At 68.0% G+C, this 113328-nt stretch carries 108 protein-coding genes, 5 tRNA genes, 1 other RNA gene and 3 pseudogenes (1 of these 117 running past the window's edge); 58 read left to right on the top strand and 59 right to left on the bottom strand.

The genetic code is table 11. From position 1 onward, the window contains the following. Positions 1-94 precede the first annotated feature (94 nt). The 7 genes from KXD96_RS02485 to KXD96_RS02455 all read right to left on the bottom strand — a co-directional run bounded on the left by KXD96_RS02485 (position 95) and on the right by KXD96_RS02455 (position 9198). Positions 95-3385 (bottom strand): arabinosyltransferase domain-containing protein, encoded by a 3291-nt coding sequence (locus KXD96_RS02485; RefSeq protein ID WP_260742708.1) that lies wholly within the window; start codon positions 3383-3385, stop codon positions 95-97. After that, positions 3382-5313: a galactan 5-O-arabinofuranosyltransferase gene (locus KXD96_RS02480; RefSeq protein ID WP_260742707.1), complete on the bottom strand. Its 1932-nt coding sequence runs from the start codon at positions 5311-5313 to the stop codon at positions 3382-3384. The genes KXD96_RS02485 and KXD96_RS02480 overlap by 4 nt, the downstream gene beginning before the upstream one ends. 2 nt (positions 5314-5315) lie before the next feature. Further along, on the bottom strand, positions 5316-6080 hold the full coding sequence (locus KXD96_RS02475) for a decaprenylphospho-beta-D-erythro-pentofuranosid-2-ulose 2-reductase (RefSeq protein ID WP_260742706.1): 765 nt from the start codon (positions 6078-6080) through the stop codon (positions 5316-5318). Positions 6081-6091: 11 nt separating this feature from the next. Continuing rightward, positions 6092-7483 carry an FAD-binding oxidoreductase gene (locus KXD96_RS02470; RefSeq protein WP_260742704.1) on the bottom strand — a complete coding sequence of 464 codons (1392 nt, stop codon included), beginning with the start codon at positions 7481-7483 and terminating at the stop codon, positions 6092-6094. 31 nt (positions 7484-7514) lie between these two features. Beyond that, positions 7515-7943: a GtrA family protein gene (locus KXD96_RS02465; protein ID WP_260742702.1), complete on the bottom strand. Its 429-nt coding sequence runs from the start codon at positions 7941-7943 to the stop codon at positions 7515-7517. A gap of 53 nt (positions 7944-7996) precedes the next feature. Further along, positions 7997-8476: a GreA/GreB family elongation factor gene (locus tag KXD96_RS02460; RefSeq protein ID WP_260742701.1), complete on the bottom strand. Its 480-nt coding sequence runs from the start codon at positions 8474-8476 to the stop codon at positions 7997-7999. Positions 8477-8676: 200 nt separating this feature from the next. Then, positions 8677-9198 (bottom strand): 6-carboxytetrahydropterin synthase, encoded by a 522-nt coding sequence (locus KXD96_RS02455; RefSeq protein WP_260742699.1) that lies wholly within the window; start codon positions 9196-9198, stop codon positions 8677-8679. 90 nt (positions 9199-9288) lie between these two features. Between KXD96_RS02455 and KXD96_RS02450 the strand changes: the two genes are divergently transcribed. Continuing rightward, positions 9289-9654: a DUF732 domain-containing protein gene (locus tag KXD96_RS02450; RefSeq protein WP_260742698.1), complete on the top strand. Its 366-nt coding sequence runs from the start codon at positions 9289-9291 to the stop codon at positions 9652-9654. Position 9655: 1 nt separating this feature from the next. Here the strand turns inward: KXD96_RS02450 and KXD96_RS02445 are convergent, their stop codons facing one another. From KXD96_RS02445 to KXD96_RS02425, 5 genes are read right to left on the bottom strand one after another with little or no spacing between them, the layout of a single operon-like run. After that, positions 9656-10486 (bottom strand): ABC transporter permease, encoded by an 831-nt coding sequence (locus KXD96_RS02445; protein WP_260742696.1) that lies wholly within the window; start codon positions 10484-10486, stop codon positions 9656-9658. Further along, on the bottom strand, positions 10483-11397 hold the full coding sequence (locus tag KXD96_RS02440) for a glycosyltransferase (protein WP_260742695.1): 915 nt from the start codon (positions 11395-11397) through the stop codon (positions 10483-10485). Before KXD96_RS02440 ends, KXD96_RS02445 begins: the two co-directional genes overlap by 4 nt. Then, positions 11394-12194: an ABC transporter ATP-binding protein gene (locus KXD96_RS02435; RefSeq protein ID WP_260742693.1), complete on the bottom strand. Its 801-nt coding sequence runs from the start codon at positions 12192-12194 to the stop codon at positions 11394-11396. The genes KXD96_RS02440 and KXD96_RS02435 overlap by 4 nt, the downstream gene beginning before the upstream one ends. A gap of 10 nt (positions 12195-12204) precedes the next feature. Beyond that, positions 12205-12711 (bottom strand): bacterial proteasome activator family protein, encoded by a 507-nt coding sequence (locus KXD96_RS02430; protein WP_260742692.1) that lies wholly within the window; start codon positions 12709-12711, stop codon positions 12205-12207. 22 nt (positions 12712-12733) lie between these two features. Then, complete coding sequence (locus KXD96_RS02425) at positions 12734-14707, bottom strand: DUF6541 family protein (protein ID WP_260742690.1); 1974 nt, start codon at positions 14705-14707, stop codon at positions 12734-12736. Between the two features lie 118 nt (positions 14708-14825). Here KXD96_RS02425 and KXD96_RS02420 point away from each other — a divergent pair, with 118 nt between their 5' ends. Beyond that, on the top strand, positions 14826-16022 hold the full coding sequence (locus tag KXD96_RS02420; RefSeq protein WP_260742689.1) for a cysteine desulfurase-like protein: 1197 nt from the start codon (positions 14826-14828) through the stop codon (positions 16020-16022). A gap of 78 nt (positions 16023-16100) precedes the next feature. On the opposite strand, the gene KXD96_RS02415 is transcribed toward KXD96_RS02420, so the two are convergent. Then, positions 16101-17069, bottom strand: a complete 969-nt coding sequence (locus KXD96_RS02415) for an NAD(P)H-quinone oxidoreductase (protein WP_260742687.1) — start codon at positions 17067-17069, stop codon at positions 16101-16103. Positions 17070-17106: 37 nt separating this feature from the next. Here KXD96_RS02415 and KXD96_RS02410 point away from each other — a divergent pair. Beyond that, positions 17107-17193 (top strand) — tRNA-Ser (locus KXD96_RS02410). Between the two features lie 5 nt (positions 17194-17198). On the opposite strand, the pseudogene KXD96_RS02405 reads toward KXD96_RS02410, so the two are convergent. The 4 genes and pseudogenes from KXD96_RS02405 to KXD96_RS02390 all read right to left on the bottom strand — a co-directional run. Next, positions 17199-17438: pseudogene (locus KXD96_RS02405) on the bottom strand (hypothetical protein); the annotation flags it as partial. 36 nt (positions 17439-17474) lie between these two features. Next, positions 17475-17666 (bottom strand): hypothetical protein, encoded by a 192-nt coding sequence (locus KXD96_RS02400; protein ID WP_260742686.1) that lies wholly within the window; start codon positions 17664-17666, stop codon positions 17475-17477. A gap of 29 nt (positions 17667-17695) precedes the next feature. Then, the gene (lipE, locus tag KXD96_RS02395) at positions 17696-18931 is read right to left on the bottom strand and encodes a lipase LipE (RefSeq protein ID WP_260742685.1); all 1236 of its coding nucleotides are present in this window, start codon (positions 18929-18931) and stop codon (positions 17696-17698) included. Between the two features lie 7 nt (positions 18932-18938). Continuing rightward, entirely contained in the window at positions 18939-19763 is an 825-nt protein-coding gene (locus KXD96_RS02390; RefSeq protein WP_260742684.1) for a crotonase/enoyl-CoA hydratase family protein, read from the bottom strand. A 23-nt stretch (positions 19764-19786) separates the two neighbouring features. On the opposite strand from KXD96_RS02390, the gene KXD96_RS02385 reads away from it, so the two are divergent. Next, on the top strand, positions 19787-20371 hold the full coding sequence (locus KXD96_RS02385) for a TIGR03086 family metal-binding protein (RefSeq protein ID WP_260742683.1): 585 nt from the start codon (positions 19787-19789) through the stop codon (positions 20369-20371). Between the two features lie 104 nt (positions 20372-20475). Here the strand turns inward: KXD96_RS02385 and KXD96_RS02380 are convergent, their stop codons facing one another. Together KXD96_RS02380 and KXD96_RS02375 are read right to left on the bottom strand one after the other, a co-directional pair. Further along, a complete protein-coding gene (locus KXD96_RS02380; RefSeq protein WP_260742682.1) occupies positions 20476-20937 on the bottom strand; it encodes a DUF4334 domain-containing protein in 462 nt (153 codons plus the stop codon). An 11-nt stretch (positions 20938-20948) separates the two neighbouring features. After that, on the bottom strand, positions 20949-22016 hold the full coding sequence (locus KXD96_RS02375) for a pyridoxal phosphate-dependent aminotransferase (RefSeq protein ID WP_260742681.1): 1068 nt from the start codon (positions 22014-22016) through the stop codon (positions 20949-20951). 84 nt (positions 22017-22100) lie between these two features. Here KXD96_RS02375 and KXD96_RS02370 point away from each other — a divergent pair. From KXD96_RS02370 to KXD96_RS02360, 3 genes are all read left to right on the top strand, one after another. Next, a tRNA-Ser gene (locus tag KXD96_RS02370) sits at positions 22101-22189 on the top strand. 41 nt (positions 22190-22230) lie between these two features. After that, positions 22231-22303 (top strand) — tRNA-Arg (locus KXD96_RS02365). Positions 22304-22385: 82 nt separating this feature from the next. Then, positions 22386-23036 (top strand): DUF1345 domain-containing protein, encoded by a 651-nt coding sequence (locus tag KXD96_RS02360; RefSeq protein ID WP_260742680.1) that lies wholly within the window; start codon positions 22386-22388, stop codon positions 23034-23036. Positions 23037-23118: 82 nt separating this feature from the next. Here KXD96_RS02360 and KXD96_RS02355 read toward each other — a convergent pair whose 3' ends face one another. Continuing rightward, entirely contained in the window at positions 23119-24117 is a 999-nt protein-coding gene (locus tag KXD96_RS02355) for a phosphotransferase family protein (protein ID WP_260745175.1), read from the bottom strand. A gap of 222 nt (positions 24118-24339) precedes the next feature. Between KXD96_RS02355 and KXD96_RS02350 the strand changes: the two genes are divergently transcribed. The 6 genes and pseudogenes from KXD96_RS02350 (at position 24340) to KXD96_RS02325 (ending at position 28711) form a co-directional block, all read left to right on the top strand. Continuing rightward, positions 24340-25281, top strand: coding sequence for a class I SAM-dependent methyltransferase (locus KXD96_RS02350; RefSeq protein WP_260742679.1), 942 nt, complete (start codon positions 24340-24342; stop codon positions 25279-25281). 63 nt (positions 25282-25344) lie between these two features. Continuing rightward, positions 25345-25753 (top strand): annotated as a pseudogene (locus KXD96_RS02345) (MmcQ/YjbR family DNA-binding protein). A 102-nt stretch (positions 25754-25855) separates the two neighbouring features. Beyond that, a complete protein-coding gene (locus KXD96_RS02340) occupies positions 25856-26119 on the top strand; it encodes a hypothetical protein (protein WP_260745174.1) in 264 nt (87 codons plus the stop codon). Further along, positions 26116-26271 carry a DUF6131 family protein gene (locus tag KXD96_RS02335; protein ID WP_260742678.1) on the top strand — a complete coding sequence of 52 codons (156 nt, stop codon included), beginning with the start codon at positions 26116-26118 and terminating at the stop codon, positions 26269-26271. Before KXD96_RS02340 ends, KXD96_RS02335 begins: the two co-directional genes overlap by 4 nt. Positions 26272-26424: 153 nt before the next feature. Further along, positions 26425-27129, top strand: a complete 705-nt coding sequence (locus tag KXD96_RS02330) for a response regulator transcription factor (protein WP_260745173.1) — start codon at positions 26425-26427, stop codon at positions 27127-27129. A gap of 70 nt (positions 27130-27199) precedes the next feature. Then, positions 27200-28711 (top strand): cell wall metabolism sensor histidine kinase WalK, encoded by a 1512-nt coding sequence (locus tag KXD96_RS02325; RefSeq protein WP_260742677.1) that lies wholly within the window; start codon positions 27200-27202, stop codon positions 28709-28711. Here the strand turns inward: KXD96_RS02325 and KXD96_RS02320 are convergent. Then, positions 28704-29180: a lipoprotein LpqH gene (locus tag KXD96_RS02320; RefSeq protein WP_260742676.1), complete on the bottom strand. Its 477-nt coding sequence runs from the start codon at positions 29178-29180 to the stop codon at positions 28704-28706. The genes KXD96_RS02325 and KXD96_RS02320 overlap by 8 nt on opposite strands. A gap of 163 nt (positions 29181-29343) precedes the next feature. Here KXD96_RS02320 and KXD96_RS02315 point away from each other — a divergent pair, with 163 nt between their 5' ends. Further along, the gene (locus KXD96_RS02315) at positions 29344-31224 is read left to right on the top strand and encodes an alkyl/aryl-sulfatase (protein ID WP_260745172.1); all 1881 of its coding nucleotides are present in this window, start codon (positions 29344-29346) and stop codon (positions 31222-31224) included. Positions 31225-31263: 39 nt separating this feature from the next. On the opposite strand, the gene KXD96_RS02310 is transcribed toward KXD96_RS02315, so the two are convergent. Genes KXD96_RS02310 through KXD96_RS02285 form a run of 6 tightly spaced genes read right to left on the bottom strand, consistent with a single transcriptional unit; the run spans position 31264 to position 36708 of the window. Beyond that, a complete protein-coding gene (locus KXD96_RS02310) occupies positions 31264-32235 on the bottom strand; it encodes an NADPH:quinone oxidoreductase family protein (protein WP_260742675.1) in 972 nt (323 codons plus the stop codon). Next, positions 32235-32846 (bottom strand): TetR/AcrR family transcriptional regulator, encoded by a 612-nt coding sequence (locus KXD96_RS02305; RefSeq protein WP_260742674.1) that lies wholly within the window; start codon positions 32844-32846, stop codon positions 32235-32237. Before KXD96_RS02305 ends, KXD96_RS02310 begins: the two co-directional genes overlap by 1 nt. Further along, positions 32843-34150: an acyl-CoA dehydrogenase family protein gene (locus KXD96_RS02300; protein ID WP_260742673.1), complete on the bottom strand. Its 1308-nt coding sequence runs from the start codon at positions 34148-34150 to the stop codon at positions 32843-32845. Before KXD96_RS02300 ends, KXD96_RS02305 begins: the two co-directional genes overlap by 4 nt. Positions 34151-34190: 40 nt before the next feature. Beyond that, positions 34191-34955, bottom strand: a complete 765-nt coding sequence (locus KXD96_RS02295; RefSeq protein ID WP_260742672.1) for an SDR family NAD(P)-dependent oxidoreductase — start codon at positions 34953-34955, stop codon at positions 34191-34193. Position 34956: 1 nt separating this feature from the next. Next, positions 34957-35988, bottom strand: a complete 1032-nt coding sequence (locus KXD96_RS02290) for a phosphotransferase family protein (RefSeq protein WP_260742671.1) — start codon at positions 35986-35988, stop codon at positions 34957-34959. A gap of 54 nt (positions 35989-36042) precedes the next feature. Further along, positions 36043-36708, bottom strand: coding sequence for a class I SAM-dependent methyltransferase (locus KXD96_RS02285; RefSeq protein WP_260742670.1), 666 nt, complete (start codon positions 36706-36708; stop codon positions 36043-36045). A 104-nt stretch (positions 36709-36812) separates the two neighbouring features. On the opposite strand from KXD96_RS02285, the gene KXD96_RS02280 reads away from it, so the two are divergent. Together KXD96_RS02280 and KXD96_RS02275 are read left to right on the top strand one after the other, a co-directional pair. Continuing rightward, entirely contained in the window at positions 36813-37421 is a 609-nt protein-coding gene (locus KXD96_RS02280) for a histidine phosphatase family protein (protein ID WP_260742669.1), read from the top strand. A 35-nt stretch (positions 37422-37456) separates the two neighbouring features. Next, positions 37457-38503: a phosphotransferase family protein gene (locus KXD96_RS02275; RefSeq protein WP_260742668.1), complete on the top strand. Its 1047-nt coding sequence runs from the start codon at positions 37457-37459 to the stop codon at positions 38501-38503. A 116-nt stretch (positions 38504-38619) separates the two neighbouring features. Here the strand turns inward: KXD96_RS02275 and KXD96_RS02270 are convergent, their stop codons facing one another. Further along, positions 38620-38970, bottom strand: a complete 351-nt coding sequence (locus KXD96_RS02270) for a lipopolysaccharide assembly LapA domain-containing protein (protein WP_260742667.1) — start codon at positions 38968-38970, stop codon at positions 38620-38622. Positions 38971-39070: 100 nt separating this feature from the next. On the opposite strand from KXD96_RS02270, the gene KXD96_RS02265 reads away from it, so the two are divergent. The 5 genes from KXD96_RS02265 to KXD96_RS02245 are packed head-to-tail and all read left to right on the top strand — an operon-like array spanning position 39071 to position 43117. Next, positions 39071-40018, top strand: a complete 948-nt coding sequence (locus KXD96_RS02265) for an ABC transporter substrate-binding protein (RefSeq protein ID WP_260742666.1) — start codon at positions 39071-39073, stop codon at positions 40016-40018. Next, entirely contained in the window at positions 40015-41103 is a 1089-nt protein-coding gene (locus tag KXD96_RS02260) for an ABC transporter ATP-binding protein (RefSeq protein ID WP_260742665.1), read from the top strand. The genes KXD96_RS02265 and KXD96_RS02260 overlap by 4 nt, the downstream gene beginning before the upstream one ends. Positions 41104-41105: 2 nt before the next feature. Further along, positions 41106-41792 (top strand): ABC transporter permease, encoded by a 687-nt coding sequence (locus KXD96_RS02255; protein WP_260742664.1) that lies wholly within the window; start codon positions 41106-41108, stop codon positions 41790-41792. Continuing rightward, on the top strand, positions 41789-42517 hold the full coding sequence (locus tag KXD96_RS02250) for an ABC transporter permease (protein ID WP_260742663.1): 729 nt from the start codon (positions 41789-41791) through the stop codon (positions 42515-42517). The genes KXD96_RS02255 and KXD96_RS02250 overlap by 4 nt, the downstream gene beginning before the upstream one ends. Then, complete coding sequence (locus KXD96_RS02245) at positions 42518-43117, top strand: putative glycolipid-binding domain-containing protein (protein WP_260742662.1); 600 nt, start codon at positions 42518-42520, stop codon at positions 43115-43117. It begins immediately after the preceding gene. Here the strand turns inward: KXD96_RS02245 and KXD96_RS02240 are convergent. Further along, complete coding sequence (locus KXD96_RS02240) at positions 43080-44024, bottom strand: prephenate dehydrogenase (RefSeq protein ID WP_260745171.1); 945 nt, start codon at positions 44022-44024, stop codon at positions 43080-43082. The genes KXD96_RS02245 and KXD96_RS02240 overlap by 38 nt on opposite strands. Positions 44025-44164: 140 nt before the next feature. On the opposite strand from KXD96_RS02240, the gene KXD96_RS02235 reads away from it, so the two are divergent. From KXD96_RS02235 to KXD96_RS02225, 3 genes are all read left to right on the top strand, one after another. Continuing rightward, on the top strand, positions 44165-44686 hold the full coding sequence (locus KXD96_RS02235; protein ID WP_260742661.1) for a tRNA adenosine deaminase-associated protein: 522 nt from the start codon (positions 44165-44167) through the stop codon (positions 44684-44686). Between the two features lie 80 nt (positions 44687-44766). Further along, positions 44767-45225 (top strand): nucleoside deaminase, encoded by a 459-nt coding sequence (locus KXD96_RS02230; protein WP_260745170.1) that lies wholly within the window; start codon positions 44767-44769, stop codon positions 45223-45225. Positions 45226-45254: 29 nt separating this feature from the next. Continuing rightward, a tRNA-Ser gene (locus KXD96_RS02225) sits at positions 45255-45344 on the top strand. A gap of 97 nt (positions 45345-45441) precedes the next feature. On the opposite strand, the gene mtf2 is transcribed toward KXD96_RS02225, so the two are convergent. Both mtf2 and KXD96_RS02215 read right to left on the bottom strand, forming a co-directional pair. Continuing rightward, positions 45442-46284 (bottom strand): fatty-acid O-methyltransferase Mtf2, encoded by an 843-nt coding sequence (mtf2, locus tag KXD96_RS02220; RefSeq protein WP_260742660.1) that lies wholly within the window; start codon positions 46282-46284, stop codon positions 45442-45444. A 141-nt stretch (positions 46285-46425) separates the two neighbouring features. Then, a complete protein-coding gene (locus KXD96_RS02215; RefSeq protein WP_260742659.1) occupies positions 46426-47559 on the bottom strand; it encodes a cellulase family glycosylhydrolase in 1134 nt (377 codons plus the stop codon). A 205-nt stretch (positions 47560-47764) separates the two neighbouring features. Between KXD96_RS02215 and KXD96_RS02210 the strand changes: the two genes are divergently transcribed. From KXD96_RS02210 to KXD96_RS02180, 7 genes are all read left to right on the top strand, one after another. Next, complete coding sequence (locus tag KXD96_RS02210) at positions 47765-48097, top strand: PE domain-containing protein (RefSeq protein ID WP_260742658.1); 333 nt, start codon at positions 47765-47767, stop codon at positions 48095-48097. A gap of 88 nt (positions 48098-48185) precedes the next feature. After that, a complete protein-coding gene (locus tag KXD96_RS02205) occupies positions 48186-48572 on the top strand; it encodes a DUF2237 family protein (protein ID WP_260742657.1) in 387 nt (128 codons plus the stop codon). 65 nt (positions 48573-48637) lie between these two features. After that, the gene (locus KXD96_RS02200; protein ID WP_260742656.1) at positions 48638-49900 is read left to right on the top strand and encodes a sulfotransferase; all 1263 of its coding nucleotides are present in this window, start codon (positions 48638-48640) and stop codon (positions 49898-49900) included. 19 nt (positions 49901-49919) lie between these two features. Continuing rightward, positions 49920-51161 carry an MBL fold metallo-hydrolase gene (locus KXD96_RS02195; RefSeq protein WP_260742655.1) on the top strand — a complete coding sequence of 414 codons (1242 nt, stop codon included), beginning with the start codon at positions 49920-49922 and terminating at the stop codon, positions 51159-51161. Further along, positions 51158-51907, top strand: a complete 750-nt coding sequence (locus KXD96_RS02190) for an SDR family NAD(P)-dependent oxidoreductase (RefSeq protein WP_260742654.1) — start codon at positions 51158-51160, stop codon at positions 51905-51907. Before KXD96_RS02195 ends, KXD96_RS02190 begins: the two co-directional genes overlap by 4 nt. 15 nt (positions 51908-51922) lie before the next feature. Continuing rightward, positions 51923-52402 (top strand): VOC family protein, encoded by a 480-nt coding sequence (locus KXD96_RS02185; RefSeq protein WP_260742653.1) that lies wholly within the window; start codon positions 51923-51925, stop codon positions 52400-52402. 1 nt (position 52403) lies between these two features. Further along, positions 52404-53375 carry an LLM class flavin-dependent oxidoreductase gene (locus tag KXD96_RS02180; RefSeq protein WP_260742652.1) on the top strand — a complete coding sequence of 324 codons (972 nt, stop codon included), beginning with the start codon at positions 52404-52406 and terminating at the stop codon, positions 53373-53375. Between the two features lie 12 nt (positions 53376-53387). Here KXD96_RS02180 and KXD96_RS02175 read toward each other — a convergent pair whose 3' ends face one another. After that, the gene (locus tag KXD96_RS02175; RefSeq protein ID WP_260742651.1) at positions 53388-54035 is read right to left on the bottom strand and encodes a GntR family transcriptional regulator; all 648 of its coding nucleotides are present in this window, start codon (positions 54033-54035) and stop codon (positions 53388-53390) included. Between the two features lie 67 nt (positions 54036-54102). Between KXD96_RS02175 and KXD96_RS02170 the strand changes: the two genes are divergently transcribed. The 3 genes from KXD96_RS02170 to KXD96_RS02160 are packed head-to-tail and all read left to right on the top strand — an operon-like array spanning position 54103 to position 57578. Beyond that, complete coding sequence (locus tag KXD96_RS02170; RefSeq protein ID WP_260742650.1) at positions 54103-55461, top strand: LLM class flavin-dependent oxidoreductase; 1359 nt, start codon at positions 54103-54105, stop codon at positions 55459-55461. Then, positions 55454-56638, top strand: coding sequence for a CaiB/BaiF CoA-transferase family protein (locus KXD96_RS02165; protein ID WP_260742649.1), 1185 nt, complete (start codon positions 55454-55456; stop codon positions 56636-56638). Before KXD96_RS02170 ends, KXD96_RS02165 begins: the two co-directional genes overlap by 8 nt. Positions 56639-56651: 13 nt before the next feature. Beyond that, on the top strand, positions 56652-57578 hold the full coding sequence (locus KXD96_RS02160; RefSeq protein ID WP_260742648.1) for a CoA ester lyase: 927 nt from the start codon (positions 56652-56654) through the stop codon (positions 57576-57578). Here the strand turns inward: KXD96_RS02160 and KXD96_RS02155 are convergent. After that, on the bottom strand, positions 57568-57963 hold the full coding sequence (locus KXD96_RS02155; protein ID WP_260742647.1) for a PfkB family carbohydrate kinase: 396 nt from the start codon (positions 57961-57963) through the stop codon (positions 57568-57570). The genes KXD96_RS02160 and KXD96_RS02155 overlap by 11 nt on opposite strands. A gap of 111 nt (positions 57964-58074) precedes the next feature. Here KXD96_RS02155 and KXD96_RS02150 point away from each other — a divergent pair, with 111 nt between their 5' ends. Continuing rightward, a complete protein-coding gene (locus KXD96_RS02150; protein ID WP_260742646.1) occupies positions 58075-59073 on the top strand; it encodes a D-2-hydroxyacid dehydrogenase family protein in 999 nt (332 codons plus the stop codon). Here KXD96_RS02150 and KXD96_RS02145 read toward each other — a convergent pair whose 3' ends face one another. From KXD96_RS02145 to KXD96_RS02135, 3 genes are read right to left on the bottom strand one after another with little or no spacing between them, the layout of a single operon-like run. After that, complete coding sequence (locus KXD96_RS02145; RefSeq protein ID WP_260742645.1) at positions 59074-59688, bottom strand: TetR/AcrR family transcriptional regulator; 615 nt, start codon at positions 59686-59688, stop codon at positions 59074-59076. Beyond that, the gene (locus KXD96_RS02140; RefSeq protein ID WP_260742644.1) at positions 59685-60458 is read right to left on the bottom strand and encodes an SDR family NAD(P)-dependent oxidoreductase; all 774 of its coding nucleotides are present in this window, start codon (positions 60456-60458) and stop codon (positions 59685-59687) included. The genes KXD96_RS02145 and KXD96_RS02140 overlap by 4 nt, the downstream gene beginning before the upstream one ends. Then, on the bottom strand, positions 60455-61534 hold the full coding sequence (locus tag KXD96_RS02135) for a dihydrodipicolinate reductase (protein WP_260742643.1): 1080 nt from the start codon (positions 61532-61534) through the stop codon (positions 60455-60457). Before KXD96_RS02135 ends, KXD96_RS02140 begins: the two co-directional genes overlap by 4 nt. A gap of 106 nt (positions 61535-61640) precedes the next feature. On the opposite strand from KXD96_RS02135, the gene KXD96_RS02130 reads away from it, so the two are divergent. Together KXD96_RS02130 and KXD96_RS02125 are read left to right on the top strand one after the other, a co-directional pair. Beyond that, on the top strand, positions 61641-62498 hold the full coding sequence (locus tag KXD96_RS02130) for an SDR family oxidoreductase (RefSeq protein WP_260742642.1): 858 nt from the start codon (positions 61641-61643) through the stop codon (positions 62496-62498). A gap of 8 nt (positions 62499-62506) precedes the next feature. After that, positions 62507-62893 carry a DUF1330 domain-containing protein gene (locus KXD96_RS02125; protein ID WP_260742641.1) on the top strand — a complete coding sequence of 129 codons (387 nt, stop codon included), beginning with the start codon at positions 62507-62509 and terminating at the stop codon, positions 62891-62893. A 3-nt stretch (positions 62894-62896) separates the two neighbouring features. On the opposite strand, the gene KXD96_RS02120 is transcribed toward KXD96_RS02125, so the two are convergent. Beyond that, complete coding sequence (locus tag KXD96_RS02120) at positions 62897-63379, bottom strand: adenosine-specific kinase (RefSeq protein ID WP_260745169.1); 483 nt, start codon at positions 63377-63379, stop codon at positions 62897-62899. Positions 63380-63687: 308 nt separating this feature from the next. On the opposite strand from KXD96_RS02120, the gene KXD96_RS02115 reads away from it, so the two are divergent. Genes KXD96_RS02115 through KXD96_RS02100 form a run of 4 tightly spaced genes read left to right on the top strand, consistent with a single transcriptional unit; the run spans position 63688 to position 67932 of the window. Then, complete coding sequence (locus tag KXD96_RS02115; protein ID WP_260742640.1) at positions 63688-64764, top strand: SDR family oxidoreductase; 1077 nt, start codon at positions 63688-63690, stop codon at positions 64762-64764. Positions 64765-64805: 41 nt separating this feature from the next. Continuing rightward, positions 64806-66161: a wax ester/triacylglycerol synthase family O-acyltransferase gene (locus tag KXD96_RS02110; RefSeq protein ID WP_260742639.1), complete on the top strand. Its 1356-nt coding sequence runs from the start codon at positions 64806-64808 to the stop codon at positions 66159-66161. Between the two features lie 4 nt (positions 66162-66165). Then, entirely contained in the window at positions 66166-66651 is a 486-nt protein-coding gene (locus KXD96_RS02105) for an NUDIX domain-containing protein (protein ID WP_260742638.1), read from the top strand. A gap of 45 nt (positions 66652-66696) precedes the next feature. Further along, entirely contained in the window at positions 66697-67932 is a 1236-nt protein-coding gene (locus tag KXD96_RS02100) for a cytochrome P450 (RefSeq protein ID WP_260742637.1), read from the top strand. A gap of 1 nt (position 67933) precedes the next feature. Here the strand turns inward: KXD96_RS02100 and KXD96_RS02095 are convergent, their stop codons facing one another. Beyond that, positions 67934-68302, bottom strand: a complete 369-nt coding sequence (locus KXD96_RS02095) for a hypothetical protein (RefSeq protein ID WP_260742636.1) — start codon at positions 68300-68302, stop codon at positions 67934-67936. 164 nt (positions 68303-68466) lie between these two features. Here KXD96_RS02095 and KXD96_RS02090 point away from each other — a divergent pair, with 164 nt between their 5' ends. Next, entirely contained in the window at positions 68467-68757 is a 291-nt protein-coding gene (locus KXD96_RS02090) for a hypothetical protein (RefSeq protein ID WP_260742635.1), read from the top strand. Positions 68758-68789: 32 nt separating this feature from the next. On the opposite strand, the gene KXD96_RS02085 is transcribed toward KXD96_RS02090, so the two are convergent. Next, positions 68790-69860: an ATP-dependent DNA ligase gene (locus tag KXD96_RS02085; RefSeq protein ID WP_260742634.1), complete on the bottom strand. Its 1071-nt coding sequence runs from the start codon at positions 69858-69860 to the stop codon at positions 68790-68792. Between the two features lie 26 nt (positions 69861-69886). Between KXD96_RS02085 and ligD the strand changes: the two genes are divergently transcribed. From ligD to KXD96_RS02070, 3 genes are all read left to right on the top strand, one after another. Next, positions 69887-70918, top strand: a complete 1032-nt coding sequence (ligD, locus tag KXD96_RS02080; protein WP_260742633.1) for a non-homologous end-joining DNA ligase — start codon at positions 69887-69889, stop codon at positions 70916-70918. Between the two features lie 243 nt (positions 70919-71161). Further along, complete coding sequence (locus KXD96_RS02075) at positions 71162-71464, top strand: hypothetical protein (RefSeq protein WP_260742632.1); 303 nt, start codon at positions 71162-71164, stop codon at positions 71462-71464. A gap of 1134 nt (positions 71465-72598) precedes the next feature. Next, the gene (locus tag KXD96_RS02070; RefSeq protein ID WP_260742631.1) at positions 72599-74626 is read left to right on the top strand and encodes a glycoside hydrolase family 172 protein; all 2028 of its coding nucleotides are present in this window, start codon (positions 72599-72601) and stop codon (positions 74624-74626) included. Positions 74627-74630: 4 nt separating this feature from the next. Here KXD96_RS02070 and KXD96_RS02065 read toward each other — a convergent pair whose 3' ends face one another. After that, a complete protein-coding gene (locus KXD96_RS02065) occupies positions 74631-75482 on the bottom strand; it encodes a rhomboid-like protein (RefSeq protein WP_260742630.1) in 852 nt (283 codons plus the stop codon). A gap of 529 nt (positions 75483-76011) precedes the next feature. Here KXD96_RS02065 and KXD96_RS28700 point away from each other — a divergent pair. Together KXD96_RS28700 and KXD96_RS02055 are read left to right on the top strand one after the other, a co-directional pair. Further along, positions 76012-76119: pseudogene (locus KXD96_RS28700) on the top strand (SDR family oxidoreductase); the annotation flags it as partial. A 10-nt stretch (positions 76120-76129) separates the two neighbouring features. Next, positions 76130-77332 carry a cytochrome P450 gene (locus tag KXD96_RS02055; RefSeq protein WP_260742629.1) on the top strand — a complete coding sequence of 401 codons (1203 nt, stop codon included), beginning with the start codon at positions 76130-76132 and terminating at the stop codon, positions 77330-77332. Positions 77333-77338: 6 nt separating this feature from the next. Here the strand turns inward: KXD96_RS02055 and KXD96_RS02050 are convergent, their stop codons facing one another. After that, positions 77339-77917 carry a TetR/AcrR family transcriptional regulator gene (locus KXD96_RS02050; protein ID WP_260742628.1) on the bottom strand — a complete coding sequence of 193 codons (579 nt, stop codon included), beginning with the start codon at positions 77915-77917 and terminating at the stop codon, positions 77339-77341. 134 nt (positions 77918-78051) lie between these two features. On the opposite strand from KXD96_RS02050, the gene KXD96_RS02045 reads away from it, so the two are divergent. Continuing rightward, entirely contained in the window at positions 78052-78387 is a 336-nt protein-coding gene (locus KXD96_RS02045; protein WP_260742627.1) for a PPOX class F420-dependent oxidoreductase, read from the top strand. Here the strand turns inward: KXD96_RS02045 and KXD96_RS02040 are convergent. From KXD96_RS02040 to KXD96_RS02025, 4 genes are read right to left on the bottom strand one after another with little or no spacing between them, the layout of a single operon-like run. After that, positions 78371-79534: a zinc-binding dehydrogenase gene (locus KXD96_RS02040; protein WP_260742626.1), complete on the bottom strand. Its 1164-nt coding sequence runs from the start codon at positions 79532-79534 to the stop codon at positions 78371-78373. The genes KXD96_RS02045 and KXD96_RS02040 overlap by 17 nt on opposite strands. 41 nt (positions 79535-79575) lie before the next feature. Then, positions 79576-80559: an SDR family NAD(P)-dependent oxidoreductase gene (locus tag KXD96_RS02035; protein ID WP_260742625.1), complete on the bottom strand. Its 984-nt coding sequence runs from the start codon at positions 80557-80559 to the stop codon at positions 79576-79578. A gap of 27 nt (positions 80560-80586) precedes the next feature. Then, positions 80587-81267 (bottom strand): cutinase family protein, encoded by a 681-nt coding sequence (locus tag KXD96_RS02030; protein WP_396878676.1) that lies wholly within the window; start codon positions 81265-81267, stop codon positions 80587-80589. A 23-nt stretch (positions 81268-81290) separates the two neighbouring features. Next, entirely contained in the window at positions 81291-81464 is a 174-nt protein-coding gene (locus tag KXD96_RS02025) for a CsbD family protein (RefSeq protein ID WP_260742624.1), read from the bottom strand. Between the two features lie 61 nt (positions 81465-81525). On the opposite strand from KXD96_RS02025, the gene KXD96_RS02020 reads away from it, so the two are divergent. Next, a complete protein-coding gene (locus KXD96_RS02020) occupies positions 81526-81678 on the top strand; it encodes a hypothetical protein (protein ID WP_260745593.1) in 153 nt (50 codons plus the stop codon). Here KXD96_RS02020 and KXD96_RS02015 read toward each other — a convergent pair. Further along, positions 81675-82691, bottom strand: coding sequence for a phosphotransferase (locus tag KXD96_RS02015; protein ID WP_396878674.1), 1017 nt, complete (start codon positions 82689-82691; stop codon positions 81675-81677). The genes KXD96_RS02020 and KXD96_RS02015 overlap by 4 nt on opposite strands. Before the next feature lie 257 nt (positions 82692-82948). Between KXD96_RS02015 and KXD96_RS02010 the strand changes: the two genes are divergently transcribed. Continuing rightward, on the top strand, positions 82949-84247 hold the full coding sequence (locus KXD96_RS02010; protein WP_260742622.1) for a serine hydrolase domain-containing protein: 1299 nt from the start codon (positions 82949-82951) through the stop codon (positions 84245-84247). Here the strand turns inward: KXD96_RS02010 and KXD96_RS02005 are convergent. Genes KXD96_RS02005 through KXD96_RS01990 form a run of 4 tightly spaced genes read right to left on the bottom strand, consistent with a single transcriptional unit; the run spans position 84242 to position 88414 of the window. Continuing rightward, complete coding sequence (locus tag KXD96_RS02005) at positions 84242-84877, bottom strand: cutinase family protein (RefSeq protein WP_396878672.1); 636 nt, start codon at positions 84875-84877, stop codon at positions 84242-84244. The two genes, KXD96_RS02010 and KXD96_RS02005, sit on opposite strands and share 6 nt — an antisense overlap. After that, positions 84877-85944, bottom strand: a complete 1068-nt coding sequence (locus tag KXD96_RS02000) for a dihydrodipicolinate reductase (RefSeq protein WP_260742621.1) — start codon at positions 85942-85944, stop codon at positions 84877-84879. Before KXD96_RS02000 ends, KXD96_RS02005 begins: the two co-directional genes overlap by 1 nt. A gap of 29 nt (positions 85945-85973) precedes the next feature. Further along, on the bottom strand, positions 85974-87104 hold the full coding sequence (locus KXD96_RS01995; RefSeq protein WP_260742620.1) for a hypothetical protein: 1131 nt from the start codon (positions 87102-87104) through the stop codon (positions 85974-85976). Continuing rightward, complete coding sequence (locus tag KXD96_RS01990; protein ID WP_260742619.1) at positions 87101-88414, bottom strand: hypothetical protein; 1314 nt, start codon at positions 88412-88414, stop codon at positions 87101-87103. The genes KXD96_RS01995 and KXD96_RS01990 overlap by 4 nt, the downstream gene beginning before the upstream one ends. A 44-nt stretch (positions 88415-88458) precedes the next feature. On the opposite strand from KXD96_RS01990, the gene KXD96_RS01985 reads away from it, so the two are divergent. After that, on the top strand, positions 88459-88797 hold the full coding sequence (locus KXD96_RS01985; protein WP_313901612.1) for a hypothetical protein: 339 nt from the start codon (positions 88459-88461) through the stop codon (positions 88795-88797). Between the two features lie 3 nt (positions 88798-88800). On the opposite strand, the gene KXD96_RS01980 is transcribed toward KXD96_RS01985, so the two are convergent. The 3 genes from KXD96_RS01980 to KXD96_RS01970 all read right to left on the bottom strand — a co-directional run bounded on the left by KXD96_RS01980 (position 88801) and on the right by KXD96_RS01970 (position 92418). Continuing rightward, on the bottom strand, positions 88801-90147 hold the full coding sequence (locus KXD96_RS01980; RefSeq protein ID WP_260742617.1) for a CHAT domain-containing protein: 1347 nt from the start codon (positions 90145-90147) through the stop codon (positions 88801-88803). Then, complete coding sequence (locus tag KXD96_RS01975; RefSeq protein WP_260742616.1) at positions 90144-91844, bottom strand: hypothetical protein; 1701 nt, start codon at positions 91842-91844, stop codon at positions 90144-90146. The genes KXD96_RS01980 and KXD96_RS01975 overlap by 4 nt, the downstream gene beginning before the upstream one ends. A 94-nt stretch (positions 91845-91938) precedes the next feature. Next, positions 91939-92418: a lipoprotein LpqH gene (locus tag KXD96_RS01970; protein ID WP_396877776.1), complete on the bottom strand. Its 480-nt coding sequence runs from the start codon at positions 92416-92418 to the stop codon at positions 91939-91941. A 147-nt stretch (positions 92419-92565) separates the two neighbouring features. Between KXD96_RS01970 and KXD96_RS01965 the strand changes: the two genes are divergently transcribed. Both KXD96_RS01965 and KXD96_RS01960 read left to right on the top strand, forming a co-directional pair. Beyond that, a complete protein-coding gene (locus KXD96_RS01965) occupies positions 92566-92817 on the top strand; it encodes a hypothetical protein (RefSeq protein ID WP_260742615.1) in 252 nt (83 codons plus the stop codon). 14 nt (positions 92818-92831) lie between these two features. Next, positions 92832-93575 (top strand): enoyl-CoA hydratase/isomerase family protein, encoded by a 744-nt coding sequence (locus KXD96_RS01960; RefSeq protein WP_260742614.1) that lies wholly within the window; start codon positions 92832-92834, stop codon positions 93573-93575. Between the two features lie 10 nt (positions 93576-93585). On the opposite strand, the gene KXD96_RS01955 is transcribed toward KXD96_RS01960, so the two are convergent. Beyond that, the gene (locus KXD96_RS01955) at positions 93586-94380 is read right to left on the bottom strand and encodes a hypothetical protein (protein ID WP_260742613.1); all 795 of its coding nucleotides are present in this window, start codon (positions 94378-94380) and stop codon (positions 93586-93588) included. Positions 94381-94472: 92 nt separating this feature from the next. After that, positions 94473-94558 (bottom strand) — tRNA-Ser (locus tag KXD96_RS01950). 65 nt (positions 94559-94623) lie between these two features. Here KXD96_RS01950 and ffs point away from each other — a divergent pair. From ffs to KXD96_RS01935, 3 genes are all read left to right on the top strand, one after another. Continuing rightward, positions 94624-94718, top strand: an RNA gene (ffs, locus tag KXD96_RS01945) — signal recognition particle sRNA small type. A 76-nt stretch (positions 94719-94794) separates the two neighbouring features. Next, entirely contained in the window at positions 94795-96087 is a 1293-nt protein-coding gene (locus tag KXD96_RS01940) for an aminotransferase class I/II-fold pyridoxal phosphate-dependent enzyme (protein WP_260742612.1), read from the top strand. A gap of 108 nt (positions 96088-96195) precedes the next feature. Continuing rightward, positions 96196-97986, top strand: coding sequence for a DNA polymerase III subunits gamma/tau (locus KXD96_RS01935; protein ID WP_260742611.1), 1791 nt, complete (start codon positions 96196-96198; stop codon positions 97984-97986). A 1-nt stretch (position 97987) separates the two neighbouring features. Here KXD96_RS01935 and KXD96_RS01930 read toward each other — a convergent pair whose 3' ends face one another. Together KXD96_RS01930 and KXD96_RS01925 are read right to left on the bottom strand one after the other, a co-directional pair. Next, complete coding sequence (locus KXD96_RS01930; RefSeq protein ID WP_260742610.1) at positions 97988-99292, bottom strand: class I SAM-dependent methyltransferase; 1305 nt, start codon at positions 99290-99292, stop codon at positions 97988-97990. Next, positions 99289-100680 carry an FAD-binding oxidoreductase gene (locus KXD96_RS01925; RefSeq protein WP_260742609.1) on the bottom strand — a complete coding sequence of 464 codons (1392 nt, stop codon included), beginning with the start codon at positions 100678-100680 and terminating at the stop codon, positions 99289-99291. The genes KXD96_RS01930 and KXD96_RS01925 overlap by 4 nt, the downstream gene beginning before the upstream one ends. Positions 100681-100746: 66 nt before the next feature. On the opposite strand from KXD96_RS01925, the gene KXD96_RS01920 reads away from it, so the two are divergent. Beyond that, complete coding sequence (locus tag KXD96_RS01920) at positions 100747-101184, top strand: SRPBCC family protein (RefSeq protein WP_260742608.1); 438 nt, start codon at positions 100747-100749, stop codon at positions 101182-101184. On the opposite strand, the gene KXD96_RS01915 is transcribed toward KXD96_RS01920, so the two are convergent. After that, entirely contained in the window at positions 101181-101957 is a 777-nt protein-coding gene (locus tag KXD96_RS01915; RefSeq protein ID WP_260742607.1) for a methyltransferase domain-containing protein, read from the bottom strand. The two genes, KXD96_RS01920 and KXD96_RS01915, sit on opposite strands and share 4 nt — an antisense overlap. A gap of 115 nt (positions 101958-102072) precedes the next feature. On the opposite strand from KXD96_RS01915, the gene KXD96_RS01910 reads away from it, so the two are divergent. Next, a complete protein-coding gene (locus KXD96_RS01910; RefSeq protein WP_260742606.1) occupies positions 102073-103008 on the top strand; it encodes a class I SAM-dependent methyltransferase in 936 nt (311 codons plus the stop codon). Here KXD96_RS01910 and KXD96_RS01905 read toward each other — a convergent pair. Further along, positions 103005-113328, bottom strand: the 3' portion of a protein-coding gene (locus KXD96_RS01905; protein ID WP_396878943.1) for an amino acid adenylation domain-containing protein. It continues 6092 nt past the right edge of the window; the window shows 10324 of its 16416 coding nt (coding positions 6093-16416); its start codon lies beyond the right edge, outside the window; it ends in the stop codon at positions 103005-103007. The genes KXD96_RS01910 and KXD96_RS01905 overlap by 4 nt on opposite strands.

Here is a 113328-nt window from a genome sequence, read left to right as displayed (position 1 = left end):
GATATAGCGGCCAGCTTACCTCGCCGCCGACACCGTCGCCGACGGATTGCCAGCCGGGACCGGCCGATGTCCCAGCTGAACGTCGAAGCGATGCCTAGCTCTTGCGCAGCGGCGCGGGGCTCCACAGACCGCTGCGCGTGGCGGTCCCCAGCTGCAGACGGGCGGCCTGGGCGCCGGGGTAATAGGGAGTCAATCGTTGCAGCGAGCCCCAGTCGCGCGACCAGTCGTCCTTCAGATAGGTGGCCATGGTGGTCGCCTTCAGCAGCAGCTCCGTGACGCCCAGCGGACCGCCACCGTTGTTGTCCATCACCGGCGAGTTGGCTTCGGCGCCGAAACGGTCCGGCAGGATGCGCCATTTCGGCGTCTCGTCGACGCCGTTTTGATGGCCGAACGGCCGCTGGCACGGGAACGCCAGGCCGACCAGCCAGTCCAGGAACACCGGATCTTTCGACCCCACCACGTCCTGCAGCGTGCGCAGCTGCGGAATCCGCGGCGGGGTGAGCGCGATCCAGTGCTGCGGCGCCAGGTCTTCGTCGTCGGCGACCAACCGGATCTGGGTGGCGCTAGCGGGGATGGCCGACAGCGGCAAGCGCAAATTGCGCCACGCCGGGGACGCCCCCACGTCGGCGAACTGGAACGAGCCGCCGGGATGTCCGCTCGCCGCTTGGTCATCGGTGGCCCACTGGACCTGGACCTCGCGGGGGTCGAAGCGGCCGGCCGCGCTCACCACCAGCAGCGGCCCCGCCTTGTCGCGGGCCGGCAGTCGATACCAGCCCGACCGCAGGTGGGCGGGCAACTGGATGCCCGACCTCCAGCTGCCGAGCACGGGTGTGCGCGCCGGGTCGAGGTTGTAGGGCAGCTGGGCGACCGAACCGTTGATGCCCGGCGCCGGGGTGGTGCCGCCCTCGGTGCCCGGCTCCGCGCCGGTGACCAACTTGTCGTCGCTGACAAAACTGCGGTCGCCCGGACGTTCCATCACCGGGTCGGCGCGGACGTCGGCGGGAATCCCGTTGGGCGTGAAGGCTTCCGACAGGCCCGCTCCGAGGGCATCGGCCACCGGGGCGCTCACCGGTGCCAGCATGCCCGCGTTCGGCTCCTGCTCCACCAGCACGTCCTGCGCCAGCCCGCAGGTGTGGCCCGTCTTGAAGACAAAAGCAGCCTCGAGGTTGGAGCGGCCCACCGTCCAGGCGGGGTACTGGTCGGTCATCGCCAGGGTCAGCGACGCCACCTCGAACACCACCAGCAACCACGTCGCAATTGCCAACGGGGACTGCACAATTCCGGCGACACGCGCGCCAACCCGGGTTTTGGGTGCGCTGTTCTCAGGGTCGACGAAGTGGAACCACGCCGCCAGTAGCAGCACCAGGACGGTCAGCCCGAGCAGCGCGGTGGCGAAGGCGTAGTGCCACGCCGGGAACGAATTCGACCATGGCACACCGAAATTGGACACATACCACCAGCCGTTGACGCTGGCGAACGACAGGGCCACCAGGAACAGCACCACCGCGGCGAACACGGTGCGGTTGCGCCGGGACCGCATCGCCACGGACGTCACCGCCACGGCGGCCAGCGCGCCCAGCGGCCCGGCCAGCCCGGCGAACACCCCGAAGTGGTGGGTCCATTTGGTCGGCGTGAACATCATCGCGACGAAGGAGATGATGGTGATCCCGAGGATGCGGCGGCTCGGACCGGCGGCCGTGCCGGGAATTCGGCCCTTGCGCAACGACATTGCGACGGTGATCCCGAGCGCCAGCACCAGCGCCAGCACGGCGAAGCGGCGGGCGACGGACCCGTCGGGGCTGGCCATGAACAGCCGCTCGTACCGGATGTGTTCGTCGAACCAACTCAGGCTGGGCCCGACGGCCCGCTTGAGCATGCTGGCCTGAACCTCGCCGGCCAGGGTCTGGTCGCGGAAGATGAGGATGGCGCCGACGGTGACCGCGGCGAACAGGGGTGCCACCAGCGGCAGCGGGCCGAATCGCTTGGACCTGCGGTGCAGGATGGTCCGCAGCGGCCCGATGGCGACCAGCAGGGCACCGATCGAGGCGATGCCCGTCGGCCCGGAGAACAGCGTCAGCGCACCGATGATGCAGGCGACCGCCACCGGCAGCAGTCGGCTGGTGGCCACCGCGCGTTCCACCGAGCACCAGGTCAGCAGGATGCCCAGCGCGATGATGGGCTCGGGACGCAGGCCGTTGTTGAGCGGCAGCCACACGGCCAGGAACATGCCGGCCGCGGTCCACGCCGCGCCGCGGCTCCGCTTGACGGCGTGGCCCAGGCGCGGCATGACTTCACGGCTGATCACCCACCAGCAGGTCAGCGCCATGGCCAGGGTGGGCAGCCGCATCCAGATGCTGGCGGTGCTGACGTGGGCCCACAGCGCCAGCAGGTCGTAGTACCAGCCGAAGGGGGCCTCGGGTGTGCCGAACCAGCGGTAGTAGTTGGCCATATAGCCGGCGTGCTCGGACACCCGGGCCATGGTCAGGATGTAGCCGTCGTCGGAGGTATTCGCGCCGACGAACTGCCACCACGCCAGCACGCCGATGACCAGGGCGTCCAGCCCGCCGATCGACCACCAGCGCGACGGCAGGAAGCGGCGGTGCCGGGTGGCCCCGGCGGTCTCGAAGGCGGTGTCGAGCAGATGCAACGCGACCAGGGCGACGGCCGTCAGCACGACCCCGAGGATCATCGCCGCCATCTTCAGCTGGGTGGGGCTGCTGCTGTAGCGCGTGTCGATGGTCGCCGAAAAGCTCAGTCCCGGCGGCGCCGGCCCGCTCAGGTCGGTGAAGACGCCGACGATCTGGGGCCGAAAGTCGTAGCCGCTCTTCTCCCCGCGAAGCGGCGAACCGGGGTGCTCGGCGTTGGGTCCCTGGGTCAGCCCGATGAACTCGGCGGTGACCTTCTCGGCGTGCGCGGTGAAGGTCAACCGCTGGCAGGCCGGGCTGAGCACCTGGCTCAGCGGGGCCGTCACCACCGCGACGTTGCGCACCACCACCACCAGGTAGTCGTTGGCTCGCTGGATGAGCAGCCCGCGGTCGACGGCCTTGGGCGCCTGCTTGGGCACCGTCGACAACAGCACCGTCTTGGCGGCGTTCTGCGGTCCGGCGAGCCCGGCGGCGGCCTGGCAGGGCACGGTGACGTCGAGGTCGGTGGCGACATATCCGATCAGCGGAGCGTCGACGCTCTCGAACGTGCCGTTCTGCGGCCAGTTCAGCGCGGCGGTGGTCTGGTTGACCGGCAGCAGGGGGGTGGCGATGGCCAGCAACGCCCCGAGCAGGCCCGCGACGGTAGCGACCCACCGAGCGATCCGGTGGTTCGCTCCCGTGTCGGTCACGGTGGTAGATGCTAGTTCTTCGTGGCGTGGCGGCGAGGTGTCGGTGCTCATCGGTGGCTTGTCGGGGGCTTGCGGATGGCCACCACGAACGGGCCGGCGCTTTGGACGACGAACTGCGGGCTTTCGAAGAGCGCGGCCCGCAGGTCGACGGTGTAGCGACGGACGTTGGGCTGGTTGGGATACACGTCCTCGGCGAGCCGCAGGGTGTAGTCGCCGTTCGCGCCGCGGCGCATGAGGAACACCGTGGGCGGCGGCCAGGGGCAGGTGTCGAGCGCGCGGATGAGCTCGTCGGCGGACTTGAGACTGGCCCACTTCTTGATCTGGGCGGCCCGCAGGTCGAACTGCGCCAGCGGGTTGGCGTAGTGCGACGTCAGTCCCTGAAATCCCCAATAGGGATAGAAGGACAGGAAGCTGTAGTCGGCGGTCATCACGACGGTCTGGTCACGCGGCCTGCCGGTCACCGTCGCGATGGCGCGGTCGATGTCGGGGTAGAACTTCTCCGCGCTCGGCGGCCGCCGGTCGCCGCGCTGGCCGTTCCCGTCGGTGTCGGTGTAGGCGATGGTGAGGTCCGGGCGCAGTACGTCGGGAATGTCCTGGCTGAACGCCATCGCCGCGGCCAGGCCGATGGCCCCGGCGACGGGGACCGTCGCCCTTTCCCAGGCCCCGCCCCGCGCGGACAGCGCCCGCACCGCCTCGACGAAGCCGAACGCCCCCGCGGCAACCAGCAACACGGTCAGGGTGGGCTGCAGCCGGAACGACAGCAGCGTGGTGCGCGCCAGCGTGGTCAGCATCGACAACAGCGACCACAGGTAGATGGCCAGCACGCCGATGGCCAGGGCGCCGGCGCGCACCGACGTCCGGGCGCGCAGCACCAGCCACAGGGCGCCCAGCAGGCAGATCGCCCCCAGCAGGGAGAACTGCAGCATCGGGAAGGTGAGCACGGCGCCGTCGGCCGGCAGGTAGTGCGCGGCGCTGCCGGAGTTGCTGACCGGGCTGCGGGCCGCCCGCAACAGGAACGGCAGCCAGGTGGTGCTCCCGATCGCCGCGGCGATGACGGCGATGACGGCGAGCCGGCGCAGCGGGTCGAGCGCCGCCCTGAAACCTCCTTGTCGCCAGCGTGATCCGGCCAGCGCGACGCCCATCACCCCGAACGTGAAGGCGCTAAAGCCGAACAGCAGCGTGTACCAGGTGGCGGTGAAGCCCAAGAACAGCCCGGCGGCGACGACGGCGGCCCAGCCGCTTCGGTGCGGCTCGAGTGAGCCAGCTTCACGTTCGGCCTCGGGTGCCACGCCGGCGCGCAGGCCCGACCAGGTCAGCACCAGCACCGGCGGCAGCAGCACGGTGATCATCGCGGCGTAGGGCTCGGGCGAACCGTAGGCGAGCGTCGCCGCCGCCGTCGCGGTGGTGACGATCAGGGCGTACTCGAAACGGACCATCCGCCACCACAGCACAAGCGCGACGGCGACCGCGATGGCGATCGAGGTGACGGCCCACGGCTTGTACATCTCCCAGGCCGGTGTTCCGCTGAGCGCCGCGACCCGCCCGCCGATCCAGAACCAGCCGGGCGGGTAGAACGGCGGCAGCCCGATGTAGGTCATGTCGCGCAGGGCCGGGCTGTCGGCGAGCCGGGTCAGGTACTCGGTGCGGAACTGCTGGTCGACGGAGATGCCGAACAGGTACAGCTTGGTCGCACCCAGCGGCATGCCCAGCGTCACGACGGTGAACGCGGACACGAACACCAGCCCGCCCAGCTGGGCGAGCCACCGACACCGGCCGGACCGCCGCCACGCCCAGCCCACCGCGACCAGGCCGGCCAGGCAGCCGACCTGGCCCACGGTGGTCAGCGCGTGCAACTGGTTGGACGACGGGAAGGCCGGCCACTGCACGCCGGAGATGGCTACCAGCGAGACCGCCGCGACGACGACGGCCACCGCGGCGGCCAACGCCATCTGACCCAGGACGGCCAGCGCGTTACGCATGATCAGATTGGCAGCTTGCGGAAGACGCTCCGCGGGATGTGTCGCAACACCATCATCACGTAACGGAACGCTGCTGGCGCCCAAACCAATTCCTTACCCTTCGCGGCCGCGGTCACAGCGAGGTCGGCGACATACTCCTTGCCCACGGTCAGCGGTGCTTCCTTGACGTGCGCGCTCATCCGGGTACGCACCTGACCCGGGCGGATCACCAGAACGCGAACCCCATACTCGCGCAGCGCTTCTCCGAGCCCCAGATAGAAGCCGTCCAGTCCCGCCTTGGTGGAGCCGTAGACGAAGTTGGACCGGCGCACCCGCTCGCCGGCGGCCGAGCTCATCGCGATGATCTGGCCGAAGCCCTGAGCGCGCATCTTCTCGCCGAGCAGCACCCCCACCGAAACCGCGGCGGTGTAGTTGATTTCGGCGGCCAGCACTGCCTTGTGCTGGTTCTGCCAGAGCTCCTCGGCGTCGCCGAGGATGCCGAAGGCGACGATGGCCACGTCGACGTCCCCGTGGGCGAACGCCGCCTCGATCATCTTCGGGTGACTGTCGGTGTCGGTGGCTTCGAAGTCGATCAGCTCCACCGACCGCGCGCCCGCCGCCCTCATCTGCGCGACGGCGGCATCGCGGCCCGGGTCATCCGGCATGGCGGCCAGCACGATACGGGCGTGCGCGTTCTGCAGGTAGCGCTCGCAGATGGCCAGCCCGATCTCGGAGGTACCGCCGAGCAGCAGGATGGTCTGCGGGTTTCCCACGGCGTCTAAAACCATTGGCGCACCATTTACAACAGCTCCAAACGTCGGGCCATGTCCGAGGCGAACACGCCGGCTGGATCTACCTTGCGGCGCACCGCGATCCACTCGTCGATGCGCGGGTACATGGCGTGGAAGGTCTCGGCGCTCGCGCGAGAGTCCTTGGCCGTGTAGACCCGGCCGCCGAATTCCAGTACGCGCCGGTCGAGTTCGTTGAGGAACTCGTTGATTCCCGGCTTGTTCGGGAAGTCCATCGCGACGTTCCACCCGGCCATCGGGAAACTCAGCGGCGCGCGGTTGCCCGGGCCGAAGAGTTTGAACACGTTGAGCGCCGAGTAGTGGCCGCGGGTCTGGATCCAGCGGATGATGGCCTTGAATTCTTCCATCGCGTCCGGCGGAACCAAGAACTGATGCTGCGCGAAACCCATTGGGCCGTAAGCGTTATTCCACCCGCTTACCAGGTCGAGCATGTGGTAGAACTGCGACAGGTTCATGATCTTGCCGGTGTACGTTCCGCCCAGCCGGTAGTACACCTCGCCGATGGCCATGAACGACAGCTTGTTCATCGCGCTGACCGGAAATACGTTCGGCACCGTCAACAGTTGCGGCGCATCGAATTTCAGCGGATTCTTGGCGAGCTTCTTGGGCAGTTGGTCCAGCTTGGCCAGGCTGCCGCGGCTGACCGCGGCCCGGCCGAGTTTGGGTGGCGGACTGATCAGGTCGAACCAGGCGCTGGAGTAGGTGTAGTTGGCCTCGCTGCCGTCCAGGTGGACGGCGACCGTCTCGTCGAGGTCCTTGGTGGCCACCCCGTCGGCGATGAAGTACGCCGTCTCCGTCGGGGTCATCTCGATGGTCGCGCGCAGCACGATCCCGGTGAGGCCGTTGCCGCCGACGGTGACCCAGAACAGTTCGGCGTCGTCCCCGTCGGGGGTGATGGTGCGCACGGTGCCGTCGGCCATGAGCAGGTCCATGGAGCGCACGTGGTTGCCGAAGCTGCCCGCGCTGTGGTGGTTCTTGCCGTGGATGTCGCAGGCGATCGCGCCGCCGACGGTGACCTGGCGCGTGCCCGGCAGCACCGGAACCCACAGCCCGAACGGCAGCGCCGCCTTCATCAGCTGGTCCAGGCTGACGCCGGCGTCGACGTCGACCAGCCGGGTGTCGGCGCTGATCGAGTGGATGCGATTGAGCCCGGTCATGTCGATGACCAGGCCGCCGCCGTTCTGGGCGTTGTCGCCGTACGACCGGCCGAGCCCGCGCGCGATCACGCCCCGCCCGTTCGGGCCGCCGGACTCGGCCACCCGGGCGACGGCCTTGGCGATCACCTCGGGATCGCGGCTGGAGAGCACCTCGGCCACCGACGGGGCGGTGCGGCCAAAGCCCATCAGCCGGGTGGTGGTGGTCGGAACGTCGGTGCTCAACATCGTCAAAGAGGGTACCGCCTGGGGAAGTCGCTCAGCGGATGCGGAAGATAACGGCTCGCTGCACGATGAAGTTGATGACCGTCGCGGTGCCCTGAGCGATCACGAACGCGACGGGGATCGCCCACCCGCGGTAGTGCAGCAGCGCCAAGCACGCATGGTTGAGCCCGACCTGCACCGCGAACGTGATGCCGTACAGAACCATGACCGCGACGAACCGGGAGGTGCTGGGGGCCGCCTGGAACGTCCACCGGCGGTTGATCAGGTACGCGGTGATGGTGCCGACGACGAAGCTGGTGGCCTTGGCGAGGTCGACCTGGACGCTCACCGCCTTGTACAGCAGCAGGTACAGGCCGAAGTCCACGATCCCCGCCACGCCACCGGTGACGACGAAACGCGTCACCTGCGTCGTCAGGCTCAAGTGCGGGCTCGGCGGCGCGGCATCGGGCAGCGGGGCAACCATTGGGGGGAGTCTATCCGGGCCGGCGGGCCGCCCCCGGGACGCGCCGGGACGGCTCAGCGGGGCAGCTTGACCGCTATCAACTCGACCTGATCCTCGCCCTGCGGCGTCGAATAGGTCACCTTGTCGCCCGCCTTGTGTCCGGCCAGGGCCTGGGCCAGGGGGCTGCGCGCGGTCAGCGTTTCGCCTTCCCGGCCGACCGGCGTCTCTTCGACGATGGAGATCACGTGCATCGTCACCACTTCGCCGTCGGAGAACCGCAGGGTCACCTCGGTGCCGCCGGGCAGCGTTTCCGATTCGTCGGCATGCGACGGCCCGGTCCGCAGCCGCCGGTCCAGCTCGTTGATCCGGTCGCTGAGCACGACCAGTTCCTCGGCGCGCTGGATCGCCTCGGCCGCGTCGCCATGATCGCCTACCATGCCGCGGTCGTTTCTGACCTCGACCTCGAGGCGGTCGCGCCGCTGCCGTAGCCGCTCCAGCTCCGCGGCCAGGTTTTCCCGCGCCGCGTCCGCCGGTGACTGCGCCTTCTTGCTCACGTCGGACCTTTCGCCCAGTTGCTCGGGTGGCGTTCCAGTGTTGCACCACGACGGGGCCGCCGTCACCGTTATTGAACAAGCGGCGAGTCGCGCTCAGTGGCTGGTGGAGCCGGATTGGGAACCGGTGGCGATCGACACTGCCCTCGGGGGCGTCAAAGATCGCCCCGCCTGCGCGACGGGTCCGCTGGCGGGGTCCTTGTCTAAACGGGTCCCGCCGTCAGCGTGACGACGTTGTTGCGGCTCTCACGCGCCTTTATCCGTGACACCCAGACCCGGCCGCCGGTCGCCCGGCCGACGATCCGTTCCACGGTGTCGAACGTCCAGGCGGCCGTGCCCGCCATCCCGGTGTCGTCCATGATCCGCAGATCGATGACACCCCGGTCGGCCAGCAACTCGAACAGGTCGCGCTGCGGGTCGTCGACGGCGATCAACGTGGTGTGGTCGAACTGGTCCCGCAGCGCCGTCTCGACCTCGTCGAGGGTGGTCACGTCGACCACCGCGTCGGTGCCTGATTCGGTTTCGGCGCAGGCGAACTCGATGTCGAAGGCCCGCTCGTACCCGTGCAGGAAGAAGCGTTTGCCCTGATTGGCCCACGACCGATGGCAGCAGGGCAGATTGTCGAACAACCTGCATAGGTGGAATCTCGCGGTGCGGCCCAGCGGCGCGTCGGCGCGGTGCATGGTGGCCACGCGGACGCCGTCCGAGCAGATGGTGTTGCGCATGGGGCCCAGCGTCCGGCGGCGGGCTTGCGGGATTCTCAAAGAATTCTTGGAGCCGGCCGCCGATCGTGGTGAGTGCCTATCGTTGTAGATATGAACGTCGGTCCGGGGAAGTGGTCGACGGTCTTCGCGGCCCTGCTGTCCGTCGCCGCCGTGCTTCCCGCGGCCCCGGCGGCGGCGGACCCAACCGACGACGCCTTCCTGGGAGCCCTGGCGGATAACGGCATCGTGATGGACGACCCGGACGCCGCGATCGCGATGGGCCATAAGGTCTGCGCCCGGCTCGACAGGAACCAGCGATCGAGCCTGCTGGCGATGAAGGTGATGAAAGACACCAATCTCTCGGCGCGGCAAGCCGGGTTCTTCATCGGCGTTTCCGTGTCCGCCTACTGCCCGCAATACAAGGGACAGATCGGCGATTCGTTGGACTGGCTCAATCCGCTGCCCCCGCTGATGTGAGCTACACCCAGTACGGCACCCGGGCGCGGTATTGCCGCATCGCGAACGCCGCCAGCACCCAGCCGACAACGGTCAGCGCCCCCACCACGGCCCAGTGCCGCAGCTCCTGGTGTGCGCCCAGCAGCGGGGCCCGCACGATGTCCAGATAGTGCAGCAGCGGGTTGAGCTCCACGATGCGCGACCAGCGCCCGGCGCCCTGCTGCCGCAACGTCTCGTCGTTCCAGATGATCGGCGTCATGAAGAAAAGCAATTGCACGACCGAGAACAACAGCGGACCGATGTCGCGGTAGCGGGTCGCCAGGATGCCGAAACACAGCGACACCCAGATGCAATTAAGCACGATCAGCCCCAGCGCCGGGAAGACCGACAGGTCCGCCCACGACCATGGCTTGGGATAGATCATCGCGATGACGGCGTAGATAACGATGTTGTGCGCGAACAAGATCATCTGCCGCCACACCAGCCGGTAGACGTGCACCGACAGCGGCGTCGGCAATTGCTTGATCAGTCCCTCGTTGGCGACGAAGACGTCGGCGCCCTCCAGGATGGCCGCGTTGATGAGGTTCCATACGATCAGCCCGAGCGTGACGTACGGCAGGTGCACCGAGAGCTCGAGGTGAAACAGCTTGGAGTACAGGCCGCCCATGGCGACGGCGGTGGTGCCGGTGGCGATGGTGATCCAGAACGGCCCCAGCACCGAGCGGCGGTAGCGCTGCTTGATGTCCTGCCAGCCCAGGTGCAGCCACAGCTCGTGCCGACGGAAGCCGGCCACCAGATCGCCGCGGGCGCGGGTGAAGGTCCGCGACTGGGCGGCGGCGTCGAGAAACGTCATGCCGATCCTCCAGGTTTGCCGAACTGTTCGCGACGCCCCAAGCGCCGCAACCGAATCCACTCGGCCAGCCCCTTGGGGTCGCGGCGGGTCACCAGGAAATACCAGCCGAACCGGACCCACTCCTGGACCAGCAGCTTGCGCAGGCCGGGCTGGGACAGCAAATAGCCGCGGTTGCGGTAGGTGTAGAACCGCTTGGCCGGGTCGTCGGGGTATTGGGTGTGCATGCGGCCGCCCAGGATGGACCGGAATTCTCCCGACCCGCAGGGGTGCAGGTAGATCGCGTCCAGGCAGGTGCCGAACGGCAAGCCCGACCGCACCAGCCGCCGGTGCATCTCCACTTCGTCGCCGCGGATGAACAGCCGTAGGTCGGGGACGCCGATCGCTTCGAGGGTGGCGGCCCGGAACAACGCGCCGTTGAACAGCGACGCTATCCCGGGCAGCAGGTCCTGCCCCGCGTCGGTGCGCAATTCGCTTGTGCGCCTGCGCCATACCAGCCCGCGTCGCAATGGAAACGCCAGCCGTTGCGGGTCGTCGGAGTTGCACACCATCGGCGACACTTCGGCCAGGGCATGCTTCTGCGCGCACGCCAGCAGGGTGGCCAGCACGTGCGAGTCCTGCGGCCGCCCGTCGTCGTCCGCCAGCCAGACCCAGTCGGCCCCCTGCGCCAACGCGTGCAACATGCCGAGCGCGAAACCGCCTGCACCGCCGAGGTTTCGGCGGGATGGCAGGTAGGTGGTCGGGATCGGCTGGCCGGCGACCAGATCGCGGACCCGGCCGGAGCCGGGGCCGTCGTTGTCGACCACGATCAGGTGGTCGGGCAGCCGGGTCTGGCTGCTCAGGGTGCCCAGCGACTTGGCCAGCTCGTCGGGGCGCCGGTGGGTGACGACGACGGCGACGACGGAGTCGCTCATGGCTGCTCGGCGGCGGTTTCGGCCAGCACCTCGCGCACGTGCCGGGCCGCGTCCTCCCCCTCGTAGGCGCGCACCACGTCTTCGATGCCGCCGGACATCCGGATCACACCGTGGTCGATCCACATCGCCGTCTTGCACAGGCGGGCGAGGAACTCGTTGGAATGGCTGGCGAACACCAGGATTCCGGACCGCTCCACCAATTTCTGCAGCCGGAACTGAGCCTTCTTCATGAAATCGGCGTCGACCGCGCCGAGACCTTCGTCGAGCAGCAGGATCTCGGGGTCGATGCTGGTGACCACGCCCATGGCCAGCCGCACCCGCATCCCGGTGGAGTACGTGCGCAGCGGCATCGACAGGTAGTCGCCCAGCTCGGTGAACTCGGCGATCTCGTCCACCTTGGCCATCATCTGCTTTCGGGTCTGCCCCAGGAACAACCCGCGGATGATGATGTTCTCGTAGCCGGAGATCTCGGGGTCCATCCCCACCCCAAGATCGAAGATGGGCGCGACCCGGCCGGTGACCTTCGCCCAGCCGCGGGTGGGTTCGTAGATGCCGGAAAGCAGCCGCAGCAGAGTCGATTTCCCGGCGCCGTTGTGGCCGACCAGACCCACCCGGTCACCCAGCTCGAGCGACATGGTGATGTCCCGCAGCGCCTCGACGACGACCACGTTGGAGCTGGTGCGGCCGATCGTGCCGCCCGCCTTGCCCAGGAAGGCTTTCTTCAGGGAGCGCGACTTCGCGTCGAAAATGGGAAATTCCACCCACGCGTTGTGCGTCTCGATGTGAGGACCCGCCACCGTGTTTCGCTTAGAGGTATTGACCGTGTCCGGACCCGCCCGGCTTGCCTACGCCCGGCGGCAGCGCGCCCTGGCGCATGTTCTCCAGCTGCGCGCGGGCTGCCATCTGCTGGGCGAACAGCGCCGTCTGGATGCCGTGGAACAACCCTTCCAGCCAGCCGACCAATTGGGCCTGGGCGATGCGCAATTCGGCGTCCGACGGCGCCGCGTCCTCGTTGAACGGCAGGGTGAGGCGGTCGAGTTCTTCGCGCAGCTCCGGCGCCAGGCCCTCTTCCAGTTCGCGGATGCTGGTGGCGTGGATCTCGCGCAGGCGGTTGCGGCTGGCCTCGTCGAGCGGTGCGGCGCGCACCTCCTCGAGGAGTTGCTTGATCATCGTCCCGATGCGCATCACCTTGGCGGGCTGCTCAACCAGATCGGTCAGGGAGCGCTCGTCGGAGTCGTCCTCCGTCACCGCCGTGGCCCGCGGGTCGACGCCGCCGATGATCTCGATGCCATCGTCGTCGTTGGGGGTACTCAATCCATCACCATCCTTTGCGGACTTAAGAGTGCGGCGCCGCGCCGTTTCCGCGCCATTCGTAGATTCTGGCTCCACCGTTGTCGTAGATCAGCGCCCACGACTTCGATTTATCCAGTGACACTAGTCCGTCGGGTACGGCGAATCCCCGGACCGTCGGCGAGCTGGTGTAGATGTACCTGATATTCAGCGCTTTGATCGCCTCGACCACCCGCGGATCGGAGTCACCCTTGCGGGCGCCGGTCCAGAAGATGTACCGGTTGGGCCCTGGGCCCATTTGCTGCGGGTAGTCGTAGTGGGTCCACAGCGGGTGCAGGTCGGCGACGGCGTACATCCATGCAGTGCCGTCGGTGTTTGCGTTGCCGATCACGGTGTCGTGCGCGGCGGGCAGCGTGGCCAGGTAGGCCATGGCCATCAGGTCGCGTTGGTCGATCATCACGGAGTCGTACTTGTCGCCGAACAGGACCAGGTGCCGATAGAAGTAGTGCCGGGCGGCGAATACGGTCGTCGCCACCAGCAGGACCACGGTGGCCGCGGTCCAGACGGGTGCGGGCTGGGGTTTGAATCGGCCGGCGACTCGTTTGGCGGCGGCCACCACCACCGTGACGATCCCGAACAATGCGACCCCGGCCATCGGCATCAGCAGCAGGGTGACGGCCGCCGCGATCCGGCGCGGGTCCTTGTAGAAGAACTCTCCGAACGCACCGGCCACCGCGCCCAGCGGCCCACCGAGCGGCGTTCCCGCGTCGACTTCGACCACCACGAGCAACAGCCAGACCGCCAGCGGCCACCAGACCCTCTGGTAGGCGAAGACGATCCCGCCCGCGATCGCCAGCGCCATGAGCCCGTACTGGTACGGGAAGTCGTTGAGATGACGCGAGTGCTGAAAGACCGCGTCGAACAGGCCCCGCTTCTTGCTCAGGTAGGTCAGGAACGAGTGTCCGGCGATGATGTCTTCCTGTTGACGGACGCTGATGAACTGCGGCAACAGGATCAGCGCGGTGGCCGTCGCGACGCCGGCGAGCGTCGCGGCGTCGGCGACCCGGCCGCGCACCGGACGCCACACCACATCCAGCAACCACCAGCCCGCGACGAACAACAAGACGATGAACCCGCCGGTCAGGTGGACCGACATCACCCCCACGAAGGCCAGCACCGCCAGCGGGAGGCGGTCGCGGTGCCGCAGCGTCGAGGCGATCAGCACGAACGTCGGGACGGCGACACCGTAGGCTGCCAGGTTGGGCATCGCGGCGACGCCGAACTCGACGTAGGGGAGGGCGGTGAACGACGCCGACAGCGCGGCGGTGGTGGCGGCCGCGCCGGCGGTGCGCCATTCCCCCCAGCGGGGGCGCAGCAGCTGCCAGGCCAGCATCGCCGCGCTGGTCGGGAACAGCCAGACGGAGGCCGCCACCGAGCTCAGCGTGTAGCCGGTGGTTGGTGCCGCCCCGGTGAGCTGGCAGAACACCGCCACCCACGCGTGGAACACCGACGGGTAGTACAGCGCCTGGTGCGTTTCGACGTTGCGCAGCTCACCCATGTGCGTGGACGAAGCCTGCCCGGTGTCGAGGATGAAGCGGACCTCGTTGGCGTGCCAGACGGCGTCCCAGGTGCTGGGGATGGTTTGCCAATGGGCGGCCAGACCGCGGTAGGCCGCCCACATGATCAGCAGCGACCCGAGCAGGACCCCGGCGGCCACGGCGAGCGCCGGCCAGCGGCTGATGCCGCGCGCTTCGGCCTCGGTGTCGCGGTAGCGGCCGAGCAGCAGCTGCAGGACCGTCACCACCAGGCACACCACGACCAGCGTGGCCAGCGCGGTCCAGCCGTTCCAGGGGATTCCGACGGCACCGAACGGGATGATCGCCAGCGCTACCACACCGTAGGTCAGCGCGGGGCCGACCGCGACGGCAATGGGCCAACTCAACTGACTGATTCGCGCGATGACCGCCCCCGGCGCTATCAGCAAAAACAATGCGATCAGCGTTCCGAACCAGAGGCCCACTCGACTAGTATGGCTGCCCGGGTGTCCTGCCTCGGGAAGCCACCGGCTGGTTGGAGCGTCTGCGGCGCCCACTACGGTCACAGTTTCGCGAAAATGCGCAAGCTTTAAGGTGGCTGGCATGGCTTACGACGTCGCCCGGGTGCGCGGACTGCATCCGTCGCTGGGTGACGGGTGGGTGCACTTCGACGCGCCGACCGGGATGCTCATCCCCGATTCCGTTGCGACCACCGTTTCGACGGCCTTCCGCCGATCGAGCGCCACCACGGCGGGCGCGCACCCGTCCGCGCAACGCAGCGCCGCCATCCTGGAGGCGGCGCGCACGGCGGTGGCCGACCTGTTCAACGTGGACCCGGCGGGGGTGGTGCTCGGGGCCGACCGCGCGATCCTGTTGTCGGCGCTGGCCGAAGCCTCGTCCTCGCGTGCGGGCCTGGGCTACGAGGTGGTCGTCAGCCGCTTGGACGACGAGGCGAACATCGCGCCGTGGCTCCGGGCGGCGCACCGCTACGGCGCCAAGGTGAAATGGGCCGAAATCGACATCGAGACCGGTGAGCTGCCGACATGGCAGTGGGAGGGCCTGATCGGGAAGTCGACCCGGCTGGTGGCCGTCGCGTCGGCGTCCGCGGCGCTGGGCACGGTCACCGACCTGCGGGCGATGACCAAGCTGGTGCACGACGTCGGCGGGCTGGTGGTGGTCGACCACTCCGCCGCCGCGCCGTACCGGTTGCTCGACGTCAAGGAAACCGACGCCGACGTGGTGGCGGTCAACGCCCTGGCGTGGGGCGGTCCGCCGATCGGCGCGGTGGTGTTCCGCGAGCCGGCGCTGCTCAATTCGTTCGGCTCCATCTCCGCGGACCCGAAGGCCACCGGCGCGTCGCGCCTCGAGATCGGCGCGCACCAGTTCGGTCTGCTGGCCGGGGTGGTCGCCAGCATCGAGTATCTGGCCGCGCTCGACGAGTCCGCCCGCGGCAGCCGTCGCGAACGCCTGTCGATGTCGATGCAATCGGCCAGTCTGTACATGAACCGGATCTTCGATTACCTGATGGTGTCGTTGCGGTCGTTGCCGTTGGTCATGGTGATCGGCCGTCCGGAGGTGCGGATACCCGTGGTCAGCTTCGCCCTGAACGGCGTGCCGGCCGAGCGGGTGGTTCAGCGGTTGGCGGACAACGGGATCCTGGCCGTCACCAACGAGAATTCCCGCGCGCTCGACGTGCTGGGCGTCAACGACGTCGGCGGCGCCGTCACGGTCGGGCTGGCGCATTACTCGACGACGGCCGAGGTTGACCAGTTGGTGCGCGCGCTGGCGTCGCTGGGCTGAACCATTGGGGCCGCGAGCGTAACCTCACTGCGAAAATCCGGCCCGGAAATCGCAGCCCCGCTACGCTCGCGAATTCCGCTAAACCGTCAGGACGACCTTTCCGGTCACCTTGCTCGCGGTCAGCAGTTGATGTGCCGCGCCGGCCTGTTGGATTGGCATGCGGGCGCCGATGATCGGGCGGACGCGGCCCTCGGCGATCATCGGCCACACCGACCCGATCACCGCCTGCACGATCTCCGTCTTGCTGTTCGGGCCGGTGACCGGGCGGGCCCGCAGCGTGGTGCCGATGACCCGAGCGCGCTTGCCGAGCAGCTTGCCGATGTTGAGCTCGCCCTTGATGCCGCCCTGCATGCCGATGATGACCAGCTGCCCGTCGGTGGCCAGGGCGTCGATATTGCGGTCCAGGTAGGAGGCGCCCATGATGTCGAGAATCACGTCGGCGCCGCCGTTTTCGCGCACGCGCCCGACGAAGTCCTCGTCGCGGTAGTTGATGGTGATTTCGGCGCCCAGCTCCCGGCAGAATTCCAGCTTCTCCGCAGACCCGGCCGTCACGGCCACCCGGACCCCCAGCGCCCGCGCGACCTGAATCGCGTGGCTTCCGATGCCGCTTGCGCCGCCGTGGAGAAGCAGCAGCTGGCCCTTGCCCAGGTGGGCGATCATCACCAGGTTCGACCACACCGTGCACGCCACCTCCGGCAGTCCGGCGGCGTCGACGAGGTCCACCCCGTCGGGCACGGGCATCACCTGCCCGGCGGGAACCGCGACGTACTCGGCGTATCCGCCGCCGGCCAGCAGCGCGCAAACCTCTTGTCCCACTGGCCAATCCGTGACACCCTCGCCGGTTTCGGCGACGACACCGGACACCTCCATGCCGATGATTTCACTGGCTCCGGGCGGGGGCGGGTATCTACCGGCGGCCTGTAGCAAGTCGGCGCGGTTCACGCCGGCCGCGGTCACTTTGATCAGGACCTCGCCGGGCCCGGGGGACACGTCGGGCACGTCTTGCCAGGAAAGCTGATCTGGGGATTCGGCGACGATCGCGCGCATGCCGGCGACGTTACTAGCCCCCGTTACTCTTGTCCGTGGTGGCGTGGCAGAGCGGCCTAATGCACTCGCCTTGAAAGCGAGAGACGGCTAACACCGTCCGGGGGTTCAAATCCCTCCGCCACCGCGCGCGTCAGCCGACGCGATGGCGCTGCCGCTGCGCCCGATCGCCGGACGCAGGTCCAGCACCGCTCGCCCGATTTCCTCGGTCACCGCCGCACTGGCGCCCTGGTTTTCCAGGTCTTCCTTCATCGCCCGCCACTTGAGCTGAAGCTGAGCTTCGGCATCGTGGGTGTCATGTGAGTCGTCGAAGTAGACCGACGCGAACGGCCCTGGGGCGTCTAGCAACTTGCGGAAGCGGTCAGAGTCCATGCCCGTTTGGGTGCCCCCCTCTCGGGGCGACAAACACTAGTAGCTGCGATCGCCTTCGCTGTTGTCGAAGAAGCGCCACTCGCCGTTGGCCTCGACTTCCATGCGCCAGCCCAGCTCGTTGCCCTCGACCGCCTCGTCGGCGAACCACGCGTGCGCCTTGTCGGCGCTGTCGATGTCCTTGGTAGCGACGACGTCGCCCTTCGGGTTGAGCACTCGGTAGGTAGCCATGCCGGCAGGGTTCCCACCCGAGGGTGCCCTCAATCGGTGGGGATCTCGGCGGTGATCGTGTCCATCAGGGCGGTGTAGCGCTTGGCCTCCGGGTCGCGCCCGGGTTTGCCGCTGCTCACCACACCGGCCGCCAGGCCGCGGGCCGGGTCGGCCCAGATCGCGATGTTGACCAGACCGAGATTGCCGAAAGCGTGCGGGGCGTTGCGCCCGAACGGCCCCCACCGATTCGTGCCGAGGATGTACCCCGTGCCCCACCGGGCCGGCTGCAGCCCGACCGCGAAATCCGGTCGCAGTCGGCGGCATTCCTTGATCGCGCCGTACATCGTTTCGGGGCTCATCACCCGCACACCGTCGAGGTTGCCACCGCGACGCCAGATTTCGGCGAAGCGGGACATCTCGTGCGCCGTCGAGACGGTGTTGGACGACGGGATGATGGTGGTGAGAAACAACGGCGTGTTGGTGATTGGGATCATCTCGTGCACGGTCCCGCCGATCGCCTTGCGGAATATCTGCGCGACCACCGGCGGCAGCGGGCGGCCGGTGGCGTGACTCGGCGCGACCAACGGCAGGTCCTCTTTGGCGACGCCGAAGTTGGTCCACCGGAACCCGAGCGGGTCGAGGATCTCGGTGGCCAGAATCTCGCGAATCTCCTTGCCGGTGGCCGCGTATACGAGCTCGCGCACGAGCGGGCCCCAGGTCAGCGCGTGGTAGATGTGCACCAGCCCCGGCCGGTAGATCGGCCGCAGCTCGCCCAGCTTCTGCTGCGCGTACTCGTGGTCGTCCGCGCGCTTGATGTCCGGCTTGGGCCCGGTCGGGAAGGGCAGCCCGGCGCTGTGGGTCATGACGTGCCGGATGGTGATCCGGTGCTTACCGTGGCTGGTGAAGGTGGGGATGTAGTCGCAGACGCGGTCGTCGAGGGAGAAGACCCCGCGCTCGACGAGCATGTGGATCACGGTCGCCGCCATGCCTTTGGCCGCCGAGTACACGCAGAACGGCGTGTCGGGGGTGACGGGGACCTTCTCGGCGTCGGGCGGGTCGCTCGGGGCGTTGCCCCAGCCGTGGCCGATCGCGCGGTTGAGCACGACCCGCCCGTGCCGGCGGATGCACAGCTGGATGGCGGGGTGGAACCCGGCTTCGTACCAGTGCCGGGCGGCCGCCCAGATCCGGTCGACGGCGGCGCTGTCGATCTCGGAGTGGTCTTCGTCGCCGATCGCCGTCACGGCGTCCAAGTCGGCCGGGACGCGGATCCTGCCGTCTCGGGTCACTGCGCGCCTATTCCCCCGTGAACTGCGCCGGCCGCTTCTCGAATGTCGCCGCGATGCCCTCGGTCAGGTCCTTCGACGGCAGGAAGGCGGCGTTCCAGGCGGCGACGTAGCGCAGGCTTTCCGACACCGCGGCGATGCGCTGCTGGTCGAGGACGTCCTTGATGCCGTGGACGGTCAGCGGCGGGTTGGCCGCGATCTCGGCGGCGGTGGCGTGCGCGGCGGCCAGCGTCGCGTCGGCGTCGGCGTACACGTCGTTGACCAGGCCGATCTTTTCGGCCCGGGCCGCGTCGATGTCCTTTCCGGTCAGCGCGAGTTCGCGCAGATGCCCGTCGTTCAGGATCAGCGGCAGGCGGGCCAGGCTGCCGACGTCGGCGACGATGGCCAGTTTGACCTCGCGCACCGAGAATTTGGCGTCGGCGCTGGCGTAGCGGATGTCGACCGCTGAGATCAGGTCGACGCCGCCGCCGACGCACCAGCCGTGCACCGACGCGATCGTCGGGGTGCGGCAGTCCGCCACCGCGGTGATGGCGCCTTGCATGCGCTTGACCTCGCGGTGGAAGACCGCGCGCGGGCCGGCCAGGGCGTCACCGGACAGCAGCGGGGTGAACGAACCACCCATCGCGGGTACGTCCAGGCCGTAGCTGAAGTTCTTGCCCGAGCCGGTGATCACGATGGCCCGCACCTCGGGGTCGGCGTCCAGCGCCGCGAACAGCTCCGGCATCTCCGACCAGAACGCCGGGCCCATCGCGTTGCCCTTGCCCGGCCCGATCAGCGTCACCTGCGCGACGTGATCCTTCGTTTCCACCGCGACGGATTCGTATGCTTGCGCCATATCGAGACCGTAGCGTGGCAAACATGGCGTCTGATTTGCGGCCCGGCCCACATTCCCCGCCCACCGACGAACTGCACAGCGCCGAGGACACGCTCGGGGTGTTGCAACGGGTGTTGCACACCATCGCGGCCGACGACCTCTCCCGGCAGACGCCGTGCGCCGACTTCGACGTGGCGCGGCTGACCGATCACCTGCTCGGCTCTATCACGGCGCTGGGCGGCATGGTGGGTGCGCAGATCCCGGAGCGCGAGGAAGGCGATTCGGTGGAGCGGCAGGTGGTCGCCGCGGCCCGGCCCGCTTTGGATGCCTGGCACCGCCACGGGTTGGACGGCACCGTGCCGTTTGGCGACCGCGAGCTGCCCGCCAAGGGTGCCTGCGCCATCCTGTCGCTCGAATTCCTGGTCCACGCCTGGGATTACGCGGTCGCCGTGGGACGCGAGGTCGACGCTCCCGAACCGTTGTCCGAGTACGTGTTGGGACTGGCCCACCAGGTCATCAGGCCGGAGTTCCGCGGTGGCGCCGGCTTCGACGACCCGGTTGACGTGCCCGAAGACGCCGGGGCGCTCGAGCAGTTGGTCGCCTTCACCGGCCGCGACCCGGCCCGGTAGCGCTTACCGCTCAGCCGAGTGTGCGTCCAAGCCGGCCGCGCCCGGCGTGTCGCCGCCCTGCACGCACAATCGAAGCCGTCAGCGCACGCTCGAAGGCTCAGGCGCTACACCCGTTCGAGGTAGAAGTAGTAATAGCGTCCGTTGTCCCGGACGCCCTTGCCGTTCATGATGCCCATCACGGCGTCGTCGTCGATCTTTTTGAAGTGGTCGTGCACGGGCTGGCCGTCGTAGACCATCGTGGCGGTGACCTCGCCGCGGAACTCTTCGAGCCACAGGCTGGCCTCGCCCTTGCCCATCTGAACGTTCGAGAACTTGTTGCCGTCGGCGTCTAGGCACACCAGCGGCTGCACGTCGCGGGCCGAGGAGAACGTCTTGCCGAACCAGCCGGCCTTTTCCAGCTGGCCGTTCATCCGGTGGCCGGTGCGGAACTCGCCGCCCTTCCACTCGCCGAGCATCCCCTCGATCGTCGCGGGCTCGAGGCTGGCCCAGAAGTCGTCGAGCTCGGTGTCGGGGATATCACCGCCGCGCTCCTTGAACTCGGTGAACAGTTTGCGCGCCAAGTCCAAGGGACCACTCCTTACGGTTCGGTGCGGGAAATCCAGTCGCAGGCGAACTGCAACAGGACGTCATTCTCCTCCACCGCACCGATGGTGACGCGCACCCCCTCGCCTGCGAACGGCCGCACCACCAGGTGCGCGTCGGCGGCCTGCTCGGTGAAGTCCTCGGTGCGAGAGCCCAGGGGCAGCCAGACGAAGTTGGCCTGCGACGGCGGCAGGGTGAAGCCGGCGTCCCGTAGCCGGGCGCTGACGCGGGTGCGCTCGGCGACGAGTGCGTCGGTGCGGGCCATGAGTTCGTGCGACGCCTCCAGCGACGCGATGGCGGCCGCCTGCGCGACGTTGGTCACCGCGAAGGGCATCACGACCTTGTCCAGCGCGGTGATCAGGTCGGGGTGGCCCACCGCATAACCGACGCGCAGGCCCGCCAGCCCGTAGGCCTTCGAAAAGGTCCGCAGCACAACGACATTGCTGCGGGATAGGGCCAGCTCCAGGGTGCGGGGCAGCATGCCGTCGCGGATGTACTCGACGTAGGCCTCGTCGATGGCGATCAGGATGTGCGGCGGCACAGCTTCGACGAAGCGGGCCAGGGCGCCCGGATCGACGACCGTGGAGGTCGGATTGTTCGGGTTGCAGACGAAGATCAGCCGCGTGCGGTCGGTGACCGCGGCGAGCATGGCGTCGAGGTCGTGCGTGTGGTCGGTCAACGGCACTTTGACCGCGGTCGCGCCGGACACCTGGACGATCGGCAGGTAGCACTCGAACGTGCGCCAGCCCATCATCACCTCGTCGCCCGCGGACGAGGTGATTTGCACCAGCTGCTGGCACAAGGTGACCGAACCGCTGCCGACCGCGATGTGCTCGGGGGCGACGTCGGAACCCAGGTGCATGGCCAGCGCCGCCTTGAGGTCCACGCAGGCGTTGTCGGGGTAGCGGTTGACGACGGCGACGGCGCGCTCGATGGCCGCCCGCACGCTGGGCAGCGGGCCGTACACGGTTTCGTTGCTGGCCAGTTTGATCGAGCCCGGCACGTTCTTGCCGGGCACATAGACGGGCAGTCCGGCCAGTTCCGGACGCAAGCGGGCGGTCACTTCGACAGTTTATGTCGCGGATGTGTACGCTATGGCCGGTTCCGCGAGACCGGAAAGGGGTCGGGTACCCTCAAACAGTCCAAGGGAGGCGTGCCAGAGCGGCCGAATGGGGCTCACTGCTAATGAGTTGTCCCCCTCAAAGGGGACCGGAGGTTCAAATCCTCTCGCCTCCGCTGGGTCCCTAGCGGAACACGACCAACACAACTGAAAACCGGCGCCCGTAGCTCAACGGATAGAGCATCTGACTACGGATCAGAAGGTTAGGGGTTCGAATCCCTTCGGGCGCGCTCTTGAAATCGCGGCTCAGCGTATTAGCTGGGGACCTCTTTTCGAGCGGTCGTATCCGCCGGATCTGCTTAAGTCGACGCTGTGACTTCCTATGTGCGCCTTGTCCGTGACACCGTCGCGGTGCGCCTCTTTGTCGCCTTGCTCGCCGGAACGGCGGTCGCCGTCGTGGTCGCCGATGTGTTCGGCGGCAGGTTCGCTCTCCTCGGCTGGGTTGCGGCCGCAGCGCTGTATGCGGCATGGAGCTGGCTGATCATCGCCCCGATGGATGCGGAGCGCACCGCTCGGCATGCGACGCGCGAGGACGCGACCCGGTTGCTTGCCGACGTGGTCATAGTCTCGGCGAGCCTGGGCAGCCTCGGCGGGGTCGGATACGTCGTAGCCGCGGGCACGCATGCGGGTGGCGAATCCCTCGCCGCAGCGGGCGTCGGTGTTCTGGCCGTGGCGGCGTCGTGGTTTGCCGTGCATACGCTTTTCACGGCGCACTATGCGCGCCTCTACTACTCCGACGAAATCGGCGGCATCGATTTCCACGACCCACATCCGCCGCGCTACCTCGATTTCGCCTACGTGGCGTTCACCGTCGGTATGACTTTTCAAGTCTCCGACACCGAGATCAACAGCTCTCGGCTGCGAGTGACCGTCTTACGCCATGCGCTGCTGTCGTACCTTCTTGGCGCCGTAATTCTGGCCGTCACCATCAACATGATCGCGGGGTTGAGCGCCAAGCTGTGACGCGCCCTGCTCGCTAGCGGCCCCCGGCCGGGCGGCTGTACCACGGAGTCGGCGGCTCGGGCTGTGGGGAGATGTTAGTGGATCAGCGCTCGCCCTCGATGAGGCCCAGCGCGCGCTCGAACAGGTGGACCGTGGCCGCGTGCAATTGGTCGCCGACCTCTTTTTCGGCCTTGCCCGCGCAGGCCCGGGCGAGTGTCCCCTCGATCACGATGCCCAGCTTGAAGCAGGCCAGCACGGTGTACCAGGCGATGTGCGACAGGTCCCGGGTGGTGTTGGCCGCGTAGCGCGCGAACAATTCGTCGGTGCTGGCCAGCCCGTCGTGGCCACCCAGGGCGTGGCTGAACACGCTGGAACCGTCGGGCTGGCGCCAGGTGGCCAGCAGCCACCCCAAATCCAGCAGCGGGTCGCCGATCGTGCACATCTCCCAGTCGACGATGGCGACCACCTCCGGACCGGTCAGGGAGAACATCACGTTGGCGGCGTGGTAGTCGCCGTGCATGATGCCCGGGGTCCAGGTGGTCGGCCGGTGGCGTTCCAGCCAGCCCGCCACGTCCTCGATCCCGGGGATGTCGGGCCCGGGGTAGCCGTCGTACTCGCTGTAGGAGTCCAGCTCCGAAAGCCACCGCGGCACCTGGCGTTCCAGGAAGCCCTCCGGCTTGCCGAAGTCGGCGAGGCCCACCGCGACGTGGTCGACGGCGCCGAGCTTGGCCAGCGCGTCGGCCATGGAGAGGCCCATGCCGTGCCGCACGCCGGCATCGCCCGCATGCAGCGGCGGCAGTCCCTCGCCGGCGTTGAATCCTTCGACCGGGTCCATCAGGTAGAAGACGGCGTCGCCCAGCACGGCGGGATCCTCGCACGCGGCGATCAACCGTGGGTGCGGCACGTTCGAACCGGCAAGTGCGGCAAGGACTTCCGTTTCGCGCAGGATCACGCTGTTGCTCCGCGGGCGCAGGTGCCGCGGGCCACGCCGCAGCACGTACGGCCGGCCGGCCCGGGTGAACCGGAGCATGACGTTCTGGGTTCCACCGGTAACGGGCGAAATGTCCTCCAACGGGCCCTCGCCGAGCCCACGCTCGGACATCCACGCCGCAACGGCGTCCAGATTCACGGCATCCACGTTCAGCGCTCGCCGATCAGGGCGAACGCTTCGTGCGGCGTACGTGTCATGCAGCTGCTCCTTTGCAACCCTGTGGGCCGTCTGGGAAAAAGCGTAGGCCACCGCTGGGAAGCGACTTCGGTAGGCGGAGGCTGGAACAATAGTGTGCAGAACTAACTGACCCTCGCGCGTGGAAGGGAACTGGCGATGCCGCGTACCGACAACGATTCCTGGGACATCACCCAAAGTGTGGGGGCCACCGCACTGGGTGTCGCCGCGGCGCGGGCCGCCGAGACAGAGAGCGTCGACCCGCTCATCAACGACCCGTTCGCGCGCGTGTTCCTGGACGCGGCGGGCGAAGGCATGTGGAGCATCTACGCCGATCCCAAGCTGCTGGCCAAAGCGGTTGAGCTCGAGCCGGAGGTAAGCACGCGCATCCAGCTGATGATCGACTTCATGGCCACGCGGACAGCGTTTTTCGACGAATTCTTCCTGGGCGCTGCCGACTCCGGCGTTCGGCAGGTGGTGATTTTGGCCGCCGGCTTGGACGCACGCACCTGGCGGTTGCCCTGGCCCGACGGCACGGTCGTCTACGAGCTCGACCAGCCCAAGGTGCTGGACTTCAAAACCAACACACTGCGCGAGCACGGCGCGCAGCCCAAGGCGCGACTGGTGAACGTGCCGATCGATCTGCGGCAGGACTGGCCGAAGGCGTTGCAGGAGGCCGGATTTGACGCTTCCAGGCCGGCGGCCTGGTCGGCCGAGGGCCTGGTGCGTTACCTGCCGGCGCAGGCGCAGGACCTGCTGTTCGAGCGCATGCATTCACTCAGCGCGCAGGGGAGCTGGCTGGCTTCGAACGTGCCGGGCGCGGGATTCACCGATCCCGAGCTTGTCCGGCGCCAGCGCGAGGATATGCGCCGCATGCGGGCCGCGGCCGCCAAGCTCGTCGACGCCGAGATCACCGACTTCGACGACCTCTGGTACCCCGAAGAGCGCACCGCGGTCGACGGTTGGCTACGCGAGCACGGTTGGGACGTCACCACGGCGACGTTTTCGGAGCTGATGGCTCGCTACGGCCGCGGCGTTCCGCAGGGCAAAGAGCATGCGATGCCGCCCACGCTGTACGTGTCCGCGCAGCGACACAGCTAGAGCGTCGACACGACCGCCGGTCGTCGAACGTCCTTTTGCCGCAACGCCGCTACCCTCGGGGTTGTGGCTGATCGACCTGCCCGGGTGAGCGACGTGCACGAGATCGCCGCGTCGATGCCGCACGTGCAGCGCCTGGAGGGTCCGAAGGGCAACCCCATTTACCAGGTGGGCGGGAAGTCGTTCGTGTTCTTTCGCCCCCCGGCCCGATGCGGCCGATCCGGACACCGGCGAACGGTATCCGGACGTGATCATGCTCTGGGTTGAGTCGGAGAGCGACAAATTGGCGCTGACTCAGGATCCCGCTTCGCCGTTTTTCACCACCGACCATTTCGACGGGCATCCCTCGGTGCTGGTGCGGGCCAGCCGGCTGGCCGAAATCAGCAGGACGGAACTCAGCGAGATGATTCAAGACGCGTGGCTGTCCCGGGCGTCGAAGAGGCGGGCCGCCGCATGGCTCGCCGACCACACATAGGCGCGCCGGGCTGCGCCGGGGCGGTGCCCAATTCGCCAAAGGAAATGTTTAGACACAAGTCCAATGGGTAACTATCGTCCACGAGAAATTTTCTCGACCACATTGGAGGTCACCATGCGTGGCAGCGGAATCATCGGCACCATTGCGCTGGTATGGCTGCTGATCGGGGTTTTCGCGGCATGGCAACGCGACTACTTCAAGGGTGACTCAACCAGTTGCGTCACAGCGGGAAACATCGCGTTGACCGTGGTCGCGGGGCCCTTGAACTACGGGGGCGTCAACCCGAAAGTCAAGGACTGCCATGTCCCGCAACCTAGCTCGATGCCCAGTGGCCTAGAAACCCTCACACAAAGGAAAGTGTCATGATTGTCGTCGGTGCGATCCTGCTAATCCTGGGATTTGTTTTCGGCATCCATTTGCTGTGGGTGCTCGGTATCGTTTTGCTCGTCATCGGGGCCGTGTTGTGGATTATGGGTTCCGTTGGCCGCCCAGTCGCCGGCCGGCGCTATTGGTATTAACCTCCTCGCCGGAAAAATGGGATCGCGCGGCTGCCGAGCAGTCGCGCGATCGGCGTTCACAGGGCCCGCAAAGGTAGGCCATAGCCGCGGCTCAGCTCGGTACGCATACTGGAAGCTGTGACATCGCCCCGAACCTCCGTCGAGCGGGTGGTGATGCTTCGCGCCGATGGCAATCCGATCAATGTGTTGGTCGTGGACGACGAAGCCGTCCTGGCCGAGATGGTGTCGATGGCGCTGCGGTACGAGGGCTGGAGTATCGCGACGGCCACCGATGGGGCGTCGGCCATCGCCGCCGCCCGCGCCCAACGACCGGATGTGGTCGTCCTCGATGTGATGCTTCCCGATATGAGCGGGCTCGAAGTCTTGCGCAAGCTGCGCGGGGAAAACCCGCAGCTGCCGGTGCTGCTGCTCACGGCCAAGGACGCGGTGGAAGACCGGATCGCCGGGTTGACGGCGGGCGGGGACGACTACGTCACCAAGCCGTTCAGCATCGAAGAGGTGGTGCTGCGCCTGCGGGCACTGCTGCGGCGGACCGGGGTGACGACGGTGGACAGTGGCGCGCAGCTGGTGGTCGGCGATCTGGTGCTCGACGAGGACAGCCACGAGGTCACCCGGGGTGGCGAGCCAATCTCGTTGACCTCCACCGAGTTCGAGCTGTTGCGGTTCATGATGCGCAACTCCAAGCGGGTGCTGAGCAAGGCTCAGATCCTCGACCGGGTGTGGAGCTATGACTTCGGCGGCCGGTCCAACATCGTCGAGCTCTACATCTCCTATCTGCGCAAGAAGATCGACAGCGGTCGCGACCCTATGATCCATACGCTGCGTGGCGCGGGTTATGTCCTCAAGCCGGCCCGCTAGGAGCGATCGCAAGCGCGGCGAAGCCGGGCGCTCGGGGCACCTCCCGCTTGCGGGGGACGGGTCGCGACCGTTGGCCAGTACCCGACGGGCCTGGTCCCTGCGCCTGCGGTTGCTGGTCGGGCAGATCGTCGTGCTGGCCATCGTGTGCGTCGGCATCACCGCGGTGACCGAACTGGCGCTGAACCACCACCTCGTCAAGCAACTCGACGGGCAACTCGCCGGCACGTCTTTCCGCTCGGCGCTGATGTACCCCGAACCGAACCATCCGGGATGGCGGCACCAGCACACCTACAATCCGCGGCCTGGTCCCGGCCCGCGGTTCCTGGACGCCCCCGGTCAGCCGGCGGGCATGGTGGCCGCGGTGGTCAACCACGGCGAAACGGTCGACGCCGGCTACCTGACCAGCAGCGGTACCAGGGCCGCGCTGACGCCCACCGCCCAGACCCAGCTGGAACAGATCGCCGGCAGCCGCGTGCCGGTCACGGTGAACCTGGACGGCCTCGGTCGATATCGGGTGGTCGCCGCCCCGAGCCGGAACGGGAACGACACCATCGTCACCGGGCTCTCGATGTCCAATGTCGACGCCACCCTGATCCGGATGCTGATCATCTTCGGGATCGTCACCGCTGTCGCGCTGGCCGCCGCGACGATCGCCGGGGTCATCATCATCCGGCGCGCGCTGGCGCCGCTGCGCCGTGTCGCGCAGACCGCGAGCAGGGTGGCCGACCTGCCGTTGGATCGCGGTGAGGTCGAGCTGCCGCTGCGGGTGCGGGAATCCGACGCGAACCCCTCCACCGAGGTGGGCCAGCTCGGGTCGGCACTCAACCGGATGCTCGACCACATCGCGGCCGCGCTGTCGGCCCGGCAGGCCAGCGAGACCCGCGTCCGCCAGTTCGTCGCCGACGCCAGTCACGAACTGCGCACGCCCCTTGCCGCGATCCGCGGTTACACAGAGCTCACCCAGCGCATGGACCGAGACGGAGGGGACCGTGAGGCAATAGCGCACGCGATGAGCCGGGTGGCCTCCGAGACGGAACGGATGACGCGCCTGGTCGAGGACCTGCTGCTGCTGGCCCGCCTGGACTCCGGCCGCCCGCTGGAACGCGAACCGGTCGATTTGTCGCGGGTGGCGGTCGACGCGGTCAACGACGCGCACGTCGCCGGACCCGATCATCATTGGGAGCTCGACCTGCCGGAGGAACCCGTCATCGTCACCGGCGATGCGGCCCGGCTGCACCAAGTGCTGACCAACCTGCTTGCCAACGCCCGCCTGCACACCGGCGCGGGCACCGTCGTGACCACGCGTCTGAGCACCGAGCCGGCGCACACCGTGCTGCAGGTCATCGACAACGGCCCCGGCATCCCGGCGGGGCTTCAATCGGAAGTGTTCGAGCGGTTCGCCCGCGGCGATACCTCGCGCTCCCGCAAGGGCGGAAGCACCGGGTTGGGTCTGGCCATCGTGTCCGCTGTGGTCAAGGCGCACAACGGAACGATCACGGTGAACAGCTCACCCGGCCGTACCGAGTTCACGGTGCGGTTGCCACTCAACGGGTGGCAACCGCCCGCACCCTCAGCTAGCTAGAGCAGTTGACGTCGATCTCGAACGGCTTGTTCACCGGTTGCATCGGGTTGGCCATGTCGACCCCGGTGGCCGTGCCGGTGATCTTGTAGCTGGTGCCGTTCTTCTCGGCCGAGGCGTTGCCCTGGCCGGTCCCGGAGGTGTAACCGAGCGTCACGCCGTTGACGTTGCCCAGCCCAACCGATTTCACCTGAGGCGGGTTGGCGTCGGTGAGCACGGCCGCGATTCCGGTCGCCGCGCCGCCGATCGCGATGTTGACGTTGCCGCCGGCGGTGGTGCACACGACCGAGCCGCTCACGTTCTGGTCCTTGCCGTCGATGATGACCTTGGTTCCGCTGGCAGCGCCCGCCGAGGTGTTCACCGCGGAGCTGGTGCCTGAACCGCCCGAACCCGACTTATTGCTGGAACAGCCGGACATGCCGGCGGCTAGAATCGCCGCTCCCGCCACCGCGACCATCAGTCCACGCTTCACGTGTTCTCCTTTACCCGAAAGTTGCGACCCTCGGCGTTGAGGGCCGTGTGGGCAGTATGCGGGTTAACTGGGCCGAAGACATAGGGTTCGGCGTAATTGTTTCTGCGCCCGTTGGCGACTTGACAAGTGCCTCTGGAACGAAATGGCGCGTCAATGGCAATGTATTGGCGTGGAGCCCAAGCCCCCCACCGCGGCCATCGAGGCGGCGCATCGCGCGCACGCCCTGCCAGTCCACGACGACACGGACTTTCGCAACGCCGACCGCGGATTCATCGCCGCCCTGTCCCCGTGCGTCATCAAGGCGGCCGACGGGCGCGTGGTGTGGGACAACGACGCCTACTCGTTCCTCGGCGGTCCCGCGCCGGCTTCGGTGCACCCCAGCCTGTGGCGGCAGTCGACTCTGGCCGCCAAACAAGGCCTCTACGAAGTGGTTCCGGGCATATACCAAGTCCGTGGCTTCGACATCTCCAACGTCACGTTCGTCGAGACCGACACCGGCATCATCGTCATCGACCCGTTGGTGTCCACCGAGGTGGCGGCGGCGGCACTGGCGTTGTATCGCACCCACCGCGGGGGCAAGCGTCCCGTCGTCGCGGTGATCTACACCCACAGCCATGTCGACCACTTCGGCGGCGTCCTGGGCGTCACCTCACAGGCGGACGTGGACGCCGGCGCGGTCGCCGTGCTGGCGCCGGACGGTTTCGTCGAGCATGCGGTCCAGGAGAACGTCTACGCCGGCCCGGCGATGACGCGCCGGGCCACCTACATGTACGGCACCCTGCTGCCGCGCGGACCCCGGGATCAGGTGGGCTGCGGGCTGGGCCAGGCCCCCTCCACCGGCGAGGTGGCGATCGTCGTCCCCACCATCGACATCCGCGAGACCGGCGAGACGCACACCATCGACGGCGTGGAGATCGAGTTCCAGATGGCGCCCGGCACCGAGGCGCCCGCCGAAATGCATTTCTACTTCCCGCGTTTCCGCGCGCTGTGCATGGCCGAGAACGCGACCCACAACCTGCACAACCTGCTGACGCTGCGCGGCGCCCTGGTGCGCGACCCGCACGCCTGGTCCGGGTATCTCACCGAGGCGATCGACACCTTCGCCGACCGCGCCGACGTGGTGTTCGCCTCGCACCACTGGCCGACCTGGGGGCGGGAGAGCATCGTCGAGTTCCTGTCGCTGCAGCGCGACATGTATGCCTACCTGCACGACCAGACGCTGCGACTGCTGAACCGGGGCTACACCGGGGTCGAGATCGCCGAGATGTTCCGGATGCCGCCGGCGCTCGACCGCGCCTGGCACACCCACGGGTACTACGGGTCGGTCAGCCACAACGTGAAGGCTGTCTACCAGCGCTACATGGGCTGGTTCGACGGCAACCCGGCCCGGTTGTGGCCGCATCCGCCGGAGGCCCTCGCGCCGCGCTACGTCGAGGCGATGGGCGGGATCGGCCGGGTGGTGGAGCTAGCCCAATCAGCATTTGATTCCGGCGACTTCCGTTGGGCGGCAACGCTGCTGGATCATGCAATCTTCACCGACAGCTCACACGGTGCCGCCCGCGCGCTGTACGCCGACACGCTCGAGCAGCTGGCCTACGGTGCCGAGAACGCGACCTGGCGCAATTTCTTCCTCAGCGGGGCAACCGAATTGCGCGACGGAAATTTCGGCACCGCGACACAGACCACCTCGCCCACCATGCTTTCCCAGCTGACGCCGGAGCAGATCTTCGACAGCATCGCCATCCGGGTCGACGGACCGCGCAGCTGGGACCTCGACCTCGCCCTCGACATCGCCTTCGCCGACGTGGCCGCCAACTACCGGCTCACCCTGCGCAACGGGGTGCTCGTCTACCGCAAGGTGGCGGCCGACCCCGCGACGGCGACAGTTACGGTCAAGCTGGACAGCAAGTTTCGGCTGCTATCCGCCGCGATGGGCGACTTCTCATCGCCAGGGCTGCAGATTTCCGGTGATCAGGCCGCGCTGCAGGCCTTCCTCGGTGTGCTGGACAAGCCGGACCCGACCTTCAACATCGTCACCCCGTAACCAGTCATCGCGAGCGGGAGGTGCCCCCAGCTCGCGGGACTAATCCGCGACGTCGATCACCACCTTGCCCAAGACCTTCCGGTCCGCCACATGGCGCAACGCGGCCGCGGTTTCGGCCAGGGAAAACCGCGCCCCGATGTACGGCCGGATCCCGCCGGAGGCGAACAGCTCCGATAACTCCCGCAAGTCGCGGGCGGCGTCGTCGGGGTGGTCGGTTGTGAAGGTGCGGATCTCCATGCCCCGCACGCAGATGTCTTTGAGCAGAACGAGATTGAGCGGGATGGCCGGGATCGTCCCGGCGGCGTAGCCCAGGGTGACGAAGGTGCCGCCCCGCGCCAGCCCGCGCAGCGCGGGCTCCGCATACGAGCCGCCGACGGGGTCGAGGACCACCCGGGCGGCGTCGCCGGTAAGCTCGCGGATGCGCGACTTCAGGTCCTCGCGGTCATAGTCGACGGTCGCCTCGGCGCCTCGTTGCCGGCACAGCTCGAGCTTCTCGGGGCTCGACGCCGCGGCCAGCACCCGTGCCTTCATGGCGACGGCCAGGTCGACCGCGGCCAGCCCGACGCCGCCCGCCGCTCCCAGCACGACGACCCAATCCCCCTCTGTCACAGCGGCCGTCGAGCGCAGCGCATGGTAGGCGGTGCGGTAGGTCACGCCGAATGCGGCGGCCGACGCGAAGTCGGCGTCGTCGGGGATGAGCGCGGCCTGGCTCGCGTCCAGCAGCGCCCGTTCGGCGAACGCGCCGAAAGTGGTCCCGGACACCCGCTGCCCCGGCTGGAACCGCGCGCCTTCACCGGCGGCGATCACCTCGCCGGCGACCTCGTTGCCCGGTATGAATGGCGGCGGGATCTTGACCTGGTACTTGCCGGCGATGAACAGCACGTCGGGGAAATTGACCGCGGCGGCGTGGACCTGCACCAGCAGCTGCCCGGGGCCCGGCACCGGATCGTCGACGTCCTCGAGAACCAGATCTTCCGGGGTGCCGTAGGTACGGCAGACAACGGCGCGCATCAACCAACCCCCAGACCGCGCAGACAGAATTCCACCAGGTGTGCGATGTCGTCCGACGTGGGCCGGCCGGCCGAGCCCATGTATCGGCGCATGGTCGAGGCGGTGCAACTGAACACTGCCTCGACGTCCCGCTCGACGTCGTTGCTTCCCAGCGCCGCAACGGGTTCCACGAGGAGGTTACGCAAGGGCCGCATCATCTCCTGGTCCGCCGCCCGCCAGTTCGTGCCGGCCGACATCTGGCCGGCGGCCGCGCGCGTCATGCTGATCAGATGCGGGTCCGCCACCTGCGCGAGCGTGCCCTCGATCCAGCGCGCGACCTGATCGCGCGGCTCTCGCTCCTTGGCCATCTGGTGCTCGAGGTAGGACACGACGATGCCAATCCCACGCTCCATCACCGCCAGGATGAGATCATCCTTGCCGGCGAAATAACGGTAGAACGCCTTGTTCGACGAGCCGGCCTCGGCGACGATGTCGCTGACCCGCGGCGGCTCGGGCGCGACCCGTTCCATGACGCGAACCGCGGCGGCCAGGATGCGCTCCACCTCTTCGGTGGCTTCTCGCTGGCGGTCGTCCAGCGCCCGCTCGACCGCCGCGGTCACCCTGCTGCTCACGGCGAATCGGGCAGCGCCGGAACCCGATCCACCAGGTCGCCGTACTTGGTGCGTGCGGCCTCCCGCCGGATGTCCATCAGTTCGCTCGGCCACTCGGCGTCCTCGGCCTCGTATCCCTTGAGCAGCAGCCGGGCCAGGTTGACCTTGTGGGCCTCGGTCGGCCCGTCCGCCAGCCCGAGCGCCACCCCACCGAGCAGCACGTTGACCAGCGGCAGTTGATCGGTGGTGCCGAGCGCGCCGTGCACCTGGATCGCGCGCAGCCCAATCGATTTGAGCACCTGCGACGCCAGGATCTTGCAGGCGCCGATCTCGGCGCGCGCCGCGTGCTCGCCGGCGGTGTCGATCAGCCACGCCGCGTGCAGCACCGCCAACCGGAATGGCATCAGCTCGGTGTAGGAGTCGGCGATGAATTGCTGCACGAGCTGCTTGTCGGCCAGCGAGCTACCTTGCGTGAAGCGACTTTTCGCGCGGCGAGACATCATCTCCACCGCGCGTTGGGCGATGCCGATCGACCGCATCGCGTGATGCAGCCGCCCGCCGGCCAGCCGGGTCTGCAGAATCATGAAGCCCTGGCCGGGTTCGCCCAGCAGCGCATCCGACGGCACCCGCACTCCCTCGTAGTGCACCAGGGAATGCCCGGGTTCGTGCGGTAGCGCGCCGACCAGGTGGTGGGTGGCCTCGATGGTCAGCCCCTCGGTACCGGCGGGCACCAGGAACGTCGAGGCGCCGCGGTGGACGGGCACGTCGGGGTCGGTGATCGCGACGACGATAAAGAAGGAGGCGACGGAGGCGTTGGAGGAGAAGTACTTTCGCCCGGTGATCACCCAGTCGTCGCCGTCGCGGAAGGCACGCGTCCGAAAGACGCGGGGATCGGCGCCGCCCTGCGGCTCCGTCATGGAGAAGCACGAGAAGATCTCCCCGGACAGCAGCCCGGAGAGATAGCGGTCCTTTTGCTCCTGCGTTCCGAAGCGGGCGATGATCTCGGCGTTGCCGGTGTCGGGTGCCTGCGTGCCGAACACGATCGGCGCCCAGGGGCTGCGGCCCAGAATTTCGTTGATCAACGTCAGCTTCACCGCGCCGAAACCCTGGCCGCCCAGCTCGGGACCCAGATGCGGTGCCCACAAGCCCTTGTCGCGGACCTGCTGTTTGAGCGGATCGATGATGCGCCGGCGCTCGTCGTTGAGCGGCAGGAACTCGCAGCCCGGGAACAGCACTTCGAGGGGTTCCACCTCTTGGCGGACGAACCCGCGGACCCAGTCGATCTTCTCTTGGAATTCCGGCTCGGTGGAGAAGTCCCAAGACATTCGAATGCTCCTATTCGCTCATCGGCGGCGACCCGCCGCGTCAGGGAATGCCACCGTCGGCACGCAGAATCGAACCGGTGGTGAAACTGGACGCGTCAGACGCCAAAAACAATGCTGCCCCCACGATTTCAGCCGGGTCCCCGGCACGCTGCAGCGCTAGGTGCTCGAACGGCTTGCCGTGGGAAGACTCGAGGTTCCACGCCTTGCTCACGTCGGTCAGGAACGGCCCGGCCATCAGCGTGTTGACCCGCACCGACGGCCCGAAGGCCTTCGCCAGCGCTTCGGTCATGGCGTTGAGCCCGGCCTTCGCCGCGGCGTAGGGGACGATGTCGGGAGTGGGGCGCAACGATCCGGCCGTGCTCACGTTGATGATGGACCCGCGGCCGGCGGCCACCATCCGCTCGCCCACCAACGCCGACAACCGGAACGGGCCCTTGAGGTTGAGGTTGACGACCGCGTCGAACAGTTTCTCGGTGACGTCGGTCAGCTTGTCGTAGAGGGGGGACATGCCGGCGTTGTTGATCAGCGTGTCGACCTTGCCGAACCGGTCATAGGTCGCCTCGACCAATCCGTCGAGCTGATCCCACCGACCGACGTGCACCTGATACGGCATGGCGGAGCGCTGAGTTTCGGCCTCGATTTCCTTGGCCGTGGTGACGCAGTTGTCCATGTTGCGGCTGGCGATCACCACGTCGGCGCCGCAGCGCGCCGCGCCGAAAGCCATCTCGCGGCCGAGTCCGCGGCTGCCGCCTGTGATCAGCACGACGCGGTCGGTGAGATCGAAAAGCCGGTCGGCATAACCCATTTCAGTGCGTCCTGGCCAGCTCGGCCGCTGTGGCGATCAGCCGCGGGATCATCGCCCCGAAGGCGTCTTTGATCTTGGGGTCGACCTTGCCGGTCCGCACCCCGGCGGCATAGGTCTTCTCCAGCACGATGCCCAGCTTCCAGTTGGCCAGCACCAGGTAGTAGTCGATGTTCTCGGTGGAAAGCCCGCTGACACTTTCGTAGTGCGCGAGCAATTCGCTGCGATTCGGCATGCCGGTCATGTCCAGATAGAAGCCGTCGGTGCTCGGCTCCTCGCCATCGTAGCCCAGCAGGCACCACGCCAGGTCCAGCAGCGGATCGCCGACCGTCGTCATCTCCCAGTCCACGATCGCGGCCAGCCGCGCCGGCTCCCCGTGCGCGAACATCACGTTGGCGAACTGGTAGTCGCCGTGCATGATGCCCGGCTGGTAGCTGGCGGGCCGGTTGTTGCGCAGCCAGTCGGCGGCCTCGTCGAGGCCGGGCAAGTCGCGCACCTTGTAGGCGTCGAGGAAGGTCAGCCAGCGGTCGACCTGGCGCTCGTGGAATCCGTCCGGGCGGCCGAAGCCCTCGAGCCCCTGCGCGCGCCAATCCACCCGACCGAGCTTGGCGGCGCCCTCGACGAGTTGGAACGCCAGGCCGCGCCGGGCGTCGAGGTCGGTGTCGAACGGCGCCTCCCACCCGCCGTCCATCGGGCTCCACCCGTCGATGGCCTGCATGACGTAGAACGGCATGCCGAGCACGGTGCCGGTGTCGTCGGCGGCGATCAGCGCCGCGTGCGGGACGTCGGTGCCCGACAGCGCTCGCACCAGGCGGATCTCGCGCAGCAAGCCGTCGATGCGCGCGGCGTCGGCGCGGGCGCCGGGCATCCGCAGCACCATCCGCTCGCCGCCGCGGTCGAGCAGGTACAGCGTGTTCTGCGAACCTCCCTTCAGCTGCTCCAGGCGCGGTTCCTCCCCGCCGCCCGGCGCGTCGTTCGCATCCAGCCAGCGAGCAAGAACACCCGCGTCCAGTTGGGACTGACCCACCGTCGTCATCCGCACACCCCACTCTCTGGGCGGAGAATAGCATTCTCCATCGCGTGCCCCGGGCTAATCCGGTTTGTGAGCGATCAGCAGGAAGCCGGGAGCCAGAAAGTGACCTTCGCCGTCATGCTCGACATGCGACGCCATGTCCGGGTCTGCCGCGAGCGCGCTCGCATTGCCGTACAGCCTCGCGGGGCGGATGTCATCGACCCGCCACAGCCGCCCGACGGCCTCACGCAACTCGGTCTCGGCGAAGCCATGTGGCGCGCCCCCGTGGGCGTCGCCCAGCGCCCCGGCGGCGAAGGCCAGGATGTAGAGCGCCGCTTTAGGGGCGGCCGCCCGGAAGATGGACTGCAGATAATCCTGGCGCTTCTCCGGCGCCAGCGCGTGGAACAGCCCGCTGTCCAGGATGGTGGAGAAGCGGCCGTCATACCCACCGAAGTCCGTGACATCGGCCTGTGCGAAGGTCGCCGTGGTCAGCCCTCGTTCCGCGGCGGCCATGGCCGCGGCCTCGATCGCGGTGGGGCTGGCGTCCAGGCCGACAACCGTGTAGCCCCGCTCGGCCAGCGCCAGCGACACGGCGGCATGGCCGCAGCCGGCGTCCAGCACATCGCCGCGGATCTTGCCTTCGTCGATCAGCGCGGCCAGCTCAGGCTGCGGCCGTCCGATGCTCCATGGCGGTGGCGTTTCCTGGCGGTACGCGGCGTCCCAATCCATGTTCGGCTCGGTCATTCGTCCTCCTCGAGATCGGCCTTCCCCTGTGTCCATTTTGCGGGGGCCGGTCTGAAATGCTTTGAATGAACACGTCGCGCTGACCCACAGACAGGAACAAACCCATGCAATTGCTTCTGGTCCGGCACGCGCTGCCGTTGCGCAGCGAACACGGCGAGGGCTCCGACCCGGACCTGTCGGACGAGGGATTGGCACAGATCGAGCGACTGCCCAAGGCGCTGGACCGGTTTCCCATCTCCCGGGTGGTGAGCAGCCCCCAGCGGCGCGCCATCCAGACGGCCGAACCGGTCGCGGCGGCGCTGCAGCTCTCCGTCGAGATCGACGACCGATTCGCGGAATACGACCGCGACCTTCCCCTGTACATCCCCGTCGAGCAGATCCGCCAGGAAATGCCCGACGAGTGGGCGCGCCTGGCGCAGGGGCACCTGCCCAGCGCGGTCGACGAAGACGCGTTCCTCGGCCGGGTGCGCGCGGCGGTCGACGACCTCGTCGCGTCCGGCGAGCCCGACGACACCGTCGCGGTGTTCAGCCACGGCGGGGTGATCAACGTGCTGCTGCACCAGATCCTGGGGACTTCCCGGCTGCTGTCCTTTCCCGTCGACTACGCGTCGATCACCCGGCTGCTGTTCTCGCGATCCGGTCAGGCGACGGTGGCGGGCGTCAACGGCGTCGAGCACGTCTGGGACCTGCTGCCCCGAAACCAACGGTGGTGAGCCAGGGCGGCGTTCCGCGGTGGTAAACAAGTCCGGTGACTTCAGCTGACCAACTCGAAGGGCTCGACCTGGGCTCGCTGGACTCCTACCTGCGTTCGCTGGGTATCGGGCGCCACGGTGAGTTGCGCGCGGACTTCATCTCCGGTGGCCGCTCCAATCTGACGTTCCGCGTGTACGACGACACGACCAGCTGGCTGGTGCGGCGCCCGCCGCTACACGGGCTGACCCCGTCCGCGCACGACATGGCGCGCGAGTACCGGGTGGTCGCGGCGCTCCGCGACACAGCCGTTCCGGTGGCGCGGGCGATCGCGCTGTGCGAGGACGACTCGGTCCTGGGGGCGCCGTTCCAGATCGTCGAGTTCGTCGCCGGCCAGGTGGTGCGCCGACGCGCCCAGCTGGAAGCCTTCAGCCACACCGTCATCGAGGGTTGCGTCGACTCGCTGATCCGGGTCCTCGTCGACCTGCACAACGTCGACCCCGAGGCCGTGGGCCTGGCCGACTTCGGCAAGCCCAGCGGCTACCTGGAGCGCCAGGTGCGGCGCTGGGGCTCCCAGTGGGCATTGGTGCGGCTGCCCGACGACCGCCGCGACGCCGACGTCGAGCGCCTGCATTCCGGTCTGCGGGAAGCCATTCCGCAGCAAAGTCGCACGTCGATCGTGCACGGCGACTACCGAATCGACAACACCATCCTGGACGCCGACGACCCGACGAAGGTGCGCGCCGTCGTGGACTGGGAGCTGTCCACCCTCGGGGACCCGCTGTCCGACGCGGCCCTGATGTGCGTGTACCGCGACCCGGCGCTGGACTTGATTGTCAACGCGCAGGCCGCCTGGACGTCACCGCTGCTGCCGACGGCCGACGAGCTGGCCGACCGGTACTCGCTGGTCGCCGGTTTGCCGCTGGCGCACTGGGAGTTCTACATGGCGCTGGCCTATTTCAAGCTCGCCATCATCGCCGCCGGCATCGACTTCCGCAGGCGGATGTCGGACCAGGCTCACGGGATGGACTCCGACCACATGCCGGAGGTCGTGGCACCGTTGATCTCCCGTGGGCTGACGGAGCTGGCCAAGCTGCCCGGCTGAGTGTGCGACCACGGCTTCAGGTGCGTTGACGGCTTCGAGTGTGCGTCCACGGTGGCTGCGCGGCCGTTTTTCCGCCCTGGGCCCACAACCGAAGCCCAGCGCGCACACCCGATGACCTAGCGCGACGAGGCCGCGTGGTGCTTCTTGGCGGCGCGGCGCAGCTGCAGGATTCGGGCGGTGCCGACGGCCACCGTGATCAGCCCGCCGACCACCGCTGCCAGCAGGATGGCCACCCCCAGCGGCAGGCTCCAGTGCCAGCCCAAGAACGTAAATGGTGTCGGCGCCGTGTTCTGGGTGATGAAGATCAGCAGAAGAATCAGAATCAGGAAGCCGGCGATCAGGGACGACCACAGCGCACCGGCGCGGGTGAAGCCGATGGCCGGTTCCTTGGGCGCCGCGCCCGTTTTGGGCGCCGCGGCGGGCTTGGGGGGAGGCTGGCTGGGCGAGGCAGGGGTTTGGCTGCTCATAGTGTCATCTTTGTCCCATCCGGCACGGAATGAAACCAAACCGCGCAACCGGTCCGCTTCGTCCCGGCGGACGGCCGAGTCTGGCGTTAGTGTCGGCGGTATGAGGATGCCATCGCGCCCGCGCCGCGCGATCATCCAAGCGGCGGTCTGGCTCGCGGCGGTCAGTGTCCTGGCGGCGTGCAGCAGTTCGGACCCACTGGGCGCCGAGGTCCGCAGCCTCAAGTCCATCGTCGTGGGGTCCGGCGACTTCCCGGAATCACACATCATCGCCGAGATCTACGCACAAGCGTTGCAGGCCAACGGGTTCGAAGTCGGACGGCGGATGGGGATCGGCAGCCGGGAGACGTATATCCCTGCGCTCAAAGACCATTCGATCGACTTAGTGCCGGAGTACATCGGTAACCTGCTGCTCTACTTCGCGCCCGGGTCGACGGCGACCATGCTCGGTGCCGTCGAGCTGGAGCTCGACCATGAACTCCCCGGCGACCTGGCGATCCTGACGCCCTCGCCGGCCACCGACACGGACACCGTGACCGTGACCGGCGAAACCGCTAATTCCTGGAAGCTGAAGACGATCGCCGATCTGGCGGCGCATTCGGCGGACGTGCGGTTCGGGGCGCCCTCGGCGTTCGCGAGCCGTCCGGCCGGCCTGCCGGGGCTGCGGCAGAAGTACGGGCTCGACATCAGGCCGGGCAACTTCGTGGCCATCAACGACGGCGGCGGGGCGGTGACCGTGCGCGCTCTGGTGGAAGGAAGGGTCAACGCCGCAAACGTTTTCACCACGTCCCCCGCCATTCCGCAGAACCATTTGGTGGTGCTCGAAGACCCGGAGCACAACTTCTTGGCCGGCAACATTGTGCCGCTGGTCAATTCGCAGAAGAAGTCGGACCGGCTCAAGGAGGTGCTCGACGCCGTGTCGGCGAAGCTGACCACCTCCGGAGTGGCCGGACTCAACGCCGCGGTGGCGGGAAACTCCGGCGTCGATCCCGATCAGGCCGCGCGGGACTGGTTGCGAGACAACGGCTTCACTCATGCGGTCGGCCAATGATCGTCTTTGACAACGTCAGCAAGGCATTCGCCGACGGCACCAAAGCGGTGGACCGGCTGAGCCTGGTGGTCCCGAACGGGAAGATGACCGTCTTCGTCGGTTCCTCGGGCAGCGGCAAGACGACGGCGCTGCGCATGGTTAATCGCATGATCGAGCCGACATCAGGCGCCATCACCGTCGACGGGGTGGACGTGTCCACCCTCGACCCCGTGCGGCTGCGCCTCGGGATCGGCTACGTCATCCAGCATGCCGGCCTGATGCCGCACCTGCGGGTGATCGACAACGTCGCAACGGTTCCGGTGCTCAAGGGGCAGTCCCGCCGGGCGGCCCGCACCGCCGCCTACGGGGTACTCGAACGGGTCGGGCTGGACACCAAGCTCGCCACCCGCTACCCCGCGCAGCTGTCCGGCGGTGAGCAACAACGCGTCGGCGTGGCGCGCGCACTGGCCGCCGACCCGCCCATCCTGTTGATGGACGAGCCGTTCTCGGCCGTCGACCCAGTGGTCCGCCTCGACCTGCAGAACGAAATCCTGCGTCTGCAAAGCGAATTGCACAAGACGATCGTATTCGTCACCCATGACATCGACGAAGCGCTCAAACTCGCCGACCAGGTCGCGGTGTTCCGGGCCGGCACGTTGCAGCAGTACGACGAACCCGCGCGGCTGCTGTCGCGGCCGGCCAACGACTTCGTCGCGAGGTTCATCGGCCTCGGCCGCGGCTATCGATGGTTGCAACTGATCGACGCGACCGGCCTGCCGCTGCACGACGTGCGATGCATACCCGCCGACGGCCTGCCCGAGACCCTTGCCGACGGCTGGGCGGTCGTGGTGGACGGCGCCGGCGCGCCGATGGGTTGGTTCGACGCCAATGGCCTGCGCCGCCACCGATCCGGCGCGTCGTTGTCGGACAGCATGAGCGGCATCGGCTCGTTGTTTCGTCCCGGCGGCAACCTCAGCCAGGCGCTGGACGCGGCGCTGTCGTCGCCGTCGGGGGTGGGCCTCGCCGTGGACGAGCGCGGCAGGGTCATCGGCGGTGTGCTGGCCGGCGACGTGCTGGCCGCGGCGGACACCCGACGGCGGGGGTAGGGATGCACTACCTGCTAACCCACCTCGCCGACGCCTGGGCGCTGACCGTTGTCCACCTGCGCCTGTCGTTGGTGCCGGTGCTGATCGGACTGGCGCTCGCCGTCCCGCTGGGCGCAGCGGTGCAGCGTGCCCCGGTTGCCCGGCGGCTGACGACGGCCACGGCGAGTGTGGTGTTCACCATCCCGTCCCTGGCGCTGTTCGTGGTCTTGCCGATGCTGATCGGGACCCGCATCCTCGACGAGGCCAACGTCATGGTTGCGCTGACGGCCTACACCGCGGCGCTGCTGGTGCGGGCGGTGCTCGAAGCGCTGGACGCGGTTCCGGCCCAGGTGCGTGACGCCGCGACGGCGGTGGGCTACTCGGCGCTCACGCGCATGCTCAAAGTGGAACTGCCGCTGTCCATTCCGGTGTTGGTGGCGGGCCTGCGGGTGGTGGTGGTCACCAACGTAGCGATGGTCTCCGTGGGCTCGGTGATCGGCATCGGCGGGCTGGGAACCTGGTTCACCGAGGGCTACCAGGCCAACAAGAGCGACCAGATCCTGGCCGGCATCATCGCGCTCTTCGCGCTGGCGACCGCCATCGATGCGTTGATCGTGGTGGCCGGCCGGCTCATCACGCCGTGGGAGCGCGCGGCGCGCCCGCCGCGTCGGCGGTCGGTCGTGGCCCCGATCGTGGGTGGCGCGCAATGAACTTCGTGCAGCGGGCCATCGCCTACCTGTTGACCGCCGACAACTGGACCGGCCCGGTCGGGCTCGCGGCGCGCGTCTTGGAGCATCTCGAGTACACGGCCGTCGCGGTGGGCGCCTCGGCCCTGATCGCCATCCCCGCCGGGCTCATCATCGGGCACACCGGGCGCGGCACGCTGCTGATGGTGGGCGCTGTCAACGGGTTGCGTGCGCTGCCGACGCTGGGCGTTCTGCTGCTCGGGACGCTGCTGTTCGGGCTGGGCATGGGGCCGCCGCTGGTCGCCCTGATGCTGCTCGGTGTCCCGGCCCTGCTGGCCGGCACCTATGCGGGAATCGCCAATGTCGACCCGACCGTGGTCGACGCCGCCCGCGCGATGGGTATGACCGAGGCGCAGGTGCTGTGGGTGGAGGCGCGCAATGCGCTGCCACTGATCCTGGGTGGGCTGCGCAGCGCGACGCTGCAGGTGGTCGCCACCGCGACGGTGGCGGCCTACGCCAGCCTCGGCGGGCTAGGCAGATACCTGATCGACGGAATCAAGGAGCGGGAGTTTCACCTCGCCCTGGTCGGCGCCTTGATGGTGGCCGCGTTGGCATTGGCGCTCGACGGTCTGCTGGCGTTGGCGGTGTGGGCGTCGGTGCCGGGCACCGGCCGCCTCCCCGGGGCTGCCGGCCGACCCGAGCACCGGGCAGGTACGTCGCGGTTCGCGGGGACGCTTTACGGTAGGTGAGTGAACACAGATTCCTCTGATTCGACTCGGCGCGTGTGGCAGGCGATGCTCACCTGGCGTGCACAGGACGTATCGCGGATGGAATCGGTACGAATCCAGGTGTCCGGCAAGAGGATCAGGGCCAACGGCCGCATCGTTGCGGCCGCCACCGCAACCAACCCGGCGTTTGGCGCGCACTACGACCTGCAGACCGACGAGTCCGGCGCCACCAAGCGGCTCGGGATGACCGTCACGCTGGCCGAACGGGAACGCGTGGTGTCCATCGCGCGCGACGAAGAAAACATGTGGCTGGTCACCGACCATCAGGGCGAGCACCGCGCGGGGTACAACGGCGCGCTCGACTGCGACGTGGTGTTCAGCCCATTTTTCAACGCGTTACCCATCCGGCGGCTCGGCTTGCACGAGCGGGCGGACTCGGTCACGTTGCCCGTGGTCTACGTCAACCTGCCCGACATGTCCATCACGGCGGACCTCGTGAGCTACACCAGCTCCGGCGCCGGCGACGGCATCAAGCTGCGCTCCCCGGTCGCCAACACCACCGTGACCGTCGATGAAGAGGGATTCATCGTCGACTACCCAGGCTTGGCAGAGCGGATCTGATCACCCCGCCCGCACGGCCGGCGGCGGCCAATTCCTCGCGCCAGTTCTCGGCGCCGATGACGATGTGGAAGATGTCGGAACGCGGGAAGCTGTCGTAACGCGTGCGGGCGGCGTGGCCGGCCTCGACGAGCTCGGCCACCGAATGGTTGGTGACCAGCGACTCGCGGGCCCGGGTCAGCAGCTCGATGACCCGGTCGGCCGCCGGCACCAACTGGTCGGAGTTGCCCTCGCACATCGCCCGCACCAGGTCGGGGGCGGTGGCCGCGACCCGCGTCCCGTCCCGGAACGATCCGGCGGCCAGCGCGAACGCCAGCGGGACTTCCCCGCCAATGACCGCCAGCGCCTCGGCGAGCAGGTGCGGCAGGTGCGAGATGGCGGCCGCCGCGGCGTCGTGCTCGTCGGACTTGGCCGGCACCACCACCGCGCCGCAGTCCAGCGCCAGCGTCATCACCATCGACCACACCGCGGGGTCGACGTGGTCGTCCACGCTGATCACCCAGGGCGCCCTGGTGAACAGGCCGGGGTGGCCGGCGTGCCAACCCGAATGAGCCGTGCCCGCCATCGGGTGACCGCCCACGAAACGCTCCTGCAGACCCGCCGCAACGACCTCGTCGAGCACCGCCCGTTTGACGCTGGTGACGTCGGTCAACGGGCAGGCCGGGGCCAGCTCGGCGATGTGGGCCAGCATGCCGGCCATCGCCGGCATGGGTACCGCGAGGACGATCAGTGCGCCGGTGTCGGCGGCGCGGGTCAGCGTCGCGGTCAGGTCGGTGGTGGCGTCGAAACCGTCGGCGGTGGCCCCGTGCGCACCCTCCACGGACCGGTTGTAGCCGAACACTTCCCGGCCTGCCGCCGTGACGGCCCGCATTATCGAGCCCCCGATCAGGCCCAGCCCGAGCACGCACACCGGTGTTTGAGGAACAGGGCTGGCCACAGACCAAGGTTGGCACATCCGCCGACGGCGGTGGTCCAGATGTCGCCGCGCCGCCGGGGTTCGTGTCGCGCCGTCTGGTCAGGTGGCCTGGTCAGCGACTACCGTAAGCGGCCATGGGAGCACAACGGGCCCCCGCCCAAGGCCCGTCCGCCGATACGCCGGACGGTTTCGGCGTAGCGGTCGTGCGCGAAGAGGGCCAGTGGCGGTGTTCTCCAATGGCCCGAAAATCGCTGACGAGCCTCAAGGCCGCCGAGACGGAGCTGCGGGAATTGCGCAGCGCCGGCGCCGTGTTCGGGCTGCTCGACGTGGATGACGAATTCTTCGTGATCGTGCGCCCCGCGCCGTCGGGTACCCGGCTGTTGCTGTCGGACGCCACCGCCGCGCTGGACTACGACATCGCCGCCGAAGTGCTGGAGAAGCTGGATGCCGACATCGACCCGGAAGACCTGGAGGATTCCGACCCGTTCGAGGAGGGCGACCTCGGGTTGCTGTCCGACATCGGGCTGCCCGAGGCGGTGCTGGGCGTGATCCTCGACGAGTCCGACCTGTACGCGGACGAACAGCTCGGCCGGATCGCGCGGGAGATGGGCTTCGCCGACCAGCTGTCGGCCGTGATCGACCGCATCGGTCGGTGATCGCGAGCGCGGCGGTGGAGCCGGGCGATGGGGGCACCTCCCGCTTGCGGGGGACGGGTCGCCGCCGTCCGGCCCGGTCGGTGATCGCTGACGAAGACCTGATCCGCGCCGCGTTGTCGGTCGCTGCGACGGCGGGTCCCCGCGACGTGCCCATCGGGGCGGTGGTCGTCGGCGCCGACGGAACCGAACTGGCCCGCGCGGTCAACGCCCGCGAAGCCCTGGGTGATCCCACCGCGCACGCCGAGATCCTGGCACTGCGGGCGGCGGCCGGCGCGCTCGGCGACGGCTGGCGGCTTCAGGGCGCCACGCTGGCGGTCACCGTCGAACCGTGCACCATGTGCGCCGGCGCTCTGGTCCTGGCCCGCATCGGCCGGCTGGTGTTCGGCGCGTGGGAACCCAAGACGGGAGCGGTCGGATCGCTGTGGGACGTGGTGCGCGATCGGCGGCTCAACCATCGCCCGGAAGTGCGCGGTGGCGTGCTCGCCGAAGAGTGCGCCGCACCGCTGGAGGCCTTCTTCGCCCGCCAGCGATTGGGGTGAGGGCCCGACAGTTCGGTAAGCTGCTCGGCGGTGGCGTGTCCGAGCGGCCTAAGGAGCACGCCTCGAAAGCGTGTGACGGCTAACACCGTCCGAGGGTTCAAATCCCTCCGCCACCGCCATTGTGATGTGTCAAGACATCGGAATAGGTCCGAACCCTCGTTTAGGGTTCGGGCTTGTTTTTTTGGGCGGCCTGTTTTGGTGGCACGGGAGGCCGTCTCATGCCTTGGCAAAGCAGTACATTCGGTATTCCATGGGACCCCCACTTTGCAGGTCCTGGTGCGTCCTCCAGACCAGCTGGTAGCCGCGGGTCGCGGCAAAGCGGTGCGCGAACGCCGGCACGGCCGCATCGACCACCGTCACCCACCACTGCGCGTTTTTCTCCATCCCGCGCACGACCTCCGAATTGATCACCCGCTGCGAGAGCATCCGCATCGGCGCGTCAGCCAGTTGCGCCTCCCAGACGGCACAGCCCTCAGTGAGGCGGAAATCGGCGTACAGAAAATGACCCCCCGGGCGCAGCACGCGCGCCACCTCGGCGAGGAAACAGGGAAACTGGGCGTAAAGGTGTGAGGACTCGATGTTTAGCACCGCGTCGAAGGATCCGTTGGGGAAAGGCAGGTTCTCGGCGTCCCCTTGCACGAAGTCCAGCCCGGCCAGGCGGTGTCTCTCCCGGCAAAACGCGATACCGGCCGAGTTCAAATCCAGCCCGGTATACGAGGCCGGATGCAAGGCGCGCATGAGGTACGAGGCCCCACCGCCGTGGCCGCAACCGACCTCCAGCACCCGCTTACCGGCGAGGTCTACCTGGGTTGCGGTGCGGTGATAAAGCTGGACGCAAAACCGGTTGGGCTCGTCGGAGGGCGACAGCGGTACGCCCATCGGCGGATCTTCTTCGTAGCCATAGTTGAGGAACACAACGTCTTCGGCGGAAAGCTTGCGGGTCAAGTAGCGGTACAAAAACTTCTGATAAAGAAACTCGTGAATATACTGCGCGTACTTCTCATTGAGCTTGCAGAGAAGCAGCCCCCGAAAGTCGCGCTCTTGACCCTGGAGCGCCATGGGCGGGAGCATAGCAAAAGCCGGCCATGGTGCGGTCCTGATCGCAGCAAACCGGAATTACTAATTCAGATCCGCGTATGAACCATGTCCGGGTCGTGGATTCGGGAATTACCCCGCTAATTGGCAGCCCGGTGGTAGGCGTCAAGCCTGGGACCCGGCCAGCTTCCGGGTCGTCAGGGCTTCGGTATCCCGGAAGGGGCGGCCGTCGGGCCCGAGCAGGTCGTGGAACCAAACTTTCGGAATCGCCGTGTACGGGTGGTCCCACGATTCCCAGGGAAAGTAGGTCTGTGTCTTTCCGGCAACCAGACCCCAATTGATCGCACCGACGTTGTGGCGCTTGGCAACTGGCAGAATTCCCTCGACGGTGCTGCCCCGGGGCCGGGCCATGTACTCGGTGCACAGAATCGGTCTGCCCAGCGGGGCAAGCTCGCCGATCCGCGACTCGAAGCCCGCGGGCTCGGCGTAGGAATGGAACGTGATCACGTCGGCGTTGGCGAGCTGGATATCGCTGATTGCGCTGCGGCCCTGCGGCTGTCCCCAATCACCGCGCCACACGCCACTCGTGAGCGGCTGACTGGGATCGACCGCGCGCGCCCAGCGGAAGACCTGGGGGAGCAGGTTAGCGACCAACTGATCCTTGTCGCCGCGCTCGGCGTTCTTGTACTGGCGCGCCGGGTTGTCGGGCTCGTTCCACAAGTCCCAGCCGAGAACGCGGTCGTCGTTGCGGAATTGGGTCAATACGGCGGTGACGTAGTCGCGCATGACGCCGGCATAGCGGGGGTCGCCGAGCCGTTCGGCGCCCGGGCTCTGCACCCAGCCGGAGTTGTGCACCCCGGGCCGCGGGGGGCGTTGCCGGCCGGCCCTGGGCGCCGGGTCCCAGCACGAGTCGAAGAACACGAACAGCGGTTTGATCCGATGGCGCGCTGCGATGCCGACGAACTGCGCCAGCCGCGTTTGGAAGCCGCGCTGGTCCTGGGCCCACAGCTGATCGTGAAGGAACACCCGCGCGGTGTTGTGCCCGTAGAACCGGGCCCAGCCGAGCTCGGTGTCGATGCGGCGGGGGTCGAAGGTGTCGGCCTGAAACATCTCGAGCTGGTTGATGGCGTTGGAGGTGATGTAGTTCGATCCGACCAGGAACCCTTGCGCCTGATACCAGCGGTTGGCGCGATCGGCGGACCAGCGGCCCGGTTCCTCCGCGGAGGCGCGCGGGGCTCGCGCCAGCGCGGTGCCCGCTGCCAGCAAAATTGGCAGCTTGAGGGCCGTTCTTCGTTGCACGATGTGACGATAGGTTTTCCGGGCATTTTCCCCGGGATTTCCTCAGCGCGTCGCACCGGCTTGACGTGGGAATTGTTACCCCATCGTCACCTGGCACCGGTTCCTGCCCGGCCAACCATTCCCCAGCACAAATTTTGTAGACAACAATAGTTGCCTATTGCTACTATCGCCTCACGACATCATTCGATGTGTGGAGGAGTAGCCCGTGCAGGCACTGTCATTCGATCCGGCCGCCGCCGGCATCGGGTCCGACGTCGTCCGCGGCGCCATGCAGGGCCTGCAGGCCGGTGTCACCGCATCGCCATCGACCACCGCCCTGGTGCCGGCCGGGGCCGACGAGGTGTCGGCGCAGGCGGCCCTCGCGTTCGCCGCCGAGGCCACCGCGTTTCTGGCGCTGAACACGGCGGCGCAAGAAGAGCTGGTCCGCACGGGCACGGCGGTACTCGACATCACCCGCATGTACTCGGAGGTCGACGCCGCCGCGGCCGGCAGCGTGCTTGGCCTCCGCCCGCCGGCCACCTACCCGCTGGCGGGGTAGCCAGCTACCCCGGCGCTGGACAGGTTCGCCACGGCGCGGACGGCAAAGTTACTTCAAACTTCACCCCCGAGAGCGCGATACTGAACCTGTGCCCGATCGAAACGTTTTAGGTGGTCCGCTGGAACCGTGCGGCACAGAACCACTTACCGGTTTCTACCGCGACGGCTGTTGCTCGACGGGACCCGAGGACCTCGGCCGGCACACGATCTGTGCGGTGATGACCGCCGAATTCCTGGAGCACCAGCGTTCCATCGGCAATGACTTGCTGACACCGGTTCCCGAATACCGGTTCCCCGGGCTGCTGCCCGGCGATCGCTGGTGCGTCACCGCGCTGAACTGGCTTCGCGCGCACCAGGATGGCTGCGCGGCGCCCGTGGTGCTGGCCTCCACGCATGAGCGCACCCTCGAGGTGGTGCCCCTGGAGGCGCTGCAGGAGCACAAGGTCGACGTGCCCGACGACTTGGCGAACCTGTAGGGCCCGCCCGGCGTTTGGCGTCTGTGTCATATTCTCTTCCGACGACGCGTCGAAAAGAGGATCCGGTGGGCTCTGCCGTTGACGACATCGACTTCGACGACCTGATCGCGCCCAAGCTGACCGACGTCCAACGCCAGATCCTGGAATTCACCGAGGCCAAACTCGTCGACTTCGACGTCGACCGGATGCTCGCGGAGGCGGTCGAGCAGGCGGGAACCGATGACCTCGACGACGTCGACGGCTTCGGTGACCGGCTCGCCGCGCACGTCGCCGCGATCGAAGCCGACCGGGGCCTGCGTCAGCTCACGCGCTCCTCGCTGCGGGAGCGAGTGGTGCGCCTGCTGCGCAACCGGTTGTCACTGACCGACCTCCTCAAGCGGTATCCCGAAATCGAGGCCATCCCGATAGAGAAGCCCTTCATCGTCGTCGGGATGCCGCGGTCCGGCACCACCCATCTGGTAAATCTCATCGCCGCCGACCCGCGCCGGCGGGCGTTGCCGTACTGGGAGAGCCAGGAACCGATCCCCGCCCGCGGGCAGGGCCCCGACATCTTCGGGGTCGACCCCCGTTACGCGCGAGCCAAATCCGAGCACGACGCGCTCATGGTCAGCGCCCCGGTCGTGGCCGCCATGCACGACCGATTCCCGGAGGCGATCGAGGAAGAAGTCGAACTGCTCGACCTGGACCTGGCCGCCTACGTCCTGGAATGGCATGCGCGCGTGCCGGACTGGCGCGACTACTACCTGGGGCTGGACCAAACCCGGCACTATGCATACCTGAGAAAAGTGTTGCAGGCGTTGACCTTCCTGCGCGGTCCGCGGACCTGGGTGCTGAAGAGCCCGCAGCACTGCGAGCAGCTCGGTCCGCTGATGGCGACGTTTCCCGACGCCACCGTGGCTTTCACGCACCGCGATCCCGTCGCCGTGATCCAGTCGGCGATCACGATGATGGCCTACTCCGACCGGCTGCGCCGAACCAGCATCGAGCCAGACTGGCTGCTGGACTATTGGAGCGACCGCGTGCACCGACTGCTCGGCGCATGCGTGCGCGACCGCGATCTGGTGCCGGCCGAACGCAGCATCGACATCGGCTTCCATCAGCTCAACGGCAACGAAATGCCGGTGCTCGAACGGCTTTACCGCTGCGGCGGCGTCGAATTGACACCGAAGGTGCGGGCTCGATTCCAGCAATACCTGGATGGCAATCGGCGCGGCAAACACGGCCGCATCCGCTACGACCTGCAGCGGCACTTCGGGATCACGGCCGACGAACTGCGCGGGCGATTCGACTTCTACTTCGACAAGTTCGACGTCCAGCCCGAAAGCTAGCCGGAAGGCAAACAGAGCGATGAGTTTCGAACCGGTCTACCGCAACAGGCCCGGCGCCGAAGCGATGCGGCCCGCCGCCGCCGAAAAGGCGGAGCAGATCGCGCCCGGACTGTGGTGCTCACCCGGGCTTTCCAATTCCTACCTGCTCACCACGACCGAGGGCCGGGTGATCGTCAACACCGGCATGGGCTTCGAGGGCCCGGTGCACCGCGCGAACTTCGATGCCGTCGACTCCTCGCCGGTGCGCTACATCGTCTTCACCCAGGGCCATGTCGACCACGTCGGCGGGCTGGACAGCGTGCGCGACCCGGACACGACCGTCGTGGCGCAGGCGAACTGGACGTTGTGGCGCGACGACAACGAACGCCTCATCCCGTATCGCGCCAGCCGCAGCGCCTTCGCGTTCAAGGACACCCTGGCGACCGGTATCCAAGCCATCCAGCGGCGCCTGGCTGGCACCCGGCTCGCCGGCCAGAGCGTTCCCGTCGTCGACCTCGACTTCGACGACACCTTGACCCTCGAGGTCGGCGACCGGCGGATGGAACTGATCTCCGTTCCCGGTGGGGAAACCACCGACTCACTGGTGGTGTGGCTGCCGAACGAGCGGATCTGCCTGTGTGGCAACGTCTTCGGCCCGCTGTTTGGGCACATTCCCAACCTGGTCACCATGCGCGGCGACCGGTACCGCGACGCGCTGACGGCCATCTCGTCGGTGGAGCGGGTGCGCGACCTGCAGCCCGAGGTCCTGGTGACCGGTCATTTCGAGCCGATAGCGGGTGCCGGGCTCATCCATGCCGAACTGACCCGGCTGCGCGACGCCATCCGGTACGTCCACGACCAGACCGTCGAGGGGATGAACGCCGGCAAGGACGTGCGGACCCTGATGCGCGAGATCGCGCTGCCCGCGGAATACGAAGTGGGGCAAGGCTATGGGAAGGTGGCCTGGGACGTGCGGGCCATCTGGGAGAACTACTCCGGCTGGTTTCACCACGAGTCGACCACCGAGCTGTATCCGGTCGGGTTCGACGCCGTGGCCGCCGACGTGGTCGAGCTGGCCGGCGCGGACGCATTGGTGGACCGGGCGCGGGAGCACCTCGCCGCGGGCCGCCCGCTGCAGGCCATCCATCTCGCCGAGCTCCTTTCGGCGGACCATGCGGGGGCGCGGGCCGTACTGCGGAACGCCCATGAAAAGCTTCTGGCCGGCAGCACGAACTTCTGGGAAAGCGCCTGGCTCAGAAACCAGATAGCGAGGAACTCATGACGGCGCGCGTCAGCTTCGACTTCACCGGCACCACGGCGCTGATCACCGGCGCCACCAGCGGGATCGGGCACGCGACCGCGGTCTTGTTCCGCGATGCCGGGGCGCGCGTCGCCGTCACCGGGACCAAGCCGGCGGCGGCGGACTACGAGGCCGACCTGTCCGGTATGGAGTATCACCGGCTGCAGATCAGCGACGCGGATTCGGTGGACGCGCTGGCGCAGAAGTTCGCCGTCCTCGACGTGCTGGTCAACAACGCCGGCGCCAATTTCCCTGGCGGCCTTGACGAGTCGAAGCCCGACGGGTTCGAGGCGTCGGTCGCGCTGAACCTCACCGGGCCGTACCGGTTGACGGTCGGGCTCTACCGCGCCTTGAAGGCGTCGACCGCGACCGGCGGTGCCAGCGTGGTGAACCTGGCGTCGATGTCTGCGCTGCGGGCCGTCCCGTTGGTCCCGGGATACGGCGCGGCGAAGGCCGGGGTGGTGTGTGTCACCAGGAACCTCGCCGTCAAATGGGCCGGCAAGGGGATTCGGGTCAACGCGGTGGCACCCGGCGCCATCGACACCCCGATGACCGCGCCCATGCACGGTTCGGCCGAACTGGTGGAGGCCGAGCTGGCGCACATCCCGTTGCGCCGCTTCGGTTCCGTCGCGGAGATCGCGCCGACCATCGCCTTCTTGTGCACCGAGCAGAGCAGCTACACCAGTGGCGCGGTATTCGTCGTCGACGCCGCGTCGGACTGCGTCTGAGACTCAAGGAGAGACATGGCAATTGCGCTGCGACCCGAGGACTTCTACCACACCGGCGTCATCGTGCCCGACCTCGGCGCGGCCATGGCACGGCTGAGCGCGCTGGCCGGCTACCGGTGGATCAACCCGATGAGCTACACCTTGCCATTCCGCACGGCGAGCGGCGTCCGCGAATTGACCTCGACCATCGTCTACTCGTTGCAGAGTCCGCACCTCGAACTCGTGCAGGAGGTCCCCGGGAGCCCATGGACGGCCGCGCCGGGCAATGCGGTGCACCATCTCGGCTACTTCAGCGACAACCTGGCCGAGAGCGCGCGGGCGCTGGAGGCCAACGGCTTCACCCTGGAGATGACCGCGGATGTGCCCGGCTCCGAGCTCGGGCTATTCGCCTACTACACAGACGCTTCGGGCGCCCGCATCGAGATCGTGGACCGCGCGCTGTTTCCCGACTTCCCCACATTCCTGGAGTCGATGGCGGCCCCGCGGGAGGCATGACGTGTTGCTGACGGTGCTGCGCTTCAACTTCGCCTCCCCACACGGCGAACCGCGCACGCAGAGCGGGCTGTTGTCGGCCGCCCTCGAACTGGCGCAGTGGGGCGAGGCGCACGGAATCACCTCCATCAGCGTCGACGAGCATCACGCGACCGGACACGGCTGGAGCTGCAATCCCATCATGGCCGCGGCGATGTTCCTGGCCCGAACGACCACGCTGATCGCCAGCGTGGACTGTGCGCTCGGCCCGCTCTGGAACCCGGTCCGGCTCGCCGAGGACATCGCACTCGTCGACAACATCAGCCGGGGCCGGCTGCACACCACGGTCGGGCTCGGCTACCGCACGGTCGAATACGACGCCATGGGAGTCGATTTCGCGCGGCGGGGCGCGCTGATGGACAACCTGCTCGAGCGGATGCTGTCGGTGTGGTCCGGCGCCGACGCCGACGCGGGAATCTGCACCGGCACCTGGACCCGGCCGCACCCACCGCTGTACGTCGGCGGCGGCTCGCGCGCCACGGCGCGACGGGCGGCGCGCTTCCGGCTGCCGCTCAGCCTGGCCGACCACCTGCCCGACATCGCCGCCTACTACCGCGAGCTGTGTGCCGAGGCCGGCATGACGCCGGTCATCCTGATGCCGGGGCCGGTGAACCGCGGGATGATCTTCCTGCACGAGGACCCCGAGCGGGCGTGGGCCGAACTCGGCGACCACATCCTTTGGGAGGCGGTCACTTACGGCGGATGGTCGACCGATCAACGGTCCCTCATGCATCTGCCCGGCGTGCAGACGCTGGACGAGGTCAGAGCGTCCGGACGGTACCGCTTCCTGACCCCCGACGAGCTGATCGCGGAGGTGCGCGACGCCGACGACTACGGGCCGCTCGTGCAGCATCCGCTGGTCGGCGGCATGCCCGTCGACGAAGCGTGGAAGTCGGTCCAGTTGCTCACCGACAAGGTCCTGCCCGCGCTCAGCTGACGGCGCTAACTGCTAGGCGTCCCGGCGCTGCAGCCAGTCGGCCAGCGAACGGCCGGCGTCGAGGACATGCCGTTCGGCGATCGTGCGTGCCCGCTCGGCGTCTTTGTCGCCGAGCGCGTCGAGCAGCTCCCGGTGCTCGTCGAGCGAATGTTTCTCGTGCTCGGGGAACAGCGTGAGGAAGTTGCTCGGCACCACGCGCGCGGCCTGCTTGATCTGCGTGAGCAGTCGGGGCGAGTGCGCGGCGCGGTGGATCATCTGATGGAAGTGCCAGTTCGCCTCGCCGATGCTGTCGTCACCGGATCGGGCGACGACGTCCGCCGCGAGCTCGCGCAGCGCGTCGAGCTCGTCGGGCTCGATCCGCTCGGCGGCCCACGCCGCGGCCTGCCCGGTCAGCACCCCCAGAATGGTGAAGCTGTCCAGGACGTCGGCCGGGCTGATGCCCACCACCGTCACACCGCTGCGCGGCGCCACTTGCACCAGGCCCTCGAACGACAGCTCCAGCAGCGCCTCCCGCACCGGCGTCCGGCTGGTCGCGAATTCCTCGGTGATGGCATCCAGGTCGACCCGTGCGCCGGCCGGCAGCGCGCCGGTGAGTATGCGGTCCCGAAGTTCGCGGGCCGCGCGTTCGCGCACCGTGCCGGAGATGTCGATCGCGGCCATCCGGGAAGGATAGCAAATCGTGCATTTGGCGTTTGATATCTGAAATATCAGATGTTAGATTCCAGTCATGCGAACCGACAAGATGGCGCTCGTGGCGTTCATGCAGGCAGGGAGCACTTCGGTGTACGCCGGCTCGTGGCGGCACCCCGCAACGGAGCACCGGTATCTCGACGCCGCCTACTACGCCAAGATTGGTCGGCAGCTCGAGGAGGGCTGCTTCGACCTGATGTTCTTCGACGACCGACTCGCGATGCCGGGCGTCTACGGCGCCTCGGTGTCCGATGCGGTGGCCTTCGGCGCCCGCCCGGTCAAGCTGGACCTCGGCGTGGTGCTCGGGGTGCTGGCCGAGTCAACCTCGAAGATCGGGCTGGGCGCAACGTACTCGACCACCTACTACGCGCCGTTCCATGTCGCGAGAACGTTTGCGACGCTGGATCACCTCTCGGGCGGCCGGGCGGCCTGGAACGTGGTCACCTCGGTCAACGACAGCGAGGCGCAGAACTTCGGCGTCGACGCTCACCTCGGGCACGACGAACGTTACGACCGCGCCGACGAATTCATGGACGTGGTCACCGGGTTGTGGGACACCTGGGAGGATGACGCCGTGCTGCACGACCGGGCGGCCGGCCGCTACGCCGACCCCGGCAAGGTGCACGAGCTGGCGCATGTCGGCCAGTACTTCTCCGCCCGCGGACCGCTGACGGTGCCGCGCACGCCCCAGGGGCGGCCCGTGATCATCCAGGCCGGATCGTCGGGCCGCGGCCGCGAATTCGCCTCGCGGTGGGCCGAATTGATCTTCACCGGCGACCCCGGGATCGACGTCGCGCGCAGCCACTACGCGGATCAAAAGGACCGCATCGCCGACGCGGGCCGCGACCCCGCGGCCGTTCGCATCTGTCCGATGGCCTACGCCGTGGTGGGGGAGTCCGAGGCGCACGCCAAGGACCGCGAGGCCCTGTTCCTCAACGATCTGGTCCATCCGATGGCCTCGCTGACCTTGCTGTCGGAGCTGATGAACTACGACTTCGCGCAACACGATCTCGACGATGCGGTGACCGACGAACTCCTGGCCTCGGTGTCCGGCATTCGCGGCCTGGTGCAGAACCTGCGTGCTCACATCGGTGGGGACACTGTGACCCTACGCGACCTGGCCAACCACCGCGCCACCCTCCTGCAGGGGCCCCGCTTCGTCGGCACCGGTGAGCAGGTCGCCGACCAGATGGCGGAGTGGTTCCAAACCGGTGCCTGCGACGGATTCGTCCTGGCCGCAACGCATTTGCCCGGAGCCTTCGAAGACGTGGTGCGCATGGTCGTTCCGGAACTGCAACGTCGCGGCCTGTTCCGGACGCAGTACGAATCGTCGACGCTGCGGGGACACCTCGGGCTCGAACGCCCGTCGAACGCCCGGGTGCCCGCCGGTGCTTGACGGCCTACGGGTGCTCGACCTCGCCACCCTGGCCGCCGCCCCGCTGGTGGCGACCTATCTGGGTGAGTTCGGTGCCGACGTGATCAAGGTCGAAGAGCCGACGCGCGGCGACCCGATCCGGGGCTGGGGCAACCAGCGCGACGGCGTGGGACTGATGTGGAAGTCGATCTCGCGCAACAAGCGATCCATCACGCTGGACCTGCGCAGCGCGGAGGGGCAGGAGTTGGTGCGCAGGCTGGTGGAGCACGCCGACGTCGCCATCTTCAACACCCGGCCCCAGACGTTGCGCAAATGGGGCCTCGACTATGAGAGCCTGCGCGCGGTGAACGACCGGCTGGTGATGCTGCACATCACCGGCTACGGGCTGAGCGGACCCAAGAGCGAGCGACCGGGTTTCGGCACGCTGGGGGAGGCGATGAGCGGATTCGCGCACATCACCGGCCAGGCCGGCGGGCCGCCCACGCTGCCGCCCTTCATGCTGGCCGACGGCGTCGCGTCGCTGAACGCCGCCTACGCGGTCCTGATGGCGCTGTATCACCGCGACGTGCACGGCGGTCCCGGACAGCTGATAGACGTCAACCTGATCGACCCACTGGCCCGGCTGCTGGAACAGACCCTGCTGGGCTACGACCAGCTGGGGCTGGTGCCCGAACGGTCGGGAAACCGGTGGGACATCTCGGCGCCGCGCAACACCTATCGCACCGCGGACGGGCGGTGGCTGGCCATGTCCGGCAGTTCGCCTACGTTGGCGCTGCGGGTGTTCCGCGCCATCGGCCGCGACGACCTGTTGCACGACGCCGACTTCACCGACCCGCAGCGGCGCCTGGCACGGGCCCGCGAGGTCGACGAGGTGGTCGCCGATTGGGTTAGGACCAAAACACTTTCGGAGGCGATGGCGGTCTTCGACGCCCACGAGGTGGCCGCGGCCCCGGTTTATGACATCCGCGACCTGGTCGCCGACGAGCAACTCGCGCACCGGGAGGTGTTCGTTGCGGTCGAGGACCCACAGCTCGGGCCGATGACGGTGCAGGCCCCCGTCCCGCGTTTCTCTTCGGTCTCCGGCACGGTCGGGCACCTGGGGCCGCGCCTGGGCGAGCACAACGCCGAGGTGTACGGGGAGTTGCTCGGCATGACCGCGGCGGAGATCGATGACCTGCGCACGCGTGGCGTGCTGTGACGGAAGGAAATTCATGACACATCTTCTTCGCCGCTCCGAGCTGGCGGTGCCCGCGAGCAACGACAACATGTTCGACAAGGCGGCCGGCTGCGGCGCCGACCTGGTGTTCCTCGACCTCGAGGACGCGGTGCCCGCCGCGGTCAAGGAGGAATCGCGCGCCAAGGCGATCGGCGCGCTCAACGACCTCGACTGGGGGCGCACCGCGCGTGCGGTGCGGATCAACGGCCTGGACACCCGGTGGTGTCACGACGACCTGATCGAGGTGGTGACCAAGGCCGGTAAAAACCTGGACACCGTCATCATCCCGAAGGCCCGCCGGGCCCGTGACGTCTGGTGGGCCGACGTGCTGCTTACCCAACTTGAGTCAAAGCTGGTGCTGGACAAGCGGATTCGGCTCGAAGTGCTCATCGAGGAGGTCGAGGGGCTGGCCAACGCCGAAGAGATCGCCGTGGCCAGCCCCCGGCTGGACGCCCTCATCTTCGGAGTGGGTGACTTCTCCCTGTCGCAGGGCGCGCGGGTGGACACGAACTTCGTCCCGCTCGGCGAATACCCGGGCGATTTCTGGCATTACGCGCGCAACAAGGTGATCGTGGCCGCGCGGATCGCCGGCATCGACGCCATCGACGCGCCGTACCCCGATTACCGGGACCTGCCGGGGTACGAGCGCGACGCCCGGCGGGCCGCGCTGCTGGGCTACACCGGCAAATGGGCGATTCACCCCGACCAAGTCCCGGTCGCAAACCGGGTCTACGCGCCGACCGCCGACGAAATCGCCCGCGCCGAAACCAATCTCGCCGCTTATCGCGCGGCCGAGGCGCAGGGTCGCGGCGCGGTGGGGGTGAATGGCGTGCTGGTCGATGCCGCGCACGTGAAGATGGCGGAGGAGACGCTGGCCCGTGCCGCGCTGATCGACGGGGGCGCGCCCGCGGTCACGCCGTGAGCCCGCTCAGGTCTGGGCGCCCGCCGAGGCGCTGCACCGTGGCGCTGGCGGCGGCCGACGCGCGCCTGCCCGCCTGCGGTGGTGACGCGCCGTCCCGCAAGGCGGCGATGAGCGCGGCCACGAAGGCGTCGCCGGCGCCGGTCGGGTCCACCACGTCCACGTCGGCGAATTCGAACAGCTCGCTGCCGCCCTTCCAAACCAACAGATCGCCGACATCGGGGACCGCCAGGGCGACCAGGTCGGGACCGGAGGTCAGCAGGTTGTCGCCCTTGCCGCCGAGCAGCTCGTTGCGCTGCAGGATTGCGGTGGACTTGCCCGGCGTCGGCGGCCCGTCGGCACGCAGGACCAGGTCGCGCGCGATCTGGCCGACGACCACAACACTCATGGCTACAAGGTGCCCATTTTCGCCCGATGTCACGCGTTGGCGATCAGTGTTCGATCCACCGCCTGCGGGCGCCGCGCGAGCGCGCGTTCTGATCTAAGGTTCAATGGGGTCATGGCGGACCGCACGCCCCGGGTGGCGATCCTCGACGACTACGCCGGCGTGGCCCTGCGGCTGGCCGACTGGTCGCCGGTGCAAACACGTTCCCGCATTACCGTTTTCGATCGGCACCTCGCCGAGGAAGAGGCCGCCGACGCGCTGCGGCCCTTCGACGTGATCTGCACGCTGCGCGAGCGGATGGCACTGCCGCGGACGCTGCTGGAACGGCTGCCGAACCTGAAGCTGATCACCATCGTCGGCAGAAGACTGCCCAACCTGGACATGGCCGCGGCCACCGAGCGGGGGATCCTGGTCGCGCATACCGACTTCGCTCACCCGCGTTTTCGCTCCGTGCACGACGCCACCCCCGAATTCGCCTGGGGCTTGCTGATCGCCACGGTGCGCAACCTGGCCGAGGAACACCGACGGATGCGAGACGGCGCCTGGCAGACGACGACGGGCCTCACGCTGTCCGGTAAGACGCTCGGGCTGCTCGGCCTCGGCCGGGTGGGCAAGCGGATGGCCGAATACGCGCGGGTTTTCAACATGGAAGTCCTTGCGTGGAGCCAAAACCTCTCGGCGGACGCCGCCGCGGCGGCCGGTGCGCGCCGGGTCGAGAAGGCGGTGCTGTTCGCCGAGTCCGACGTCGTCTCCATTCACGTGGTGCTCTCGGAACGCACGCGAGGGCTGGTCGGCGAAACCGAGCTCGCCCTGATGAAGCCGCACGCCTACCTGATCAACACGTCGCGGGGCCCGATCGTCGACGAGGCCGCCATGATCACCGCGCTCGAAGCCGGACGCATCGCCGGCGCGGGGCTCGACGTCTACGATGTCGAACCGCTGGCGCCCGATCACCCTTTGCGGCTGCTGCCCAATGTGACCCTGTCTCCCCACCTTGGCTACGTCACCCGCGAAATGCTCGGCGCCTTCTACGCGGACACCGTGGAGGCGGTGACCGCCTGGCTGGACGGGGCCCCGGTGCGGATTTCCAACCCCGAGGCATCGCGGGGTTGATCAGCTGTGCTTCCGTTTCCAGTGCGGGCTCTTGACCGCTTCGAGGGCCTCGGTGACATACCGGTCCAGCGGCCACGGTCGGCCGGACTGGCGCACCCATTGCTGGAAGCCGAAATCGGCTGCCGCGAAGGCGAGTTGGACCAGCAGCCCGGGGCGGATGTCGACGTCGGGGTTCACGCCCATGCGCTCGCCGATCAGCTTGGCCGCCCGCTCTTTGTCGGCGGGCGTGTGCACGGTGACTTTACGGAGGAAATCGGGGGCCACCAGCAGCGCTTTCCGCCACTCGTCGGTGTCGGCCTGGTCGAACGATCGGGTGCGCGTGACGATGGCGTTGATCAGCGCGACGTCCGGCGCCTCGCTGGCGGGCCGCTGCTCGAGCAGGTTGACGATCGCGGCGCCGCCATGGCGAACGGGCCCGAGCAACAGCTCTTCCTTCGTCGGCACGTGCCGGAAGAAGGTGCGCGGCGAAACTCCTGCGGCGGCGGCAATCTCCTCCGTTGTCACGGCGTCGTATCCGCGTTCGACGAAGAGCCGGAACGCGGCGCGCCTGATGTCTGCCCGAATCTGTGCGCGCTGCCGATCGCGCAGCGACTCGCCTCTGGTCGGAGAGGTCACCGGAAGCAGCCGATCCCACCGTCGACGTGAATGGTCTGCCCGGTGATGAACGTCGCGTCGGTGCCGAGCAGGAACGCCACCAGCGCGCCCACATCGGTGCGGACATCGCCGATCCGTTTCATCGGCACCCGTCCCACGGCCTTCTCGTACTCCTTGGGCGCGAACGATTTCCAGAACTTGACGCCGTCCGACTCGGCGAACGGGCAGATGACGTTGACGCGGATGTTGTCGCGCCCCCACTCCAGCGCGGCGACCTTCGACAGGCCCCGGATCGCCTCCTTGGCGGCGGCGTAACCGCCCCACTTGGGTTCGCCGCCCGTGCCCGTCCCCGATCCGAGGTTGACGATCGACCCGCCGCCCGCCTCGACCATCACCGGGTGCACGGCTTGCATGAGCAGAAAGCTCGCCCGCGGGCCCACCTCGTGACCGAGCGCGAAATCCTCCGTCGTGATGTCGACGAACGCCTTGGGCTCGTTGGTGGCGATCGCGTTGTTGACCAGGCCGTGCACCGCACCGAAGGCGTCGACCGTGGCCGTCACGATGCGCCGGGCGCTGGCCGGGTCGCGCAGGTCGGCGGTCAGCTTCTCGACGCGTCCTATCGAGGACAGCTCGGCGGTCGTCGCCCCCAGCAACTCGTCCTGGATGTCGACCAGCAGCACCGCCGCACCGCGTTCCAGCAGCGCGGCGGCGACGCCCTTGCCCACGCCCTGGGCGGCGCCGGTGACGATCGCGACGTGGCCGCGCATCGAGGACGGGTGGCTGTAGGTCATGTCGCGGCGAGGCCGGCGGCCGGGCGCCCGGCGAACAAGGGGAGGTCGAGGTAGGTCTTGATGCCGGGCCCGGCGGCGCAGACGTCGGGGATGGCGTTGACGCAGTGGTTGGCCGTGGCCACCACGCCCGGATTCTTCACCAGCCCTTGGGCGATCGTCTCGGGCTGCAGACCCTTGAAGGTCAGGCTCACGGTGGGATCACCGGTGATCTCGACCTCGAAGCGCTCCCCGCGCCCACCGAAATTCCAGGCCGGCTCCAGGTTTTCCTCACCCATCAACCAGTTGACCGCCGCGGTGATGACCGGTTCGCCGCCCACGAGGGCCTGCCAGCGGAACCGCCGGGCGGCGACCTTGCCCGTCGTGATCGGGAACGGCGCATAGTCGATGTCGGCGGTCGCCACCGCGACGTCCTGGATGGTCCGGATGTTGGGGTCGATCCGAAAACCCATGTGGTCGGCGATCATTCGCACCGACTGCTTGAAGCCCGCGTCCAGCAGTCCGGCCATGGGCCCCTGCATGGCTTCCTCAGGGGTGCCGCCGAAGCCCATGATGTAGCGCACCACGTCCGGGGCGTTGTAGGTGCGGATGTCGGAGAACTCCTCCGCCCGGATGTGGGTCACGGCCGACGAAAGCGACGACAGCATCAGCGGGAATCGTTCCGTGATGCCCCCGGGGTGGATCCCCGAACCGTGCAGGGTCACCCCGCCTCGGACAGCGGCGTCGGCGACGGCCTGGTGCCGCGCGTTGCCGGGGTCGGGGTATACCCAGCCGACGGGGGTGACAACGTTCTTACCGGATCGCAGGATCGCGATGACCTCGTCATCGTTGGGCACCAGCGGGCTGTACACGACACAGTCGGCGTCCAGCGCCAGGATGTCGTCGATGCTGGAAGTGGCGGTGACACCGAGGTCCTGGATTCCGAGGATCCGACCGACGTCGACGCCGTTCTTCTCGGCGCTGTGCACCCAACAGCCGGCCAGCTCCAATTGGGGATGATTCAGGACGCACGCGATGGCCGCTTTGCCGACGCCCCCGGTCGCCCATTGGATGACGCGGAGCTTGGACGGACTGCTCATCTTGTGACCTCCGAATGTGATGCCTTTACACGCCGCCGACCGAAATGGCACAGTATGACCCGCTGACAGTGACTGTCAACATTGGCTTCGGGTAGGAAGGCCTGTCATGAGCGTCCTGGACGGCAAGGTCGCGGTCGTCACCGGAACCAGCCGCGGTGTGGGGGTCGGGATCGCCCACGAACTGCTGCGCGCGGGTGCCACCGTCGTCGGTTGTTCGCGTTCGCCGCTCGACGCCATGCCCGGTGTCGAACCCGAGTGGGCGGCGCGGGCCTCCCAGAAGGTCTGCGACCAAGGCGACTACCGCGCGATCGACTCCTTCGTTTCCGACGTCGTCGCCGAGCACGGCCGGATCGACATCCTGGTGAACAACGCCGGCGGCACCGTGCCGGCGCCGCATGCCGAAGGCATTCCCGAACTGGTGCAACGCATTCAGGGCGCGCCCGGCAGCGACGACGAGTATGAGCGCACGGCGCTGTTCCACGCGTTCGCCGTGCAGATGAACCTGATCAGCCCGCTGTGGTTCGCCATCCGCGCCTACCGGCAGATGCGCACCCAGGACGGCGTCGGCTGCATCATCAACATCTCCAGTGGGGCCGGGCATCCGGCGGGATCGCCGACGTTGGTTTCCTACGGCGCGGCCAAGAGCGGACTCAACCATCTCACCCGCTCGCTGGCCGAGGAGTGGGGGCCCAAGGTGCGGGTCAACTGCGTCGCGCTGGGACCGACGATGACCGAGAACTTCCGGTCGTTCGTGCTGCCCAAGGACGACCCAACCGGCGCAAAGTATTTCGCGGCCGTCCCGCTGCGGCGGGCGGGCGAGCCCGCGGAGGTGGGCAGGGTCTGCGTGTTCCTGGCCGGCGGGCAGGCCGACTTCGTCAACGGCACCACCATCGAATGTGACGGCGGCATGCTGCCCGGCGTGCTGTACGAAGCGGGCCTGAAGACAATCACCGATCTGCTGTAATCGTGACCATGAGTAGTTCCTTGGAGCCCACCGCCGAGCAGTTCGCAGCCCTGGCCGGGCGGCCCGCCGATGCGCCGGTGGTGATGGTCAACCTGTTGAAGTTCAAGGCATCGGGGGGCCTGGAGTCCTACCGGCGCTACGGCCAGGAGGTCGCTCCCCACCTGCAGCGCGTGCGCGCCACCGTGCGCTACGCGGGAACCGCGCCGGCCTTCGTGATCGGCGACGGCGAAAGGCCTTGGTGGGACGCCATTCTGATCGTCGAGTACCCGACACCACAGGCGTTCATCGACATGGTAAGCACGCCGGAGTATGCGAAGGTGCACGAACATCGCGCCGCCGGTTTGGAGCGCGGTGACCTGATCGCGACGTCGGTATGGTCACTGGTGGCCGACTGATCCCTAGAGCTTGTAGCCGATGGCGCGCAGCAGATCGTGGCGCTCGGCCACCTCGCGTTCGCCTTCCACCCCGACCGGAGTCTGCCCATCGATGACGCCGACGATGCCGCGCCCTCGTGGAGATACCGCAACGATGACATCAACCGGATTGGCTGTGGCGCAGTAGATCCCGCACACCTCGGGCACCGCCTTCACGGGGTTGAGGACATTGACGGGAAAACCCTCGCGCATGAAGATCACGAAGCTGTGTCCGGCCGCGATGGCCAGCGCGGCACGTGTCGCCATTTCGACCAGATCCGCGTCGTTGCCGCTGCGGCGCACCAACCGCGGCCCGGACGCCTCGCAGAAGGCCACTCCGAACCGCAGCGACGGGCTCACCCCGGCCAGGGCCTCGTGCAGGTCCTCGACCGTTTTGATGAAATGCGCCTGGCCGATGACCACGTTGACATCCTCTGGCTTGTCAACGGCCACCACGTCCCAGGTCAACTCTGTCGTCGTCACGAGCCCATGCTGCCACCGGTTGTGCCCGGCCGAAAGCTTCTCGTCGCCGGCCGGCGCAACCAGGGGACCAATGGCCGTCACGCAGGGTCGAAAGACCCGTTTTAACAACCGCCTGTAGTCGATAGCGTCTGTTTTTAACGGCACCTTTCGGTAGGGGAAAGAGCGGCCGTGCGATCCGCGACGGAGGAGTTGCCCCAGACCTCGCAGGCCGCCCGGTGGGGAGTTGGCCACCGGTCGCAGAGTCATTCCACCGCAACAACTTTGAATTAACCGAGCTGGCAAGGAGTGCAGCCATGACCGTTCTGATGACAGGGTTCCCCGGCTTTCTCGGTAGCGCGTTGCTGCCGGGCATCCTCAAACGCACCGGCGATTCGGCCATCTGTCTGGTGCAGCCGAAGTTCGGCAGACTGGCACAGCGACGCGTGCAGGAACTGAGCTCTGCGGAACCGTTCGTCGAGGGGCGGATCCGGCTGGTCGAAGGTGACATCACCCAACCCGGACTCGGCCTCGCAGCGGATGCCCTCGCGGATGTCAGCGAGGCGTGGCACCTGGCCGCCGCATATGACTTGGCGGTGCCGCGCGACGTGGCGTTTCGGGTCAACGTCAACGGCACCCGGAACGTCCTGGACGCGCTCGGGCGCTGCCCCTCCCTGACGCGCTTGCACTACTTCAGCACCTGCTATGTCAGCGGCCGCTACGCCGGCCCCTTCGGCGAGGACGACCTCGAAGTCGGCGCGCCGTTCAACAACCACTACGAAGAGACCAAGCACCTCGCCGAGGCGGACGTGCGCTGGCACATGTCCGCGGGCATGCCCGCGACGATCTATCGCCCCTCGATCGTCGTCGGCGACAGCCGCACCGGGGAGACACAGAAATACGACGGCCCCTACTTCGTCATGCAGTGGCTGCTGCGACAGCCCCGGCACGCGATCCTGCCGATGGTGGGTGACCCCACGACGACGCGCGTCAACGTCGTCCCGCGCGACTTCATCGTCGACGCCGTCGCATACTTGAGCGGCCTGCCCGCTTCCGAGGGGCGCACCTATCAGCTGGCGGACCCGCGCCCGCTCACGGTCGAGGAGATGACCGACACGCTGGCCCAGGCAACGGGTCGCGAACTCATCAGGGTCCCGCTGCCCCTGAAATTGACCAAAGCGTCGCTGGCACACGTTCCGGGGCTGCACCGCCTGATGCGGATCCCTCCCGAAGCGGTCGATTACTTCGCCCAGCCCACGTTCTACCTGACCGATCACTGTCGGGCCGACCTCGCCGGCAGTGGTATCGAGGCGCCCGCGTTCCGCAGCTATGTCGATCGGCTCGTGGACTACATGCGCAGCCATCCCGATATCAGCTCGGCGGCGATGTTCTAAGGAGCGCCTCGCCCCGGCGTGAGTCGCGGTCTAATGGGTGGATGGAACTGATGATGCCCACCGACGCGATATTCCTGCTGGGAGAGTCGCGGGAGCATCCCATGCACGTCGGCGGCTTGCAGTTGTTCGAGCTGCCGGAGGGCGCCGGCCGCGGCTTCGTCCGGGATCTCTACGACCGCTTGGTTGCGCAGCAAGACTTCCAGCCCACCTTCCGCAAGCACCCGGCGGCGTTCGTCGGCGGCATCGCAAACCTGGGTTGGGCCTACGACAAAGACATCGACATCGACTACCACGTCCGGCGCTCGGCGGTGCCGTCGCCCGGCCGAATCCGTGAATTGCTCGAGCTGACTTCGCGGTGGCACAGCAGCCTGCTGGATCGGCATCGTCCGCTGTGGGAGACGCACATCATCGAGGGCCTCAAGGATGGGCGGTTCGCCATCTACACCAAGGTCCACCACGCGCTGATCGACGGCGTCTCCGCGCAGAAGCTGATGCAACGCGCGTTGTCGACGGACCCCGGCGACCCCGACGTCCGCGCGCCCTGGAGCCTGCCCAAACCCAAGCGCAAGAGCAGCCCGGTGAGCCCGCTGAGTTCCGTGCTGCATGTGGCCGGATCCCTTGCGGCGCTTGCCCCGTCGACCCTTTCGCTGGCGCGTGCGGCGCTGCTCGAGCAGCAGCTGACGTTGCCCTTCGGGGCTCCGCGCACCATGCTGAACGTCAAGATCGGCGGCGCACGCCGCTGCGCCGCGCAGTCATGGTCGTTGGACCGCATCAAAAGCGTCAAGAACGCGGCCGGCGTGACCGTCAACGATGTCGTCCTGGCGATGTGTGCGGGTGCCCTGCGCTACTACCTGCTCGAGCAGAACGCGCTGCCGGACACACCGCTGATCGCGATGGTCCCGGTGAGCCTGCGCACCGAAGACGAGGCCGACACCGGGGGCAACCTCGTCGGCGCCATTCTGTGCAACCTCGCCACCGACAGCGACGATCCCGCTGAGCGGCTGCAGATCATCAGCGATTCGATGCGCAGCAACAAGAAGGTGTTTTCGCAGTTGCCCCGCTTCCAGGCACTGGCGCTGTCCGCGATGAACACGTCAGCGCTGGCTTTGGCGGCGGTTCCGGGCTGGGTGGCCTCCACGTCGCCGCCGTTCAACATCATCATTTCCAACGTGCCGGGGCCGACTCAGCCTATCTACTACGGGGGCGCCCGGCTCGACGGCAACTACCCGCTGTCCATCGCGCTGGACGGGCAGGCGCTCAACATCACCCTGTCCAACAACGCCGGGAACCTGGACTTCGGCCTGGTGGGATGCCGGCGCAGCGTGCCGCACCTGCAGCGGCTACTCGCGCACCTGGAGTCGTCGCTCAAGGACCTGGAACGTTCGGTCGGGTTCTGACCGGATGCCGAAGCTCAGTGCGGGCGTGCTGTTGTACCGGACCCGCGACGGCGCCGTCGAAGTCTTGATCGCACATCCGGGTGGGCCGTTCTGGGCGCGAAAGGACAACGGGGCCTGGTCGATTCCCAAGGGGGAGTACGCCGACGGCGAGGATCCCTGGGCCGCCGCGCAACGCGAGTTCGCCGAGGAGCTCGGGCTGTCGGTGCCGGCCGGACATCGGCTGGACCTCGGGCAGCTGAAACAGCCCGGTGGCAAGGTGGTCACCGCCTTCGCCGTCTGCGGCGACCTCGACGTTACCGACGCGCGCAGCAACACCTTCGAAATGGAGTGGCCGAAGGGGTCGGGCACGTTGCGGCAATTCCCGGAAGTCGATCGGGTGGGCTGGTTTTCGGTGGCGCAGGCGCGCGGCAAGCTACTCAAAGGCCAGCTTGGATTTCTGGACCGGCTGATGACGCATCCGGACTTGGCGGGTTTGGACGAAGGGGCTTGACGTGCGGCGACGTCGGTGCGCCGCGCCGCTGTGCACAATGTCTTCATGACGTCCGCGCCTGCCGAGCAGGCCGAATCCCAAGGGCTGCTGCTGCAGCTGCTGGACCCGGCCAACCGGCCCGACCCGTATCGACTCTGTGCGCGGTTTCGTGACGGCGGAGCGCTGCGACTGCCCGAAGCCAACCTGGCCGTCTTCTCGAGCTACCGAGATTGCGACGAGGTGTTGCGGCACCCGTCGTCAAGCAGCGACAACGTCAACTCGACGGTCGCCAAGCGGCAGGCCGAGGCCGGTAGGGCGCCACGCAGGCAGGGCCCGCCGGGCTTCTTGTTTCTCGATCCGCCCGACCACACCCGGCTGCGCAGGCTGGTCAGTAAGGCGTTCGCGCCGAAGGTGGTCAGCGCACTGGAGCCCGACATTCGGTCGCTGGTCGACCGAATGCTCGGTCGGATCGCCGAAAAGGGTCACTTCGACGTTGTCGAGGATTTCGCGTATCCGTTGCCGGTAGCGGTGATCTGCCGGCTGCTCGGCGTGCCGCTCGACGACGAGCCGCGGTTCAGCCGCGCGTCTGCGTTGCTGGCTCAGGCGCTGGACCCGTTTTCGACAATCACCGGCGTGCCGCCGGACGTCGCGAGCGAGCGGCAACGGGCCGCGGCGTGGCTGCGCCAATACTTCCACGGTCTGATCGAGCGCCGCCGATCGCGACCTGGCGACGACCTGCTGTCGGGACTGATCGCGGTGGAGGAGTCCGGAGATCAACTGACCGAGGACGAAATTGTCTCGACCTGCAATCTGCTCTTGATCGCGGGACACGAGACCACGGTGAATCTGATCGGGAATGCCGTGTTGGCGATGCTGCGCAATCCCGGGCGGTGGACCGCTCTGGCCACCGACGCCGGCCGGGCACCGGCGATCGTGGAAGAGACCCTGCGTTACGACCCGCCTGTGCAACTCGTCGGCCGAATTGCTCTCGCCAACATGATGATTGGCGGCACCGAGGTGCCCGCGGGCGATGTCATGATGTTGCTGATCGCCGCCGCCCACCGTGACCCTGCGGAGTTCGACCGACCCGATACCTTCGATCCGGATCGTCCGGCGTTGCGGCACTTGGGATTTGGCCGCGGAGCCCACTACTGTCTGGGGGCGCCCCTGGCCCGGTTGGAAGCCGGCGTGGCCCTGTCGGCGATAACGGCGCGCTTCCCGAACGCGCGGCTGGCCGGCGCGCCGCAATACAAGGCCAACGTCACGTTGCGCGGACTGTCGCGCCTCTCCGTCGCGGTCTAGATCAGCCGCGCTCCCACGGCGCGCTCTCGCCCATCTTCTTGTAGTACTTGGCCAGGTGGCTTTTGACCCGCTCGACGTCCGCCTTCGGCAGGTCGATGCCCCCGCGCGCACCGTCCATGATGGCGCCGGCCGCCATCACTCCCCGCGGCACCGCCTTGAGGTCCCCACCGACGACGTCGGCGATCAACAGCTTGTACGCCGTGAAGTTGTCCCTCTTGCCGTTGTCGTACCAGACGTGGGCGTCGCGGTACTTCTGGTTCGGCGCGTCCTCGGCCCCGGCCCACTTGCGGACCCGCTTTTCGGCGGCGTCACCGTCCCATTTGCGGTCTCGATCGGTCAACGCAAGGTCTTGAAACGCTGTCACTGACATGTAGGTTCGCGTGCCCGGCCATGGCGGTCGTTAAACGTGCCGATTTCCGGTGATCGACCGGCCAAGTAAGCGGTAGCGTCGTTGATGCTGGCGGTGCCGTCGACTGTGTTCGCCACCTCAGGTGCTCGGCGACGCACCGGCGGCGATCTGGACGGGAGACCACCATGAAGCGCTGCATCGTCGGAGGGCTGGCTGCCGCGCTGACGGCCGGCGGGCTGATCGCCTTGGCTCCGCCGGCCGGCGCCGGGTGCCAGTACGGGGGAGCCTTTCTCAGCAAGTGCGACGGACCCGTCCAGCCTGACGGCACGTGGCAACGTTGCGTGGGATTTACTCACCTGATCTGGAACGGCGCCAGTTCCTACCTAGTGCCCGATAAGCGCTGCGACGTGATGGGTCCTGACCAGTACCCCGGGGATCCCGCCTTCGCCGACCCGCCGACGCACATCGACGGCTGAGCCGAGACAGCCTCGAGCCGTGGTGTTCACTCCTAGCCCGATCCCAGGCCGGGCACGATGTCACCGAGGCTGAAGGTTACCGGCTGCTCGAGTTGTTCGTATGTGCACGAGCGTGGTTCGCGGTCTGGGCGCCACCGGTTGAACTGCGCGGTGTGACGGAAACGCCGCCCTTCCATGTGGTCGTAGCGGACCTCGACCACGCGCTCCGGCCGCAGCGGCACGAACGAAAGATCCTTTCCGGCGTTCCAGCGCGAGAATTCGTTCTTGCGCGGCGTTCGTTCGCCCGCCTCGTGGGCGGCCCAGCTCCACGGGTGGCCTTCGAAATCGGTGACGAGCGGCTGCAGTTCGGCGAACAGGCGCCGCCGTTCGGCCATCGGGAAGGCGCCGATCACGCCGACGGACGCGAGTTGGCCGTCCTGTTGGTAGAGCCCGAGCAGCAGCGAGCCGATCGCGTCACCGCCGGACTTGTGCACGCGATAGCCGGCGACCACGCAGTCGGCGGTCCGCTCGTGCTTGATCTTGAACATGACGCGCTTGTCGGGCTGATAGGTGACGGTCAGTGGCTTGGCGATGACACCGTCGAGGCCGGCCCCCTCGAATTCGTCGAACCAGCGGTGCGCGATATCGATGTCGGTGGTGGCCGGCGTGACATGGATCGACGGGCCGGATCCCGCCAGCGCGTCGACGAGGGCGGCGCGCCGCTCGCTGAACGGTCGCCCCGTGTAGTCGTCGTCGCCCACGGCAAGCAAGTCGAACGCGATGAAGGACGCCGGCGTCGCCTCGGCCAGCATCCGCACCCGCGAATCCGCCGGATGGATGCGTTGTTGTAGCGCCTCGAAATCCAGGCCGTGGTCGGTGGCGATGACGATCTCCCCGTCTATCACGCAGCGCTCGGGCAGCTCCGCCCGCACCGCGGCCACCAACTCGGGGAAATACCGCGTCATGGGCCGCTCGTTGCGACTGCCCAGCTCGACTTCGTCCCCGTCACGGAAACAGATGGACCTGAAGCCGTCCCATTTCGGCTCGTATGACGCGCCCGGCGGAATCGACCGCACCGGTTTGGCCAGCATCGGCGACACCGGGGGCATCACAGGTAGGTCCATAGCCTAATTGTGCTGGAATCGTGTGTATGGCCGCTGCAGAAGAGCTCGACGTAGACGGTATTGCGGTGCGCCTGACCAGCCCGGACAAGGTCTATTTCCCCAAGCTGGGCGCCAACGGCACCAAGCGTCGGCTAGTCGAGTACTACCGCGCCGTGGCGGGCGGTCCGATGCTCGACGCGCTGCGCGACCGGCCCACCCATCTGCAGCGCTTCCCGGACGGCATCGACGGCGAGGAGATCTACCAGAAGCGGATTCCGCGGCACCATCCCGACTATCTGCAGACCTGCCGGGTGACGTTCCCCTCGGGACGCACCGCGGACGCCCTGAAGGTGACGCACCCGTCGGCGATCGTGTGGGCGGCACAGATGGGCACCATCACGTTGCACCCGTGGCAGGTGCGCTGTCCGGACACCGACCATCCCGACGAGTTGCGCGTCGATCTGGATCCGCAGCCTGGGGTCGCTTTCGAGCAGGCGCGTACGGTCGCGGTCGACGTCTTGCGACCGTTGCTCGACGAGCTGGGCCTGGTGGGATACCCCAAAACCTCCGGCGGTCGCGGGATCCACGTGTTTCTCCGGATCGCCACCGATTGGGATTTCATCGAGGTGCGCCGCGCCGGCATCGCGCTGGCCCGCGAGGTAGAGCGACGCGCGCCGGAGGCGGTCACCACCGAATGGTGGAAGGAGAAGCGGGGCGCGCGGGTCTTTCTGGACTTCAATCAGAACGCCCGGGACCGCACCATGGCGTCGGCTTACTCGGTGCGGCGCACCCCGATCGCGACGGTATCGACGCCGCTGACATGGGATGAACTGGCCGACGCGGAACCCGACGACTACACCATTGCGACGGTTCCCGACCTGGTGAAGGGCCGCCGGGACCCCTGGGCCGCAATGGATGAGGTGGCGCAGTCGATCGCGCCATTGATCGAGATGGCCGAGGCCGACGAAGAGCGCGGCCTGGGCGACATGCCGTATCCGCCGAATTACCCGAAAATGCCGGGCGAACCGAAACGCGTTCAGCCCAGCCGGGATACGAACCTGAAGAAAGACCACAAGTAGGGGTGAGCTAGCTTTGGCCCGCGCGCCGGCGGGTTGTCGGGCTTTGATTCGCTCGTGTCACAGCGCCCAGGCAACTTTTCACCGTGGCCACGCGCTGATGCGGGCGATAAATGGCCGCAAAAGACCGCAGCCCGACCCCGTGAGTCGTTCGGAGCTACCGGGTTTCGGCACGGCTGCGCGCCGAGGTATCAAGCAAGCGCGCCAAAGGCAGCGTGGTTCTCTGTGTGTCACCCCCTCTATGTCATGGCGCGGCACATCTCAAGGCGATGCGCCAGCCATTTGAAAGCGCCTGAGCACCAGCCGCTTTCAAATAGTCACGCGGCGGGGATCAGTACGCTGACTGGCACCCGCAAGCGTGCCAGTCAGCGCATCCCGCCGACGTCGCGAAGGGCCAAGCCCTATGGCGAGCAGGTGATTCCGGTGGGCGAACCGGTGCACGAGATGGTTGGGAATGTGCAACCGGAGCTTGTCAACGCGGTGAATGCCAGGACCAGGCCGACAACAACCTTGCACTTCAAACGAGACATGAACCACTCCATCCGTTGAGGAGAAATGTTACGCCCGAGAATCGTTATACTACGTGAGCGCAATACGAAATCCCATGGGATTCAGGAAATGTGCGAAAAATTCCTGATCAGCTGATCGAAGTCGGGAACAATTCTTTGACTTTCTCCGGCGTGATTCTCTTTGTGCCACAACGGTTAAAGCGTTCTGTCACGCCGCCGGCCGCGCTGGGCTGACAGAGAAGCCACACGAAACGGCCCGGATGACGCGACGAACCAATTCGTCGCGGGCAGCGCCTCACTGCGAGCGTGCTAAACCGCTACTCGATGAAAGCTCCTGACGCGCATGCAGTTTCGCCGAAGCGCGGTGCGGGGGGTTGCTGCCCTAACTGGCACGCCCATGCCACGAAACTCGATAGGCCCAAAAGTGGGCCGTACCAAGTAGAGCGTGCCAGTAGCGCAACCCCTCGATGGGCTGTCGGGTAGCCCTATGGCGTGCAGGTCAGGTTAGGCCCGCAATCGATCGTTAGCGGTACTGTGCAACCAGAGGCTGTAGCAGCGGTAAAGGCCAGGATCAGGCCGACAGCAACTTTGTACTTCACACGAGACATAACCACTCCGTCCGATAGATGGAGATATGTTTCGCCCGAGGTGAGCCATGTTACGTGAGCGCACAGCGGGATGTCATGGGATTCACCAAAATTGAGGTGATTTACGTCAACTGATTGAAGGCCGGCGATCGTCGTCCGCGCGGAGCCGCTTCGTACGGGGATGCCCGGGTGATGGCCACGACTTTGCATTCATTTTCCAAAAGCTTCCGCACACGCCGATGGCGCGATAAAATGGAACGGCGCACGATCCGACCTACATTTCGAACAATGCAGGGCGATGTGAAACGTGTTCGGGGGAACCGTCATACGGGTTTGACCGGTACGAATCGGCCAACTGTTCGCGTCTCCCGATTTTGCTATGCCCATTTGAGATCCGGCGGCTGGATTCGGTAGGCCTGATAGTACGGCTGCACTGACCACGCCGGCAGATACGTTCGTGCTGATCCCGGCCTAGGCCCCGAACTATCAACGGCTTGAATGCATTCCATGTGAACGTGCGGTTGATGGGATCGCCGTTAGGTTGCTAAATCTGGTCAACCAGACCGGGAAAAGTAAGCTTTGATGCTATGCCGGTGGCTATTCGCGTGTGGTGCGCAACATTGACCGTTGCGCTGTCTACGGCCGCCGGTGTGACCGCCACCGCCGTGGCGGCTGCCGAGCCCAATGGCCCCGGCGAAAGGCTGATCGGCTGGGACACCTACCGCCGGTTGGACCTGTTGCCCTACCTGCGCACCGACACGCGATCCCTGCAGCTGTCCAGCTTCGATCGCAGCGGCGGTGATTTCGACCTCTCCACCGGGAACCGCAACGGCACCGGTGGATGCTTGGCGCCGGGGGGTGCCGGCTGCGTCGTCGCGGAGGATCGCGGTGCCGGCGAGGTGGATTCGATCTGGTTCACCCGGGACGGGGGAAAGGTGACCCGCATCGGAAACATCCGCGTCGAACTGGATGGACGCACCGTGTTGGACGCGCCCCTGCAATCGGTGGTCGATGGTGCGCTGGGTGCGCCATTCGAATGGCCGTTGGTGGCCAATGCGGCGCAGTCACCGGGCGGTGTTTACATCAAGGTCCCCATGCCCTACCGCCGCTCGATGCGCATCAGCGTCACATCCAATCTCGAGTACTACCACGTCGACTACCGCCAATTCCCGACGGCCGAGGGCGTGACCACCTTCTCGCCCTCAGACCCCGCGCTCGACGTACTCGCCACGCTGCGCGCCGCGGGCACCGCCGACCCAAAGCCGGCAAAATCCACGGCGGCGCACGACATCCGGGTTGTCAAGCTTCCCGCCGGCGCCGGGGCGACGATCGCGGAGTCAACCGGTCCGGGCAGCATTTCACAGCTACGACTGCAACTACCACCACCGGCGGACCAACTCCTGAGCGCCCTGCGGCTGCAGATGGAATTCGACGGCCGGACCACGGTCGACTCTCCGCTCGGGGAGTTCTTCGGTGCCGGCCTGGGCAGCAACACCGTGCGTGCGCTGATGTTCGCCACGACCCCGGAGCCCGGTGGGTCGTTGTCGTTGTCCGCCTGGTGGCCGATGCCGTTCGCGCACGAAGCTCGCATCACGCTCGTGAACGCCACCGACAACCCGGTTGAGGGAATCGACAGTGACGTGACCACCGCCCCCGACGCGCAATGGGCGCCCGCGCTGGCCGGCGGCCGTGCCGGCTATTTCACCGCTCGCTCGCACGCCGCGCCGACGATCTTCGGCCGGGACTGGCTGTTCGCCGACGAGCAGGGCCACGGCAAATTCGTCGGCGTCAGCCATACCATTCGCGGTTCCCGAATCAGGACCGCTTTCAGTGACGGCGCCCCTTACTTTCTCGAGGGAGCCGAGCGCGTGTACACGGACGGTGCCGACTCGCCGCAGTGGTATGGCACCGGCACCGAGGACCTCTACGAGGGCGGCTGGTATTTCAAGGACGGCACCCGCTTCACCGGCCCGCTCACCGGACAACCCGATCAGCGCACGGCCACCGGCGGCTGCGCAGACTATTGCGTCGCCGTCTATCGGCTCATGCTCGCCGATGCCATCGACTACCGCTCCGCGATCCGCTTCGGTATCGAGCACGGCAAGCGGAACATGGTCCAACCCGACTACAGCTCAACCGCTTTCCTCTACACGCAGCCCAACGACGTTCTCGCGCCCGGCGACGACGTCCGCCCCAGCGATCCGGACAGTCGCCTCCTGCACGGCTACGCCGACGCCGACGCCACGGATCAGCTGCTGGTCAGCCAATACGAAGGCAACGAGGACACCCGTCCGGTCATCGGGTCGGTCCGCGCCACCAGTGCCGCGATCACCTTCCATGTCGAAACCGACCCGGGCAACCGCGGCGTCCTGCTGCGCCGCACGTCGGACCAAGCGGACGGCTTCCAATCGGCGGGCGTCGCCGTCGACGGCGTTCCCGCCGGGACCTGGTTACAGCCGCGCGGCAACACTTTTCATCGCTGGCTCGATGACACGTACCTCTTGCCGCCATCGGTCACCGCGGGCAAAGCGCAGCTGGCAATCACCCTGACTCCTGCGCCCGACTCACCGCCCTGGACGGCGAGCCGCTACCAGATCGAAGCGGTGACCGGTTGACCGATCACACGGCGGTAGAGCGCCTCATCACCCGACTGGCGAGCAGGGCGCACATCACGCCCGTCAACCCGGCGGCGGGAGCCACAGGCGACGACCATTCCGACAGTACGAAGTAGCCGAAGGCGGCGCCGACGACGAGCAGGGCCGCGTGCGCGGGCGTCCAGCGGGCGATCGAGGGCAAGCGAAACGACAAGCCCATGCCAAGGAGCAGCGCCAGAAGGTGACCGAACGGGGTGAAGTCCGCGTCAAACGTTGCCAGCGCCGCGACGCCAAGCCACCAACCGATCCAGGCCGGACGCCGGCGCGACGGTATCGATGCGGTCAGGGCGCCCAGCACGCACACCGCGCCGTAGCTGATCCCGACGTCGGTGGCGCGCGCAACCGAGAACGGCAGCCATCCCGTCTCCACCGCGGCGACCAGCCCGACCGCGACGATCAAGGTCGCGCCGATGTGGCCGATGGCGAAGGTGATCAGCAAACCCCTTCCGTGCCAGATCAGTTCGCCCAGCGCCAGCAAGCACACCAGCCCCGGCAACCACAGATAGACGTCGCCGCCGTCGCTGACGAACGCGCTGCCGACCAAGCTGCCCAGGTGGCCGTGCGCCAGGTTGTGCAGGTTGGTGCTCATTTCGCTGACGACCGCGGCGCGGGTGTGCGCCCCCAGTGCCGTCAGGGTGAGCGAGACGGCGAGCAGCAGGACGGCATACGCCGCCGTCACACGCAGGCGGTCGGCACGCGCGCGAACTTGCACGCTGGACAACGTCATTGACCGGTCCAGCCGCAACGGCCAGATCGCGCGGTCGACGCCGGGGTTGCGCCCACGCCCCGGCGACGGAAGCAGCTCGGAGAGCGTCATACCTCCACGGTGCAGGGCGGAGCGTGGGCGTGCCGCGTTCTTAACGAAGCCTTCACACCCGGGTGGCAAATCTTCACAGATTCGGACACGATCGCGGCCGCGTAGGTCGGGATGCCCACCTCGAGCACGGCGCGCGTCTCAAGCCGCCGGGGGAGATGAGGTCGTTGTACGGATCGGTCAATACCGGCGCGGTGGTGTCCGTGCTGTCCGTCACGCCGCCATCACCTCCCGTTGACGCCTTGACTGCCCGGTGTCCCCGCTGCTAGACATGGGTGCGGGTAAATTTGGGCGATCGCCCAAAAGGCCGCGAATGGAGGTGGCGATGGGCCGGATGGACGGCAAGGTCGCGTTCGTGACGGGCGCGGCGCGTGGGCAAGGCCCGAGCCACGCCGTCCTCCCGATGCACACGAGTTCGCCGTTATTGCTGAACGAGGCCACCTACCGCGCCTTCCGGCCCGAATTGGAAAACCCCGGACCCGACGACCTCGCACCGGTGTGCCAGAGCTTCCACTACCTGCCCATTCCCTGGGTGACCCCCGAAGACATCAGCAACGCGGTGCTGTTCCTGGCCTCCGACGAAGCGCGCTACATCACCGGCGTCACACTCCCCGTGGACGCCGGCAGCTGCCTGAAGTAAGGAAGACACGATGACGGTCGCCAACGACACCGACGTCTACTACGACCCCTACGACACCGGCATCATCGCCGACCCGTACCCGACCTACGCGCGGCTGCGCGAAGAGGCGCCCATCTACTACAACGACCGCTACGACTTCTGGGCGCTGTCAAGGCATTCCGACGTCGAAGGCGCGCTGGCCAACTGGGAGACGTTCTCCAACAGGCGCAGCGACATCCTCGAGCTCATCCAATCGAAATTCGACATGCCCGGCGGCGTGATGATGTTCCAGGATCCGCCCGAACACACCAGGCTGCGCGGCCTGATGTCCCGGGTGTTCACGCCGCGGCGGATGGCCGCCCTCGAAGACCAGATCCGGCAATACTGCGTGCGGTGTCTGGACCCGCTGGTCGGCTCCGGGACCTTCGACATCATCGCCGAGCTGGCCTCGATGATGCCGATGCGGGTGATCGGCATGCTGTTGGGAATCCCCGAGTCCGAACAAGTCTCGGTGCGCGACGCCAACGACGCCAACCTGCGCACCAAGCCGGGCGCCCCGTTGAAGGTCGCCGACGCCGACTCCATCGCCGACGGCCGGATCTACGCCGACTATGTGGAATGGCGGTCCAAGAACCCCTCCGACGATCTGATGACGACGCTGCTCAACGTCGAGTTCGACGACGAGCACGGGGTGCGCCGAAAGCTGACGCGCAAGGAAGTGCTGCACTACACGCAGGTGGTCGCCGGGGCGGGCAACGAGACGACCGGCCGACTGATCGGCTGGCTGGCCAAGGTGCTCGCCGAACATCCCGACCAGCGGCGCGCGGTCTACGAGGACCGATCACTGTTGACCCGCACCGTCGACGAGACGCTACGATTCGAACCGACAGGACCGCACGTCGCCCGTTGGATGGCAAGGGATTTCGAGTGCTACGGCACGACGGTTCCGGCCGGCAGCGCCATGCTGCTGCTGTTCGGCGCCGCCAACCGCGACCACCGTCGCTACACCGATCCGGACACCTACAACATCCGTCGTGACAACATCTCGCACATCACGTTCGGGAAGGGTGTGCACTACTGCCTCGGCGCCAACCTGGCCCGCCTCGAGGGCCGCGTCGCGCTCGATGAGATTCTCAACCGCTGGCCCGAATGGGGCATCGACTACGACACCGCGCAATTGGCCTCAACATCGACCGTGCGGGGCTGGGAGCGGTTACGAGTCGTCCTGCCCTGAACCGACCTAGCTCTCGAACCTGTTGACGAAACGATTCACCAGCCCGACGGCTTCCTGGTGGCCGGTGGTGGCGCCCAACGCCTGTTCCAGGATCAGCATGCGACCCACCGCGGCGATGATGACCGCGATGCCGGCGGGCGGGAAATCGCCAGTATCCAAATCCTTTTCGCGGACGATGGTATTCAGCGCGGCGGTCTGCATGTCGCGCCACCGCTGCAGCCAGGCCGCGATCTCTGCCCTGATCTCCTTGCGGTGGTTGGCCAGCCCCATGAACTCCAGCAGCAGGCGGGTGTCCTTGGGCTCGATGAGCGTGTCCCAAAAGGCATGCAGGGGGCGGTCGGAGGCCAACGCCCGCTGTTGGCGGTCCAGGTAGGCGGCCGCGCCGCGCCGGAAGACGTTCAGGTAGAGCTCGTCCATGGTGGGGAAGTAGTAGTGCACCAAGGCCGGTTTGACGCCGGCTTCGGCCGCCACGCGGCGCGACGTAGCCGCGGCGTAGCCCTCGTCGACCATGATTTGGATCGTCGCGTCGATCAGCATGTCGCGCGCCGTGGAATCCCGCGCCTTCGGTCGTTCGGAAGCGGTCATGATGTGTGTTCCTGTCGATGGACCGGGATGCGGGAGCGCTTGGGCGATCGCCCAAAAGTCTAGCGTGACGGGGCTGCGGTGACGGGTCCAGGATTAGGAAGTGGGGTGAGCGGGGAACCGGCTTCCCAATATTCGTGCACAGGAAGGACGGCCGTCCCAAGCCGACACCGATCTGGGGTGTGCCCGACGGCGGCAAACTGCTGGTGATCACCGACGACGGATCGTGGAAAACCAAGCGGATCAACAACACACCCCGGGTGACGATCGCCAAGAGCGGCGCACTGGGCAAACCCAAGAGCGAAGAGGTCGAGGGCGTCGCCCGGGTGCTGCCCAAGTCCGAGACGCGGCGCGTCTACAACGCCGTCCTCAAGCGGTATTGGTACCACGCCTGGTGGTTCTACGCGCACTCGATCGTCCGCGGTGGCATCGACAAGGTGCACGTCGGCCTCGAGATCAAACCGGCCGGTTAGCGTCGCTCTTGGGGTCGATCAGGATTTTCGCGTGCGCCTCGGGATCCCCGAGCGCATCGAACGCGGCCTCGACGCCGGACAATCCGACCGTACCGGTGATCAGCGGCGCGACGTTGACCTTGCCGTCGGCGAGCATGTACAGGGTGTCGCGGAACTCGAGCGGCGTGTAGCCGAGCACGAACCGCAGATCGATCTCCTTGTTGATCGCCATTGCCGGACGAATGTGGTCGGCACCCATGCAGACGCCGACAACGACGACGCGCGAGAACAGCGGTGCGCCGGCGATGATGCCGTCGATGATGCCGGGCACGCCGACGCATTCGAAGATGACGGGATGCTTGGGCGTCGCGGCGCCGGCGGCCTCGGCGGCGCGCCAGAGATGCCACCACGGCAGCCGCAGCCGCCGCAGCTTCTCGATCGTCCCGACCGCGAGGTCGAACGCCTCCAGGATGCCGTGCAGGTGTTTGCGGCCCGCCTCGGTCGCATACGGCGAGTCCTGCGCGGGGTCGACGACGATGTCGGCCCCGCAGGCCGTCGCCAGCGACCGGCGGCCCGGTGAGAAGTCGCTCGCGATCACGGTGCGCACGCCGTGCGACTTGAGCATGCAGATCACCGCGAGACCAATTGGGCCGCAACCGATCACGATCGCGACGTCACCCTTCTTGACCTCCCCGCGCCGAACGGCGTGCCACCCGACGGCCAGCGGCTCGGTCAGCGCGGCGATCTCGGGGGACAACCCGTTGGGGACGGCGAACGTCAGCGACTGCTCGACCAGAAGCTGCTCAGCGTAGGCGCCCGGCGCCATCGCAGACAGCCCTATCCCGTGTACCTGCTTGCCGCGCCGCAGCAGCGGCAGGGCCACGACCGGCGTGCCGCGCCGCGGAGCCTGGCGTGTGCCCGGCCCGTAATCCAGTACCTCGCCGCAGAATTCGTGACCGAAAACCACCGCCTGATCCGATCGCATGAACGCGTCGTACCCGGACTCGGCCATCACGTCGGCGAGTTCGTCGCAGTGGCGGCGGGCGTGCAGGTCCGATCCACAGATGCCGCACCGCACGACTTCGATCAGCAATTGGCCCTTCGCGGGGGTCGGCGTCGGGGTGTCGACCACTTCGAGCTTTGCGTTGGTGCAGGCCACGCTTTTCATTCTGTGATCCCCTGACGTCGTTGCTCGAGCCCGCGGAAAGCCTAGGTCGCCGCGCGGTACGCCGCCAACGTGTCCGCCACGGTTTCCCGCGGATCCCGGTACCTGATGCCGAGTTCGCGTTCGCTGGGCGAATCGTCGGATGCCGGCATCTGCGTGTAGTACTGCATCCCGGCCCACGTGAAGGGCGTCTCGTACGGCAGGAAGCGGCCGGCCCGATCCATCACCGCCCCCGCGACGCGCAAAGCCGTGTCCGGAATCGGGACGGAGACCATGGGAGTCCCGGCAACCTCGCCGAGCATGGCCGCCAGCTCGGCCGCGGGTACCCGATGGCCACCCGCGGTGTAGCGGCGCGGCCCGCGTCCGGGCTCCAGCAGCGCCGCGTGCAACGCGGCCAGGTCGCGGACGTCGACGATCAACCACGCGGCGCTCCGCCCGGGGATCGCGTGCATCTGCACGGCCGCTTTGACGCCCTCGCCGGCCTCGCCGAACTGGTCGCCGACCGGGGGGCCGAGCACCATGCCGGGGTAGGTGATGTTCACCGGCGCGCCGGCATCCTGTAGCCCGCGGGCATAGATGTCGACCTGCGCCTTGGACGTTCCGTATCCATCGGCCCCGCCGACCACCGGCAGGTCGGCGGTCAACGTCTGAAGGCCCGGATGGAACAGCGCGGTGAAGCTCGACACGTGAATGATGGGATCCAGGCCGAGCTCGACCGCCTGGCCGAGGACGTTCTGGGCGCCCTGCATGTTGGTGGTGAGCATCTGCGTCGTCTGCCGCGGATCGGTGGCGACCAGGGCGGCGCTGTGCACGACGGCTTCGCACCCGTCCAACGCCTGGCGCACCGCCATGCGGTCGGTGATGTCGGCGACGGCGAAGTCGGACACGTCGACGCCCAGCTTCGCCACCGAGGTCTTCAGCTTCGCCGGGTTGCGCACCAGGAACCGGATGGAGTGCCCCGCGTCGGCGATGGCCTTGGCCGTCCAGCCGCCGACGAATCCCGTACCCCCTGTGATCAGAACGCGCACGGTGCGATCCTTACAGGGCCGTGCGGCCTACAGATGACTGGAGGCGAACTTGGCGGCCTGGCTCGTCATGCCGTTCACCCCGTAGGAGGTGTGCGCGGCGAATTCGTTGCCATTGCCGGTGCCGCACACCGGGTCGCCCTGGGCGCACAGCTCCAGGGTCTTCGGCTGATACCGCGGGCCGATGGCGAGCGGCGGTGCGTGGTACTTCTGCAGGAAATCACCCGACGGCGTTCCGAAGAGGGTGACCGCGGCGACGTGATTGGCGACGTCCGCGGGCATCGGCGGCGGCACGGACGACGCGGGCACGCCCGGCGGCACGGCCGCCGAGGTCACATACCCGGCCAGCGCCGCCCCCTGCGAGTACCCGCCGAGCACCTCGCGGGTGTTGGGGCAGTTCTTGGCCATGGTTTCCACGTGCGAACTGGCGTCACGGATGCCGTCGACGACGGTCTGTGGGAAGTTGGGATTCGAAAAGTCAGTGCTCGCAGGGTAATTGACCGCATACACCCCGAGCGACCGGGAGCCGACCTGCGGCCGCAGCGCGTCCACGAACGACCCGCCGATCCCGCCGACGCCGGGCGGCTCACCCGACCCGCGGGCGAACACCACCTCGACATCGGGGCACGGCTCCGCGGACGCGGACGGGCTCGGCGCGCTGGAGACCAGGGCGCCGGCCACCAACGCCGCTAGTCCAACGAGCGCCGGCAGCCGGCGCAGCTCGGCAAGTCTGCTCACTTCTTGAACGCGTCTTTCACCTTTTCGCCCGCGTCCTTCAGGCTGGACTTCGCCTGGTCCGCCCGGCCCTCGTCCCTGGTGTCGTGGTCCCCGGTGGCCCTGCCGATGGCCTCCTTGGCCCGGCCGCCGAGGTCTTCGATCTTGTTCTTCAGCTTGTCCTCGCTACTCATGCCGCTGTGGCTACCCCGCATTGGCAGAGGTTGAAACCCCCGCCCTGCCATCATGGAGGGCGTGAGCGCCGCAATCGTGGTGGCAGTGGTCGTGGGGTTGATGCTCCTCGGCATCGGCATGGTGGTCAACCAACTGCTTCGGCTACGCCGGTATTTGAGGGACTCGCCGACCGGGCCACCGCCCGGCCCGGAGCCCCCGGACCCGCCCAGCTAGGCGATCGCGGCGATCGCCGCCGCGCTTTCCAGGTCGCCGAAGGCGGTCGCGTACCGCTGTGCCAGGGCGACGGCGACTTCGACGCGCTGCCACAGCCCGCCGCCCGCGCTGGCCGTGCACAGCCACAAGGCCAGCCCGTGTGCGACCGACGCCCGATAGCGCAGCCAGAGCTCGTCACGGGACGGCAGCTCGGTGTCCGGCAGCCCGAGCGCGTCGCGGTACTCGTCCAAAAGGGCGCGTTCGTGTGCCCGGCGATCGTCGACGGTCAGGGCGCCCTGCAGGAAGTAGCCAAGGTCAAGGGACCAGTTCCCGCGCCGCGCCATCTGCCAGTCGAGGAAGCCGACTTCGTCGTCGGGGGTCACGTACGTGTTGCCGATGTGGGGATCGCCGTGCAGCAAGGTCTGCGGCGATGTGGTGAGCGTGCGGATGTAGGGCTTCCACACCGACTCCACGAGCTGGTCAATGGTCATCTGAAGCACCTCGGCGGGGGTGCCGGGTTCGAGGCGCTGAAGGGCGGACGGCAGCGGCGCGTACTGCAGCCCGTCGAAGGGCAGGAACGGTTCCAGCCAGGCGAGGCCCGGATGCCGCGTGACGCGCTCGCCCCAGTAGCGGCCGTGCAGCCTTCCGAGGGCGCGCACCCCGGAGGCCGCCTGCTCAACCGTCAGCGGCCGCAGCGAATCACGCGGGTCCGCCGCGCGGGCGTTCAGATCCTCCATGACCATGACGAAGTCGTAGGCGTCCTCATCGATCAGAGCCGCGTACACGGCCGGGTGCTCGAGCGGCAGCTCGACGCCGGAGGAGAACAGTCGCGGCTCGTGGAACATCCCGCTGGTCATCCGGATCAGCTCTTTGTGCGCCGGGTCCGCGGCCTTGACGAAGACCGTGGCGGGACCGGTGCCGGCCGCGTAGCTCAGCGCCAGCCGGGCGCGCCGGTTGGTGCCGTCGTCGCGCAGCTGGACGGCCACCCCGTCGACGACCGCATCCGGATGACGCCCGGCCAGGGCCGCCGACATCCAGGCCGGGGTGATCTCGTCCCAACCCCGCGGCACGGTCAAAGGCAGTGTGTTCACCGGCGGTCCCGTCGTCGTGATGGCGCATGGTGAGCCAGCAACGACACGATCCGTGTCGTTACTGGCTGCAGGGGAAGTTACCGCATGCCGCCGAACCGCCCGCTCGACACCGAATTCGAGGGCCTCCTCGACGCGATCCTCGACGGGATCTCGCGGTGAAACCCCAACTCGGATAGAGCGCGGCTGATAGCTTCGTCCCCGTGGTAGCGGGGCGGCGCGGCACCGTTACACCGTCGGGTCATCTGGTCACCGGCGACGGTCTGCCACGCGGTGTCTCCGGCGCGGCCGACCCCCATTTCGCCAACGTCGTCAAGCTGTTCGCGCAGCTGTTTCCCGGCCGCCGGTTCGGCGGCGGGGCGCTGAGCGTCTACGTCGACGGCGTGCCCGTCGTCGACGTCTGGACGGGATGGTCGGACCGGGCCGGCACCCAGCTCTGGTCGGCCGACACCGGCGCGATGGTGTTCTCGGCGACCAAGGGTGTCGCGTCGACGGTGATCCATCGGCTGGCCGACCGCGGCCTACTGTCCTATGACGCTCCCGTCGCCGAATACTGGCCCGAGTTCGCGGCCAACGGGAAGGCCCAGATAACGGTTCGCGACGTCCTGCGGCACCGCTCGGGGTTGTCGCACCTGCGCGGCGTCACCAAGGCGCAGTTGATGGACCACGCCCTGATGGAGGAACGCCTGGCCGCCGCGCCGGTCGACCACCTGCGGGGCGTGCAGGCCTACCACGCGTTGACCTACGGCTGGCTGCTGTCCGGTCTGGCCAGGGCGATCACGGGCAAGGGCATGCGGGAGCTGATCCGCCAGGAGGTCGCGCGTCCGCTCAACACCGACGGCCTGCACCTCGGCCGCCCGCCGGAAGGCTCGCCCACCCAGGCCGCGCAGATCCTGATCCCGCACGGCAGGCTGCGCACCCCGGTGTTCCACTTCATCGCGCCCAAGGTGGCCGGCCTGCCGTTCTCCGGCGCGCTGGGCGCGATGTACTTCCCCGGCGTCGTCTCCCTGGTCAAGGGGGACACCCCCTTCCTCGACGGGGAGGTCCCCGCCGCCAACGGCGTGGTGACGGGCCGCGGGTTGGCGAAGATGTATGCCGTGCTGGCCAACGGCGGCCGCATCGACGGCAAGAAGTATCTGTCCGAGGAGTTGGCGCGCGGCCTGGCCGGCCAGGCGCGGCGGAAATGGCCCGACGCAAACATGATGGTGCCCATGCCATTTCACCTCGGCTACCACGAATCGCCGGTGCCCGGCCTGCTGCGCGGCTTCGGCCACGTCGGTCTGGGCGGGACACTCGGCTGGGCCGACCCCGAGGCGGGCAGCTCGTTCGGTTTCGTCCACAACCGGTTGCTGACGCCGTTGCTGTTCGACATGGGATCCTTTGCGGGCCTGGCCCGTCCGCTGCGCAACGCCATCTTGGCCGCGCGCGATCAGGGCCCGCTGCAGGTGCCGCAGCTCGGCGCCGCCTACGCCAAGCCCGCTCGGCGCAAGGCGGCCCTATAGCCGGGCGGCGACGAGGTTCGCGGCTTGGGCGGTCATCCCGGACTGCACGTACGAACCGTGCGCGAAGACGTTGATGGTGGAGCCATCGGAGCACGCCGGATCGCCGGCGGCGCACATGTCGATGGTCTTCGCGTCGTACGGCGGGCCGATCGGGGGGAACACGGTGCCCGACAAGCGATTCGCGAGCGCGCTCGTCGGATTGCCGAAGACGGCGATCGCCGCGACGTGGTCCGCCGCCTGGGGCGGCATGGCCGGCGCGGCCAAATCGATCACCCCCGCGCCCTGCGAAAATCCGCCGAGCACCAATCGAGTGTTGGGGCAGCGACCCATCATGTCCCCTACGTGGGCAACAAGGTCGTCCGCACCGTTGCGGGCGCTCGCCGCGAAGGCCTCGGTCGCGGGGTAGTTGACGGGGTAGACACCCATCGACCGCCCGGGAATCTGGGAGCCGAGCGAGTCGACGAACGCCTGGCCCACGCTGCCGACACCGGGGGGCTGGCCGGTGCCGCGGGCGAACGCCACCTCGACGGCGGGGCACGGGTCGGCATGAGCGGCGGGGGCGTTGACCGGCCCGCCCAACACCGCCGACGTCACCGCGGCCGCAGCGCTAAGGACGATGCGCGGCGCAATCACCCCTCAATGCTGACATAGGCGTTCCCACGCGGCAGTGTCAGCGGAAGGTCGGCGTAGGTGACGATGCCCGGCGCCGCGGCGACGACGGCCGGGATCGCGTTGATCGCGGGCATCGCCGTCATGATGTGGCCGAGGTCCATGAACTCCTCGAGCGTGGTGGCCTCGAAGTACGGCGGCGGCAGGAAGCCCACCTTGGTGGTCACCGTCGGCTGCCCGTCGATCTGGACGACCCAGCCGTCCTGGTCGATCTTCCAGTCGGGCTCGAGCGTCTGCCCCTTGCGCCACCGCACGTTCAGGTCGATGAGCGTCTGCCCGCCGACGATGCCCCGCCAGCTGATGTAGACGCCCGCCACGCATCCCGCGGGGATGGTCCAGGACGCCATCTCGAGATCCGCCGTGGTCTGGGCGAATTCGGCCACGCAGCGCACCTCGTCGAGCTCGACACCGAGCGCGTCACCGACCAACCGCACGGCCTCGCCGAAGATGGCCGTGCCCTTCTCGGCCATCGCCTGCAGGTCCGGGTGGTCGATCGGCTGGCCGAAGCCCACCGGCTTCTCGGTCTCCGGCGAGTCGTAGAACGTGGTGTCGGCGGCCTCGTTGACCGTGACCTTGTCGATCCGGTTGCACACCATCGCCGACACGATGGCCAACAGCTCGGCAAAACCCGGGCTGACCCCGGACCCGAAGATCGTCGAGCCGCCCTTCTCGCAGGCCTCCACGATTTTCTCGCGGCCGCTGCCGAGGTTTCCCCCGGTGATGAACGACGCCGTGGTCACCACGTTGACGCCCGCGGACAGGATGCGGACCAGCTCGTCGACGTCGATCCACATCGGGTTGTAGACCACGCAGTCCGGTTTGAGCGCGAGCAGCGCGTCGACGTCGTTGCTGGCCGCCACGCCCAGCGGCGGGATCCCGACCAGTTCGCCGGCGTCGCGGCCGACCTTCTCGGCTGACCAGGCATAGCAGCCCACCAGTTCCAGGGTGGGGTTGGTGACGATCGACTTCAGCGAGCTCTTGCCGACGTTGCCGGTGTTCCACTGAACCACGCGATAGGTGTTTGGCACTCGCTCAGCATAGGGAATGGGGGCCCGCCTTAGTAGGCGGATTCGGCCGCCAATATTTCGGCGAGAAAGGCGTCGTCCGCCGGCCGGTCCAGCCGCGCCCGCGCCCACCGCCGAACCCGCTCCCGGGTTTCCGTCGGCTCCGTGGTCTCGGCCCCGATGACCACCGACGTCGCCGACCAATCGTGGTCCCAGGCCTCCGCCTCCGAGAGGGGCCGTTGCCGGGCGTCGAGCAGGGGGAGGGTCGCGCGGCCGTCGGCGTCCAGGGCGCCGGCGCCGGTGATCTCCCCGGAGCGCAGCCGCACCCCGATACCGGTGGGCGCGTCCGGGCCGATGACGGCCACCCGCACGAGGGCGACGACCGCCGTTTCGGCCGCCTCGATCGTCCAGTCGACGGTGTCTTCGCCCGCATCGAAGATCCCGGGCGGAACCCCGCCCCAATGCACGGACGCGACACCGCGGGCGATCGGAGCCGCGGCGCGCGGACCCGAGTCGGCGCCGGCGGCCAGGGCGTAGTCGTCGCGGCGTCCGCTCGGGAAGAGCAAGACCGCATCCGAATCATCAAGGGCGGCAAACAGTTCGGGCCACCCGTGGCCGTCCACTCCGAATTCGTCGGCCAGGCGGGCGCCCGCCCGCACCAGCTCGAGGGCGCGCGGATCTCCGTCGGCGACGTGCGCGGCCAGGGCGGCGGCGTGTGGCGCCAGCAAGTCGGCGACGTCGGAATCCAAGGTGTCATCGGCGAAGAAGCCCTGCGCGCCGGTGGTCAGCACCGCGACCTCGAGGTCCAGCAGCGCGCGATCCAGCCCGGCGATGCCGTCCTGCCGACTGGCGGGCCACCAGCGTCGCAGCCAATGGCCGACGGCCAGCCTGCGCAGCGCGCGCAGCGACCCCGGCAGGATGTCCACGCCGGCGAGGTCGATGCTGTGCGGCTCGTCGGCCGACCCCACGGCGGAAGCCAGCGCGACGTGCCCGGGCTCGCCGAGGACCCGCCAAAGCCAGTCGGCGCGGCCGAAATCCGTGAACGTGATGTGGATTCCCGCATCGTCCGGGTCGTCCAGGGTCCATGACAGCACGGCGCCGCTGACCTCCAGCACCGCGGCCAGCGGGGTCGCCTCGCTGACCGGGCCGGTGCTCCACAGACCGGAATCGGCAACCAATCTCATCCAGCCACCTGCAATTCCAGCATCGCCTTGATCCGCTGCCGGTGGTCCAGGCTCACCGAGCGCGCGACCCCCTCGAGCAGCGACCGCACGTCGTCGACGTCGTCGCAGGGCTCCTGCCACACGTCGCGCCCGTGCAGCCGCGCCCACAGGCGGTTCAGGTAAGGCTGGGCGTATGCGGCGAGGTCGTCGACCACCTGCCGTTGGCGGGGATGGATCGGGCCGCCGTCGGCGAGGTAGCGCCGGGCGTGCAGCACGTAAGCCTCCTTGCGCAGCCGCGCCTGAATCTGCGCCGCCAGTGCGTAGCGACTGGCGACGGACGGATCCAGCGGGGCCAGCTCCACCGCTATCTCGATGCCCGCGACCAGCGTCGCCTGCTTGTCCTCGGACAGCAGCCCCCACGGCGCGCAGGCGCGGTCGACTTCCTCCTCGCACAACAGGGGGATATCGGGCAACGCGTCGCGGTCCAGGGCGCGGCGCAGGGTCGCGCGCACCCGGTCCACCACGCTGCGGTCCAGCGGCCGGTCGCTGTCGGCGCCGCCGACCACGCGTGGGCGACGTTGCGGCGCAATCGAACTCAGCCCCAGGTCCACTATCGACCACGGCAGCTGCGCCGCCTCGTCACGGGCCAGCGCCCCCAGGTTGTACGGCGTGGCATCGGCGATCATCGCCGACCAGACGCGCTGCCGGGCCGTCGCGCTGCGGTGGCTGTTGGCTGGCCCGAGCACGGTGGCGAGTTCGGCCAGGAACCCTCCGGTGACGGTGTGGCCGGCCCGCACGTCGCGCCAGCTGCGTTCGAGCTGGTCGGCCAGCTTGGCGACCACCTCGGGATCGGCCACATACTGGTGCAGCACCTCGATCGCGGTGCGGTCGCGGCCCTGGTGGACGTCTTCCAGCACCGCGGCCGCCGTCTGGCGATCCTGTGCTGCCGGTGGGCCTTTCGTCACCGCGAGCTCGAAGCACACCGGAAAGTACAGTTCCTGGGCGTTTCCGGTGCGGATGCGCTGCCGGCGGCGCTCCATCTTGAGCACCTCGAACCACGCGGCGGCCGAACGTAATTCCGGACCGCTGCCCACGATCAGGTCGCGCATCGCCGCGGCCGTCTCGGGGCTCACGACGGGAGCCGAATACTGCGGGTTGGACCGCAACCGCAGCACCAGCGGGTCGATGATGCGTTTGACGGTGCGGCTCAACGGGCCGCCGTCGTCGCTGCTGAGCACTTCCACGCCGGGGCCGATCGCCCGCCAGGCAGCGTCGATCACCGACCGGCGTGGGTGGCCGAGCGCCACGGCCAGCTGCGAGTCCGCGCTCATCGGCACAGGATAGGCGCATCGCGTGAAACGCGGCAGCCGAAAACTTGGGTTCGGTAGCCGGCCGGCGGCCTCACCCTGGTCGCATGAACAGGCTGTGGGTGCTGCTGGACCGGATCAGGTGGGCCCGGCGGCGCGGCGGCGGGGACCGCGCCGTCGGGGTCGGCACCGTGCGCACGGTCGAGCGTCAGGTCTTCATCGAGGTGGTCGAGGTCTCCGGGGAGACGTTCGTCGGCAAGTTGGCGCGGTGCGGCGACGATCTCGACGTGTCGATGCTGCGCCCAGGCCTGGTGGTGCTGGTCGCGTTCGATCCCGCTGCGCGCGAAAGGCTTTCGCTGCCCGACGACGTACTGGCGGTGCACGCGGCGTGGGCGGGATCGCGGTGAGCGCTATCGTGCGCCGTCCACCGCGAAGCTGACCACCGCGCCCCAATACAGCGGGCTGGCCGCGGTCTCGCCGTCGCGCCAGCGACGCATCTGTTGGCGCTGCCATCGGTTCACCGCGCACCCGGCGTCGTCCTCGGCGTCGTGGGCGCGATCCACGGCGATCACGGCATCGGCCATCGGATCGGCGGCCGCCGCGGTGAACTGGCGATACGCCGCGGTGGTAGGCAGCGACCACAAGGTGGCGGTCACCAACTGCGCGCCGCCCAGGATCATCGCCGCCACCAGCCCGGTCGCCTCGTCGAATTGATAGTCCCCACCCGACCCGCACGCGAGCATGGCCACCCGCGGCGGCATCGGCAGTTGCAGGCCCATCAGGTCCGACGCGGTCAGCGGGCGATGATCACCGATCGCGTCGGCGTCTCCGGGGATCTCGGCGGTGTCGGCCAGGTGCAGCGCGGCCCGATCGGCTTGGCCCTCCGCCGAACTCGCGTGCCCCACATAGAGCAGCCTGCTCGGGGCCTGGGCCAGCAGCTTGGCCAGCCACGTGCGATCGGCGTCCTGGCGGCGAAACAGTTCCACCGCGGCGTCGACGGCCGGCAGCACTGGCCGGTGCTCCAGCACGCCGGTGAAGTGCCGCGCCAGTGGCGTCTCCGGCGAGGGCCTGCCGAGCACCGATCCCAGCGCGGAGTCCGGGCGCTGCCCCGGCACCCGGGGGTCGAGGATCAGTAGCGGCGGACCGCTCTTCCTGGCGCCCCATCCGGCCGGCGCCCGCGGTGAGTGCACGATGTTCGGCGGGACCGCCAGCAGAACGTCGACCAGTTCCATCAGCCGGTGGCCGTCGGTGTGTTGCCCGATATCGGCGAGCTGCCAGGGGATCCGGGCCGCGGCCCTGCCGCTGGCGGTGATGGCCTCCTGGCGGGCGCGCACCAATTCTTCCTTGCTGGGTCCCGATTTCGGCACCGCAAGGAGCCCCCAGGGGACGCGCGCCAGCCGCGCGCTGGGCGAGACGAACAGCACCGCGCGGGGCGTGGCCACGCACTCGGCCAACAACTGCCAGCCGGGGGAGCCGATCAGCAATACCCCCAGCATGTAGGCGAGCGTCAGCTCGCTCTCCGGCGCCGCGAACGGCCCGGTGATCAGCGCGCGCTCGATGGCGTCGCGCCGGCTCTCGGAGCCGTGCGGTTCGGGCAGGGCGTTCAGCAGTTCTTCGAGCGCGGCCAGCAGCAGCGGTTCTTCGATCACCCAGGTGACGGTTCTCGAGGGCTGCCCGACGATGCGCAAGCTGGCGTAGGTGGCGATCCCGACGTCGGCGTACCGCAGGATCAGGGTCGTGCGATCCGCGTCGCTCATGGCCAGGTCGACCAGGCCGGCTCGGCCGCGGTGACGTCGCGGCCGTAGCGCTGGAAGGCCAGCGCGCGATAGTGACTCAGGATCGGCTCGGCGTCCGGCTGCATCCGCAACGGCGGCAACGGTCCGAGCCGCGTCAGCGACGCGTCGCCGGGGGCCGGCGAGCCGGCCGCGGCCAGCGCCGGGGCGGCCTCGACGTCGGGGTCGATGGGGACCGGAGCGGTGGCCGTCGACGCCCATTCCCCGGTTCGCGCCCGCTGCGGGCCGGTATCGAAAGTCCCTCGCGCGCTGTGGTATTCGACCAGTTCACTGATCAGTTCGGTGTTCTCCCATTCCCAGGCGACGGCGAAGGCGCCGGCCAGGACGGGCGCCGCAACGCTGGTGGCCCAGCGGGATCTCGCGTCGGCGTCGGCGATCGAATAGCGCACCGAGTCGACCGCCAGCGCGGCCGGCACCTTGAGCTCTGCGGCCTGCTCGAGTTTGGTCATGCCGCGCCGGTATTCGTCGGTGCCGACCTCGCCATGCAGGATGCCGAGCCCCTCCGCCTGCCGCGCCTCGGTCTCCTGCAGCGTCTCGTCGGGATCCCCGGAACTGTCGAAGCCTAGGTCGGCCAACGCGTCGGCGCGCCACACCGTGCCGAGATGATTGTCGAGCAGCGCGTACTGCAGCCAGCTGCTGCGCGGCGACGAGTCGAGCAGTTCGCGGGCCTCGGCGATCAGCTCCACCGCGTCGGCGAAGCGGCTCCAGAAGATCGCTATCCAGCTGCGCTGCAACAGGATGCGGTGCAGATACAGCGGCTTGCCCAGTTCGCGCCAGTGCCGCTCGGCGTGTTCCCAGCATTCGTCGGCGGCCTCCAGCGCGCCGGCCCCGAGCCGGGTGAGTCCCATGTACAGCCAGCAGCGGGCGACGTCGTGCGCCCGGGCGTGACGGGCGATGACGGGATAGGCCTCGGAAACCAGTTGCTCGGTGCCGGCGTGGTCGTTGGCCGCCCAGCACGCGGTCGCCCGCTCCAATCGCGCTCGCGCCGTGGCGAGTTCCCAGCCGTTGGCCTGGGCCCGGGCTTCCGCGCGGCGCAGCCAGGGATCGGCTTCCGGCAGCCGGCCGGTTTCGACGCAGAACCTGCCGTAGCCGGTGCCGGCGACGACCCGAAGGTGATCAGCGGCCTCGCCGCCGCCACGGTAGTCACTGATATCGCGAATAGCGCTCTCCCACAACGGGACTGATCGGACATGCAGGTCGTCGTCGCATAGCGCGGTCGCGCACAGGACCAGCGCCTGGAGGCGCAGGCGCGCGTGTTCGTCGGCGAGGTCGGGGGAATCGGTGTCGGAGTCCTCGGAATCCAACACCGCCAGCGCCTTAGCCGCGCCTTCGTGATCGCCGATAGCCGCGGCGAGGCCGATTTGCAGGAACTGAGCCCGCCGCGAGTACCGGCGGACCATGTGCGTGACGTCGGCGTCGGCGGGCATGCTCGCGTAGACGTTTACGCAGTCCTGAATGCGCCGGATGGATTCGCGCACCCCGTCATTCGCGCCGCGGTCGAGGTAGATCTCGCCGAGCTGCGCGAGCACTTCCAACATCAGATCGTCCCGGTCTTCCCGCTCGATGCGCGGTATCAAGGACAGCAACAGATCGCGCGCCCCGGCTTCCTCGGCCGCGAACGCCAAGCGGCGCGCGCGGTCCAACTCATCGGGTATCGACACGGCTGCATCATAAGTCCGCGGGTGTCGTGCGGGCGGGGAAAGCGGCGAGCGGCGGACGCGTGAGTGAGCACGTCCGCCGCCCGGTCGCAACCGATCAGCCGCAGGTCACCTTGATGTTGAAATCCTTGGTGATCATCCCGGCCATCGGGTTCTTCAGGTCGGCGCCCTGCGCCTGTCCGGTGATGGTGTAGGTCTTGCCGTCCACCGCCACGTCGGCCGAGCCGACCTTCGCACCCATGTTGTTGCTGACCGACAGCGCGTTGCCGTCGACAACCATTGCCAGCGATTCGACCTTCGGGGTGGCCTCGTCGCTCATCACGACGGCCAGCGCCTGCCGTCCACCGCTGGAACCACTGCCGATGTTGATCTTGCCGCCCGACTTGACGCACGTCACCGAGGCCGGGTCCAGGCCCGCCAGGTCGGTGCCGCCGACCTTGACCTGCGCCCCGCCGCCGCTGGCGACGCTGGGTGCGGTGCTCGATGCCGTGCTGGCCGTGTGGCCGCCGCTGGAACACCCCACCAGCACCGAAGCGGCGCCCAGTGTGCCAATCGCAGCCGCGAGAACTCGTTTCACTTTGCGGTTCCTTCCTCCATGCGCCGCCCCGCTGGCGTCGTCATGGCGCAAGTACAGACCGCCGGATTCGCTACCGATCCCAAATTTCGCGGCGGCGTCGGGCCGGTAGGCTGCGTCGAGGCCGGCGCAGACCAGAGGAGGCACCCGATGCTGAGCGTAAAGGGGCTGGAAAAGCCTGAGGCCCATGACTTTCCGGCGGCGGCGGACTACCTCGCCATGCTCGCGGACCTGACCGAAATCGAGAAGGGCCAACCGCTGTCGCCCATCCTGCTGGTGCGCGGCGACCTCTCGGCCGGCGCCCCGCCGCAGGTCGCCGACGGCTACCCCCGCGTGTGCGCGAGCTACCACGCCGACGAGAACACCGATATCCCCGTCGTCATCGCGGCCGTGAGCCGCTGATCAAGGATGTGACCATGATCGAGATCAACACCGTGGAAACCGTGCACGTGCTGACCCTGTCGTCGGGGCCCGTCAACGCCCAGGACGTCGAGCTGCTCGACGAGCTCACCTCGACGGTTCGCGAGTTGGAGCGTTCGGACGCCGGCGCGCTGGTCGTCACTGGAGCCGGCCGGGCGTTCAGCGCCGGGGTCGACCTCAACCGCGTGGTCGACGGCGGCGCCGGCTACACCGATCGGCTGGTCCCCGCGCTGTCCGCGGCGTTCGAGGCGATGTTCTCGTATCCGGGCCCGACCGTCGCCGCGATCAACGGTGCCGCCATCGCGGGCGGGTGCGTGCTCGCGTGCGCCTGCGACCGCCGCCTCATCGGCCCCGAGGCGCCCATAGGCGCGGCCGAGGTGCGCGTCGGGGTGCCGTTTCCGGTCGCCGCGCTGGAGGTGATGCGCTACGCCTGCGGGGACCACGCCGAGGAGGTGCTGCTGGGCGGCCACAACTATCGGGGGGCCGAGGCCGTGGCCCGCGGACTCGCGCATCGCGTGGTCGCCGAGGATCTCCTCGAGACGGCCATGGCGGAGGCGTCGGATCTCGGCGGCATCCCGGCCGGCGCCTATCGCCAGACCAAGACCCAGCTGCGGGCCCCGACGCTGGCGCGGATTCGCCAGGGCGGCGCTATCGACGACGAGGTCCGCCGGATGTGGGGCGCGGACGAGACGCTGCAACGCCTCGCCGCCTACGTGGAGCGCCTGCGGCGGCGCGACTGATCAGGGCCGGCTATTCCTCGTCGAGGGCCACCCCGCCCCGGGTGCGCCGGCGCCGCATCCGATGCGAGCCCTTCCCCGTCGGGCGACGGTTGCGCAACCGGGCCTGGCTTTCCTCGGTCTCCTCGGCGGGTTCGACCCCAGGCTCGAGGGTCTCTTCGGGTTCGGCGGCTTCGGGCTCGGCAGCCTCGGGGGTCCCGGCCGTGACGGTCTCGGCTTCCTCAGTCTTCCCGGCCTCGGTTTCTTCGGCCTCGTCAGGCTCGCCGGCCTCGGCCTCTTCCTCGGTGTCTTCGGTGGTTTCCTCGACGTCGGCCTCGTCGCCCTTCTTGCGGCGCAACCGACGCTTCTTGGGCTTCTTCGCCTTGATCGGTTTCGGCGGTGGCGGCGGCAACTCGGCGACAAACGACAGGTAGAACGCGAAGAACCCGAGCACCGCGATCGCGGCGGCCGCCCCATAGATGGCGAACAGATACTGTCCGGCGGCGTCCAGGCTGAGCCAGATCTCGCTGATCGCCGTTCCGGCGATCAGCGAGCCCGCCAGCACGTGGCACACGATCGACGCGACCCGCAGGTTCAGGGCCAGCTGCGGCGTCCCCAGCTCCGGCTTGCGCACCCGCAACAGGTTGAACACCACGGGCAGCGCGGCCAGCGCGACGAGCGCACCCGTCGTAATCCGCAGCCCGGTCCCCAACGAATGCGTGGTGTCACCCATCAGCTCCGGCCAACGGGGCAACACGAAAAAGAAGTAGAGGGCGCCGGCGACGAGAGAGCACAGCAGGTGCCACGGCACCGCAATCTTGCGCCCCATACCCCTCCTCGTGGTGGTGAGTTCACGCCAGCCTAAAGGCGGCCAACCCGAATCCATACCAATTCGTGCCTGTCCGCATGGCGGACCAATTGCGGAGGATGCGGGATTTGAACCCGCGAGGGCTGTTAACCCAACCCGCGTTCCAGGCGAGCGCCATAGGCCACTAGGCGAATCCTCCGTGGCCATGGTAACCGAGGCCGCCATAGCGGCCGGCACTTGCTCTGCGCCAGGTATTAGACTCGCGGTGGACCCCGCGCGGCGTCTATCCTGTGAACTCCCCCAGGGCCGGAAGGCAGCAAGGGTCAATGGGCTCTGTCGGGTGCGCGGGGTCCCCTATGTTTGATGAGTGGCGACCCGCTGCGCCCGGCTTCGCCGCGCTTGCGATCGCCACTAGGAGCAGCGAAAGGGTCCACCGTGTCGCTGGATTCCCTCAGCCCTGAAGAGCTTGCCGCCGCACACGCGCGCCACCAGCAGGATTACGCGGATCTGCGGGCCAAGAAGTTGGCCCTCGACCTGACCCGCGGCAAACCGGCGCCGGAACAGCTGGACCTGTCCAACCAGCTGCTCAGCCTGCCCGGGGAGGACTACCGCGACAGCGAGGGCACCGACACCCGGAACTACGGCGGCCTGCACGGGCTGCCCGAGCTGCGGGCCATCTTCGGAGAGCTGCTCGGCATCGGCGTGCCCAACCTGATCGCCGGCAACAACTCGAGCCTGGAGCTGATGCACGACGTCGTCGCCTTCTCGATGCTCTACGGCGGCGTCGACTCCCAGCGGCCCTGGAAGGACGAACCGAGCGTCAAGTTTTTGTGCCCCGTTCCCGGCTACGACCGGCACTTCGCCATCACCGAGACGATGGGCATCGAGATGATCCCCGTGCCGATGCTGGCCGACGGGCCCGACGTCGACCTGATCGAGGAGCTGGTCGCCGCCGACCCCGCGATCAAGGGCATGTGGTCGGTGCCGGTGTTCGCCAACCCCACCGGCATCACCTACTCGTGGGAAACGGTGCGTCGGCTGGTCCAGATGCGAACGGCGGCGCCCGATTTCCGGCTGTTCTGGGACAACGCATACGCGGTGCACACCCTGACGCACGAGTTCATCCGTCAGGTCGACGTGCTCGGGCTGGCCGCCACGGCCGGCAACCCCAACCGGCCCTACGTTTTCGCGTCCACCTCCAAGATCACGTTCGCCGGTGCGGGCGTGAGCTTCCTCGGCGGATCGCTGGGCAACATCGCGTGGTACCTGCAGTACGCGGGGAAGAAGTCGATCGGCCCGGACAAGGTCAACCAGCTACGGCACCTGCGCTTCTTCCGCGACGCCGACGGGGTGCGCCTGCACATGCTGCGGCATCAGCAGATATTGGCGCCCAAATTCGAGCTGGCGCTGGACATCCTGGACGAGCGGCTGAGCGACTCCAAGATCGCCTCGTGGAACGAACCCCAGGGCGGCTACTTCATCAGCCTCGACGTGCTGCCCGGGACCGCGCGCCGGACCGTGGCCCTGGCCAAGGACGCGGGGATCGCCGTGACCGAGGCGGGTGCGTCGTTCCCGTACCGGAAAGACCCGGAGGACAAGAACATCCGGATCGCGCCCACCTTCCCGTCGCTGCCGGACCTGCGTGACGCGGTCGACGGGCTGGCCACCTGCGCGCTGCTCGCGGCCTCCGAGTCGTTGCTGGCGCCCTCCGCATTCAGTGTGCGCTGACGGCGACGACACGCCGCGCGAGTGCGCCGTGGGCGCACACTCGAAGCCGCTGGCGCACACTCGATGCCAGCCGAGCTCTAGTCACCGCTCGCCGGTAGCCTGCTGACCGTGGCCCTCTACCGCAAGTACCGACCGGCAACCTTCGCCGAGGTGGTGGGGCAGGAGCACGTCACCGAACCACTGTCGATCGCCCTGGAAGCAGGCCGGATCAACCACGCCTACCTGTTCTCCGGTCCGCGCGGCTGCGGGAAAACCTCGTCGGCGCGCATCCTGGCCCGGTCGCTGAACTGCGCGCAGGGCCCGACGGCCGCTCCCTGCGGGGTGTGCGAGTCCTGCACGGCGTTGGCACCCAATGCCCCCGGCAGCATCGACGTGGTGGAACTCGACGCGGCCAGCCACGGCGGCGTGGACGACACGCGCGAGCTCCGGGACCGCGCGTTCTATGCGCCCGCGCAGTCGCGCTATCGGGTGTTCATCATCGACGAGGCGCACATGGTGACCACCGCGGGGTTCAACGCGCTGCTCAAGATCGTGGAGGAGCCGCCCGAGCACCTCATCTTCATCTTCGCCACCACCGAACCGGAGAAGGTGCTGCCGACGATCCGGTCGCGCACCCACCACTACCCGTTCCGGCTGCTGCCACCGAAGACCATGCGGGCGTTGATCGGGCGGATCTGCGAGCAGGAGGGCGTCGTCATCGACGACGCGGTCTACCCGCTGGTGATCCGCGCCGGCGGCGGCTCGCCCCGCGACACGCTGTCGGTGCTCGATCAGCTGTTGGCGGGCGCCGAGGGCGCCCACGTCACCTATCAGCGGGCGCTCGGGCTGCTGGGCGCCACCGACGTCGCGCTGATCGACGACGCGGTGGACGCCCTCGCCGCGTCCGACGCCGAGGCGTTGTTCGGTGCGGTGGAGTCGGTGATCGACGCGGGCCACGACCCGCGCCGCTTCGCCACCGACCTGCTGGAACGGTTCCGTGACCTCATCGTGCTGCAAGCGGTTCCGGACGCGGTCAGCCGCGGCGTGGTGGACGCCCCGGAGGACGTACTGGACCGGATGCGCGACCAGGCGGCCCGCCTCGGGACGGCGACCCTGACCCGCTACGCCGAGGTCGTGCAGGCAGGGCTGGGAGAGATGCGGGGCGCGACCGCCCCCCGCCTACTGCTCGAGGTCGTCTGCGCGCGGCTGCTGCTGCCCTCGGCAAGCGACACCGAGTCGGCGCTGCTGCAGCGCGTCGAGCGGATCGAGACCCGGCTGGACATGTCCATTCCCGCCGCCGAGACGGCCGCCGCGCACCCACCGCGGCCCCGGACGGAATCCGCCCCGCCCAGGGAGGCCGCCCCGCCCAGGGAGGCCGCCCCGCCCAAGGTGGCCGAGCCCGAAGCCCCGCGCGAGCCGGTGCCCGAACCCGTCCCGGCGCCGGCCCCAGAACCGCACGCCGCGCCCGGCGAACTCAACGCCGCCGCGGTGCGAAGCATGTGGCCGACGGTGCGCGACAAGGTGCGCCAGCGCAGCCGCACCACCGAGGTGATGCTGGCGGGGGCCACCGTCCGCGCGATCGAGGACAACACGCTGGTGCTGACGCATTCCTCGGCGCCGTTGGCCAAGCGGCTGTGCGAACAGCGCAACGCCGACGTCATCGCCGAAGCTCTCAAGGATGCGCTGGGCGTCAACTGGCGGGTGCGCTGTGAGGTGGGGGCCGCCGCGCCGGTCGAGTCCGCCCCGCCGACCCCGGCGGCGGAAGAGCCCACGCCCGACGTGGCTCAGCGCGCCGAAGAGGAACACATGCTCGCCGAAGCCGGCCGCGCGGAGCCGTCCGAGCCGCGCCGCGACCCCGAGGAGGTCGCTTTGGAGCTGCTCCAGAACGAGCTGGGCGCCCGCCGGATCGACAACGCCTGAGCTAGGGTGTCCACCAGGGCCGCAACGGCAGGTGGTCGTCGCCGCGCGCGTCGACGTTGGCCGCCAGCACGTGGTGCAGCTGCAGGTTGTTCTGCTCGAAGGCCACCCGCGAGGCCGCCATGTACAGGCCCCACACCTTGGCGGTGGCCAGGTTGACCTCGTCGACCGCTTCGTCCCAGTGCTCGACCAGGTTGCGGCACCAGTCCCGCAGCGTCATGGCGTAGTGATGCCGGAAGTTCTCCTCGTGCAGCACCTCGAACCCGACGTCCTGGATCTCGGTGATGATGCGGCCCGAGCCGGTCAGCTCGCCGTCCGGGAAGACGTACCGGTCGGTGAAGCCGCCGGCGAACGAGGTCGACTTGTTGTCGTGGCGGGTGATGCAGTGGTTGAGCAGCAGGCCGCCGGTGCGCAGCTTCGACTTCAAGAACCCGAAGTAGGCCGGGTAGTTCTTGACGCCGATGTGCTCGGTCAACCCGATCGAGGACACGGCGTCGAATCCGCCCTCGGCGATGTCGCGGTAGTCGGAATGGCGCACCTCGGCGAGGTCGCTCAGCCCTTCGTCTTCGATCGCCCGTTGCGCCCACTTCGCCTGCTCGCCCGACAGGGTCGCACCGATCACGCGGACGCCGCGTCGCGCGGCGAAGCGCACCATGCCGCCCCAGCCGCAGCCGACGTCGAGCAACCGGTCGCCGGGCTGCAGCCTCAGCTTCTCGAAGACCAGCCGGTATTTGTTGTCCTGGGCCTCTTCCAGCGTCGCGTCGGCGTCGGGATACACCGCGCAGGTGTACGTCATCGACGGGCCGAGCACCCATTCGTAGAACGTGTTGGAGACGTCGTAGTGGTGGTGGATGGCCTCGGCGTCACGCGTCTTGGTGTGCATCAGCCCGTCGGCGATCCGGCGCCACCGGGGCGGTGTCTCCTGCGGCGGCGGGGGGACCGGCACCAGCCGCTCCAGCCCCATCGAACGCACGACGTTGGCGAGCACGCGCGCCGGCGGCCGCTTGAATTGGACGCGGTCGGTCAGCCGCTTGAGCAGCTGGTAGGGATCGCCCGGGTGGACGCCGTACAGGTCCAAATCGCCCGCCACGTACGCGCGGGCGAGACCGAGTTCGCCGGGAGCCGTGGCCAGGTACGTGGCGCCGCGCGGGCTCCGAAGATCCAGGCCCAGTTCGGCGTCTCGGCTTCCGGCGGTGCTGCCGTCGTAGGCGGTGAACTTCAGCGGGTGGCGCCCGGTCGCCGCGAAGATCTCCAGGATCTGCGCCATGCTCAGCTTTCCGCTCGTGCGGTGTTCTTTTGTCGTGGTCATCGCCGTTGTACCGCCTTTGCATAGAGGTCGAGGAGACGGGAATCGGGATCGTAGATTTTCTTGACCGTTTTGTAGGCCTCGCCGCCGTACAACTCGTCGAATTCCTCGCGGGCGTAGTACGAGTCGGAATACAGCGACTTGTGCCCGTCGAGCTCGCTCACCTTCGCTTCGATCGTCCGGTTGGTTTCACCTTCCGTGTCGCCCGCCGGCACCGAGGACCAAAAGCCGACATTGACGTACGTGTGGTCCGGCCGCATCGGATACAGCGGCCAGCCCTCGTGGTCGCGCAGCCGCAGCGGGCACAGCCAGATCGGCGTGATGGGCACGTTGCCCAAGAACCACTCCAAGAACTCGCAGGTCCGTTCGACCGGCAGCTCGACGTCCTGGACGACCCGCTCGCGCGGGGGACGGCCCTTGCGCTTCTCGATCCGGTCGGCGATACCGAAGCGCCGGTCCATGGCGACGAGCTTCGAGTAGACGCTGCTGCGCCGGTACCGGCGCGGCCACCAGCGCCGCAGCCGCGGGTTCTGCACACCGAACGCACTCGAGCACCAGAACCAGTCGGTGTCCCAGCGCCAGAAGTAGTCGTGCATTGTCAGCCGGTCGTCCTTGGTGGCTTCCACCCCGGGGGAGTCGTGCCGGATCGACTGGTAGTAGATGTTCTTCCCGGTGTAGTCGCTGACCGGTCCCGGCGTGGTGGTTCGCCGACCCACGCACAGATAACTCTCGTCGGCGCTGAACACCACCCCGTCGAGATAGTCGACGGGCGTGCCGCCCTGCCCGCCGGTGTCGATGATGCGTTCCATCGCCGCGATCAGCGCGGGCAACGAGCGGAACCGCACGTGCCGCAACGCGACGAACGGCGCGACGGGCTCCAGCTCGATCCGCAACCGGGTTGAATAGCCAAGCGTCCCATAGGAATTGGGAAAGGCGCGGAACAGGTCGGGGTGCTGGGTGCGGGATGCGGTGAGCAAATCGCCAGCGCCGGTGAGGATGTCCATCTCCAGCACCGATTCGTGGGGCAGGCCGTTGCGAAACGACGCCGACTCGATGCCCAATCCGCTGACCGCCCCGCCGAGTGTGATCGTCTTCAGTTGCGGGACGACGAGCGGTGAAAGGCCAAAAGGCAAAGTCGCGGCGACCAGATCCTCGTAGGTGCACATGCCGGCTACGTCGGCGGTGTGGGATTCGGGATCGACGCTCAGCACGCCGGTCAGCCCCGACGTGTCCAGGCCGGGGGCGTCGCGTTTAGTGCGGGCGCGGAACAGGTTTGACGTCGGCTTGGCGAGCCGGACGGCGGACGTTGCGGGGATGGATCGATAGCTCGCCATCAACCGGTCAACGCCCGACTTGTGCGCCGAGAGTGCAGATCCAGGGACAGGCACCACATATACCCTAGTCTTCGACCACAGCCCGTGCACCCGCGCGCGGGCGGCATAGCTTCAGGAGTTGTCGTGGGACAGGTGAGTGCTGCCAGCACGATTTTGGTCAATGTGGAGCCGGCCGCCACCCTTGCGGCCGTCGCGGACTATCAGACGGTGCGCCCGAAGATTCTGTCGCCCCAGTACAGCGACTACCAGGTATTGCAGGGCGGCCAGGGGGCGGGCACGGTCGCCAAATGGAAGTTGCAGGCCACCAAGTCCCGCGTCCGCGATGTGCAGGTCGACGTCGACGTCGCCGGCCACTCCGTCATCGAGAAGGACGCGAACTCGTCGATGGTCATCCACTGGACGGTGGCCCCCGCCGGACCCGGCTCCAGCGTCACCGTGAAGACCACCTGGACCGGCGCGGGCGGCGTCAAGGGATTCTTCGAGAAGACTTTCGCGCCGTTGGGGCTGAAGAGGATTCAGGGCGAGGTCTTGGCGAATCTGAAGCGGGAGCTGGAGAGCTAGGCCGAGTCGCGACCGCGACTGGCAACCGCCACGGTCGGTCCCAAACGTTGGTTGGGGAATTTTACGGTGATCGCCGGGTCGGCCGAGTGGGCGAGTGCCCTCATCGCCGACGGGCTGTAGGCGCGTAGCTGGCTGATGAAACCATCGTGCGCCAGCGGGCTCAACCGGGTGAAGGGCCACGTCGCCGCCAACACCACCGAGTGGAGCGGTGCCGGCGGCCGGCGGAGATCGATGATCAATAACTTCTCCGCGACCCGAGTCCCTTCGGCGAATACTCGGGCGGCCAGTGCAGGCGGCAGGTGATGTAACGACATCGCGAACACCGCGAGGTCGTAGTGCCCGTCCGGGGCGTCGATTGCGGTGGCGTCCATCTCCCGCACCGTGGCCCGCGGGTGACTGCCAAGGTCACCGGTGGCGACGGCGGCCACGAACGTGGGGTCGACGTCGGTGACCGTCACGTGTGCCGTGGGATGAATCTCCAGCAGCTTGCTCGACAGCCCCCCGAGGCCGGCCCCCAGCTCGAGGATCTTCGGAGAGGGAACATCGGCCACCTCGGCAAGCACGATTTTGGCCAACTTCTCATGAGCACCCAAGAACCGTCGCCGGCCTGCGCGGTCGAGTGCGCGGACGACCTTTTGCTTCAAATCGTCGGCGTCTTCGCGGTCGAGGTATTCCAGTCGGGCGGTCTGCAAGCGACGGTCCAGCCAGGAGGCGTCCGGCCCGCCTCGCGGCATGCTCGCAATCTCGTGAGCGCCGCTGTCCACATACAACATCATGAACTATTGCGGCGGTGACCGACCGCGTTTTGCCGACCCTCCTCGTAGTCGCCGCACGACGACGGAAACGGAAACGCGCTACCATGAACCACCGGTTTCCCGAAGGAAGAAAATGCGCCGAATCGCCTTTTCGATCCAGTTGGCGTTCCGGCGGGCCAGCCAGGCCTTTGACCTGATGCGACAGAAAGACGCAGCGGCTTACTACACGGTGATCGGCGACGACCTCATCGACTTCATGAATGAGGGGTACGCCGATGAGTCCAAGCCGCTATGGCTCAACCTCGGTTACTGGAAGGCCGCTCGCACCTATCCCGACGCTTGTGTCGCGATGGTCGAACTCCTGGGAACGCGGGCCGGGCTGGAACCAGGCGATAGGGTCCTCGACGTCGGCGTCGGTTTCGCCGAGCAGGATCTTGTTCTTCTCGATTGTTTCAAGGTGTCTCACATCACGGGCATCGACATCACACCTGTCCACGTCGAAAAGGGCCGAGAACGCGTCGCCGGGCGCGGGCTGCAGAAACGAATCGACATCCGATCCGGTTCCGCGACCGCAATGGAGTTTCCCGACGAATCGTTCGAGAAAGTCTTGGCCCTGGAATGCGCATTCCACTTTGACACGCGTGATCAATTCATGCGCGAAGCATTTCGTGTCCTCAAACCAGGAGGAACCATTGCGCTCGCCGACATGCTCCCGAATCCGGGCAGCAAATCCGGCCTGACGACCGTCTTCGGCCGAAAGTACGGCCACATTCCCAAAGCCAATTACTACGACCGCGAGGAATACCCCCGGCGGCTGGCTGCCGCGGGATTCGGCGACGTGCTCGTGGAATCGATCCGGGAAGACGTGTACCCGGGGATGGCCAAGTACATGTGGCAGCGCGTTCAGGAAAAGAAAAAGATGGATGAAGTGGTCGTGGAGGTTACGGAAGACGATCGCGCCCAGTGCCGCGGCGTATCGCTGTGGGAACGATCGACTGGCTTCGCGGACTACGTGATCGCGTCGGCGCGTAAACCTTTGGACGCCAACGGAGTTCCTCAAGCGGGCTAGAGCAGTCCGAGCAGTTGCAGGTCGGTGGCGTATTTGAGGATGACCGGCGCCGACACGTGCGGGATGTCCGGATTGTTCTTGTCGGGGCCTATTTTGGCTTTCTGCACCGCGGCGCGGAACCGGTCGGTCGGCGCGTAGGACCCGCGGCTCGGCTCAGGGGGTTGGAACTGCTCGGCGGTGTTTAGCAGGAACTGCAACACGTCCTGGACCGAGTGCCGGCGCTGTCGATCCGGTAGGGCACGCAGCGCGGCCTCGAACCGCTGCAACCACTCCCCGAAATCGCCGATGCGCTCGATGGGGTAACCGGCCTCGATCAGCCAGTCGACGTACTCGTCGAGCCCGATACCGTCGTCGTGCGGGTTCATCACGTGGTAGGTCTTAAAACCGTCGACCGCCCGGGCGCCCAGCGTGGCGATCGCCTCGGCGACGAAACCGACGGGCAGCCCGTCGAAATGCGAACGCTGCCGGTTGCCGTCGGGGTCGAGCCGGAAGAACGAAGAGGGCGCGACGCCGGTGGCCAGGACGCTCAACGCCGTCCGCGTGAACACGTCAGGCACGTTGAGCTGGCCCGCATACCCGGGCTCGGCCAGGATCACGTCGCACCGAAATACCGCGACCGGCAGCCCACACAGGTCGTGGGCCTCGCGCAGCAGCACCTCACCGGCCCACTTGCTGTTGGGATATCCGTTCCCGTAGCTGTGGTCGATCTTGCGGGTGGGACTGATGACGCGGATGTCGGCGTCCTCGGTGAACAGCGACCGCTCGATCTGGTAGCCCACCGCGCTCGTCGACACGTAGGTGTAGGGCTTGATCTTGGTGGTGAGCGCGAGCCGGATCAGCTCGGCGGTGCCCATGACGTTGGGCCCGAACAGCTCTCGGTAGGGCAGGACGGTGTTGACCAGGGCGGCCGGATCGACGATCAGATCGACGGTGTCGGCCAGCCGCTGCCAGGTCCGCCGGTCCAGGCCCAGGTTGGTTTCGCCCTTGTCACCGGCGATGACCCGCAGGTGATCGGTGGCCAGTTCCTGGAAGTGCTGCAGCAGCTCGGGGTCGCCGCTGTCGAAGGTCTTGTCGAGGCGGCGCCGCGCCTGTTCATCGGACGTGGCGCGCACCAGGCAGATCAGCGTGCCGTCGACGAGCTTCAACCGCTCGAGCCACTGCAGGGCCAGGTAACGGCCGAGGAAGCCGGTCGCCCCGGTGAGCAGGACCGTCCGGGCCTCGGTGCCCGCCCGCGGCAGGCTCGGAGCGGCCGACAGTGTCGGGGCGTCGATGAACTTGTCCAGCGTCAGATCGCCGGCGTGCACCTCGGTGCTGTCGCCGCCGTGCACGGACGCGAAGCACAGATCGGCGGCCGGGCTGTCATGTCGGTCCACCCGCTCGCTGAGGCTTCTGACGGACGGGGCGTCGAACACCGCGCGCACCGCGAGACGTGAGTCCAGGACTTTGTTGATCGAGTCGATCAGGCGCATCGCCGACAGCGAATCCCCGCCCAGGTCGAAGAACGACTCGTCGACCCCGACCCGCTCGAGCCCCAGGACCTGGGCGTAGACGCCGGCCACGATCTTCTCGGTCGGGGTCTGCGGGTCCCGGAAGGGTGTGGCGGCAAACACCGGCGCCGGCAGCGCCTTTCGGTCGATCTTGCCCGAGGAGGTCAACGGGAATTGCTCAAGCACCACTATCTGGGACGGCACCATGTATTCGGGCAGCCGCGCGCTCAAACGTTGGCGCACCGCGGCGACCTTGGTGTTGGTGCGGGGTTCATTGGCGTGGGGGGCGCTTCGGCAGGCCCGCGTGTTGGGCAGGTAGAGGTCGGTCAGCGGTGGGGCGTGCCGGTGGTGCGGTTCGGGGCCGATGAAGACGGCGTCGAGGGTGCCGGGTTGAGCGCCCCAGGTCACCGCGACGTGATATCCGGCGGCTTCGCCGGCGCGGTGCAATTGTTCGGCGGTGGCGGTGTCGGGGATGGCGGTGGCTTCAGCGAGCGCGTCGGCCAGCGGTAGCCCGGTGGCGATCGCCTGTTCGACGTGTACGTCGGTGAACACTCCGGTTTGGGGGATCTCGGCGACGCGGACCGTGGCCGGACGTTGCGTAGTCAATTGGGTGCGCAACCCATCCAGCCCTGCGCAGTGAGACCACGTCCAGGTGGGCACGGTCGCGAGCGAGCGCACCGAGGTCGGGGTTTTGTGGACGACGACGTCGTAGCGGTACCGGTTCAGTTCGTTGTCGGCAAATCCGCGTTTGACCTGGATGTCGAGCCCGGCCACTGACCGGTGGTCGGCGGCCCATGTGGTGAAAAACTCTGGGGCTAAGAGCAATTCGGATTCGCTGAGCATGGCGCGGTGAACCCGTTGGCGGATGTCGGCGGTGTCCGTGGTGTCGGTGCGGGCCAGCGCGACCGCGGTTTGGAAGGCCCCCTGCAGGGTGTGGTTGCGGACGTCGCCGATGAACAGTGCCCCGCCGGGGGCCAGCAGTTCCATAGCGCTGTCGATGAGGTCGGCGAGGTATTGCCGATTGGGGAAGTACTGGATGACCGAGTTGAGAATGATGGTGTCGAAGTGGCCGGGCGGCAGTCCCTCGACCACATGGGCGGGTTGGGTCAGCAGCTCGACCCGATCACGCCACGGAATCTGCAACCGCTCCAGCGAGCGGGCCAGCCCCTCGATGGCCGCCGCCGACAGATCGGTAGCAACGTAGTGCTCGCACTGCGGCGCGACCTGTGACAGCACCAACCCTGAGCCCGTGCCGATCTCCAGCACCCTTCGTGGCCGCAGGGCGATGATCCGATCCACCGTCGCCGAGCGCCACTCCAACATCTCCTCGAGCGGGATCGGATCGCCGGTGTAGCTGTTGTTCCAACTCCGAAAGTCCATGCCGAACGCCGAGTCCCCGACCTCGGTGCCGTACAGCTCGTCCCAGACGTGCTCCCACTCTTCGACGTTTACGGCGTCGTGGTCGGCGTTGGCGGTGTGCTCAATCGTGATGTAGGCGACGAGGTGGGCGCCGGTCTTGGTGTGGCGCACGGTTGCGGCTGCCTGGGTTACCTGCGGGCACGACAGCAGGGTGTTTTCGATCTCGCCCAATTCGATGCGCTGTCCGCGCAGTTTGATCTGGGTGTCCGCGCGGCCGACGTAGTCCAGTGTTCCGTCCGGGGTCCATCGCACCAGGTCACCGGTGCGGTACATCCGCGCGCCGGCAGCCCCATAGGGATTCGCGACGAACCGTTCCGCGGTCAGGTCCACCCGTCCCACATAGCCGTGCGCCAGCACCGCCCCGCTCACATACAACTCGCCGACCACTCCCCTGGGCACCGGATTCAGCCGGGCATCGAGAACCAGCGCGCACACTCCCGGCAGCGGGGCGCCGATGCCCACCGGCTGCCCCGCCGACAGCGGCGCCGTGCAGGTGACCCAGATCGTGGTCTCAGTGGGGCCATAGGTGTTGAACATCTGGCGGCCCGGCGCCCACGTGGCCGCCAACTCCGCCGGGAGGACCTCCCCGATGGTGCTCAGCGTGGCCACCCCGTTCAGCCGGGCCGGATCCTGCGACGACAGCACGGTCGGCGTGAATACCGCCGCACTGACCTGCTGGCGCTGCAGCAACGTGGTCAACGTCTCCCCGGCGTAAGCCCCCCTGCCCGCCACCACCAGCGCCGCGCCCGACCTCACCGCCGCCAACACCTCGCCGACCGACACATCGAAGGTCGGCGAGGCCACCATCAGCAACCGTGAATCGGCGCCTAACCCGACCCCCTCGCCCAGCGCCGTCGCGAGCAGACCGGTGTGGCTGACCGCCACCCCTTTGGGGGCGCCGGTGGACCCCGACGTGAACATCACATAGGCGGTGTTGTCTGTCCCCAGCGGCGCGAGCCGGTCGGCATCGGTAATCGCGTCCGCGGAGCGCCCGGACAGGTCCAGACCGTCGACGCGCAGCACCGGGCGCGGCCCGGCCCCGGCCACGGTGTCGGTACCACACGTCAACACCCACCCCGCTTCGACCGTGTCCAGCATCGTGGCGATCCGTTCGACCGGATAGGCCGGATCCACCGGCACATACGCTCCGCCGGCCTTGACCACCGCCCACCAGGCCACCACCAGCTCCAGGCACCGGTCCATCGCCACGCCCACGGCACGCTCGGGACCCACCCCCGCCTCGATCAGCACCCGCGCCAACCGCGTAGACCACTCATCAAGCTCGCGATACGACACCTCCCGGGTGCCGTCCACCACCGCCACCGCCTCGGGGCGGGCCGCCACCGCCGCGGCCAACAACTGCGGCGCCACCTCCACGGGCGCTTCCACGCCCGTGCCGGACCACTGCCACAGCACCAGGTCCCGCTCACCACGATCGAGCAGCGGGACGTCTCCCACCACCACCGACGCGTCCGCTACTACCGCCTCGATCACCCGCCCAAACCAGGCGACCAACCGCTCGACGGTGGCCCGGTCAAAGAGGTCGGTGGCGTAGGTCACCACCGCGGTGGCCATCGGCGCGGCCGGATCGTCGGTCGGCACCTCGCTGAACTCGAAATCCAGGTCGAACTTGGCGGTTCCGGTCGCGGCCGTCAGCGGCTCGACGCTGACGTCGTCGAACGACAACGCCTCGGGGCGCACGTTGTTCTGGAAGGCCACGAAGACCTGAAACAGCGGATGGTGTGCCGTGGAGCGCACCGGGTTGAGCTGCTCGACCAGCCGCTCGAACGGAACATCCTGGTTGCTGTAGGCATCCAGCGCCTTATGGCGCACCTGTTGGAGCACATCACTGAACCGGTGCGCGGAAGTGATCCCCACCCGCAACACCCAGGTGTTGACGAAGAACCCGACCAGATCGTCGAGCGCCTGATCCAACCGTCCGGCGATCGGGGTGCCCATCACCACGTCCTCGCCGACGCCGACTCGGTGCAACAACACCGCCACCGCCGCCTGCAGCACCATCGACGCCGTTGTATTATGCTCTGCTGCAACGCGTTTGATACCCGCCCATGTTGGCGGGTCGATGGGCACATCGATCGCATCACCGCGGAAACTGGGCTCCGGCGAGCGGGCCCGATCCGTCGGCAGCGACGCGACTACCGGCAGATCGGCTAATTCCTGCCGCCAGTAACGCAATTGGCCCGCGATAACGCTGTCCGGATCAGACTCCGCGCCCAACAAATCCAACTGCCAAAGCGTGTAGTCCGCATACTGCACCGGCAACGGCGCCCACCCCGGCGCCTCCCCCCGCGACCGTGCCCGGTACGCCTCGGCGATGTCCCTGACCATTGGGGCGAACGACCAGCCGTCAAAAGCGATGTGGTGCAAAACAATTGCCACCACATGCTGCTCGGACCCGACCGAGTAGATCTGCGCACGGATCGGAATCTCTGCCGACAAATCGAACCGGTACCCCGCCAGCGCGATCACCCTGCCGGCGACCTCCTGCTCCGGCAAAGACGTCACCGCTGGCTCCCCGCCCCGCCACATGCCCGGCTTGGCCGGCATCACCTGCTGGAACGGCACACCGTCGATGTCGGGAAATATGGTGCGGAGCGATTCATGGCGCGCGACGACGTCGTCGAGTGCCGATCCCAGCGCCGCGACGTCCAGCGGCCCGGTCATCCGGAAAGCGATCGGCATGTTGTAGGTCGCAACCCCACCCTCGAACCGGTTGAGGAACCACAACCGACTTTGGGCGAACGACAGCGGGACCACTGCGGGGCGTGGACCGGCCACCAACGGCTTGCGCCGACCCGCGTCTACACGCGAGTCGTCGGCTCCGACCCGTTCCGCACCCAGCAGTCCGAGCAGTTGCAGGTCGGTGGCGTATTTGAGGATGACCGGCGCCGACACGTGCGGGATGTCCGGATTGTTCTTGTCGGGGCCTATTTTGGCTTTCTGCACCGCGGCGCGGAACCGGTCGGTCGGCGCGTAGGACCCGCGGCTGGGCTCGGGCGGCGGTGGCTGAATAGCATTGCGCAACAGCAACATCTGCAACACCGAGTGCCGGCGCTGTCGATCCGGTAGGGCACGCAGCGCGGCCTCGAACCGCTGCAACCACTCCCCGAAATCGCCGATGCGCTCGATGGGGTAACCGGCCTCGATCAGCCAGTCGACGTACTCGTCGGGCCCGATACCGTCGTCGTGCGGGTTCATCACGTGGTAGGTCTTAAAACCGTCGACCGCCCGGGCGCCCAGCGTGGCGATCGCCTCGGCGACGAAACCGACGGGCAGCCCGTCGAAATGCGAACGCTGCCGGTTGCCGTCGGGGTCGAGCCGGAAGAACGAAGAGGGCGCGACGCCGGTGGCCAGGACGCTCAGCACCATGCGTGTGACGGTGTCCGGCACGTTGAGCTGGCCCGCATACCCGGGCTCGGCCAGGATCATGCCGGAGCGGAACACCGCGACCGGCAGCCCACACAGGTCGTGGGCCTCGCGCAGCAGCACCTCACCGGCCCACTTGCTGTTGGGATATCCGTTCCCGTAGCTGTGGTCGATCTTGCGGGTGGGACTGATGACGCGGATGTCGGCGTCCTCGGTGAACAGCGACCGCTCGATCTGGCGGCCGACGTCCGAAGTCGACACGTAGGTGTAGGGCTTGATCTTGGTGGTGAGCGCGAGCCGGATCAGCTCGGCGGTGCCCATGACGTTGGGCCCGAACAGCTCTCGGTAGGGCAGGACGGCGTTGACCAGGGCGGCCGGATCGACGATCAGATCGACGGTGTCGGCCAGCCGCTGCCAGGTCCGCCGGTCCAGGCCCAGGTTGGTTTCGCCCTTGTCACCGGCGATGACCCGCAGGTGATCGGTGGCCAGTTCCTGGAAGTGCTGCAGCAGCTCGGGGTCGCCGCTGTCGAAGGTCTTGTCGAGGCGGCGCCGCGCCTGTTCATCGGACGTGGCGCGCACCAGGCAGATCAGCGTGCCGTCGACGAGCTTCAACCGCTCGAGCCACTGCAGGGCCAGGTAACGGCCGAGGAAGCCGGTCGCCCCGGTGAGCAGGACCGTCCGGGCCTCGGTGCCCGCCCGCGGCAGGCTCGGAGCGGCCGACAGCGTCGGGGCGTCGATGAACTTGTCCAGCGTCAGATCGCCGGCGTGCACCTCGGTGCTGTCGCCGCCGTGCACGGACGCGAAGCACAGATCGCTGGCCGGGCTCACGTCCGGAGCCGCTTCCAGCAGCCTGCCGTCCCTACCCAACAGCCGGTTCAGGCTTCTGACGGACGGCGCGTCGAAGATCGTGCGCACCGCAAGGTTGGTATCCAGGGTTTTGTTGATCGCGGCGACCAGGCGCATCGCCGACAGCGAATCCCCGCCCAGGTCGAAGAACGACTCGTCGACCCCGACCCGCCCGAGCCCCAGGACCTGGGCGTAGACGCCGGCCAGGACCTCCTCGACCACGCCGGCGGGGGCGCGGTAAAGACCGGCTTGGTATTCGGGTGCGGGCAGCGCGCGCCTGTCCAGCTTGCCGTTGACCGTCAGGGGCAGCCCCTGCACCACCATCACCGCGGCAGGCACCATGTAGGCCGGTAGCCGCTCGGCAAGCTGCGCACGGACCGCGGCCGGGTCCACCGCCCCGGTGACGGACTCGGTGACATAGCCCACCAGTCGCTTGTCGCCCGGGCGGTCCTCGCGGGCGACCACCACCGCCTGCTCCACCCCGGCCAGCCCGGCAAGTGCCGCCCGAATTTCACCAAGCTCGATGCGGTAGCCGCGGACCTTGACCTGCTCATCGGCGCGCCCAAGATACTGCAGCTGCCCATCGGCGCCCCACCGCACCAAGTCTCCGGTGCGATACATGCGTGTTCCCGGCCCCCCGAACGGACAGGCCACAAACCGCGACGCAGTCAGCCCGGCGCGGCGCAGATACCCACACCCGACACCGCGGCCGGCCACATACAACTCTCCGGCCACGCCGACCGGCACCGCCCGCAGCCAGCCATCCAGCACGAACAGCGCCGCCCCCGGCACCGGTGCACCGATCGGCACCACCGCCGACCCCGGCATCAGCGGGGCGCTGATCGCGGCATAGACCGTGGTCTCGGTCGGGCCGTAGCCGTTGATCATCACCCGCCCGGGCGCCCACCGATCCACCACCTCGCCCGGGCAGGCCTCGGCGGCGACCATCAACGCCGCCGATTCCAAACCCTCGGGTGAGAGGGTCGCAACCGCCGACGGGGTTTGACTCAAGACGCTGACGCCTTCAGCGACGAGCAAGGCGTGGAAGTCGTCCGGTGAGCCCGCCACCGACTCGGGCACCACCACCAGGCGCCCGCCGTGCAGCAGCGCCCCCCAGATCTCCCAGACCGAGTAGTCGAAGGCGTAGGAGTGACACTGCGTCCACACCTGTTGCGGCGCCGGCGTCCGGAGGCCGACGTCGAGTGAGTCGAACAGCCGGGTCACGTTGTGGTGGGTCACGACGACACCCTTGGGGACACCTGTGGTGCCCGAGGTGTAGATGATGTGGGCGACGTCATCGGAACTCGGTGGCGGGAGGCCCGTGTCCGGGTATGTATCGACCGTGGGGTCGTCGGTAGCGATGACCGGCACGTCGTACTCGCGCAGCCGGTCGGCCAGCCCAACGGCGGTGATCGCGGCGATCGGCGCGGCGTCGGCGATCATGAACTCGACCCGGGCCGGCGGGTACGCCGGGTCGATCGGCAAATAGGCCGCCCCCGCCTTCAGCGTTGCCAGGATCGCGATGATCGCGTCGGTGCACCGGTTGAACAGCACCGCCACACATTGTCCGGGGCCCACGCCATGTTCGATCAGCAAGTGCGTCAAGCGATTTGATGCCTCGTCAACCTCGCGGTACGTCATTGAGCGGCCGTCGAACGTCACCGCCACCGCCTCGGGTGCGCGCGCCACCTGCGCGGCGAACAAACCCGGAATCGACGCCGGCGTCGCGGGCTGGGTCAACGCCGCGCGGTTGCCGATCTCATCGAGACGGGCGTGTTCTTCGGCGTCGAGGACGTCCACCGACGCCAACGGCGCCGTCGGGTCACCCGTCATGATCACCAGCACCCGCTGCAACCGCGCCGTCAGCGCTTCGATGCGGGCCGGGTCGAAGACCTCGGTGTCGAATTCGACCCGCAGGCCCAACTGGTCGCCCGGCATGGCTTGCAGTGTCAGCGGGTAGTGGGTGGATTCGCGGGTGGCGACGTCGGTGATGGCCAGCTCGCCGACGTCCAACGACGCGGCGGTGTCGACGGGGTAGTTCTCGTAGACGAACAGGGTGTCGAAGAGTTGGTCGTGACCGGTGGCGCGGTGGATCTCGGTGAGCGCCAGGTGTTGGTGTTCCAGCGTGTGGTTGTGGTCGTTGCGTAGCTGGTCGATCAGGTCGGCCGTGCTGGTGACCGCGGTGATGGTCGCGCGCACCGGCACCGTGTTGATCAAGAGACCGATCATCGTTTCCGCGCCGGGCACGTCGGGCGGCCGGCCGGATACCGCGGTGCCGAAGGTGACGTCATGCTGGCCGGTCAGCCCCATCAGCAGCTGCGCCCACCCGGCCTGCAGCACGGTGTTGACGGTGGTGTGACACGAGCGGGCCAGCTCCGTTAGCGCTCGGGTGGTCTCCTCGGGCACCCGAGCCGAGATCACGCCGCGCCGCCCGAGCCCTGACCGACTGGGTGGGGCCACCAGCGTGGGGGTGTCGAAGCCGTCCAGCACATCGCGCCAGGCCGCGCGGGCGGCCTCGAGGTCTCGATCGGCCAGCCAGCCGACAAACCGGCGATACGGCGTGGCCACCGGGAGCCGCTGTCCGTAATAGCCGGCGAAGAGTTCTCCCAATAGGATCGGCAGCGACCAGCCATCGAGCACGATGTGGTGATTGGTCAGCACGACCCGGTGCCGTCCTTCGGCGGTGCGGATCAACGCCACCCGGAAAGCGGGCGGCTCGGCGAGGTTGCAGACCGCCGCGCGTTCGGCGGCGCACACCCGCCGGACCTGTTCCTCGGACTCCAGTTCGAAGTACTGCCACGCCGCCTTGGGGTCGGCCGGGATGATCTGAACCGGCTGGTCGAATTCTTCGCAGAACCGGGCGGCCAGATTGGGATGGCGGTTGACCACCGTGTGTACGGCATTGTGCAGCCGATGCGGGTCCAGCGGGCCGGTGACGGTGATGTCGAGCTGCATCGCATACAGGTCGTCGTTGCCGCCGGTGGTGCCGGCATGAAAGTGCAGTCCCTGCTGAAGGGGGGTCAGCGGCAAGATGTCGGCGATCCGGTACCGCTGCTGCAGCGCGTCGATCTGAGATTGGCTGAGCCGGGCGGGGACGATATCGGAGGGGGTCAGCCCGCCGCCGCCGTGCCGGACATGCGCGCAGATGCCGGCCAGGGCGTCGAACCACAGCTGGCTGAGT

Source organism: Mycobacterium sp. SMC-2, from assembly GCF_025263485.1.
Lineage (GTDB): Bacteria > Actinomycetota > Actinomycetes > Mycobacteriales > Mycobacteriaceae > Mycobacterium.
This window is presented reverse-complemented; position numbering and strand designations above follow the sequence as displayed.

Excerpts from the sequence above, each read along its gene's own strand:
- KXD96_RS02485 (WP_260742708.1), bottom strand. The coding sequence starts at position 3,385 with ATGAGCACCGACACCTCGCCGCCACGCCACGAAGAACTAGCATCTACC.
- KXD96_RS02480 (WP_260742707.1), bottom strand. The coding sequence starts at position 5,313 with ATGCGTAACGCGCTGGCCGTCCTGGGTCAGATGGCGTTGGCCGCCGCG.
- KXD96_RS02475 (WP_260742706.1), bottom strand. The coding sequence starts at position 6,080 with ATGGTTTTAGACGCCGTGGGAAACCCGCAGACCATCCTGCTGCTCGGC.
- KXD96_RS02470 (WP_260742704.1), bottom strand. The coding sequence starts at position 7,483 with ATGTTGAGCACCGACGTTCCGACCACCACCACCCGGCTGATGGGCTTT.
- KXD96_RS02465 (WP_260742702.1), bottom strand. The coding sequence starts at position 7,943 with ATGGTTGCCCCGCTGCCCGATGCCGCGCCGCCGAGCCCGCACTTGAGC.
- KXD96_RS02455 (WP_260742699.1), bottom strand. The coding sequence starts at position 9,198 with ATGCGCAACACCATCTGCTCGGACGGCGTCCGCGTGGCCACCATGCAC.
- KXD96_RS02450 (WP_260742698.1), top strand. The coding sequence starts at position 9,289 with ATGAACGTCGGTCCGGGGAAGTGGTCGACGGTCTTCGCGGCCCTGCTG.
- KXD96_RS02445 (WP_260742696.1), bottom strand. The coding sequence starts at position 10,486 with ATGACGTTTCTCGACGCCGCCGCCCAGTCGCGGACCTTCACCCGCGCC.
- KXD96_RS02440 (WP_260742695.1), bottom strand. The coding sequence starts at position 11,397 with ATGAGCGACTCCGTCGTCGCCGTCGTCGTCACCCACCGGCGCCCCGAC.
- KXD96_RS02420 (WP_260742689.1), top strand. The coding sequence starts at position 14,826 with ATGGCTTACGACGTCGCCCGGGTGCGCGGACTGCATCCGTCGCTGGGT.
- KXD96_RS02415 (WP_260742687.1), bottom strand. The coding sequence starts at position 17,069 with ATGCGCGCGATCGTCGCCGAATCCCCAGATCAGCTTTCCTGGCAAGAC.
- KXD96_RS02400 (WP_260742686.1), bottom strand. The coding sequence starts at position 17,666 with ATGGCTACCTACCGAGTGCTCAACCCGAAGGGCGACGTCGTCGCTACC.
- KXD96_RS02390 (WP_260742684.1), bottom strand. The coding sequence starts at position 19,763 with ATGGCGCAAGCATACGAATCCGTCGCGGTGGAAACGAAGGATCACGTC.
- KXD96_RS02385 (WP_260742683.1), top strand. The coding sequence starts at position 19,787 with ATGGCGTCTGATTTGCGGCCCGGCCCACATTCCCCGCCCACCGACGAA.
- KXD96_RS02355 (WP_260745175.1), bottom strand. The coding sequence starts at position 24,117 with ATGTCCGAGCGTGGGCTCGGCGAGGGCCCGTTGGAGGACATTTCGCCC.
- KXD96_RS02350 (WP_260742679.1), top strand. The coding sequence starts at position 24,340 with ATGCCGCGTACCGACAACGATTCCTGGGACATCACCCAAAGTGTGGGG.
- KXD96_RS02335 (WP_260742678.1), top strand. The coding sequence starts at position 26,116 with ATGATTGTCGTCGGTGCGATCCTGCTAATCCTGGGATTTGTTTTCGGC.
- KXD96_RS02330 (WP_260745173.1), top strand. The coding sequence starts at position 26,425 with ATGCTTCGCGCCGATGGCAATCCGATCAATGTGTTGGTCGTGGACGAC.
- KXD96_RS02310 (WP_260742675.1), bottom strand. The coding sequence starts at position 32,235 with ATGCGCGCCGTTGTCTGCCGTACCTACGGCACCCCGGAAGATCTGGTT.
- KXD96_RS02300 (WP_260742673.1), bottom strand. The coding sequence starts at position 34,150 with ATGTCTTGGGACTTCTCCACCGAGCCGGAATTCCAAGAGAAGATCGAC.
- KXD96_RS02295 (WP_260742672.1), bottom strand. The coding sequence starts at position 34,955 with ATGGGTTATGCCGACCGGCTTTTCGATCTCACCGACCGCGTCGTGCTG.
- KXD96_RS02290 (WP_260742671.1), bottom strand. The coding sequence starts at position 35,988 with ATGACGACGGTGGGTCAGTCCCAACTGGACGCGGGTGTTCTTGCTCGC.
- KXD96_RS02285 (WP_260742670.1), bottom strand. The coding sequence starts at position 36,708 with ATGACCGAGCCGAACATGGATTGGGACGCCGCGTACCGCCAGGAAACG.
- KXD96_RS02280 (WP_260742669.1), top strand. The coding sequence starts at position 36,813 with ATGCAATTGCTTCTGGTCCGGCACGCGCTGCCGTTGCGCAGCGAACAC.
- KXD96_RS02270 (WP_260742667.1), bottom strand. The coding sequence starts at position 38,970 with ATGAGCAGCCAAACCCCTGCCTCGCCCAGCCAGCCTCCCCCCAAGCCC.
- KXD96_RS02265 (WP_260742666.1), top strand. The coding sequence starts at position 39,071 with ATGAGGATGCCATCGCGCCCGCGCCGCGCGATCATCCAAGCGGCGGTC.
- KXD96_RS02260 (WP_260742665.1), top strand. The coding sequence starts at position 40,015 with ATGATCGTCTTTGACAACGTCAGCAAGGCATTCGCCGACGGCACCAAA.
- KXD96_RS02255 (WP_260742664.1), top strand. The coding sequence starts at position 41,106 with ATGCACTACCTGCTAACCCACCTCGCCGACGCCTGGGCGCTGACCGTT.
- KXD96_RS02250 (WP_260742663.1), top strand. The coding sequence starts at position 41,789 with ATGAACTTCGTGCAGCGGGCCATCGCCTACCTGTTGACCGCCGACAAC.
- KXD96_RS02235 (WP_260742661.1), top strand. The coding sequence starts at position 44,165 with ATGGGAGCACAACGGGCCCCCGCCCAAGGCCCGTCCGCCGATACGCCG.
- mtf2 (WP_260742660.1), bottom strand. The coding sequence starts at position 46,284 with ATGGCGCTCCAGGGTCAAGAGCGCGACTTTCGGGGGCTGCTTCTCTGC.
- KXD96_RS02195 (WP_260742655.1), top strand. The coding sequence starts at position 49,920 with ATGAGTTTCGAACCGGTCTACCGCAACAGGCCCGGCGCCGAAGCGATG.
- KXD96_RS02190 (WP_260742654.1), top strand. The coding sequence starts at position 51,158 with ATGACGGCGCGCGTCAGCTTCGACTTCACCGGCACCACGGCGCTGATC.
- KXD96_RS02185 (WP_260742653.1), top strand. The coding sequence starts at position 51,923 with ATGGCAATTGCGCTGCGACCCGAGGACTTCTACCACACCGGCGTCATC.
- KXD96_RS02175 (WP_260742651.1), bottom strand. The coding sequence starts at position 54,035 with ATGGCCGCGATCGACATCTCCGGCACGGTGCGCGAACGCGCGGCCCGC.
- KXD96_RS02170 (WP_260742650.1), top strand. The coding sequence starts at position 54,103 with ATGCGAACCGACAAGATGGCGCTCGTGGCGTTCATGCAGGCAGGGAGC.
- KXD96_RS02160 (WP_260742648.1), top strand. The coding sequence starts at position 56,652 with ATGACACATCTTCTTCGCCGCTCCGAGCTGGCGGTGCCCGCGAGCAAC.
- KXD96_RS02155 (WP_260742647.1), bottom strand. The coding sequence starts at position 57,963 with ATGAGTGTTGTGGTCGTCGGCCAGATCGCGCGCGACCTGGTCCTGCGT.
- KXD96_RS02150 (WP_260742646.1), top strand. The coding sequence starts at position 58,075 with ATGGCGGACCGCACGCCCCGGGTGGCGATCCTCGACGACTACGCCGGC.
- KXD96_RS02140 (WP_260742644.1), bottom strand. The coding sequence starts at position 60,458 with ATGACCTACAGCCACCCGTCCTCGATGCGCGGCCACGTCGCGATCGTC.
- KXD96_RS02135 (WP_260742643.1), bottom strand. The coding sequence starts at position 61,534 with ATGAGCAGTCCGTCCAAGCTCCGCGTCATCCAATGGGCGACCGGGGGC.
- KXD96_RS02130 (WP_260742642.1), top strand. The coding sequence starts at position 61,641 with ATGAGCGTCCTGGACGGCAAGGTCGCGGTCGTCACCGGAACCAGCCGC.
- KXD96_RS02125 (WP_260742641.1), top strand. The coding sequence starts at position 62,507 with ATGAGTAGTTCCTTGGAGCCCACCGCCGAGCAGTTCGCAGCCCTGGCC.
- KXD96_RS02115 (WP_260742640.1), top strand. The coding sequence starts at position 63,688 with ATGACCGTTCTGATGACAGGGTTCCCCGGCTTTCTCGGTAGCGCGTTG.
- KXD96_RS02110 (WP_260742639.1), top strand. The coding sequence starts at position 64,806 with ATGGAACTGATGATGCCCACCGACGCGATATTCCTGCTGGGAGAGTCG.
- KXD96_RS02105 (WP_260742638.1), top strand. The coding sequence starts at position 66,166 with ATGCCGAAGCTCAGTGCGGGCGTGCTGTTGTACCGGACCCGCGACGGC.
- KXD96_RS02100 (WP_260742637.1), top strand. The coding sequence starts at position 66,697 with ATGACGTCCGCGCCTGCCGAGCAGGCCGAATCCCAAGGGCTGCTGCTG.
- KXD96_RS02095 (WP_260742636.1), bottom strand. The coding sequence starts at position 68,302 with ATGTCAGTGACAGCGTTTCAAGACCTTGCGTTGACCGATCGAGACCGC.
- KXD96_RS02090 (WP_260742635.1), top strand. The coding sequence starts at position 68,467 with ATGAAGCGCTGCATCGTCGGAGGGCTGGCTGCCGCGCTGACGGCCGGC.
- KXD96_RS02085 (WP_260742634.1), bottom strand. The coding sequence starts at position 69,860 with ATGGACCTACCTGTGATGCCCCCGGTGTCGCCGATGCTGGCCAAACCG.
- ligD (WP_260742633.1), top strand. The coding sequence starts at position 69,887 with ATGGCCGCTGCAGAAGAGCTCGACGTAGACGGTATTGCGGTGCGCCTG.
- KXD96_RS02075 (WP_260742632.1), top strand. The coding sequence starts at position 71,162 with ATGGCGCGGCACATCTCAAGGCGATGCGCCAGCCATTTGAAAGCGCCT.
- KXD96_RS02070 (WP_260742631.1), top strand. The coding sequence starts at position 72,599 with ATGCCGGTGGCTATTCGCGTGTGGTGCGCAACATTGACCGTTGCGCTG.
- KXD96_RS02065 (WP_260742630.1), bottom strand. The coding sequence starts at position 75,482 with ATGACGCTCTCCGAGCTGCTTCCGTCGCCGGGGCGTGGGCGCAACCCC.
- KXD96_RS02055 (WP_260742629.1), top strand. The coding sequence starts at position 76,130 with ATGACGGTCGCCAACGACACCGACGTCTACTACGACCCCTACGACACC.
- KXD96_RS02050 (WP_260742628.1), bottom strand. The coding sequence starts at position 77,917 with ATGACCGCTTCCGAACGACCGAAGGCGCGGGATTCCACGGCGCGCGAC.
- KXD96_RS02040 (WP_260742626.1), bottom strand. The coding sequence starts at position 79,534 with ATGAAAAGCGTGGCCTGCACCAACGCAAAGCTCGAAGTGGTCGACACC.
- KXD96_RS02025 (WP_260742624.1), bottom strand. The coding sequence starts at position 81,464 with ATGAGTAGCGAGGACAAGCTGAAGAACAAGATCGAAGACCTCGGCGGC.
- KXD96_RS02015 (WP_396878674.1), bottom strand. The coding sequence starts at position 82,691 with ATGTCGGCGGCCCTGGCCGGGCGTCATCCGGATGCGGTCGTCGACGGG.
- KXD96_RS01995 (WP_260742620.1), bottom strand. The coding sequence starts at position 87,104 with ATGAGATTGGTTGCCGATTCCGGTCTGTGGAGCACCGGCCCGGTCAGC.
- KXD96_RS01990 (WP_260742619.1), bottom strand. The coding sequence starts at position 88,414 with ATGAGCGCGGACTCGCAGCTGGCCGTGGCGCTCGGCCACCCACGCCGG.
- KXD96_RS01980 (WP_260742617.1), bottom strand. The coding sequence starts at position 90,147 with ATGAGCGACGCGGATCGCACGACCCTGATCCTGCGGTACGCCGACGTC.
- KXD96_RS01965 (WP_260742615.1), top strand. The coding sequence starts at position 92,566 with ATGCTGAGCGTAAAGGGGCTGGAAAAGCCTGAGGCCCATGACTTTCCG.
- KXD96_RS01960 (WP_260742614.1), top strand. The coding sequence starts at position 92,832 with ATGATCGAGATCAACACCGTGGAAACCGTGCACGTGCTGACCCTGTCG.
- KXD96_RS01955 (WP_260742613.1), bottom strand. The coding sequence starts at position 94,380 with ATGGGGCGCAAGATTGCGGTGCCGTGGCACCTGCTGTGCTCTCTCGTC.
- KXD96_RS01930 (WP_260742610.1), bottom strand. The coding sequence starts at position 99,292 with ATGACCACGACAAAAGAACACCGCACGAGCGGAAAGCTGAGCATGGCG.
- KXD96_RS01915 (WP_260742607.1), bottom strand. The coding sequence starts at position 101,957 with ATGTTGTATGTGGACAGCGGCGCTCACGAGATTGCGAGCATGCCGCGA.
- KXD96_RS01910 (WP_260742606.1), top strand. The coding sequence starts at position 102,073 with ATGCGCCGAATCGCCTTTTCGATCCAGTTGGCGTTCCGGCGGGCCAGC.